At 36.5% G+C, this 115,343-nt stretch carries 109 protein-coding genes and 1 tRNA gene (2 of these 110 cut by a window edge); 62 read left to right on the top strand and 48 right to left on the bottom strand.

What is annotated here, in order from left to right:
* The 3 genes in view from V8G61_RS06485 to V8G61_RS06475 are tightly spaced (each overlapping or abutting the next) and all read left to right on the top strand, a layout consistent with a single transcriptional unit that may run on beyond the window.
* Window positions 1-661, top strand: partial view of a phosphatidate cytidylyltransferase gene (locus tag V8G61_RS06485; RefSeq protein ID WP_394874699.1) — the 3' portion only. It extends 161 nt beyond the left edge of the window; 661 of the gene's 822 nt are visible here — the last part of the coding sequence; its start codon lies off the left edge, out of view; its stop codon occupies window positions 659-661.
* A complete protein-coding gene (locus tag V8G61_RS06480) occupies window positions 651-1,307 on the top strand; it encodes a phosphatidylserine decarboxylase family protein (protein WP_394874698.1) in 657 nt (218 codons plus the stop codon). The genes V8G61_RS06485 and V8G61_RS06480 overlap by 11 nt, the downstream gene beginning before the upstream one ends.
* A complete protein-coding gene (locus V8G61_RS06475) occupies window positions 1,300-1,566 on the top strand; it encodes an acyl-CoA-binding protein (protein WP_394874697.1) in 267 nt (88 codons plus the stop codon). Before V8G61_RS06480 ends, V8G61_RS06475 begins: the two co-directional genes overlap by 8 nt.
* A 16-nt stretch (window positions 1,567-1,582) precedes the next feature.
* Here the strand turns inward: V8G61_RS06475 and V8G61_RS06470 are convergent, their stop codons facing one another.
* Window positions 1,583-4,216: a valine--tRNA ligase gene (locus V8G61_RS06470; RefSeq protein ID WP_394874696.1), complete on the bottom strand. Its 2,634-nt coding sequence runs from the start codon at window positions 4,214-4,216 to the stop codon at window positions 1,583-1,585.
* 300 nt (window positions 4,217-4,516) lie between these two features.
* Between V8G61_RS06470 and V8G61_RS06465 the strand changes: the two genes are divergently transcribed.
* Window positions 4,517-4,942 carry a DUF1573 domain-containing protein gene (locus tag V8G61_RS06465; protein ID WP_394874695.1) on the top strand — a complete coding sequence of 142 codons (426 nt, stop codon included), beginning with the start codon at window positions 4,517-4,519 and terminating at the stop codon, window positions 4,940-4,942.
* 43 nt (window positions 4,943-4,985) lie between these two features.
* Here V8G61_RS06465 and V8G61_RS06460 read toward each other — a convergent pair whose 3' ends face one another.
* Entirely contained in the window at window positions 4,986-6,344 is a 1,359-nt protein-coding gene (locus V8G61_RS06460) for an aspartyl protease family protein (protein ID WP_394874694.1), read from the bottom strand.
* A 117-nt stretch (window positions 6,345-6,461) separates the two neighbouring features.
* On the opposite strand from V8G61_RS06460, the gene V8G61_RS06455 reads away from it, so the two are divergent.
* The 9 genes from V8G61_RS06455 (at window position 6,462) to V8G61_RS06415 (ending at window position 15,516) form a co-directional block, all read left to right on the top strand.
* A complete protein-coding gene (locus tag V8G61_RS06455; RefSeq protein WP_394874692.1) occupies window positions 6,462-7,655 on the top strand; it encodes a pyridoxal phosphate-dependent aminotransferase in 1,194 nt (397 codons plus the stop codon).
* On the top strand, window positions 7,652-8,665 hold the full coding sequence (murB, locus tag V8G61_RS06450) for a UDP-N-acetylmuramate dehydrogenase (protein WP_394874691.1): 1,014 nt from the start codon (window positions 7,652-7,654) through the stop codon (window positions 8,663-8,665). Before V8G61_RS06455 ends, murB begins: the two co-directional genes overlap by 4 nt.
* Before the next feature lie 64 nt (window positions 8,666-8,729).
* The gene (locus V8G61_RS06445) at window positions 8,730-9,263 is read left to right on the top strand and encodes an RNA polymerase sigma factor (protein ID WP_394874690.1); all 534 of its coding nucleotides are present in this window, start codon (window positions 8,730-8,732) and stop codon (window positions 9,261-9,263) included.
* Between the two features lie 8 nt (window positions 9,264-9,271).
* Window positions 9,272-10,060, top strand: a complete 789-nt coding sequence (locus tag V8G61_RS06440; protein WP_394874689.1) for an anti-sigma factor domain-containing protein — start codon at window positions 9,272-9,274, stop codon at window positions 10,058-10,060.
* 89 nt (window positions 10,061-10,149) lie between these two features.
* Window positions 10,150-10,356, top strand: a complete 207-nt coding sequence (locus tag V8G61_RS06435) for a membrane or secreted protein (RefSeq protein WP_394874688.1) — start codon at window positions 10,150-10,152, stop codon at window positions 10,354-10,356.
* A gap of 142 nt (window positions 10,357-10,498) precedes the next feature.
* Window positions 10,499-11,047: an RNA polymerase sigma factor gene (locus V8G61_RS06430; protein ID WP_394874687.1), complete on the top strand. Its 549-nt coding sequence runs from the start codon at window positions 10,499-10,501 to the stop codon at window positions 11,045-11,047.
* Window positions 11,044-12,258: an Nramp family divalent metal transporter gene (locus V8G61_RS06425; RefSeq protein WP_394874686.1), complete on the top strand. Its 1,215-nt coding sequence runs from the start codon at window positions 11,044-11,046 to the stop codon at window positions 12,256-12,258. The genes V8G61_RS06430 and V8G61_RS06425 overlap by 4 nt, the downstream gene beginning before the upstream one ends.
* A gap of 47 nt (window positions 12,259-12,305) precedes the next feature.
* On the top strand, window positions 12,306-13,184 hold the full coding sequence (gene lipA, locus V8G61_RS06420) for a lipoyl synthase (protein WP_394874685.1): 879 nt from the start codon (window positions 12,306-12,308) through the stop codon (window positions 13,182-13,184).
* A gap of 79 nt (window positions 13,185-13,263) precedes the next feature.
* Entirely contained in the window at window positions 13,264-15,516 is a 2,253-nt protein-coding gene (locus V8G61_RS06415; protein WP_394874684.1) for an ATP-binding protein, read from the top strand.
* Here the strand turns inward: V8G61_RS06415 and lpxK are convergent.
* Complete coding sequence (lpxK, locus tag V8G61_RS06410) at window positions 15,494-16,498, bottom strand: tetraacyldisaccharide 4'-kinase (RefSeq protein ID WP_394874682.1); 1,005 nt, start codon at window positions 16,496-16,498, stop codon at window positions 15,494-15,496. The genes V8G61_RS06415 and lpxK overlap by 23 nt on opposite strands.
* A 114-nt stretch (window positions 16,499-16,612) precedes the next feature.
* Here lpxK and V8G61_RS06405 point away from each other — a divergent pair, with 114 nt between their 5' ends.
* The 3 genes from V8G61_RS06405 to msrA all read left to right on the top strand — a co-directional run bounded on the left by V8G61_RS06405 (window position 16,613) and on the right by msrA (window position 19,357).
* Window positions 16,613-17,707 (top strand): Nif3-like dinuclear metal center hexameric protein, encoded by a 1,095-nt coding sequence (locus tag V8G61_RS06405; RefSeq protein ID WP_394874681.1) that lies wholly within the window; start codon window positions 16,613-16,615, stop codon window positions 17,705-17,707.
* A gap of 3 nt (window positions 17,708-17,710) precedes the next feature.
* Window positions 17,711-18,490 carry a zinc ribbon domain-containing protein gene (locus V8G61_RS06400; RefSeq protein ID WP_394874680.1) on the top strand — a complete coding sequence of 260 codons (780 nt, stop codon included), beginning with the start codon at window positions 17,711-17,713 and terminating at the stop codon, window positions 18,488-18,490.
* A 213-nt stretch (window positions 18,491-18,703) separates the two neighbouring features.
* A complete protein-coding gene (gene msrA, locus V8G61_RS06395; RefSeq protein ID WP_394874678.1) occupies window positions 18,704-19,357 on the top strand; it encodes a peptide-methionine (S)-S-oxide reductase MsrA in 654 nt (217 codons plus the stop codon).
* A gap of 10 nt (window positions 19,358-19,367) precedes the next feature.
* Here msrA and V8G61_RS06390 read toward each other — a convergent pair whose 3' ends face one another.
* Entirely contained in the window at window positions 19,368-20,168 is an 801-nt protein-coding gene (locus V8G61_RS06390) for a class I SAM-dependent methyltransferase (protein WP_394874677.1), read from the bottom strand.
* A 34-nt stretch (window positions 20,169-20,202) separates the two neighbouring features.
* On the opposite strand from V8G61_RS06390, the gene V8G61_RS06385 reads away from it, so the two are divergent.
* Window positions 20,203-20,856 carry a hypothetical protein gene (locus tag V8G61_RS06385; RefSeq protein WP_394874676.1) on the top strand — a complete coding sequence of 218 codons (654 nt, stop codon included), beginning with the start codon at window positions 20,203-20,205 and terminating at the stop codon, window positions 20,854-20,856.
* 103 nt (window positions 20,857-20,959) lie between these two features.
* Here the strand turns inward: V8G61_RS06385 and V8G61_RS06380 are convergent, their stop codons facing one another.
* Window positions 20,960-21,379, bottom strand: coding sequence for a (4Fe-4S)-binding protein (locus V8G61_RS06380; RefSeq protein WP_394874675.1), 420 nt, complete (start codon window positions 21,377-21,379; stop codon window positions 20,960-20,962).
* A gap of 101 nt (window positions 21,380-21,480) precedes the next feature.
* Between V8G61_RS06380 and kynU the strand changes: the two genes are divergently transcribed.
* The 10 genes from kynU to V8G61_RS06330 all read left to right on the top strand — a co-directional run bounded on the left by kynU (window position 21,481) and on the right by V8G61_RS06330 (window position 31,796).
* A complete protein-coding gene (gene kynU, locus V8G61_RS06375; protein WP_394874674.1) occupies window positions 21,481-22,752 on the top strand; it encodes a kynureninase in 1,272 nt (423 codons plus the stop codon).
* Window positions 22,745-24,148, top strand: a complete 1,404-nt coding sequence (locus V8G61_RS06370; RefSeq protein ID WP_394874673.1) for an FAD-dependent oxidoreductase — start codon at window positions 22,745-22,747, stop codon at window positions 24,146-24,148. The genes kynU and V8G61_RS06370 overlap by 8 nt, the downstream gene beginning before the upstream one ends.
* A 6-nt stretch (window positions 24,149-24,154) precedes the next feature.
* Entirely contained in the window at window positions 24,155-24,568 is a 414-nt protein-coding gene (locus V8G61_RS06365; RefSeq protein ID WP_394874671.1) for a RidA family protein, read from the top strand.
* Between the two features lie 10 nt (window positions 24,569-24,578).
* Window positions 24,579-26,021, top strand: coding sequence for an aldehyde dehydrogenase (locus V8G61_RS06360; protein WP_394874669.1), 1,443 nt, complete (start codon window positions 24,579-24,581; stop codon window positions 26,019-26,021).
* A 25-nt stretch (window positions 26,022-26,046) separates the two neighbouring features.
* The gene (locus tag V8G61_RS06355; RefSeq protein WP_394874668.1) at window positions 26,047-26,487 is read left to right on the top strand and encodes a GNAT family N-acetyltransferase; all 441 of its coding nucleotides are present in this window, start codon (window positions 26,047-26,049) and stop codon (window positions 26,485-26,487) included.
* Window position 26,488: 1 nt separating this feature from the next.
* Complete coding sequence (locus V8G61_RS06350; RefSeq protein WP_394874667.1) at window positions 26,489-27,271, top strand: SDR family oxidoreductase; 783 nt, start codon at window positions 26,489-26,491, stop codon at window positions 27,269-27,271.
* Window positions 27,272-27,306: 35 nt separating this feature from the next.
* Window positions 27,307-29,340, top strand: coding sequence for a glycosyl hydrolase family 95 catalytic domain-containing protein (locus V8G61_RS06345; protein ID WP_394874666.1), 2,034 nt, complete (start codon window positions 27,307-27,309; stop codon window positions 29,338-29,340).
* A 169-nt stretch (window positions 29,341-29,509) separates the two neighbouring features.
* Entirely contained in the window at window positions 29,510-30,034 is a 525-nt protein-coding gene (locus tag V8G61_RS06340; protein WP_394874665.1) for a 3-hydroxyanthranilate 3,4-dioxygenase, read from the top strand.
* 29 nt (window positions 30,035-30,063) lie between these two features.
* Window positions 30,064-31,149 carry an amidohydrolase family protein gene (locus V8G61_RS06335; protein WP_394874664.1) on the top strand — a complete coding sequence of 362 codons (1,086 nt, stop codon included), beginning with the start codon at window positions 30,064-30,066 and terminating at the stop codon, window positions 31,147-31,149.
* Complete coding sequence (locus tag V8G61_RS06330) at window positions 31,149-31,796, top strand: O-methyltransferase (RefSeq protein ID WP_394874663.1); 648 nt, start codon at window positions 31,149-31,151, stop codon at window positions 31,794-31,796. Before V8G61_RS06335 ends, V8G61_RS06330 begins: the two co-directional genes overlap by 1 nt.
* Here V8G61_RS06330 and V8G61_RS06325 read toward each other — a convergent pair.
* From V8G61_RS06325 to V8G61_RS06300, 6 genes are all read right to left on the bottom strand, one after another.
* Window positions 31,793-34,075 (bottom strand): ATP-binding protein, encoded by a 2,283-nt coding sequence (locus V8G61_RS06325; protein WP_394874662.1) that lies wholly within the window; start codon window positions 34,073-34,075, stop codon window positions 31,793-31,795. The genes V8G61_RS06330 and V8G61_RS06325 overlap by 4 nt on opposite strands.
* A gap of 138 nt (window positions 34,076-34,213) precedes the next feature.
* A complete protein-coding gene (locus tag V8G61_RS06320; protein ID WP_394874661.1) occupies window positions 34,214-34,501 on the bottom strand; it encodes a twin-arginine translocase TatA/TatE family subunit in 288 nt (95 codons plus the stop codon).
* Between the two features lie 108 nt (window positions 34,502-34,609).
* On the bottom strand, window positions 34,610-36,865 hold the full coding sequence (locus V8G61_RS06315; RefSeq protein ID WP_394874660.1) for a M1 family metallopeptidase: 2,256 nt from the start codon (window positions 36,863-36,865) through the stop codon (window positions 34,610-34,612).
* 89 nt (window positions 36,866-36,954) lie between these two features.
* Window positions 36,955-37,458, bottom strand: a complete 504-nt coding sequence (locus tag V8G61_RS06310) for a DUF6702 family protein (RefSeq protein ID WP_394874659.1) — start codon at window positions 37,456-37,458, stop codon at window positions 36,955-36,957.
* A 58-nt stretch (window positions 37,459-37,516) separates the two neighbouring features.
* Window positions 37,517-38,311, bottom strand: coding sequence for a carboxypeptidase-like regulatory domain-containing protein (locus V8G61_RS06305; RefSeq protein ID WP_394874658.1), 795 nt, complete (start codon window positions 38,309-38,311; stop codon window positions 37,517-37,519).
* Window positions 38,312-38,407: 96 nt separating this feature from the next.
* On the bottom strand, window positions 38,408-39,202 hold the full coding sequence (locus V8G61_RS06300; RefSeq protein ID WP_394874657.1) for a carboxypeptidase-like regulatory domain-containing protein: 795 nt from the start codon (window positions 39,200-39,202) through the stop codon (window positions 38,408-38,410).
* A gap of 107 nt (window positions 39,203-39,309) precedes the next feature.
* Here V8G61_RS06300 and pepE point away from each other — a divergent pair, with 107 nt between their 5' ends.
* Window positions 39,310-40,017, top strand: coding sequence for a dipeptidase PepE (gene pepE / locus V8G61_RS06295; RefSeq protein WP_394874656.1), 708 nt, complete (start codon window positions 39,310-39,312; stop codon window positions 40,015-40,017).
* 31 nt (window positions 40,018-40,048) lie between these two features.
* On the opposite strand, the gene V8G61_RS06290 is transcribed toward pepE, so the two are convergent.
* Together V8G61_RS06290 and V8G61_RS06285 are read right to left on the bottom strand one after the other, a co-directional pair.
* Window positions 40,049-40,121 (bottom strand) — tRNA-Gly (locus V8G61_RS06290).
* Between the two features lie 45 nt (window positions 40,122-40,166).
* Entirely contained in the window at window positions 40,167-40,592 is a 426-nt protein-coding gene (locus V8G61_RS06285; RefSeq protein WP_394874655.1) for a GNAT family N-acetyltransferase, read from the bottom strand.
* Between the two features lie 99 nt (window positions 40,593-40,691).
* Here V8G61_RS06285 and V8G61_RS06280 point away from each other — a divergent pair, with 99 nt between their 5' ends.
* Window positions 40,692-41,156 (top strand): GNAT family N-acetyltransferase, encoded by a 465-nt coding sequence (locus V8G61_RS06280; RefSeq protein WP_394874654.1) that lies wholly within the window; start codon window positions 40,692-40,694, stop codon window positions 41,154-41,156.
* Window positions 41,157-41,235: 79 nt separating this feature from the next.
* Here the strand turns inward: V8G61_RS06280 and V8G61_RS06275 are convergent, their stop codons facing one another.
* Complete coding sequence (locus tag V8G61_RS06275; protein WP_394874653.1) at window positions 41,236-41,625, bottom strand: ankyrin repeat domain-containing protein; 390 nt, start codon at window positions 41,623-41,625, stop codon at window positions 41,236-41,238.
* A gap of 250 nt (window positions 41,626-41,875) precedes the next feature.
* On the opposite strand from V8G61_RS06275, the gene gpmI reads away from it, so the two are divergent.
* Entirely contained in the window at window positions 41,876-43,393 is a 1,518-nt protein-coding gene (gene gpmI, locus V8G61_RS06270; RefSeq protein ID WP_394874652.1) for a 2,3-bisphosphoglycerate-independent phosphoglycerate mutase, read from the top strand.
* Between the two features lie 53 nt (window positions 43,394-43,446).
* On the top strand, window positions 43,447-43,857 hold the full coding sequence (locus tag V8G61_RS06265; protein WP_394874651.1) for a BT0820 family HAD-type phosphatase: 411 nt from the start codon (window positions 43,447-43,449) through the stop codon (window positions 43,855-43,857).
* Here V8G61_RS06265 and V8G61_RS06260 read toward each other — a convergent pair.
* Window positions 43,854-45,119, bottom strand: a complete 1,266-nt coding sequence (locus tag V8G61_RS06260; protein WP_394874650.1) for an acetyl-CoA hydrolase/transferase family protein — start codon at window positions 45,117-45,119, stop codon at window positions 43,854-43,856. The genes V8G61_RS06265 and V8G61_RS06260 overlap by 4 nt on opposite strands.
* Before the next feature lie 123 nt (window positions 45,120-45,242).
* Between V8G61_RS06260 and map the strand changes: the two genes are divergently transcribed.
* The 3 genes from map to V8G61_RS06245 are packed head-to-tail and all read left to right on the top strand — an operon-like array spanning window position 45,243 to window position 47,154.
* A complete protein-coding gene (map, locus tag V8G61_RS06255) occupies window positions 45,243-46,061 on the top strand; it encodes a type I methionyl aminopeptidase (protein ID WP_394874649.1) in 819 nt (272 codons plus the stop codon).
* Between the two features lie 6 nt (window positions 46,062-46,067).
* The gene (locus V8G61_RS06250) at window positions 46,068-46,385 is read left to right on the top strand and encodes a cupin domain-containing protein (RefSeq protein WP_394874648.1); all 318 of its coding nucleotides are present in this window, start codon (window positions 46,068-46,070) and stop codon (window positions 46,383-46,385) included.
* Window positions 46,386-46,389: 4 nt separating this feature from the next.
* Window positions 46,390-47,154, top strand: a complete 765-nt coding sequence (locus V8G61_RS06245) for a class I SAM-dependent methyltransferase (protein ID WP_394874647.1) — start codon at window positions 46,390-46,392, stop codon at window positions 47,152-47,154.
* An 11-nt stretch (window positions 47,155-47,165) separates the two neighbouring features.
* Here the strand turns inward: V8G61_RS06245 and V8G61_RS06240 are convergent, their stop codons facing one another.
* Both V8G61_RS06240 and V8G61_RS06235 read right to left on the bottom strand, forming a co-directional pair.
* A complete protein-coding gene (locus V8G61_RS06240) occupies window positions 47,166-48,143 on the bottom strand; it encodes an FAD:protein FMN transferase (RefSeq protein WP_394874646.1) in 978 nt (325 codons plus the stop codon).
* The gene (locus V8G61_RS06235; protein WP_394874644.1) at window positions 48,144-48,521 is read right to left on the bottom strand and encodes a Na(+)-translocating NADH-quinone reductase subunit F; all 378 of its coding nucleotides are present in this window, start codon (window positions 48,519-48,521) and stop codon (window positions 48,144-48,146) included.
* 126 nt (window positions 48,522-48,647) lie between these two features.
* Between V8G61_RS06235 and V8G61_RS06230 the strand changes: the two genes are divergently transcribed.
* The 4 genes from V8G61_RS06230 (at window position 48,648) to V8G61_RS06215 (ending at window position 52,138) form a co-directional block, all read left to right on the top strand.
* Window positions 48,648-50,036 carry an SLC13 family permease gene (locus tag V8G61_RS06230; RefSeq protein WP_394874643.1) on the top strand — a complete coding sequence of 463 codons (1,389 nt, stop codon included), beginning with the start codon at window positions 48,648-48,650 and terminating at the stop codon, window positions 50,034-50,036.
* 159 nt (window positions 50,037-50,195) lie between these two features.
* Window positions 50,196-50,531: a hypothetical protein gene (locus tag V8G61_RS06225; RefSeq protein ID WP_394874642.1), complete on the top strand. Its 336-nt coding sequence runs from the start codon at window positions 50,196-50,198 to the stop codon at window positions 50,529-50,531.
* Window positions 50,532-50,978: 447 nt separating this feature from the next.
* On the top strand, window positions 50,979-51,431 hold the full coding sequence (locus tag V8G61_RS06220; RefSeq protein WP_394874641.1) for a Na(+)-translocating NADH-quinone reductase subunit F: 453 nt from the start codon (window positions 50,979-50,981) through the stop codon (window positions 51,429-51,431).
* A 116-nt stretch (window positions 51,432-51,547) separates the two neighbouring features.
* Window positions 51,548-52,138, top strand: coding sequence for a diheme cytochrome c-553 (locus V8G61_RS06215; protein WP_394874640.1), 591 nt, complete (start codon window positions 51,548-51,550; stop codon window positions 52,136-52,138).
* Window positions 52,139-52,202: 64 nt separating this feature from the next.
* On the opposite strand, the gene nqrF is transcribed toward V8G61_RS06215, so the two are convergent.
* The 6 genes from nqrF to V8G61_RS06185 are packed head-to-tail and all read right to left on the bottom strand — an operon-like array spanning window position 52,203 to window position 58,350.
* Window positions 52,203-53,513, bottom strand: a complete 1,311-nt coding sequence (gene nqrF, locus V8G61_RS06210; protein ID WP_394875294.1) for an NADH:ubiquinone reductase (Na(+)-transporting) subunit F — start codon at window positions 53,511-53,513, stop codon at window positions 52,203-52,205.
* A gap of 4 nt (window positions 53,514-53,517) precedes the next feature.
* Complete coding sequence (gene nqrE / locus V8G61_RS06205; protein ID WP_394874639.1) at window positions 53,518-54,273, bottom strand: NADH:ubiquinone reductase (Na(+)-transporting) subunit E; 756 nt, start codon at window positions 54,271-54,273, stop codon at window positions 53,518-53,520.
* A gap of 53 nt (window positions 54,274-54,326) precedes the next feature.
* On the bottom strand, window positions 54,327-54,971 hold the full coding sequence (locus V8G61_RS06200) for an NADH:ubiquinone reductase (Na(+)-transporting) subunit D (RefSeq protein WP_394874638.1): 645 nt from the start codon (window positions 54,969-54,971) through the stop codon (window positions 54,327-54,329).
* A gap of 7 nt (window positions 54,972-54,978) precedes the next feature.
* Window positions 54,979-55,734: a Na(+)-translocating NADH-quinone reductase subunit C gene (locus V8G61_RS06195; RefSeq protein ID WP_394874636.1), complete on the bottom strand. Its 756-nt coding sequence runs from the start codon at window positions 55,732-55,734 to the stop codon at window positions 54,979-54,981.
* Entirely contained in the window at window positions 55,734-56,960 is a 1,227-nt protein-coding gene (locus V8G61_RS06190) for an NADH:ubiquinone reductase (Na(+)-transporting) subunit B (protein WP_394874634.1), read from the bottom strand. Before V8G61_RS06190 ends, V8G61_RS06195 begins: the two co-directional genes overlap by 1 nt.
* A gap of 34 nt (window positions 56,961-56,994) precedes the next feature.
* Complete coding sequence (locus V8G61_RS06185) at window positions 56,995-58,350, bottom strand: Na(+)-translocating NADH-quinone reductase subunit A (RefSeq protein ID WP_394874633.1); 1,356 nt, start codon at window positions 58,348-58,350, stop codon at window positions 56,995-56,997.
* Window positions 58,351-58,477: 127 nt separating this feature from the next.
* Between V8G61_RS06185 and V8G61_RS06180 the strand changes: the two genes are divergently transcribed.
* Together V8G61_RS06180 and apaG are read left to right on the top strand one after the other, a co-directional pair.
* Window positions 58,478-59,761: a DUF5103 domain-containing protein gene (locus tag V8G61_RS06180; protein WP_394874632.1), complete on the top strand. Its 1,284-nt coding sequence runs from the start codon at window positions 58,478-58,480 to the stop codon at window positions 59,759-59,761.
* Between the two features lie 109 nt (window positions 59,762-59,870).
* Window positions 59,871-60,257 (top strand): Co2+/Mg2+ efflux protein ApaG, encoded by a 387-nt coding sequence (apaG, locus tag V8G61_RS06175; RefSeq protein ID WP_394874631.1) that lies wholly within the window; start codon window positions 59,871-59,873, stop codon window positions 60,255-60,257.
* A gap of 98 nt (window positions 60,258-60,355) precedes the next feature.
* On the opposite strand, the gene V8G61_RS06170 is transcribed toward apaG, so the two are convergent.
* A complete protein-coding gene (locus V8G61_RS06170) occupies window positions 60,356-61,066 on the bottom strand; it encodes an NRDE family protein (protein WP_394874630.1) in 711 nt (236 codons plus the stop codon).
* A 149-nt stretch (window positions 61,067-61,215) separates the two neighbouring features.
* Here V8G61_RS06170 and pruA point away from each other — a divergent pair, with 149 nt between their 5' ends.
* Together pruA and V8G61_RS06160 are read left to right on the top strand one after the other, a co-directional pair.
* The gene (gene pruA, locus V8G61_RS06165; protein ID WP_394874629.1) at window positions 61,216-62,841 is read left to right on the top strand and encodes an L-glutamate gamma-semialdehyde dehydrogenase; all 1,626 of its coding nucleotides are present in this window, start codon (window positions 61,216-61,218) and stop codon (window positions 62,839-62,841) included.
* A 160-nt stretch (window positions 62,842-63,001) separates the two neighbouring features.
* Window positions 63,002-63,958 carry a tetratricopeptide repeat protein gene (locus tag V8G61_RS06160; protein WP_394874628.1) on the top strand — a complete coding sequence of 319 codons (957 nt, stop codon included), beginning with the start codon at window positions 63,002-63,004 and terminating at the stop codon, window positions 63,956-63,958.
* A 52-nt stretch (window positions 63,959-64,010) separates the two neighbouring features.
* Here V8G61_RS06160 and rsmG read toward each other — a convergent pair whose 3' ends face one another.
* On the bottom strand, window positions 64,011-64,640 hold the full coding sequence (gene rsmG / locus V8G61_RS06155) for a 16S rRNA (guanine(527)-N(7))-methyltransferase RsmG (protein ID WP_394874627.1): 630 nt from the start codon (window positions 64,638-64,640) through the stop codon (window positions 64,011-64,013).
* A gap of 140 nt (window positions 64,641-64,780) precedes the next feature.
* Between rsmG and V8G61_RS06150 the strand changes: the two genes are divergently transcribed.
* Both V8G61_RS06150 and V8G61_RS06145 read left to right on the top strand, forming a co-directional pair.
* On the top strand, window positions 64,781-65,881 hold the full coding sequence (locus V8G61_RS06150) for a fatty acid desaturase family protein (RefSeq protein ID WP_394874626.1): 1,101 nt from the start codon (window positions 64,781-64,783) through the stop codon (window positions 65,879-65,881).
* Between the two features lie 19 nt (window positions 65,882-65,900).
* Window positions 65,901-67,085 carry a pyridoxal phosphate-dependent aminotransferase gene (locus tag V8G61_RS06145; protein ID WP_394874625.1) on the top strand — a complete coding sequence of 395 codons (1,185 nt, stop codon included), beginning with the start codon at window positions 65,901-65,903 and terminating at the stop codon, window positions 67,083-67,085.
* Between the two features lie 177 nt (window positions 67,086-67,262).
* On the opposite strand, the gene V8G61_RS06140 is transcribed toward V8G61_RS06145, so the two are convergent.
* The 5 genes from V8G61_RS06140 to trkA all read right to left on the bottom strand — a co-directional run bounded on the left by V8G61_RS06140 (window position 67,263) and on the right by trkA (window position 72,962).
* Entirely contained in the window at window positions 67,263-67,853 is a 591-nt protein-coding gene (locus V8G61_RS06140) for a YceI family protein (protein WP_394874624.1), read from the bottom strand.
* An 88-nt stretch (window positions 67,854-67,941) separates the two neighbouring features.
* Window positions 67,942-69,210 (bottom strand): hypothetical protein, encoded by a 1,269-nt coding sequence (locus tag V8G61_RS06135; RefSeq protein ID WP_394874623.1) that lies wholly within the window; start codon window positions 69,208-69,210, stop codon window positions 67,942-67,944.
* 26 nt (window positions 69,211-69,236) lie between these two features.
* Entirely contained in the window at window positions 69,237-69,824 is a 588-nt protein-coding gene (locus V8G61_RS06130; RefSeq protein ID WP_394874622.1) for a YceI family protein, read from the bottom strand.
* A gap of 270 nt (window positions 69,825-70,094) precedes the next feature.
* The gene (locus V8G61_RS06125) at window positions 70,095-71,588 is read right to left on the bottom strand and encodes a TrkH family potassium uptake protein (RefSeq protein ID WP_394874621.1); all 1,494 of its coding nucleotides are present in this window, start codon (window positions 71,586-71,588) and stop codon (window positions 70,095-70,097) included.
* A gap of 24 nt (window positions 71,589-71,612) precedes the next feature.
* A complete protein-coding gene (gene trkA / locus V8G61_RS06120) occupies window positions 71,613-72,962 on the bottom strand; it encodes a Trk system potassium transporter TrkA (RefSeq protein WP_394874620.1) in 1,350 nt (449 codons plus the stop codon).
* A gap of 133 nt (window positions 72,963-73,095) precedes the next feature.
* Here trkA and ubiE point away from each other — a divergent pair, with 133 nt between their 5' ends.
* Together ubiE and V8G61_RS06110 are read left to right on the top strand one after the other, a co-directional pair.
* Entirely contained in the window at window positions 73,096-73,821 is a 726-nt protein-coding gene (gene ubiE / locus V8G61_RS06115; protein WP_394874619.1) for a bifunctional demethylmenaquinone methyltransferase/2-methoxy-6-polyprenyl-1,4-benzoquinol methylase UbiE, read from the top strand.
* 3 nt (window positions 73,822-73,824) lie between these two features.
* On the top strand, window positions 73,825-74,550 hold the full coding sequence (locus V8G61_RS06110) for a porin family protein (protein WP_394874618.1): 726 nt from the start codon (window positions 73,825-73,827) through the stop codon (window positions 74,548-74,550).
* 19 nt (window positions 74,551-74,569) lie between these two features.
* Here V8G61_RS06110 and V8G61_RS06105 read toward each other — a convergent pair whose 3' ends face one another.
* Window positions 74,570-75,298, bottom strand: coding sequence for a TrmH family RNA methyltransferase (locus tag V8G61_RS06105; RefSeq protein ID WP_394874617.1), 729 nt, complete (start codon window positions 75,296-75,298; stop codon window positions 74,570-74,572).
* A gap of 187 nt (window positions 75,299-75,485) precedes the next feature.
* On the opposite strand from V8G61_RS06105, the gene V8G61_RS06100 reads away from it, so the two are divergent.
* The 5 genes from V8G61_RS06100 (at window position 75,486) to V8G61_RS06080 (ending at window position 83,244) form a co-directional block, all read left to right on the top strand.
* A complete protein-coding gene (locus V8G61_RS06100; RefSeq protein ID WP_394874616.1) occupies window positions 75,486-78,017 on the top strand; it encodes a BamA/TamA family outer membrane protein in 2,532 nt (843 codons plus the stop codon).
* 128 nt (window positions 78,018-78,145) lie between these two features.
* Window positions 78,146-79,213, top strand: coding sequence for a class II fructose-bisphosphate aldolase (gene fbaA / locus V8G61_RS06095; RefSeq protein WP_394874615.1), 1,068 nt, complete (start codon window positions 78,146-78,148; stop codon window positions 79,211-79,213).
* Window positions 79,214-79,419: 206 nt separating this feature from the next.
* A complete protein-coding gene (gene accD, locus V8G61_RS06090) occupies window positions 79,420-80,277 on the top strand; it encodes an acetyl-CoA carboxylase, carboxyltransferase subunit beta (protein ID WP_394874614.1) in 858 nt (285 codons plus the stop codon).
* A gap of 128 nt (window positions 80,278-80,405) precedes the next feature.
* Window positions 80,406-80,675: a 30S ribosomal protein S15 gene (rpsO, locus tag V8G61_RS06085; protein ID WP_394874612.1), complete on the top strand. Its 270-nt coding sequence runs from the start codon at window positions 80,406-80,408 to the stop codon at window positions 80,673-80,675.
* 295 nt (window positions 80,676-80,970) lie between these two features.
* Window positions 80,971-83,244, top strand: a complete 2,274-nt coding sequence (locus V8G61_RS06080) for a polyribonucleotide nucleotidyltransferase (protein ID WP_394874611.1) — start codon at window positions 80,971-80,973, stop codon at window positions 83,242-83,244.
* Between the two features lie 78 nt (window positions 83,245-83,322).
* Here the strand turns inward: V8G61_RS06080 and V8G61_RS06075 are convergent, their stop codons facing one another.
* The 12 genes from V8G61_RS06075 to V8G61_RS06020 form a co-directional block, all read right to left on the bottom strand.
* Window positions 83,323-83,691, bottom strand: a complete 369-nt coding sequence (locus V8G61_RS06075; protein WP_394874610.1) for a hypothetical protein — start codon at window positions 83,689-83,691, stop codon at window positions 83,323-83,325.
* 168 nt (window positions 83,692-83,859) lie between these two features.
* Complete coding sequence (locus V8G61_RS06070; RefSeq protein ID WP_394874608.1) at window positions 83,860-84,261, bottom strand: hypothetical protein; 402 nt, start codon at window positions 84,259-84,261, stop codon at window positions 83,860-83,862.
* A 29-nt stretch (window positions 84,262-84,290) separates the two neighbouring features.
* Window positions 84,291-84,770, bottom strand: coding sequence for a lipocalin family protein (locus V8G61_RS06065; protein WP_394874606.1), 480 nt, complete (start codon window positions 84,768-84,770; stop codon window positions 84,291-84,293).
* A gap of 11 nt (window positions 84,771-84,781) precedes the next feature.
* Window positions 84,782-85,294 carry a hypothetical protein gene (locus tag V8G61_RS06060; protein ID WP_394874604.1) on the bottom strand — a complete coding sequence of 171 codons (513 nt, stop codon included), beginning with the start codon at window positions 85,292-85,294 and terminating at the stop codon, window positions 84,782-84,784.
* 37 nt (window positions 85,295-85,331) lie between these two features.
* Window positions 85,332-85,709, bottom strand: coding sequence for a hypothetical protein (locus V8G61_RS06055; RefSeq protein ID WP_394874602.1), 378 nt, complete (start codon window positions 85,707-85,709; stop codon window positions 85,332-85,334).
* Between the two features lie 172 nt (window positions 85,710-85,881).
* On the bottom strand, window positions 85,882-86,874 hold the full coding sequence (locus tag V8G61_RS06050) for an NAD-dependent epimerase/dehydratase family protein (RefSeq protein ID WP_394874600.1): 993 nt from the start codon (window positions 86,872-86,874) through the stop codon (window positions 85,882-85,884).
* A 30-nt stretch (window positions 86,875-86,904) separates the two neighbouring features.
* Window positions 86,905-87,996 (bottom strand): fatty acid desaturase family protein, encoded by a 1,092-nt coding sequence (locus V8G61_RS06045; protein ID WP_394874598.1) that lies wholly within the window; start codon window positions 87,994-87,996, stop codon window positions 86,905-86,907.
* A gap of 56 nt (window positions 87,997-88,052) precedes the next feature.
* The gene (locus V8G61_RS06040) at window positions 88,053-88,859 is read right to left on the bottom strand and encodes an SDR family NAD(P)-dependent oxidoreductase (protein ID WP_394874596.1); all 807 of its coding nucleotides are present in this window, start codon (window positions 88,857-88,859) and stop codon (window positions 88,053-88,055) included.
* Window positions 88,856-89,842 (bottom strand): NAD-dependent epimerase/dehydratase family protein, encoded by a 987-nt coding sequence (locus tag V8G61_RS06035; RefSeq protein ID WP_394874595.1) that lies wholly within the window; start codon window positions 89,840-89,842, stop codon window positions 88,856-88,858. The genes V8G61_RS06040 and V8G61_RS06035 overlap by 4 nt, the downstream gene beginning before the upstream one ends.
* The gene (locus V8G61_RS06030) at window positions 89,839-90,510 is read right to left on the bottom strand and encodes a CPBP family intramembrane glutamic endopeptidase (RefSeq protein ID WP_394874594.1); all 672 of its coding nucleotides are present in this window, start codon (window positions 90,508-90,510) and stop codon (window positions 89,839-89,841) included. Before V8G61_RS06030 ends, V8G61_RS06035 begins: the two co-directional genes overlap by 4 nt.
* A complete protein-coding gene (locus V8G61_RS06025) occupies window positions 90,507-91,196 on the bottom strand; it encodes a DUF6134 family protein (RefSeq protein WP_394874593.1) in 690 nt (229 codons plus the stop codon). The genes V8G61_RS06030 and V8G61_RS06025 overlap by 4 nt, the downstream gene beginning before the upstream one ends.
* A gap of 455 nt (window positions 91,197-91,651) precedes the next feature.
* On the bottom strand, window positions 91,652-92,749 hold the full coding sequence (locus V8G61_RS06020; protein ID WP_394874592.1) for a helix-turn-helix domain-containing protein: 1,098 nt from the start codon (window positions 92,747-92,749) through the stop codon (window positions 91,652-91,654).
* A 385-nt stretch (window positions 92,750-93,134) separates the two neighbouring features.
* Here V8G61_RS06020 and V8G61_RS06015 point away from each other — a divergent pair, with 385 nt between their 5' ends.
* From V8G61_RS06015 to rpe, 4 genes are all read left to right on the top strand, one after another.
* The gene (locus V8G61_RS06015) at window positions 93,135-94,136 is read left to right on the top strand and encodes a hypothetical protein (protein WP_394874591.1); all 1,002 of its coding nucleotides are present in this window, start codon (window positions 93,135-93,137) and stop codon (window positions 94,134-94,136) included.
* A 98-nt stretch (window positions 94,137-94,234) separates the two neighbouring features.
* Window positions 94,235-94,609 carry a hypothetical protein gene (locus V8G61_RS06010; protein WP_394874590.1) on the top strand — a complete coding sequence of 125 codons (375 nt, stop codon included), beginning with the start codon at window positions 94,235-94,237 and terminating at the stop codon, window positions 94,607-94,609.
* A gap of 139 nt (window positions 94,610-94,748) precedes the next feature.
* Complete coding sequence (locus V8G61_RS06005; RefSeq protein ID WP_242085608.1) at window positions 94,749-95,612, top strand: RNA polymerase sigma factor RpoD/SigA; 864 nt, start codon at window positions 94,749-94,751, stop codon at window positions 95,610-95,612.
* A gap of 163 nt (window positions 95,613-95,775) precedes the next feature.
* Window positions 95,776-96,438, top strand: coding sequence for a ribulose-phosphate 3-epimerase (rpe, locus tag V8G61_RS06000; RefSeq protein WP_394874589.1), 663 nt, complete (start codon window positions 95,776-95,778; stop codon window positions 96,436-96,438).
* Here the strand turns inward: rpe and V8G61_RS05995 are convergent.
* Both V8G61_RS05995 and V8G61_RS05990 read right to left on the bottom strand, forming a co-directional pair.
* Window positions 96,435-96,860, bottom strand: coding sequence for a CBS domain-containing protein (locus V8G61_RS05995; protein ID WP_394874587.1), 426 nt, complete (start codon window positions 96,858-96,860; stop codon window positions 96,435-96,437). The genes rpe and V8G61_RS05995 overlap by 4 nt on opposite strands.
* An 80-nt stretch (window positions 96,861-96,940) precedes the next feature.
* Entirely contained in the window at window positions 96,941-97,708 is a 768-nt protein-coding gene (locus V8G61_RS05990; protein WP_394875293.1) for a zinc-dependent peptidase, read from the bottom strand.
* 215 nt (window positions 97,709-97,923) lie between these two features.
* On the opposite strand from V8G61_RS05990, the gene V8G61_RS05985 reads away from it, so the two are divergent.
* Window positions 97,924-101,154, top strand: coding sequence for a PDZ domain-containing protein (locus V8G61_RS05985; RefSeq protein WP_394874586.1), 3,231 nt, complete (start codon window positions 97,924-97,926; stop codon window positions 101,152-101,154).
* A gap of 531 nt (window positions 101,155-101,685) precedes the next feature.
* Here V8G61_RS05985 and V8G61_RS05980 read toward each other — a convergent pair.
* Genes V8G61_RS05980 through V8G61_RS05970 form a run of 3 tightly spaced genes read right to left on the bottom strand, consistent with a single transcriptional unit; the run spans window position 101,686 to window position 107,385 of the window.
* Entirely contained in the window at window positions 101,686-104,172 is a 2,487-nt protein-coding gene (locus V8G61_RS05980; protein ID WP_394874585.1) for a glycoside hydrolase family 2 TIM barrel-domain containing protein, read from the bottom strand.
* Between the two features lie 17 nt (window positions 104,173-104,189).
* A complete protein-coding gene (locus V8G61_RS05975) occupies window positions 104,190-105,809 on the bottom strand; it encodes a sulfatase (protein WP_394874584.1) in 1,620 nt (539 codons plus the stop codon).
* 19 nt (window positions 105,810-105,828) lie between these two features.
* Window positions 105,829-107,385, bottom strand: a complete 1,557-nt coding sequence (locus V8G61_RS05970) for an arylsulfatase (protein WP_394874583.1) — start codon at window positions 107,383-107,385, stop codon at window positions 105,829-105,831.
* A 313-nt stretch (window positions 107,386-107,698) separates the two neighbouring features.
* Between V8G61_RS05970 and V8G61_RS05965 the strand changes: the two genes are divergently transcribed.
* The 6 genes in view from V8G61_RS05965 to V8G61_RS05940 are tightly spaced (at most 46 nt apart) and all read left to right on the top strand, a layout consistent with a single transcriptional unit that may run on beyond the window.
* Window positions 107,699-109,354 carry a hypothetical protein gene (locus tag V8G61_RS05965; protein ID WP_394874582.1) on the top strand — a complete coding sequence of 552 codons (1,656 nt, stop codon included), beginning with the start codon at window positions 107,699-107,701 and terminating at the stop codon, window positions 109,352-109,354.
* A 5-nt stretch (window positions 109,355-109,359) separates the two neighbouring features.
* On the top strand, window positions 109,360-110,235 hold the full coding sequence (locus V8G61_RS05960) for a sialate O-acetylesterase (RefSeq protein ID WP_394874581.1): 876 nt from the start codon (window positions 109,360-109,362) through the stop codon (window positions 110,233-110,235).
* A gap of 46 nt (window positions 110,236-110,281) precedes the next feature.
* A complete protein-coding gene (locus V8G61_RS05955) occupies window positions 110,282-111,442 on the top strand; it encodes an SGNH/GDSL hydrolase family protein (protein ID WP_394874580.1) in 1,161 nt (386 codons plus the stop codon).
* 20 nt (window positions 111,443-111,462) lie between these two features.
* On the top strand, window positions 111,463-112,944 hold the full coding sequence (locus tag V8G61_RS05950) for an arylsulfatase (RefSeq protein WP_394874579.1): 1,482 nt from the start codon (window positions 111,463-111,465) through the stop codon (window positions 112,942-112,944).
* A gap of 7 nt (window positions 112,945-112,951) precedes the next feature.
* Window positions 112,952-114,910, top strand: coding sequence for a sialate O-acetylesterase (locus V8G61_RS05945; protein WP_394874578.1), 1,959 nt, complete (start codon window positions 112,952-112,954; stop codon window positions 114,908-114,910).
* Window positions 114,911-114,952: 42 nt separating this feature from the next.
* Window positions 114,953-115,343, top strand: the start of a protein-coding gene (locus V8G61_RS05940) for a hypothetical protein (RefSeq protein WP_394874577.1). It continues 1,217 nt past the right edge of the window; the window shows 391 of its 1,608 coding nt (coding positions 1-391); its start codon is at window positions 114,953-114,955; the stop codon falls past the right edge of the window.

The raw sequence follows: 115,343 nt of genomic DNA, 5'->3' as shown, positions 1-115,343 counted from the left end.
TTATGCTGTTTTCATATTAGGCTATGGCTTTTTTGCATCATGGCTTAATGTTTACAATAATACATCTGGCATCGATGAGCTCGTCCAAATTATTATGGTTATCTCCATTTTTGTGCAATTATTTTTGATAAAAGATCTTTTTTCAGACAAAGGGATCCCCCTCTTCGGATCGAAACGATTTATATTAACCACATTTTACCTGTCTAGCGGTTTTGTGTTTCTTATTTTAATCCCCTATTTTTATAAAGCATATAATCCAAACATCCTGCTTGGTGCATTTTTATTGATCTGGACGAATGATTCGTTTGCTTATTTAGTTGGAAAAAACTTCGGAAAACAAAAGTTGTTTGAAAAAATTTCACCTAAAAAAACAGTAGAAGGATTTTTAGGCGGACTGTTTTTTGCCAGTTTAGCGAGTTATTTTATTGCTAAATATACAGGTTCACTAAACTTTACCAGCTGGTTAATATTGAGTATTATTATTAGTGTTTTTGGAACAATTGGCGATTTGATTGAATCAAAATTTAAGCGGCAAGCTGGCGTAAAAGATAGCGGTATTATTATGCCAGGACACGGTGGTTTGATGGATAGGCTGGATAGTATTATTTTTGCTGCCCCTTTTATATATTTATTTTTAAGAATTCTACGTTATGTTTCATAAAGAAGGTTACAAAATCATATTTGGTGCGTTCATCGTTGTAGTCGCCGGCGTTTTAATCATCGATGGAGCTATATCCATAAATTGGTTAAGAACCATTTTGATGGTAGTTTTATTGGTGTTTTTAATAATGATCCTTCAATTTTTTAGAAATCCAAAGCGTCACTCCAATCCCAACGACTTAAATGTATTATCAGCTGTTGATGGTAAAGTGGTCGTTATAGAGGAAGTTTTAGAAAACGAATATTTTAAAGATAAACGTATCCAGATAAGTGTATTCATGTCACCCTTAAATGTGCATGTGACACGCTACCCCATTGGCGGCAAAATAAGTTACAGTAAATATCATCCGGGAAAATATTTAGTGGCTTGGCATCCCAAAGCCAGTGAAGAAAATGAACGCACAACAGTAGTAGTCGCTAATGAAACCTATGGAGAAGTAATGTACAGGCAGATAGCCGGGGCTTTGGCTAAACGCATTGTAAATTATGCTAAGGTAAATGATGGGGCTATCCAAGGTGCTGATTCAGGATTTATTAAATTTGGATCAAGAGTCGATATATTTTTACCGCTTACAGCGGATATTAAAGTCAAATTAAATCAAAAAGTACGCGGAGGCGAAACGGTAATTGCAGAATTACATGAGTAACGAAGAACTTGAAATAGAATTTAGAGAAGCGGTTTCACGCGTAAACGAGCATAAAGAACCTTTTCCAGCGGATACGCTTTTAAAACTTTACGCTTATTACAAAAAAGCCACTAATGATATAGGTAAGCCAAAAAGTAAAAAAGCCATTATTAATGCCTTTAAGACTAATGCTTTATTTCAGATTGAAAACATTTCATCTGACGAAGCCAAACGGACCTATATCGAGCTTGTAAACAATTATTTTTTATACCGTGAATAAGAAGCTTAATCCGCAACTATTTTAAACTTTTTAAACTCGACTTCAGAGTCTCGATCTTAGCCAGAGCATCTGCTTCCTTTTTCTTTTCAGCCGCTACTACTTGCTCGGGCGCATTATTCACAAAGCGCTCATTGGCTAATTTTTTCTGAACCGATTTCAAAAACCCTTCGGTATAGTCCAGCTCAGATTGGAGTTTTTCAAGTTCTGCGGTGATATCAATAGTTCCAACCATAGGTACGAAATATTCATTCGATTTTACGCGAAAAGTCAGTGCACCCTCCAAAGGTTCTTCAACATAGCTTATAGCATTAAGGTTTCCCAATTTGGCAATAAGCGAATCAAAAGTTTTAGTTGCGCCTTCATTATTGATAACAGAAAAATCAATAGCATCCTTGAAGGCAATATTCTTTTCTTTTCGAATATTTCTGATCCCTGAGATCACTTCAGAGGCCAGATTGAATTCTTCAATTAATTCTGTATTAATGGCTTTGGTTTCTGGCCATTTTGAAACTATTAAGGCCTCTTCAGGGTTTCTTTTTGTAATATATTGCCAGATTTCCTCTGTTAGAAATGGCATAAAAGGATGTACTATTTTTAAATTATTTTCCAAAATGGCAATAGCCTCCTCTAGGGTCTTGCTATCAATGGGCTCCTGATAACCGGGTTTTATCATTTCTAAGAACCAACCGCAAAAATCATCAAATATAAGCTTGTAAATAGTCATTAAGGCATCACTCAAACGGTATTTACTAAAATGATCTTCAATATCTAATAACGCCGATTGAAATTTAGACTGATACCACTTTATCGCAATTTTGCTGGACTCAGGTTGGTGTAAACTTGAATCAACTTCCCAGCCTTTTATTAATCGGAAGGCATTCCATATTTTATTTCCAAAAGCTTTACCTTGTTGGCAAAGGGCTTCGTCGAACATCAGGTCGTTACCCGCAGCACTACTCAATAGGAGTCCAACACGAACCCCACCTGCACCATACGTTTCAATGAGTTTTAAGGCATCGGGAGAATTCCCTAGTTGTTTACTCATTTTTCTACGCTGAGTATCACGAACAAGGCCGGTTAAATATACATTACTAAACGGTTTTTCACCGCGATATTCATACCCTGCAATAATCATTCGGGCCACCCAGAAAAATAAAATATCCGGTCCCGTAACCAAATCATTGGTTGGATAATAATAGTTGATCTCCTCATTATTGGGTTTCCGTATGCCATCAAAAACACTGATGGGCCACAACCACGAAGAAAACCAGGTATCTAAAGCATCCGTATCCTGAACCAGATCATTGGCCTGAAGTGAGCTTTTACCTGTTACCTCTCGAGCTTTTTCAAGGGCTTTCTCAAGGCTTTCAGCAACTACAAAGTCCTCTTTTCCATCTCCAAAGTAATAGGCTGGTATTTGTTGACCCCATAATAACTGTCTGGAAATGTTCCAGTCCCTGATGTTTTCCATCCAGTGGCGGTAGGTATTTTCAAATTTCTTTGGAAACAATTTTACCTCACCTGTCTTTAAAACCGCATCAATAGCCGGTTTTACCAAATCCTCCATTTTTAAGAACCACTGATCACTTAATCGAGGTTCTATAACGGCTTTGGTACGTTCGGATGTACCAACTTTATTAGTGTGATTTTCTGTTTTTACTAAAACCCCAAGATCTTCAAGCGTTTTAGCAACTGCTTTTCGTGCTTCAAACCGATCCATCCCTTCAAACTGTAAACCATAGCTGTTAAGGCTGGCATCATCGTTAAAGATATCAACAACTTCCAAATTGTGTTTGTCACCCAGATTCTTATCGTTTTCGTCATGAGCAGGCGTTACCTTTAAACAACCGGTACCGAACTCAACATCAACATAGTCATCTTCAATAATGGGTATAACACGATTGGCAATAGGAACTATGGCGCTTTTACCTTTTAGATGTTTAAAACGTTCATCATTAGGATTAATACAAATGGCCGTATCACCAAAAATAGTTTCAGGACGGGTTGTTGCTATTGTCAATACATCATCAGAATCAGCAACTTTATAATTAATATAATACAATTTTCCCTGACGTTCCTCGTGGATAACTTCCTCATCAGAAAGGGTTGTTTTAGCTTCAGGATCCCAGTTTACCATGCGAAAACCGCGATAAATCAATCCTTTTTCATATAAATCCACAAACACTTTGATAACAGACTCTGACATCTCGTCATCCATGGTGAACTTTGTTCGATCCCAATCACAGGAACATCCAAGTTTTTTTAATTGCTCCAGAATTACGCCGCCATATTCATGCGTCCAGTCCCAGGCATGCTTCAAAAATTCATCACGTGTCAGGTCATTTTTATCAATACCCTGATCTTTTAATTTTGCGACAACTTTAGCTTCAGTTGCAATCGATGCATGGTCTGTACCGGGAACCCAACAGGCGTTTTTACCCTGTAAACGTGCTCTACGGATCAAAACATCCTGAATCGTATTATTGAGCATATGCCCCATGTGCAGCACACCGGTAACATTTGGTGGGGGGATTACTATAGTGTAAGGTTCCCGTTCATCGGGTGTTGAATGGAAAAAACCATGGTTCATCCAGTAGTCGTACCACTTTGCTTCTACCTTTCGGGCATCATATTTTGAGGGTATCTCCATCAGTTTGGAATAGTTTTTGAACAATGAAGTGCAAAAGTACTTATATTTCTTTTTCTATGAAACTATTTAGGAGTTGTTGTATTTTAAACAAATTAGATTTCATTAAAATGAAATAAAACACTTAAATTTACAATAAAAATAGAGCGATTAGAATGTTAAGTTTTGTGCATTTCAGCTATTATTTTTGCATTTTGTGGAAAATGTACCTATGTTTGGTTTTGGATTTAAAGTATAAAACCCCATTTTACCAGTATAAATAGCCTAAAAATCTGGTCGCAATAGAACTTAAAACAAGCAATTATGAAAAATGTAATTACAATTTTATTTATCGGTTTATTGAGTTTTTCAGTAAACGCTCAAGATAAGGTAGCCAAAATAGAATTTAAAACAGATGTAATCGATTATGGTACCATTGAAAAAGGTGCAGACGGGGTGCGTATATTTGAATTTACCAATACCGGTAATGCCCCACTTATCATTTCAAAGGTAACCTCTTCTTGCGGTTGTACTATTCCGAAAAAACCGGACCAACCCATATTACCGGGTGAAACTGGTCAAATTGAAGTAAAATACGATACGAACCGTGTGATGCCAATACGCAAAACAATCACCGTAATCTCTAATGCAGATACACCTACAGTAGCCTTAAAAATTAAAGGTAATGTAGTAAATCCAAACCAGAGTAGTATGTTACAGAAAAAAGACAAAAGTGTTGTTCAACAATAAATAACACTAATCTTATAGTTGTAAAAACCCTGACACATTTCTGTTAGGGTTTTTTAGTTTTAAAGACGTCTTCAAGTTTGAATTTGAAATTAATTTCACGACCGCGTCTTATAACCTGTAGCTTTATAGTTGTGCCAACCTCATCAAAAAACTTGGCCATGAGCTCTTGTAAGGTAAACCGATAGGTTTCTTTACCATTAAGCTTTACAAGGATATCGCCTATTTCCAATCCAGCCATTTCTGCCGGGGACCCTTCACGAAGCTCTACGATTTTATAAATGGGGCGTAAAGTAACTTTGTACCATGGGTTTATTATAACTTTAGTATTATTAACACCTAGCCCTTCAGATCCATTATCCGATTGGCCAATAGGCACTATGTTTTCAAGAGTTCTAACCAAATGAAATCCATCGTGGGCCAATTCCAATCCACTTTTATTATATTGAAATCTAGCCTTGAAATTTGAATTCTTTTTAATGATCAATTCTTCATTATTATAATCAAAGATCATATTAAAACGCTTTAAAATATTACCGGCAAGACTTCCGTTGCGACCTTCAATCAGAATCGCCGCGGATACGGAGCTTACCTCCGGAAAAGCGACATTAGGATTCTTAAGCTCAAACTTATTGATATAAAAGGCTTCTATTTTAGATCGTTTTCCATAAACGCTCCCATTCAGACCAAACCCGAGAAAATCCTCAAAATAGGCATTGTTGCAAACGATACCATCCTGCGGGTTTTCAAATAACCATAGGGCATCACTACCCCCGGAATCAATTAGTAACTTCACAGGAATAATTTTGTTATTGATTTTTACCGAAGCATTAATATAAGGCTTGTCTTTATGGAATTCCAGTGGGATACTTTCACAGTTCTTACAAAGCTTCTTATTATAATATTCAGGTTCTGTAAATCTCAAATACTTTCGAGAATAATTAATTTCTACAATTAAATCTTTAAAAAGATCGGAACCAATTATACCATGAACTGCAACGCCCAATCGCGGTGTAAAATCCAAGTTACTATTATGAATAACGTGTAAATCCTGATTGGGGTTCACCAAATCGCCAATTTTAAAGACATTATTGAAAGACTTATAAGCCTCTACCGAATTGCCGGCTCCTAACCCTCTAAGGTAGATGCGTTCAACTTCTTTTAAATTAGCAGCTTCCTCCTCTTCATCTGTAAAATTAAATACAATCGATTTTCTCACGCCAGTATCCAAAATAAATGACAATGGCACACCATTTACCTGCATGGGAAAAATAATAAGGTCATTTATTAATTGAAAAGAGACCTTTTCACTATGTTTTCTATTTTGAATGAGTCCCGGAGATTGTGCCAATCCGGAAATATTAAAGAAAATAAAAATGATGACTATGTATATGGCTTTTTTCACGAGCTATTGTTCCAAAACACATTAATTTACAAATCTTTGATTAAGGTTCAGGATTTATACCTTTTTTTTAAAAAAACTTTAAGATAATTTTCTCAACTTTGTGCCAAAGAAGTATTCATGCCATCAATATCTACAAAAGGGCGGCATATGCCTGAATCTCCAATACGAAAATTAATGCCCTATGCCGAGCAGGCATTGAAAGACGGTAAAACTATTTATCATCTTAATATTGGACAACCAGATATCAAAACACCTCAGGTTGCCCTAGACGCCGTGCTTAATAGCAATATTGAAGTTTTGGCTTATTCCAGTTCTAACGGATCAGAAACCTATAGAAAAAAACTAGCCAACTACTATAAAAAACACAATATAGAGGTAACATCGGATGATATAATCGTAACAACGGGAGCTAGTGAAGGTCTCATTTTTTTGTTCAGTAGTATTCTAGATCCTGGTGATGAAGTTATCATATCCGAACCTTTTTACGCTAATTATATTGCTTTTTCAACGGCAACAGGCGTTAATGTTGTTCCGGTGGTTTGTAATATTGAGGACAATTTTGCTTTACCACCAATTGAGGAATATGAAAAGCTTATTACTGAAAGGACAAAGGCTATATTAATTTGTAACCCCGGAAACCCAACGGGTTATTTATACACCCTAGATGAAATTAATAAATTAGGAGCCTTAGCGCGCAAGCATGATCTTTTTTTAGTAGCAGATGAAGTCTATCGAGAATTCGTATATGACGATAACAAGCATCATTCGGTATTAAATCTTCCAGGAATTGATGCCAATACTATAGTGATCGATTCGGTTTCCAAACGTTACAGCATGTGCGGAGCCCGTGTAGGCTGCTTGGTTTCGCGAAATAAAGAGGTTTTACAAACTGTTTTGAAATTCGCACAGGCGCGCTTGAGTCCACCAACTTATGGTCAGATTGCGAGTGAAGCCGCTTTAGAAACTCCACAATCCTACTTTGATGAAGTCATAAAAGAATATACCGAGCGCCGAAATTTTTTAATACAAGAATTAGAACAGATCGAAGGTGTTAAAATAGGAAACCCTAAAGGTGCATTTTATTGCATAGCCGAGCTTCCTATATCTAATGCAGATCATTTTGCACAATGGCTCTTGGAAACATTCGATAGTCATGGTGAAACGGTTATGGTGGCACCGGCTGCCGGATTTTATTCAACCCCTGGAATCGGTTTAAATCAAATTCGTATTGCATACGTCCTAGATAAAAAGAAATTAAAACGTGCTGTTGAAATATTAAAAGAAGCTTTAGCGCTTTACAAAACCCTTTGAAAGTTTTAAAAAACATATCTCTTAAACCTTACAATTCATTTGGGATCGATGTATTGGCAAACACCTTTGCTCCGATTTCTAGTATTTCAGATTTAAAACAAATTCTGCTTGAAAATCGAGAAAATAAAAAGTTGATCCTTGGTGGTGGAAGTAATATGTTACTCACCCAAGATTTTGATGGGTTAATTATTAAGATTGATCTCAAAGGCATCCAGGTTATAGATGAGAATAATGATTGGGTTTATGTTGAGGTCCAGGCAGGTGAAAACTGGCATGAGTTTGTGCTGTGGTGTTTAAACAAAAACTATGGGGGTCTAGAAAACCTATCCCTAATTCCAGGTAATGTAGGTACAGCACCAATTCAAAATATAGGAGCATATGGCGTAGAATTAAAAGACAACTTTATAAGCTGCGAGGCCCTTGATATAAGTACTTTAAAGCTGAATACCTTTACCTTAAAGGACTGTCAGTTTGGATATCGTAGCTCCATTTTTAAGAATGAAGGTAAAGGAAAGTACATTATTACAAGCGTGATTTTTAAACTCTCAAAAAACGATCATAAACTTCATATCGATTACGGTGCCATCACATCGGAATTAGAAAAAATGCAGATTACTACGCCCACCATTCAGGATGTTTCTAAAGCTGTAATTTCTATTCGGCAACAAAAACTTCCGGATCCGAAACTCATTGGAAACAGTGGTAGTTTTTTTAAAAATCCGATCATTACAAAATCGCATTACGAAACACTACTAAAGAACTTTTCTACAATGCCTTCGTATCCAGTTTCAGACACTGAGGTTAAAGTTCCTGCTGGTTGGCTTATAGAACAGGCTGGTTTTAAAGGAAAACGTTTTGGAAATTACGGCGTACACAAAAATCAAGCATTAGTTTTGGTAAATTACGGCGGAGCGAAAGGATCTGATATTTTAGAATTAGCGACATTAATTCAAAAAACAATAAAAAAATTATTTAACGTTAGTATTGAACCTGAGGTTAATATTTTATAATCCTTTGGATTTGTATACTTTTGCTTAATTAAAAATACTAGGCCATCAACTAAACTAGCGCACTTTGATTTCGAACATTGAAAAAGAAATAGTTCAGTTACTTGAAAAAAGTGACAAAAGAGCCCTTACATTACTTTACGACAATTATGCCGATGCCTTATTTGGTGTCATAAAAAAAGTGATCTCAGACGACGAGGTAGCTCAGGACGTACTACAGGAAAGCTTTATTAAAATTTGGCGCTATTCAAAAAAATACGATTCCGAAAAGGCCAGACTATTTACCTGGTTGTACCGTATAGCCTATAATACGGCCATCGATAAAGTACGATCCTTAAAAAATAAAACAACCAAAGAAGTCCAAATTGAATCTTCTAACGTATATAATATAAAATCAGGTGAATTAAATCAGGATGTTTTAGACATCCGTAAGCACCTTGGAAGTATAGAAAAAAAATATCAAATTGTTTTAGAAACCCTCTTTTTTGAGGGTATGACACAGCAAGAAGCTAGTGAAGAGTTAAATATTCCGTTAGGAACTATTAAATCGAGATTAAAAATTGGATTACGTGAATTGAAAAAGATTTACGATCCTCAATAAATAACGTCATGAATGAGAAAATAACTACTTTTTTAAATTCTGGCCTATTAGAAAAATATCTAGTAGGAATCACTTCTTCTGCTGAAACAGAACAAGTGGAGTCTTACATTGTAAAGTACCCAGAGGTTCAGAATGCCTACAACACAATGCAATACAACTTAGAGGTTGTATCTAAGGCTCATGCTGAAGAAGCACCAAGACACATATTAGGAAATATCCTAAATGAATTAGATGACGCTCCTGTTTTAAGCTTAAAACAGAAAAAATCATACAAAACCTGGCATTTCGTATCGTTTGCAGCTAGTGTTGCAGCCATCCTTTTTGCCGTGACCTCCTTTGTATTCTATAGTCAAAACAAAAAGCTATCCGAAGAAAATCAGGTTGTTGTTGATGAGATTTTTGATCTGCGTAGTGACATTGCGAATACCAATTCGAAGTTAGATAATGTGATGCAACAGTTCAAGCAACTTAACGATCCTGAAACCTATAAGTACATTATGCAGGGGAATAGCAGAGCTAAAAATCTGAAAACGGTTGCATATATAAATCCGAAAGAAAAAACTTCGATGATCGATGTTGTATCCTTACCGCAATTGCCAAAAGAGCAATGCTACCAGATCTGGGCAGAACTACAAGGAAAGATGGTAAGCTTAGGTATTCTAAGTGAAACAGATCGTCAATTGCAATACATTCCTTATACCGAGGATGCCAGAGGATTGAATATCACCATCGAACCCAAAGGTGGTAACACAACGGCCTCATTGGATAATTCGGTTGCCGAAATAGAATTAAAGTAAATTAATAGCAAATAATTCTCCCTAAAAAAACTTCAAGCATTGTTCTTGAAGTTTTTTTTTACTCGTACCTTTGCAATAAATAATTAAAGATGAAACTTGTTTTAATTACCATCGGTTTATTAGCACTTGGATTTGCCGGAATTGCCATAAAAATCTGGGCAAAAAAAGACGGAAAATTTGCCGGTACCTGTGCAAGCCAAAACCCTATGTTAAATAAGAACGGAGAGGCTTGTGGTTTTTGTGGTAAAACTCCGGATCAATTTGAAAATTGCAATGAGCCGCAGCACAATTCTTAGTTCTGCCCTCTTTATACGTCTCACATCTACCCTCGATACGATAGCATAAGGAAGTGTTTTTTTAAGGCACCTATTCAAAAGTCTTTCGTAATTCTTTCACAATTAGTATCTTTATAATTCATCTAATTTTAAACTGATTTTATTGGATATAGAGGAAGCTATTACACGCGCAAAAAAAACGGATCAAAAAGCATTTAATTTTCTTTTAGATACGTTTTGGGATGATGTTTACGGTTTTCAGTTGAAGCGAACGAGAAATGAAAATGATGCTGAAGACATTACAATCCAGACATTTTCAAAGGCCTTTGATAAAATCGACACGTTTGATGATCGCTACAAGTTCAAGACCTGGCTGATTACCATTTCAAAGAATATTCATATTGACTTATTACGAAAAGAAAAAAATGCCATTGATCAGGTAAAGATCAACAATGATAAAAATGCCTATTTGGTTTTGGATGAATCACCTTCTCCGGAGGACAAACTCATCACTGAGCAGCATTTGGCTTCCCTTTTACGCGATATAAAAAAATTAAAGCCACATTATCAGGAAGTTATTAATTTGCGCTACTTTCAGGAATTTAGTTATAAAGAGATTTCTCAACATTTGGGAGAACCCATTAATAATGTTAAGGTTAAATTACTTCGTGCTAAAAAACTTTTAGCAGATATTATTCAGAAGCACACATGATATCCAAACTTAAAGATCTGGGACCGGGGTTATTATTCGCCGGAGCCGCAATAGGTGTATCACATTTAGTACAATCGACTCGTGCAGGAGCCGATTTTGGATTAGGTTTATTATGGGCTTTACTCCTTGTTAATGTATTTAAATACCCATTTTTTCAATTTGGTCCACGCTACGCCACCGCTACCGGTGAAAGTTTACTGGAGGGTTATAAAAAATTAGGAAAAGGGGTTTTAATAGCTTATTACATACTAACTATAGCCACCATGTTTACGATTCAAACCGCGGTGACGATTGTAACTGCAGGATTAGCGTCTACCTTATTTGGAGGTTATTTTTCGATTGAGATCTGGACTGTTCTGATACTAGTACTCTGCTTGGCACTATTGATAATTGGAAAATATGCCTTGTTAGATAGGCTTATGAAAATTATTATCATTGTTTTAACGATTAGCACGATCGCTGCCGTTAGTATGTCCTTGATAAACAATCATGAGACCCTGAATTTAACTCAGGTATTACCGGATAGCAAACTCGGTGTAGCCTTTTTAATAGCATTCATGGGTTGGATGCCTGCGCCATTGGACATCTCAGTTTGGCAATCACTTTGGTCAGTTGAAAAAAATAAAAGCACCAAGAACTATACCCCGAAATCGGCTCTATTCGATTTTAATGTAGGATATATCGGAACTATTTTTTTAGGTATTGGGTTTCTTCTCTTAGGTTCCTTGGTTATGTATCATACGGGCGAACAATTCAGCAATTCTGCTACAGAATTTTCAGGACAGCTTATTAAAATGTATACGGCCAGTATTGGGAGTTGGGCAAGTATTATCATTGGTATTGCTGCCTTTACGACTATGTTTAGTACCACACTTACCACCTTAGACGCCTCGCCTCGGGCAATGAGCAAGGCTACAGAATTATTGTTTAAAAACAAAACAAGTTTGAATTATACCTTTTGGATCTTGGTATTAACATTTGGTTGTATTGGAATTTTTTTCTTTTTAGCCTCTGAAATGGGATTATTGATACAAATAGCCACAATTTTATCTTTCATAACAGCACCTTTTTATGCCATTATCAATTATAAATTAATAGCGAGTAACCATACCCCAGAAGAGTGGAGACCCTCCTTAAAACTACATATTTTAAGTATCATGGGAATTGTATTTTTAATTGGTTTTACGGTGTATTACCTCACCACCCTTTAAGCGGTATTTAAAAGAATACTTCGTATCTTTGTCCTTTAAAATAAGCTATGAGTACAGAAACTGTTTCAAATACAATTACTGAAAGAAAGCCAAAACCAAAATGGATCCGCGTTAAACTGCCAACCGGAAAAAAATATACAGAGTTACGTAGCCTTGTAGATAAGTACAATTTAAACACCATATGTGCTTCAGGTAGCTGCCCCAATATGGGGGAATGCTGGGGAGAAGGTACTGCTACGTTCATGATTTTAGGAAATATTTGCACCCGTTCTTGCGGATTTTGTGGTGTAAAAACAGGGCGTCCTGAAACAGTGGATTGGGACGAGCCAGAAAAAGTTGCCCGATCCATAAAAATCATGAAAATTAAACATGCTGTACTTACCAGTGTAGACCGGGATGACCTGAAGGATATGGGAAGCATTATGTGGGCTGAAACAGTAAAAGCCGTACGCCGCATGAACCCTGAAATAACATTAGAAACTTTAATTCCTGATTTTCAAGGTATTGAACAACATATAGACCGTATAATTGAAGTTGCCCCGGAAGTTGTTTCTCATAATATTGAAACCGTAAGACGATTAACCCGTGAAGTACGTATACAGGCTAAATACGATAGAAGTTTAGGCGTCTTAAAATACTTAAAAAAACAAGGACAACGACGTACCAAATCTGGTATTATGCTAGGATTGGGAGAAACTAAAGAGGAAGTTGTTGAAACGCTTCAGGATTTACGTGACAACGACGTAGACGTAGTAACGATCGGACAATACTTACAGCCAAGTAAAAAACATTTACCCGTAAAACGTTTTGTTACCCCGGATGAATTTAAAGAGTATGAAGCTATCGGGTTAGATTTAGGCTTCAGACACGTAGAAAGTAGTGCACTGGTAAGATCATCTTACAAAGCTCAAAAACATATAAATTAGTATTTTTTGTGTAATTTGTCGGAATAAAAGTGTGTTTTATCGATAAAAAGATTATATTTGCTGATGATAAATATGTTAAATGTCCCAAATTTATAGATACATATTCGTTTTAATTTTTATTATCAGTCATGATCTTTCAGCTCAAAACTCGCTGAAAGAAGATCCTGAACTGCTACAAAATTCCATTGAATACCGTATAACACAGTCTCAAAATGAACTTGAAAATTTCAGTTATTTCAAGGCATTGACTAATTTGAATGAGGCACTGGATATAGCGAACAAATCCAATGACAGCGCGAGTTTAGGTAATATTTATACACTTAAAGGTCGAATAGAACTTTTAACCCACAAACCGGATAATGCTATTAATTCCCTAAACAGTGCTATTGAGATTCAAAGGATGACCGGGGATGACACCGGATTAGCATTTGCATTTAAAACACTTGGCGAGGTTTTCATAGAAAAAAATGACTACTACCAGGCTCTAGACTATTTCGTTTCCGCTAAAAATTTATTTCAACAACAAGGTTTAGATCAAAAACTTGCTGAAACCTTACTTTTAGAGGGAAAAACCTATATATCTCTGCGGAATTACAGAACGTCACGGGGTATTATTGAACAGTCCTTAGCTATTTCTAAAAAATCTGATTACTCAAAAGTTGAAAGTGATGCACTCATCAACCAAGCTTTGGTGCATAATAAATTAAACCAAAATGATAAAGCTTTATCTTTTGCAAATGAAGGTTTGCAAATTGCAGAAAACAACAATTATGAGGATATTCGCAACTTAGGTTATAAAGTCCTTAGTGATATTTATTATGACCAAAAGAACTACAAAGTTTCAAGAGATTATTTAGAAAAACATTTCCAATTAACCGATTCGATATACCTTATTAAAACTGCTAGTTTGGCGTCTGATCAGGATGCTAAAACGAAGCTTCAGGATACTACTAAAGAATATGAACAAGTTGTTCAAAAACTGGAGAAGGCGGAAGAGGATAATGGGGTAAGAACTTTAATTTCCATTTTGAGTGTCGCCTTGATAACAATTTTATCATTATTAACATTATCGCTTTATAAAAACAACAATATCCGTTTAAAAACCAATAACATGCTCCACAAGAAAAATGGAGAATTAATTATTGCTAAAGAAAAAGCGGAATTAGCGACAAAAACCAAGGCAAATTTCCTATCTACTGTTACCCACGAATTACGTACACCCCTTTATGCTGTTACAGGTTTGACTAACATGTTACTGGAAGAAAACCCAAAACCTGATCAGATTCAACATTTAAAATCTTTAAAATTTTCAGGAGATTATCTTCTTACTTTCATTAATGATATTCTTCAAATAAATAAAATTGAAGCTAATAAAGTGGAGGTCGAGCCTGAACCTTTCAACTTAAAGAAAAAAATAAATAATATCGTTTTAGCATTAAACAATTCTGCAGAGGACAACAATGTTAAAATTCACTTTGAATACGATAATAATTTACCGGAAAACTTTATTGCCGATCAACTTAAGATCTCCCAGATCCTGATCAATCTGGTAGGTAACTCTATTAAGTTTACTAAAAATGGTGATATTTGGATCCGTGTTTATAAAATTTCTCAAAAAGATAAAACCTATCGACTACGCTTTGAAATTGAAGACAATGGTATTGGAATAAGTCAGGAGAAACAAGACAAAATGTTTGAAAGTTTCTCCCAAGGATCGATCCAAATCAACAGAAAATACGGTGGTACAGGTTTAGGATTATCTATTGTTAAAGGACTTATAGATATTCTGAAAGGCGATATCTATGTGAAAAGTGAAATAGAGAAAGGAACTACATTTTATTTTGAAATCCCTGTTGAATACACGGCCAAAGAGCAGTCATTAAATGAGCCCAATACATCTTATTTTAACGATAATACGGATAAGGTCGAATTAGATAAAGTGAAAATTTTAGTTGTGGAGGACAATAAAATCAATCAAATGATTACCAAAAAAATCCTGACTAAGATGAAGCTTAAATGTGATCTGGTTGATAATGGAGAGGATGCTGTTGAGCTTATTAAAAACAATAAATACAATATTGTTTTAATGGACATTCATATGCCTGGGATTAGTGGTATAGAAGCGACAAAACGCGTAAGAACTTTTGATAAAAACATAACTATTTTTGCTTTAACCGCCGTTACTATTGAAGATAAAATGCAGGAATTTGACGAGGCTGGTTTTACAGACATTATTCCGAAACCATTCAAACAGGAAGAGTTTGAGAAAAAACTTTATAACGCACTTTCAGGTAAATCTTATAAAACCTTTAATCAACAAGAAACGATTTAATAAGAGAATCAAATACTTCGCCTTCCTTCAAGCTTATTTTCATTGGCAGGTAATACAAGCTATTTTTTAAAACCTCAAAATCTTTCAATCTCATAAAATCCTTTTCGGTAGTTAGGATTAATTCTTTCCCTGATAAAACTTTAATATCATCATCATTAAATTCATGATGGTCCCCAAATTCTAAGTGTTCAAATTGCAATCCTTTTCCATTTAAATATGCAACCAATGCACTAGCATCAGCAATTCCGGTAACCAAAGTAAACCGGGGTAAATTGTCCAGTTTTATTGATTCTTCATTAGAATAAACGTTTTCATCATAAACAATAGAGCTGAAAAACACTTTTTGATGCGATTGAGGTTCAATTTTTTGAATGATTTGCTCGCTCTCAACCGGAGATAAAGCATCAGGACATTTAGTGACTACAATAATATCTGCCCGTTTAGCACCAATTTTTGGCTCACGTAAATCGCCTGTTGGTAATACCATATCATTAAAATAAGGATTCGCATAGGTTGTCAATAAAATATTAAAACCAGCCTTAACTTTCCGGTGTTGATAGGCATCATCCAATAATATAACATCCGGTTTTTGGTCTGTTTTCAGAAGTTGACCAATACCATGACTACGCTTAGTATCAACCGCAACCTGAACAGCGTTTTTAAATTTGTTGAAAAACTGAAAAGGCTCATCTCCCAAACTTTGAGCCGTAGAGCTGGAATCAGCCAATTGAAATCCCTTAGTTTTACGCTTATATCCCCGACTCAGTGTCGCAACCTTATAGTCATCCATCAAAAGTCTTATTAAATACTCAATCATTGGGGTTTTACCTGTACCTCCCACACTTAAATTACCCACACAAATAACCGGAAAGTCATATTTTTTTTGAGAAAGTACACCAATATCAAATAGTTTATTTCGCAGCCAGGTTACCACATAATATATGGGAACAAATGGAAACAATAAATATCTCAATAATTTCATAATTAACTTTTGTAAACCTGATTTTAAATCACTTTTGGGTTAAAATCAATTATAGGTAACCAACAGCAAAGTAAATATTTTATATTTGTTTCTAAATTAAATCATGAAAATATTATGATTATTCAAGACGTCATATCACATTTAGAGAACCTGGCTCCTCTATCATATGCTGAGGATTTTGACAATGTAGGGCTTTTAGTGGGTGATAAGAACACAAAACTAACCGGTGTTTTAGTGACCCTTGATACCTTAGAACCAGTGGTAGATGAAGCAATCGAAAAGAATTGCAATCTTATTGTAAGCTTCCATCCTATCATATTTAAAGGATTAAAAAAACTAACCGGTAGCACATATGTAGAACGCGTGGTGATGAAAGCTTTAAAACATGATATTGCCATTTTTGCAATTCATACAGCTCTGGACAACGCGCTTTATGGTGTAAATGATATGATTTGCAATCAACTTAAATTAAACAATAAACAAATTTTAATACCCCAATCTGGAACAATTAAAAAACTAACTACCTATGTACCTGTAGATGAAGCCGAAAGCCTCCGAAATGCATTATTTGAAGCTGGAGCAGGAAACATTGGTAATTATAGTAATTGTAGCTTTAATATTGATGGTACTGGAACGTATAAAGCGAATTCAAATGCCAATCCTACCAAAGGTGAAATAGAAAAAACGCATTTTGAAAAGGAAACAATACTAACGGTTATTTATCCAAAACATCAGGAAAAACAAATCCTTGATACTCTGTTTAACACCCATTCCTATGAAGAGGTAGCCTACGAGATTACAACAATAGAAAATAAAAACCAACATATTGGTATTGGAATGATAGGTGAATTAACAAATGAGATGACCGAAGAGGCATTCTTAACCTATTTAAAAGAAAAAATGAATACAAAATGTGTCAGACATTCTACACTTTTAGGCAAACCTATTAAAAAAGTAGCTGTTTTGGGAGGCTCTGGAAGTTTCGCCATACCAGCCGCTAAAGATACTGATGCTGACGTGTTTATAACGGCAGATTTAAAATATCATGACTTTTTTTCAGCTGAAAATAAGTTGCTATTAACTGATATTGGACATTACGAAAGTGAGCAATACACAAAAAACGGATTAGTCGCTTATCTTAAGAAAAAAATTACTAATTTTGCAATCATTTTATCAACGATAAATACCAATCCTGTTAAGTATTTTTAGAATATGGCAAAAAAGAAAGAAGCAACTGTAGAAGAGCGTTTAAGAGCCCTTTACGATTTACAACTTATTGATTCGCGCATTGATGAAATTAGAAATGTTCGTGGAGAACTTCCCCTAGAAGTTCGTGATCTTGAAGATGAAGTTGCTGGATTAAATATCAGACTGGAAAAATTAAACTCCAGTTTAGATTTATTAGATAATGACATTGCTGGAAAAAAGAATCTTATTGAAGAATCTAAAGCTTTAATAAAAAAGTACAGTGAACAACAAAAAAATGTCAGAAATAATCGCGAGTATAACTCATTAACGAAAGAAATCGAATTTCAGGAATTAGAAATTCAATTAGCTGAAAAGCACATTAAAGAATTTAAGGTGCAGATTGAACAGAAAAAAGAAGTTATAGCCGAAACCAAAGAACGTTTAAAAGAACGTGATACGCATTTAAAACACAAAAAAGGTGAATTAGATGCTATTTTATCTGAAACCGAAAAAGAAGAAAAAGCACTTATAGAAAAATCTGCTGATTATAAAGAACAGATCGACGATAGACTGGTAAAGGCTTACACCCGTATCAGAGAAAATGTTAAGAACGGCTTAGCTGTTGTACCTATTGAAAGAGGAGCTTCTGGAGGTTCTTTCTTTACTATTCCTCCCCAGGTTCAAGTGGAAATTGCATCACGTAAAAAAGTAATTACGGATGAGCACAGTGGCCGAATTTTAGTAGACGCAGAACTCGCAGAAGAACAAAAAGAAAAAATGGAGAAAATGTTTTCAAAACTTTAATTTCATCCATAATTAATATTGAAAAGCCTTTCCTTTGTGGAAGGCTTTTTTTTTAAATAAAAATTTCACTACCCTTTTTTTAAGGTTTTGTATTTTTACACGTCTATTGAAAAAGAAAACCTTGATTATGAAATAAGCCGTAACCATAAATTGTTCAATCGTAGAAAACATTTATCGGTGAATCTCATTTAATAGGTGAAAAAAAAATTAAAAATGAAACATATTATTAGCGTTTTAATACTTTCCTTATTATTCAGTTGTCAGCATTCTGCTCAAACAAATAAAGCACAGCAAGCGGTTATTAATGCCGAGCCAGTTCAAGTTCCCTTAAAAAATGGAAAGGCCCGAGCTTATTTTGCAAGTGGTTGTTTTTGGTGTGTTGAAGAAATATATGAAAGCATAAAAGGTGTCGATGAAGTCATTAGTGGTTATTCCGGTGGACATACCGAAAATCCTACTTATGCGGATAGCAACACAGGACGAACAGGACATGCCGAAGCCGTAGAAGTCATTTACGACCCAAACATCATTAGTTTCGCAACTCTGGTTGATGTGTATTTTGGTTCGCAAAATCCTACTCAGGTAAATGGTCAGGGTAATGATATTGGTTCGCAATATCGATCCATTATATTCTATCAGAATAACGAACAAAAACAGATTATTCTTGAGAAGAAAGCTACATTAGAGAAAGCCTTAGGTGAAAAAGTAGCAGCCGAAGTATATCCATTCCAAAAATTCTGGCGCGCCGAAGATTATCACCAAAACTATGTTATTAATCACCCTAATAATCCCTACGTTCGAAACGTCTCCATTCCTCGATTTTACCGTTTCAAAGCGAAATTTCCGGAATTACTTAAGGATAAATAGTAATACTTGATTAGTGTTTCGTTGCTTTTAAAGTGAAGATCAATGGATAGCGCTTGTCTTTTGTAACGAACATTCCTTTCTCGGTTTTTATTAAATTCGGCAAAACATCGTACGGGCTCTCATCATATTCTCTTAAGTATTCAATATGAAGACCAGCTTCTGTTAAAGCAGAAACGACCTCTCCCAAACCATGGTTCCACCCATATTCTTTACTGATTATTTTTGCTGATTTATCCGCGTAAGTCCCTTCATATTCTTCATAAATTGCAGCATCCTGCATATAACCATAACACAATTCAGGTGGCGTTTTTAAATAATCAAACATCCAAACAATCGGATGAAACTCAGCAATAAAAAAGGTTCCTCCGGATTTTAGTCGTTCTGCAATCATTTGACCCCATGGTTTTAAATCGGGCAGCCAACCAATAACGCCATAACTCGTAAAAACAATATCGAAGGTTTCCTTAATATATTTTGAAGTCTCTAACACATTGCAACAAACAAAATCGGCATTTAATTGTAATTCTGCATTTAAGGCTATTGCCAATTCTATTCCTGTTTTACTAAAATCTACACCGGTAGATTTCGCCCCCATCCTACTCCAACTCAAGGTATCCTGACCAAAATGGCATTGTAAATGAAGCAGCAATTTGTTTTTAACATCACCAAGGGCATCCAACTCGTAAGCCATTAATGAGGACCTTCCTTTTTTAAATGCTTCCAGGTCGTACATTTTACTTTTTGAATGTATATTAACCTTGGTATCCCAGGTTATGCGATTCGTTTCAAAATAATTTTTATGAGAATCCATAGTCAAGTTTGTATCTTTACAAAAAAATAAAGTTATGAAAAACCTCTTGTACATAGCCTTTTTGACGCTCACTTTAATTGGGTGTAAACAAAAAGAGACTCAAAAACAACCTGAACCCACCTTGTCAACGGCTGAAAAAATAGCAAATGCTCATGGTTTTGAGCACTGGAATCACATCAATGAAATTGATTTTACGTTTGCTGGAGCCCGACATTGGAAATGGTCTCCAAAAACAAATGCTGTTACTTACACAAAGGATACTATAACAGTAGCGTACAATCGCGCCATGGTAGATTCCACAACAATTCCTATCGACCGCGCCTTTGTAAATGATAAGTTTTGGTTATTAATCCCGTTTCAACTTGTTTGGGATAAAAGTGCTTCTATTTCAGAAGCTAAAAAAACCACAGCACCTATTAGTAAAAAAGAAATAAATCAAATAACTATTACCTACCCTTCTGATGGCGGTGGTTATACACCTGGAGATGCCTATGATATTTATTTTGATGATGAATTTATAATTAGAGAATGGGCTTTTCGAAAGGGCAATAAACCTGAACCCTCACTGGTAAACACCTTTGAGAATTATCAGGATTTTAACGGTATAAAAATAGCGTTAGAACATACTAAAGCTGAAGGTGATTGGAACTTAAAATTTTCAGACGTAGAAGTAATTTTAGAACCTTAACATCCAAAACTGACAGTTAAAACGTAATTATAATATACGTTTTTTTCCGCTTTTGCGTCTCTATATATTTCAAGAGCTCTTTAATCATTTAAAGGGCTTTTTTTTAGCCTTCAAAATTATTTTTCACATGCGTTCCGTCGCAGAATGGCTTATTCGCCGATTCGCCACACCGGCAAAAGGCAGTGGTTCTGTTCTTTAACTCTTGAGCACCATTTTTATCCGTTACGGTTAAAGTCCCGTAAACCAACAAGGGGCCCTTTTCTAAAACCTCGATCTTGGTTTGAAGTTTTTCAGTGGTTTTATTGGTAGCATCATTCATATAAAAACTTAAAGCTCCTGAAGGACATTCCTTCACCTGCTTCACTAAATTCTCAGTGGACGCTTTGTCAATAGCAATCCAAGGTCTAATGGACGGTCTAAACACCTGCGGTAACCCTTTCACGCAAATCCCCGAATGAATGCATTTTTTAGCTTCCCAAACAATGGTTACCTCCCCATTGGAATATTCTCTAGTTCTACCCATGATATATTTTTTACTAAATATAGTAAAATCAAACCCAATTTCAGATAGGTGATTCTTTACTTATTATCCTTATTTTTGTTAAGATCGAAAAATTATTCACATTGAAAGATTATAAATTAGGACGTGATTATGCTCTAGAACAAGATCGTATCGACCCACTAAGAACCTTCAGAAATCGGTTTCATATCCCTAAAAATGAGAAAGGTGAAGATCTCATTTACATGACGGGGAATTCACTAGGTTTACAGCCCAAAATTACAGCTGATTATGTTAATGAAGAACTGGAAGATTGGGCAAAGTTGGGTGTAGAAGGGCATGTGCAAGGAAAACATCCATGGTTACATTATCACGAATTTTTAACCGAAACCATGGCTGATATTGTAGGTGCTAAACCTTCTGAAGTTATTGTCATGAACACCCTTACGGCGAATCTGCATTTTATGATGGTTTCCTTCTATCAACCCACAAAAGAACGCTATAAAATAATTATAGAAAGTGATGCCTTTCCCTCCGATAAATATGCGGTAGAATCTCAATTGAGACATCACGGATTCGATGATCAGGAAGGGCTTATTCTCTGGCGCCCTCGCGACGGTGAAGAGTTGTTGCGCTATGAGGATCTAGAAGCTATTTTGAAAGAGGAAGGTGATCGTATTGCGCTTGTTTTAATCGGAGGGGTAAATTATTATACCGGGCAGTTTTTCGATTTAAAACGTATTACCGAACTAGGACACCAATACGGTTGTAAAGTAGGATTCGATTGTGCTCATGGTGCCGGAAACGTACCTTTAAATTTGCATGATTCTGGAGCCGATTTTGCGGTTTGGTGTACTTATAAATATTTAAATTCCGGGCCTGGTAGTTTAGCCGGCTGTTTTGTTCATGAACGCCACGGGAATAATCCGGAATTGAACCGGTTTACAGGTTGGTGGAGCCATAATAAAAAGACCCGCTTTAACATGCGTGGTGCCTTCGATATGCTCCCTGGAGCGGAGGGCTGGCAACTAAGTAATCCCCCTATTTTATCCATGGCAGCCATTCGTGCTTCAATGGATGAATTCAAAGCCGTTGGTTTTGAACGGCTCAGAGAAAAGTCGATTAAATTAACTGGGTATTTTGAATTTTTACTCAATAATCTGGGCGACAACGTCATTCGAATTATTACCCCTAAAAACTCGGAAGAGCGGGGTTGTCAACTTTCAATTCAGGTTAAGAATGCTGATAAATCACTACATGATAAACTAACTGAAAAAGGTGTTATTAGCGATTGGCGAGAACCCGATGTCATTCGTTGTGCCCCAACGCCTTTCTATAATTCATTTGAAGATGTTTACAATCTGGTTGAGCGCCTTAAAACTATTTTAAATGACTAAAACGAAACAACAAAACATATTGATTATTGGTGCCGGACTTTGCGGAAGTTTACTTGCCCTGCGATTAGGACAGCGGGGTTATCATGTATCTGTTTACGAGAAGCGCCCTGATTTGCGAAAAGCAAAGATCAGCGCAGGAAGGTCTATAAATCTAGCCTTCTCAGACAGAGGAAACAAAGCAATGAAAATGGTAGGTTTGGAGGACAAAGTGAAAGCCCTTTGTATTCCTATGCACGGACGAATGATCCATGACAAAAATGGCAAAACATTTCAATCCAATTATAGCGGACGAGACCATGAATACATTAATTCCATTTCAAGAAGTGGATTGAACGCTTTGCTCTTGGATGAAGCCGAAAAGCATGAGAATGTCAATTTTTACTTCGATAGTGAGTGCCTCTCAGTAAATTTTGAAAACACCACGGTGTTATTTGAAAATACCGAGAGTAAAACTCAATTTGTAGAAGATGCCGATACCATCATCGCGACCGATGGGGCGGGTTCAGCCCTTAGAAAAAGTTATTTTCTAGAGCGGAAATTTTTATTTAGCTTTTCTCAAGATTACCTTACTCACGGTTACAAAGAGCTCAGTATTTTACCCAAAGAAAATGGCGACTATAAAACGTATAAGAATGCCCTTCATATATGGCCGCGCGGGGACTTTATGATAATCGCTCTGCCAAATTTGGATGGCAGTTTTACCGTTACCCTCTTTTTAAGTTATGATGAAGGGCCTTATAACTTTAATAATCTAAAAACAGAGGAGCAGGTTCTGGAATTTTTCCGTGAAGAGTTTCCAGACGCACTGGCCATGATGCCCAATTTGTTAGATGACTTTTTCACGAATCCAACCGCTCCTTTGGGAACTATTAAATGTTCTCCATGGCATTACAAAGGGAATACACTCCTCATGGGAGACGCGGCACACGCCATTGTACCCTTTTATGGTCAGGGTATGAATGCCTCATTTGAAGATGTTGTAGAGTTCGATGCTATTTTGGATCGCTTTGAAGGAGATTGGAAAAAAGTATTTGAAGCTTATGAAAAAACTCGTAAGAAAGATACTGATGCTATTGCCGACCTCGCCATTGATAATTTTCATGAAATGAAAGATCATGTTGCAAATCCTATATTTCAGGAAAAACGTCATTTAGAAATGGCCTTTGAAAAAGAATTCCCGAACGAATATTCATCTAAATATTCTTTAGTTACCTTTAATGAAAACATTGGTTACCGTGAAGCCATGCTCCGCGGACGTGCACAGGATAAAGCTATATTAAATTTGTTAGCTGATAATGCCATTGACACAAGAGGTGACCTCCGAACTATTTTGGAAAAAGTAAAACAAGAAACTTATGCTATTCTGGAAGACGATAGAATAGCCGGTTTAAAATAAAATATTATGGAAAAGCAAGTAACGCCCAGAGGGGCCTATCCACATACGAAACGCATTGGTGATTTCATTTATGTATCTGGCACCAGTTCCAGACGTCCCGACAACACGATTGCCGGAGTTGATATTATTGATGAAATGGGTACCAAGTACTTGAATATCGAAGTACAAACTACTGAAGTATTAAAAAATATCGATAAACAATTAGCAAAAGAAGGCGCCAGCTTAAAGGATGTAGTTGATGTAACTTCATTCTTAGTTAACATGAATGATTTTGCAGGCTATAATAAAGCTTACGCCAAATTTTTTGATAAAGAAAACGGTCCAACGAGAACGACAGTTGCGGTACATCAATTGCCTCACCCGGATCTCGTAGTAGAAATTAAGGTCGTGGCATATAAAAAATTAGACGATCAACGATAAATAACTTCGGATGCAAACGATTCAAAACTACATTAATGGAACCTTTGAAGACCCATTATCCGGTGATTGGCTGGATAACTATTGTCCGGCGAATGGTGAAGTTTATGGTAAAATACCGAATTCAGATCAAGCGGATGTTGACAAGGCTTATGAAGCTGCTAAAACGGCATTTCCGGAATGGTCTGAAACCACCTTGGACCACCGCAGCAGACTGCTTCTAAAAATTGCCGATTTGATAGAGACTAATTTGCAGCGATTTGCCGAAGCAGAAAGCCAAGACAATGGCAAACCTGTTAATCTAGCTAAAAGCATTGATATTCCTAGAGCAGCCAGTAATTTTAGATTTTTTGCCCATGCCATTACACAGTTTTCAAGCGAAAGCCATGAGAGTGTTGGTTTGAATGCTATTAATTTTACGCTGCGTCAACCTATTGGTGTAGTGGGCTGTATCTCCCCATGGAATTTACCCCTTTATTTATTTACCTGGAAAATTGCTCCCGCTTTGGCAGCAGGAAATTGTGTGATAGCAAAACCGAGTGAAATTACACCGCTTACGGCCTTTTTATTAAGCGAACTCTGTACAGAAGCCGGTTTACCAAAAGGCGTTTTAAATATTGTTCATGGTCTAGGAAAAACAACGGGTCAGGCCATTATTGAACATCCCGGTATTAAAGCGATCTCATTTACCGGAGGTACAACTACAGGTGCTCATATTGCCAGAACCGCAGCTCCCCTTTTTAAAAAATTATCATTAGAATTAGGAGGTAAAAACCCAAACATTATTTTTGCTGATTGTGATTATGATGCGATGCTGGAAACGACACTGCGCTCATCCTTCTCGAACCAGGGACAGATCTGTTTATGTGGAAGCAGGATTTTTGTGGAAACTTCCATTTATGAAAAATTTAAAGCCGATTTTGTTTCAAAAGTGAAGGTCCTAAAAGTGGGACATCCATCAGAATCTGGAACCAATATAGGCGCTTTAGTATCTCAATCTCATTTAGAAAAAGTTATGACCTACATTGAGGAAGCCCCTCAAGAAGGTGGTAAAATTCTTTGTGGCGGCCATGCTGTTTCGGTTAAAGGATTTGAAAACGGTTATTACTTAGAACCTACGGTTATTGAAGTTGCTACAGATACTTGTAAAATAAATCAGGAGGAAGTTTTTGGACCGGTGGTAACAATCATGCCTTTCGAAACTGAAGATCAGGTTCTGGATATGGCTAATAAGGTCAAATACGGCTTGTCGGCTACGCTTTGGACCAATGATTTAAAACGCACCATGCGTTTGAGTAAAAAATTGGAAGCTGGGATTATTTGGGTAAATACATGGATGTTGCGAGATCTGCGTACACCTTTCGGCGGAATGAAGTCCAGTGGCGTAGGTCGCGAGGGCGGTTTTGAGGCTTTACGATTTTTTACCGAAGCTAAAAATATTTGCATTAAATATTAAAATTTAAATTAATTATTTTCAATAAATGATAGAACTAACCAAGGATCTCTATTTTTCATCTGATCCTAAAGCAATGGATGTTGATCTTATTTTTAATTTTATAAAATCTACTTATTGGGGAAATATTAGAACAAAAGAGGAACAAAAAAAAGCCATAGAAAACACACTTAACTTTGGTTTATTTTATAAAAATGAACAAGTAGCATTCGCCAGAGTGATGACAGACAAGGTTTTTTTCGCTTATCTTTTAGATGTCTTTGTAGTGAAAGCACATCAAGGAAAAGGCTGGTCGAAATTACTCATTGAAAACATTTTAAATGACCCCGAATTATTAAAAATAGATAAATGGATGTTAGCCACAAAAGATACGCATACGTTGTATGAAAAATTTGGATTTAACGTGGTGAAAAGCCCAGAAAAACTGATGGAAAAATTAAGTTCACGCGCAAAAAAAATATACGAATAAAATGGATCTAAAAATAAACAATAAGAACGCTCTGGTTTGCGGAAGCACTCAGGGTATTGGAAAAGCAACGGCTATAGCGCTAGCCAATGAAGGTGTTAATGTTACGTTGGTTGCCAGAGACCGGGAGAAATTAAAAGCGGTTTTAGCTGAACTTCCGCAGCAGCGAAAACACAATTATATTGTGGCCGACTTTTCGAACCCCAGAGATCTGCAGGAGCAGGTTATTAAATTTATTGAAAAAGAACATGGGTTTCATATTTTAATAAACAACACCGGAGGTCCCAGAAGTGGCGAAATTTTAACAGCTAGTCTGGATGAATTTGAAAAGGCATTCATTATGCATTTAAAGTGCAATCATGTTCTAGCTCAAGCCACTATTCCTTTTATGAAAGAAGCGGGCTTCGGGCGTATTGTTAATGTGATCTCCACCTCAGTAAAAGAGCCAATCCCAGGACTTGGTGTAAGTAATACCATCCGCGGTGCTGTAGGAAACTGGAGTAAAACATTAGCCGGTGAAGTTGCGGAATTTGGTATAACCGTAAATAATGTGTTACCGGGTTTTACGGAAACGGAACGCTTATCAGAAATCATAAAAATAAAAGCTACCAAATCTGAAACTAACTTCGAGGATATGGCTGAAGAAATGAAACATTACACCCCAGCCAAACGTTTTGCACAACCGGAAGAGTTGGCAAATGTGATCACCTTTTTGGCCAGTGAGGCTGCGAGCTACGTAAACGGAATAAATGTTCCGGTAGATGGTGGACGTACAAAGAGTTTATAAAACCATCGCAACAACCAAACTAAATTAAAAGCACCATGAAACAATTATTATACTTGTTCTTTTTCTGTGTGAGTGTCTTGCTGAACGCACAAGATAATACAGGATGGATAATTAAGAGTGGCAAAGTACCTAATTACACCGGCATCGTTACAGCAAACGGGCGCATCGGGATCTTACCAGAGGATAAACCCTTTAGGACCAAAAGCATTATTTTGAATAATGTTTATGAAAAAGCTTCAGAACTCGGTGTAAGTCAGATTGTTTCCGGGATGAACTTTGCAAATCTGGATATAGAGGTTGATGGAGAAAAAATCACCGAAGGCAATGTGAGTGAATGGCACCAGAGTTTGAATATGAAAACAGCGTCTTTTGAGACCTCTTTCAATTTTAAGGACAAGGTAAAAGTAGTATATACTCTTTATGCTCTGCGGAATGTACCCTACGCGGGTTACATCGATGTTAGTGTTACCGCTTTACAAAATGTGAATCTAAAAGTAACCGGGAAGATAGAAACTCCAGAGGATTTTATTGAACCCTTAAGTACGTTTCGAATCTTGAAAGATAATGAAACGACCATGCCTATTTTACAAACTGTAGCCAAGACCCGTTTTGGTTCAAAAACTGTGGGTACGTCTGGGACTTTTATCTGGCATGGAATAAACTCGACCCGGGAAGAGCAACGCCCGGAATTACACCACAATTTAGTAAGTGATTACGATAATGAATTGTGGTTTTCTAAAACTCTTAAAAAAGGTAACGTTTACGAATTTGCATGGACGGGAAGTGAGTGTACTTCTCAGGATTTTAATGACCCCCAATCGGAATCGGAGCGGTTTGTGATCTTTAATTTATTAACGCAGAAAGCTGATTTACTTCAAGCCCATAGAGAACTTTGGGAACAGCTTTGGCAGGGTGATATTGAAATAGAAGGCGATATGCAATCGCAGTTGGATGTGCGTTTGGCATTATACCATTTATACGCCTTTTCCAGAGGAGATTCGGATCTGAGTATCGCACCTATGGGACTCTCTTCTCAAAATTATAATGGCCATATTTTTTGGGACACTGAATTATGGATGTTCCCTCCCCTACTTTTATTTAATGAACCCATTGCAAAGTCACTTGTAAATTACAGGTCGGATCGCCTGAGTAAGGCCAAGCAAAAAGCTGTTAATTTTGGTTTTAAAGGTGCTATGTATCCTTGGGAAAGTGATGATACCGGAGAAGAAGCGACACCAGCCTGGGCCTTAACCGGAACGTTTGAACATCATATTACCGCTGATATTGCCATTGCCTTTTGGAATTATTACAGGGTGACTCAGGATCTGGGTTGGTTAAAAACCAAAGGCTATCCCGTAATGAAAGCAGTTGCTGATTATTGGGTAAGTCGGGCTAATAAAAATGATGACGGCTCATACAGTATAAATAATGTTGTGGGGGCCAATGAATTTGCTCCGAACGTGAATGATAATGCGTTCACAAACGGTTCGGCCATTACGGCATTGGAATTCGCGAAAGCAGCAGCTTTAACAGTGGGCGAAAGGCCAAACCCCGACTGGGAAACTGTGGCGAAAAAACTGAAAATTTACAAGTTTCCTGATGGGACAACTATGGAGCATAGTACATACGATGGTGCGATTATAAAACAAGCCGATGTGAATTTACTCGCTTACCCCCTACACATTATAACTGATAAAGAAACTATTGTAAAAGACCTTAAGTATTACGAGCCTAAACTGGCTGAAGAAGGCCCGGCGATGGGACAATCGGTATTTGCTGTTATTTATGCCCGATTGGGTGATACTGAAGAGGCCTTCCGTTTATTTAAACGTAGTTATGAGCCTAATAAGCGTCCACCGTTTGGCGCTTTAGCCGAAGCTGCTACTAGTAATAATCCGTATTTTGCAACTGGTGCCGGCGGCATGCTCCAAGTGGTGTTATTTGGTTTTGGCGGCCTAGATATTACCGATGCCGGTGTGATACAAAAAAACCCGATACTTCCTAGGGAATGGAAAAAATTGACGCTAAAAGGTATTGGCCCGGAACGGAAAACTTTTGTGATTGAGTAAAAGTGATTTTGATTTCGGATTAGCGTTGAAAAGTTCGTAACTTTATATACCAGTAATTGCGTGAGGGATTGCAGCGATATCCTTTTTGCCAATAGCAAAAAGATTTAGCGGAAAGCCCGACAGCCACGTTTGAAAACGTGGGTGACACGCCCAAAAAAATTAAAAAGATATGAGTAAGATTGTTTCGCCTTTGAATTTTAAAGCCTGGATTGATGAACACCGCCACCTTTTGAAACCGCCTGTGGGAAATAAAATGGTGTGGCAGGATACCGACTTTATCGTGATGGTGGTTGGCGGGCCCAATAGCCGTAAGGATTATCATTATAACGAAACACCAGAATTTTTCTACCAGATAGAAGGTGATATTGTCCTTAAAATTATTGATAATGGCACGCCTAAAGATATTCATATAAAGGAGGGGGATATTTTTTATTTGCCTCCAAAAGTACCTCATTCGCCGCAACGTGGTGCCAATACTGTTGGGTTGGTAATCGAATATCGACGCTCGGAAGGCATGGAAGATGCGCTGTTATGGTTTTGTGAAAAATGCGCAACAAAATTATATGAGGAGGCTTTTACTTTGAAAAATATTGAAACGGATTTACCTAAGATCTTTGATCATTTTTATGGAGATGTTTCCAAACGTACGTGTACAAATTGTGGTTCAGTAATGGAGCCACCGAAAAAAGCATAACTTAAAAATTTGAGTTGTAATTACAGCATATGAAAAGACCTAAACTTAGAATTAATGGGCACTCGCACCTTCTTCCTTATCCTGAGGAAATTCCGGATTACATGCGTGAGAAAGGCATTTTTTGGGTGGATAAGGACCGGAAATTTATGCTTCAAAAAGATTGGAGTCGTCCTGTAACGGATTCTAGTTTCTTTCTTCACGAAAAGCTGGAATGGATGGATCGGTATAATATAGATCATGCTGTTGTACTGAATTTATCGCAATTATATGGAAATGGTCTGCGTGTTGAAGAAATGAAACAAGCTTTGCGCTTTCAAAATGATTTTAATGCCCGAATCCAAGAAGATCACCCCAGTAAATTTACTTGTGGTTTTGTGGTGCATCCTGGATTTGTTCGCAGTGCGTGCTGGGAAATTGAGCGTTGTGTAGAGCAACACGGTATGCAATTATTGTGTTTGCCAACACATTACATGGATACCATTGGAACCTGGCGCTGCATTTTTGATGAAGAAAACGAGCCGATTTTTGAATTAGCCAGCCATTATAATCTAGCCGTAGAAATTCATCCATATGATGGTGAAAAGTTTATTAAGCTGGAAAATACTTCCTGGCGCTTTCATTTAATCTGGATGCTGGCGCAGTGTGCAGATGCCTATCATTTTTTAAGTTTGAATGGCTACCAGGACAAATACCCGAACATGCGCACGTGTTTTGCGCATGGTGGACAACTAGCACAAATAAATTTAGGCCGTCGAATTCAGGGATTTGATGGCAGACCGGATCTGTTTGAAGGGAAGCACCACCCGAGAAAAGCTGTTGGACATAAAAACATCTTTTTCGATACACTGGTTCACGATACCGGATCTTTGGAATTACTTATCAAAAATCAGGGATCCAAACAAGTGCTTATGGGTCTGGATGACCCCTATCCTCTTGGTGAAATGGAAAGTGCAAAACAATCGTCATACCCAGGGAAAATTCTCGATCTAGCTATTGAACAAAAAATCATTACTCCGGAAGAGCAGGATGCTATTTGGGATGATAATGTAATTAGCTGGTTATGTGGCGACGATATTGCGGCCAAAAACAAATTGATTAACCGAATTTTAAGCTAATGCATTTTATTCCTGAAGCTTTAGATGATTATGTGGTGCAGCACTCGGAAAATGAACCTGAACTACTGCAACAACTTACCAGAGAAACCTACCAGAAAATTTTACAACCACGGATGCTTAGTGGCCACTATCAAGGGCGATTATTAAGTATGATCTCAAAACTGGTCCGTCCGAAATGTATTCTGGAGATAGGAACTTACACGGGTTACTCGGCCTTGTGTTTGGCTGAAGGCCTGCAACCGCAAGGTGAATTACACACCATTGATGTGAATGAGGAATTGGTGAAATTCCAAAGAAAATATTTTGACAAATCTGATTATGGGCCTCAGATTCACCAACATTTAGGTGACGCTTTGGAACTTATCCCCGAGATTGGAAAGACCTTTGATCTGGTTTTCATTGATGCTGATAAATCGAATTATGTGAATTATTTCCACACGATAATAGATTTGGTAAATCCCGGTGGTATTATTTTATCGGATAATGTCTTATGGAGCGGAAAAGTAATAGAACCGCTGAAAGCTGACGATGTTGACACAAAAGCACTAATAGAATATAATACCTTATTGAAAAAAGATCCCAGATTGGAAACGGTATTATTGCCTATTCGCGATGGATTGACCTTAAGCCGAAAACTTTTACATTAAGATACCCGAAGTGCGTTTAGCTCATTAGCCTTACATTCTTTTATTTTGGTTTCAATCATTTGAAAAAACTCGATGTTATCGAATGGTTTTGTTAGAATACCACTAAAACCAATTTCGCTGTAGTTTTCACGCACATAATCAATATCGGCTGCTGTAAGGGCTATAATAGGAATGTTAGGATTGAATTCTCGAATTAATTCCGTGGCTTCTACACCGTCCATTACAGGCATGTTTATGTCCATTAAGATTAAATCTAATGATTTATTTTTAGCATACTCAACAGCTTCAGAACCATTTTCTACCACGTGGCAACTGTAATTTTGAAGCCTCAGCAAGTTCTTGGTAACGACCTGATTTATTTTATTATCCTCTGCTATCAGAATATTAAATTTCTTATTGATAGCAACAATCTTACCGCTGTTTTTTTCTTTCTCAATGGCCAGCTGTTTTTCGTTATCTATATCGAAAGTGACGTTGAAACTGAATTTGGCACCTTGGCCTTCCTCACTTTCTAATTCGATCTGGCTACCAAATAATTCTACGATCTTTTTTGAAATAGATAATCCCAGACCCGTTCCTTGATAATTGATATTAATATTACGCTCCAACTGGGAGAAATTTTCAAAAATAGATTCGAATTTATCTTTTGGAATACCTAGACCATTATCTTCTACCTCAAATCGTAAATGTGCTTTATTATTATTTAGATTTATAGTTTTTATACGGACATTGATGGTACCGCTTTCAGTAAATTTGATACTATTCCCTATTAAATTCAGCAACACCTGAGACAACCTTATACTGTCACACTTTATGAACATAGGAACATCATCATCAATACTAACTTCAATTTTGTTATTAGTTTCCTGTAGGCGATAACTAAATGAACTAATATTGTTTTTTATTAGCTCTCTGATATTAATGGTTGTTAGCTTTAATTCTAAATTCTCTGATTCAACTTTTGAGAATTGAAGCACTTCATTTACTAGATTTAGTAAATAATCCCCTGAAAACTTGAGGGAAGAAAGCAACTTATTGTCGCTAGAATTTAGATTGTTATTTTCTAATAACAATGAGGTTATACCCACCACCCCGTAAAGCGGTGTGCGCAATTCGTGGGTTACATTTGAAATAAATTTCGATTTAAGTTCCGAGGATTTCACCGCCTCTAATCGGGCTGTTTCCAACTCTTTATTCTGGTTGGCCAAAAATGATGTTAGACGTCGGTTTGAAACATAACTTCTATAGAGAATCAAAGTACAAATTACTAGTAAGATCATCGCAAACACAATAATAAGGTTGATGGTTTTCATATTATTTGCCTTTTGAATCTGATATAATTCTTTAGTTTTGGCAGTTACAAACCTGTTTTTGTAATCTTCGACGGATAATCTGGATAAATTTATAGCCTCATTGTTGGCCTTTATCTCTACGGCCATCTTTTCTGTATATTCGTTATGTTTTAACAGCGCTTTATAGGCTTCACCTTTATTATCAGACTCGGAATAACTAAAGGATAATTGTTTATAGATATTTTTATAAACTGTGTTAATTTCAAGATTTTCAACCTTAACCCCAGATTTCAAATAACTAACAGCAACATTAAACTTTTCAATGGCACTATTATGAAATCCTTGTTTTTGATAATAAATACCATATAGGTAATTAATAAAACCTTTATAATACATAGATCGGGAGTCCCGTTCTCTAATAAGTAATTTCTCTAAACTAACCAGATTAATAACAGCTTTCTGCTCGTCATCCACTTTAAGGTAAAGTTCACAAAGTTTTGTTCGAATATCAAGGGCCGTGATATTACATTCTGATTGGTCATATATATTTTCTGAGTAGTTCTCACACTTTGAGATACTGGCTACGGCCTTTTCAAGAAAAATAATAGCCACATCTATAGATTCTGTCTGTGCTTTAATTTCGCCTAAACTAAGATAGGCATGTGCTAAAAGGAATTCATTATTAATCTTTGTAGCCTGTGCCAGTGTAACACGAAAACTCCTTTCAGCATCATCAAAGGCCTGCATTTTTACAAATATTTTGCCTAAGTTATAGCTTGCTATGGCTTGGCCATAATGATCACCAATGGAATCGGATAATTTTTTACTGAGATTGAAAATTTTGAAAGATTCAACAATTTTATTTTCTTCGAGATATTGTTGAGCGCTTGAATTGATACTATCTATTTTATTGATAATATCTCTTTCGTTCTGAGCATAGGAGGAAATAAAACATGCGAGGGCACATACCAGGAGGTTAAGTTTCATGAGTATACAATGTTAGATTTGGGCACTTAAAATTAATTTTTTTCCTACGAATATGAATTAATTTTTCGTTCAAAAACAAAAAACACATGACCAATGGACGGAGGGAAAAAATAGTAGAGGGTGTTTGTAATCAGTAAATTACAATTTTCTTTTGATAGAGCCGGTAAAATCTTCGACCTCATCTTTTACTTTGTTGAGCTCCTTTTTAACATCCTCAGAAATACTTGTATCAATTCCATTTCTTTCAGCTGTTTTCGTAATCTCTTTTTTGATGTCGTTAGTAGCATCTTTTAAAACACGCATACCTTTCCCCAAACCTCGAGCGATTTCGGGTAACTTATCGGCGCCAAAAACCATAATAGCTATGAAGAGAATAAAAGCTATTTCGGCACCACTAATAAACAAGTAAATAATATCTGTTATCACAATACAAATATATGGAGATGTTTTGTAAATAAATTAAAAAGCCACCAAGATTTAATTCTTGATGTATAAAAAAAGCCAACTTTTAGTTGGCTTTTTCTAACGCTTTATTTATGCTTTTATTTTTTCTTTAAACTTATCAAATTTACTTGATTCTGTTGATCGAGGCCAAGCATTATTTTCAGTATTTACGTCCGCAGTTTCAGCATCCGGATCGATCTCAAAACTTTTAATGGCTTTTTGTGTTTTCAAAACCTTAGATACTTCTTTATCATTATATCTCCAAATCTGAGCCGGATATGTAAATCGCTCTTTAGTATCATCTTCATATGTTACCTGCAAAATAATTGGCATTATCAGACCTCCCGGTTTTTCGAAGTTAACCTGGTAAAAGTGCTTAGGTGCCTCAACCAAATGCTCTTTTTCTTTTTGCGACAATCCTGATAGATAATCGTTCAGAGCTGAAAACTCATTGACTTGCTTTTCTCCCTTTTTATTTTCACCATCCTGGGCTTTTGCATAATAGATAAATTTTTCCTTGTCAATCTTAATATTGTAACGTTTGGATATACTCTCTAGTCGTTCATTTGCTTGCGCCGTAGGCTTGTCTGTTAAGTAATACTCATCAACCGATTTGATTCCTATGTCATTAACATCAGTAGTATAGAACCAACCACGCCAGAACCAATCTAGATCCATAGCCGAAGCATCTTCCATAGTTCTAAAGAAATCAGCAGGTGTAGGATGTTTGAACATCCAGCGCTGAGAATAAGTCCTGAAGGCATAATCAAATAACTCAGGTCCCATGATCGTTTGACGCAACAAATAAAGACCGGCAGCTGGTTTTGTATAAGCATTAGGACCAAATTGATGTACATAATCGCCTTGAGACATTATTGGAGACAAATAACTTTGATCACCACTCATGTAAGGCACGATATCTTTTGGTAAATTCCCTGTAATAAAATTAGGATCGAAGTCAAGTTCTGCCAAAGTTTCTACAAAGGAATTAATACCTTCATCCATCCAGGTCCACTGGCGCTCATCACTATTTACGATCATTGGGAAAAAGTTATGTCCGACTTCGTGTGTTATAACACCGATCATACCACGTTTGGTACGTTCTGAATATGTACCATCAGGATTTGGTCGACCATAATTAAAGCAAATCATTGGATACTCCATACCTTGACGCTCAGAATGAACCGAAACGGCTTTATTGTATGGATAATCAAATGTTAATTTTGAATATTCTTCCAGTGTATTTGCCACCACACGCGTTGAGAATTCTTCCCATAATGGATTCCCTTCTTTTGGATAAAGAGAAACAGCCATTACTGTTCGTCCATTAATATCTACAGCCATTTCATCCCAGATATATTTTCTTGAGGATGCAAAAGCAAAATCTCTTACATTCTCGGCTTTAAAGTGCCAAGTCTTATTTTCTGTACTTCGACCTTTTTCATTCGTTTCTGCTTCTTCTTGAGTGACAATAAAAACCGGTTTATCAAAAGATTTTTTAGCTTGCGCAACTCTTTTTTGTTGCTCTTTAGTTAAAACTTCTTTCGGGTTTTGTAATACACCTGTAGCATCCATAATATGATCAGCAGGCACTGTAATACTTACATCAAAATCCCCAAATTCTAGGGCAAACTCACTACGTCCCCAAAATTGCATATTTTGCCATCCTTCCACATTATCATAAACACAAAGTCTTGGGTAAAATTGAGCAATGGTATAATTTTTATTACCATCAGGGAAAGTTTCAAGACCCGATCGGCCACCATCCACATTGATATCGTTGATATTGTACCACCATTTGATTTTAAATTTAAAAACATTACCTGGAGCCAATGGCTCTGGTAAAGTTATCCGCATCATAGTTCGGTTAATCATGTGTTGCAGATCTGAACCATCCTCTGCTTTTACATAGTCTAAATTAAAGCCTCCATCAAAAGCTTGTTCTAGATTATCTTTTGCAAATCCTTGAACCGAACTATATGGGCGGTCAAAGCTTTCACTTTTCGCATCAGGCGTTTTGGAATCTTTCGCCCGCATATTTTGATCAAGTTGCACCCATAGATAAGGTAAAGCATCCTTTGAATTATTATGATATGTGATATTTTCTTCCCCATAAATACGGTCTGTAGCTTCATCTAAACGGATATCCATAACGTAGTCTACCTGTTGCTGGGTATATTTATAACCTGGAGCACCCGAAGCTGTTCTGGTTTCATTGGGTGTGGCTAAAAGGTCTTTCATTTGCCTAAATTTATTTTGGTCTGTATGACCTTGCATTACATTTTGGGCAAATACTCCTGACACCATAAAACATAGTGACAAGCATAGGGAAGGAATTAATCTCATATCAATTTTCTGTTTTTAACTTTAATTTTGAAACGTGCTTGTTTCTAAAAGGTTCGAAATTAAGAAAATTAAGAGGTTGTTTGAGTATTTTAATTAAAATTTAACACCTTTTTGTGTGAATTTACGTCTAGAATGAAACTTAACTGCTTTCCATTGATTTTGGTCTTAATAATATTCTTTTGATCCTCGTTGAGGTCGAATAAAACTTTATTCGAAATTTCGAATGTATCAATGTGTGCTATATCAGCAATTTCGAGATAACATTTCATAATATCACCTTCATATTCCTTGCCTAAAAAATTAATTTTCGCTGGCTTCCCGTTAATGTTTATTAAAAACCGTGTATTAAAATAGTCTCGTAAATAGGTGTTTACGATCTCCGGCTCTTGCGGTCCTGCAATTACAAGCGTATCATCGAAATTTGCTTGAAGCACATTTTCAATGTCATCTACAAAAAGTCGGGATATTATTTGTACGGCTCTTTCTTGAGGCACAAAATCTACCTGAGTCACACTCACATAGTATTTATGGAATACTGTAAAGGAACTTAAGGACAAAACCAAACCCACTAAGGCCACTTTGAAAAGGTTCATAGAATTTATTTTAGGTAAAAATACTCGTTTTTTAAAGTTCAAAAAGTGTTCCAAAGTTTTAATCGGGTTTTTCATTTAAATTCTTTTTATACTGTACCAACTTTTCTTTCAAAAATTCTAACAATTCAATATCATTTTTTTGGTTACAGCGCTCCATAAATTTAGGATCGGACTCACAGAAATAGAGGAATTCGGTTCGTAAATCCATTTCCAAAGGGAAAAATTTAAAAAAATCCGGAGCTAAAGTTGTTTTTATGCGATGTAACAAATCGTCTTTAGCCTCGTGCAAAACACGAGCTTTTAGCATTTTTGTTCTACCGGAAATGGCATTTATAATCGGCGTAAATTGCATGGCAGCACCTAAACCAAAACCATTACTAGAACCAGAGGTGAAGCTTGAGGCTTCACTCAATCTTCGTTCACTTTGTGTTGCTATTTTTCCTGTATAACCCGGAATACCCACATCGTAAAAGTTTATAGGCTCCTTCCCTTCAACCTGCTTAATATCATCTCCTAATTTACCTGATAAAATTTTACCCAGAACCACTTCATTCAGTTCGTTCACCGCATCAACAAGTTGTACTTCACAAATTTTACTCGTTAACATCTGATTATTAACTGTAATTTGCAGCGGTTTGTATACTAACGAACTAAATACGAGCGTATCATAAAGTTGTACTTGAATGCTAAACCTTCCCTGAGCATCTGTAATTGTGTTTACTTTACCGGTAATGTTCAAGACATTAATGTTCTCCAAGTCACTTCCAGCCTTTATGCGACCTTGAAGAATCACAGACTGAGACCTCACCACATTTGCAGAAACCAAACAGCAGAAGAATACAAAAAGTTTCAAATAGATTGAATTTAAAAATCTAAAGAACGTATAAAAAGTTCAAAATTAATCTTTAAGGAATTTTAATCTTTTGTTAAATAAAACCTTATAGAAATTCTATTGCTCTAAAAAGGATTTGCTTTTTTGGGTGAGTTGTTCCAGAAAAGGCATTTCGTTACCATATTGAAGCAATGAAGGATCAAAATTTTCATCCTGGACGTACTTAATAAAATCTTCCACTTGATCTTCTGGAATATTGAAATTATCTGTTAGGAATTGTGCGCTAAAATAATATTTATAAGAATCGATGGGCACTTCGGGTACCCTTCCTTCCTTTTTATTTACATTTTTGGAACGAAATAAGGGAAGTAATAATTGATCCACAATATTCACAACATTTAAACCATTTACCAACCTTGTACGCTCTTCGTTAATGGCTATATTTCGAACTTCGGACTTATTATCTTCTTCAAATTCAAAATCACCCATATTGGCTAAGGCAAAATACAGAGCATCCATTCTGGGTTTAAAGGGTGCTGATCTATCCATATCCTCTTGAAGCGTTCCGGTTAGTTTAGTAGGTAAAAGGACAACCGGATCCAATTGATTAATATCATCAATAAGAAAGATCTTCATGGATCTAGACTCCATAATATCTTCATTTACGCGAAAACTTATATTCTGAAATTGAAGTGCACTAACTTCTATACGATCGTTAAGTCTAACTGCTAAAGTGAACATACCATCTTCATCCGTAATAGTCCCTTTATTTGATGTCGCATTGAAAATCGTTATACCCGAAATATCATCGCTTTCAACAATAATCTTACCACTTACCTCTACGCGATTAAAATCTTGAGAATATCCCAATAAACCAATTGCTAAAACGAAGAGAAGTGTTATTTTTTTCATGTTCAATTTTTATTAAAGTTAGCATTTATTCCTAAGTTTTTCATTAAAATTCGTTTGAAATTTCCTTAAATAGTATCTTTAAACTCTAAAAAAAATCACATTTTATCATGAAGCAAATGATCATCGCAAGTACTTCCACCGTTCATGGGAGCGGCTATCTCGAGTATATAATAAATGAGCTCGAGCATTTCTTTAAAAATACCGATGAAATTCTATTTATACCTTATGCACGACCGGGCGGTATTTCTCATGATGAATACACCGCTAATGCACATCAGGCTTTTTCAAAAATCAATAAATCAGTTCGTGGTTTACATACTTTTGATGACCCCAAAAAGGCCATACAAAACGCGAAGGGTATTTTTACGGGAGGTGGTAACACTTTTGTGCTATTAAACCAGATTTATAAAAATGATATTATTGATGCTTTAAAATCTGCGGTGAACTCTGGAACGCCCTATTTAGGAACTAGTGCCGGCAGTAATATTTGTGGATTGTCCATAAAAACAACCAATGACATGCCTATAGTATATCCACCAGGTTTTAATGCCTTAGGGTTAGTTCCTTTTAATATTAATCCGCATTATTTAGATCCCGACACTAATAGTACCCATATGGGGGAAACCAGAGAAACCAGAATTAAGGAGTTTCACAAGTATAATACACCTCCAGTAATCGGGCTACGAGAAGGGAGTTGGCTATCGGTAAGTGATTCATCGATTGTTTTGAAGGGACCTTTATCAGCGCGTATTTTTGAACATCATAAAACGCCCTATGAGTTAGATTCCGGAAGCGAATTAAATCAATTAAATTAAAAAACCTTACCCCGGAAGGATAAGGTTTTTGAGCGGGAGACCGGGTTCGAACCGGCGACATTCAGCTTGGAAGGCTGACGCTCTACCAACTGAGCTACTCCCGCGACGGATGCAAAGATAAATTCATTTTAAATTAAATCAAGAAAATTTTAAAGCTTTTTTAAAAAATGATAGCCCAAAATAGCATAGCCTTCATTGAAATAAAATTTATGCGATTGCGGGTTGTTCACATAGGTATTTAATTCCATGGTTTCATAACCTTTTGACTTAACATAGGATTCAATCCATTTAAAAAATTGCTTCCCAATTTGCTTTCCTCGAAAATCTTCATCAATAAAAACATGGTCGGGTTCTACACTTTTCCCTGAATAATGACGGGTACAAAACCAAAGTCCACAAACACCTATTAATTTCCCATCAGCATAGACCACGGCGCATTCATAATTCTGGTGAATCATTTCATTGAAACGCAACTTTAAAATAGTTTCGGGAATGCTTTTATTATTCAACCGATATACCAAAGGAACGATTAGTTGAATATCTTTTGGATCTAATATTTTAAACTCTAAGGTCATGGATTTCCCATTTTAAAACGAAATTAGGGAATAATTTATTCATAGGATTCAAAAATTTAAGTAAGTTTAGTTCCATATTTAATTTAGGTAAGGTATCAAATGAATCGTGCTAAAACAGACCCTGTCGATTTCGAAATTAAGGAAATTGGCAGTAAAGAAACTTATAGCGTAAGGCATCCTGTGCTTCGAAAAGGACAACCCCTAGCCTCTTGTGCCTTTGATGGGGATGATTTAAAGACGACCATCCATTTAGGGATTTTTGATTCTAAAAAACTTGTAGGAGTGGCAACTTTATTAAAAAACAACAACCCTGATTTTAAGGCTCCTATTCAATACCAGTTACGAGGAATGGCCATATTGGAATCACATCAAAAAAAAGGGCTTGGAAATCAGCTTCTTGCTTATGCGGAGGCTTTATTAGTTTCAAAACAAATTGGTTTTATTTGGTGTAATGCCCGAGAGATTGCTACGAATTTTTACAAAAACAATGGTTTTTCAATAAGTGGAGAACCCTTTGATATTCCAATTATTGGTACACATTTTAAGATGTATAAATGGTTATAATATTTTTGGACACAAAAAAAGCCTTGTTTTAACAAGGCTTTTTGGAGCGACTAACTCAAAATAATTATACTATAATTATTTATTTTTTTGCTAAGGCATGTTTTAGTATTGCTGCAGCATCAATAGCACCATGCAATTTTGCATATTGTAAAGCTGTCAAACGTCTATCTGACTTAGCTTTTAAGTTGGCACCTTTTTCAATTAAGATTTTTAAAATCTCTGTGCGATTGTATTTTGCAGCATACATTATTGGTGTCATACCATTAGATGTTTGGTTAACATCTTCTCCTAATTCTAAAAGTTTTTGAACGGTTTCAATATCGCCAAGAGCAATAGATACACAGAAAGAATTTACTTTAAAGTACTTAGTAGATGTTAAAGGTTCTCCCTTGGTTGTCGTTGCGTTCGCTTGAACTGATACCATGGTAAAGCACATGGCGATAACTGTAAAAATGATTGTTTTTCTCATGATGAAAGAATTTAAGTTTGATTAATGATTACGTTTTTTGATCTATATAAAGAGACGACTTATTTTTGAAACTGTTACATAAAAAATATGCAAATAACACATTTTTAACGTTTGATTCACAAAACGTTAACTTAAAGAACTAAACCCTATAAAAATAAAAATCCCTTTAAAGCTGGTGTTTTTCAGTGGTATCGCAATCATAATAATTACAACTTCCCTATCTTTGTTATCTATTAAAAGTTTTAAGAAAATGAATAAAAAAGTAATACTGATGATTCTGGATGGTTGGGGTATTTCACCCGATCCAAAAGTATCTGCTGTAGATGAAGCTAATACACCTTTTATAGATTCTTTATATACGAAGTATCCCCATGCTACCTTAAGAACAGATGGATTAAATGTTGGTTTACCTGAAGGACAAATGGGAAATAGTGAAGTAGGACACATGAACTTAGGTGCCGGTCGCATTGTTTATCAGGATTTGGTTAAAGTAAATTTGGCAGTAAAAAATAAAACCATACAAAAAGAACAAGTTTTAGTTGATGCCTTTGATTATGCTAAGAAAAATAATAAAGATGTGCACTTTCTTGGATTACTAAGTGATGGCGGTGTGCATTCGCATATTAATCATTTATTAGGACTCATTGATGCTGCTGAAGCTTACGGTTTAGAGCGCACCTACGTTCATGCCTTTACTGATGGTCGGGATGTAGATCCTAAATCTGGCTATGGATTTATAACAACACTCGAAGATCATATTGAAGGCAAACACACCAAACTAGCTACGGTAACCGGGCGCTATTACGCCATGGACCGCGATAATCGTTGGGAGCGTGTTAAATTAGCTTACGATGCTATGGTTCGTGGTGAAGGGGTAAAAACCAAACATGTTACTGATGTGATTCAAAATAGTTACGACGACGACATTACCGATGAATTTATCAAGCCGATCATTATGACAGATGCCGAGGATAAACCAGTGACACAAATAAAGGATGGCGATGTAGTGATCTTCTTTAATTTCAGAACCGATCGTGGCCGAGAATTAACAGAAGCTTTATCGCAAAAGGACTTCCATGAACAAAACATGCATAAGTTGGATCTCCATTACGTTACGATGACAAACTATGACAGTACATTTAAAAATGTGAATGTCATTTTCAATAAAGAAAATTTGACAGATACTCTTGGTGAGATCCTAGAAAAACATAATAAGAAACAAATTCGTATTGCCGAGACGGAAAAATATCCACATGTAACATTCTTTTTCTCAGGTGGAAGAGAGCAGCCCTTCAAAGGAGAAAGCCGAATTTTAAGAAACTCGCCAAAAGTAGCTACTTACGATTTAAAGCCAGAAATGAGTGCTTACGAACTGCGTGATGCTTTGATTCCTGAGTTGGAAAATGAAACAGTCGATTTTGTATGTCTTAATTTTGCCAATGGTGATATGGTTGGCCATACCGGCGTCATGGAAGCAGCTATAAAGGCCTGCGAAGCCGTCGACGCCTGCGTTAAGGATGTCGTGAGTACGGCCCTGGATCATGATTACACCACACTTATTATTGCAGACCATGGTAATTGCGAAACGATGGTGAATCCGGATGGTTCTCCAAATACAGCCCATACCACTAATCCCGTACCCTTTATTTTAGTTGATAAAGAACTTAAGCACATTGAGGATGGTATTTTAGGAGATTTGGCTCCAACCATCCTAAAACTTATGGGCATTGAGCAACCTGAGGCCATGACACAACACGCATTGGTTTAAGTTAAAAAGGAAATCGCTATTTTCGCTATTAAAGCGTAAACCCAACTTTTAAAATGAATTTTAAACATGCCTTGACCATTGCTGTTGATTTTGATGGCACCATAGTAGAAGACGCTTATCCTGAAATTGGTAAGCCACAAGTATTTGCCTTTGAATCCTTGAAAAAATTACAGGAGCAAGGCCACCGTCTTATCCTATGGACTTACAGGAATGGTGACCGATTAGAGGAAGCCGTAAAATTCTGCGAGGAAAAAGGTCTTGTTTTTTATGCCGTAAATAAAAGTTTTCCGGAAGAGGAAGAAGACCCAAAAAGAAGTCGAAAAATTTTAGCCGATCTTTTTATAGATGACAGAAATTTAGGAGGTTTCCCCGGTTGGGCCCATGTATATCAAACCCTAACCAACGAAACCCCGCAAATTCCGAAAAACAAAAAAGGCTTTTTGGGTTTATTTAAGTCGTCCTAAATCAATTCAAAATAAGCTTTTTCAATAGTTTCCCGATGGTCCGGATGAGCGATATTCACTAATTCCTTAACTCGCTGTTTTATAGTTTTTCCATAAAGATTCGCAATACCATATTCTGTGATCACATATTGGATATGTGCTCTAGTCGTAACAACACCGGCTCCAGGTTTAAGAACTGGAACAATTCGACTAATTCCATTTTTTGTCACACTTGGCAATGCAATAATGGCCTTTCCTCCTTTACTTAAGGATGCACCACGAATATAATCCATCTGTCCACCCACTCCGGAATACATTTTCCCACCAATGGAATCAGCACATACCTGTCCGGTAAGATCCACCTCTATAGCCGAGTTTATCGCTACCATTCTGGGATTTCTCTTTATTCTGGAAACATCGTTCACAAAATCAGATTCCCGCATTTCCACAAAAGGATTATCATCTACATAATCATATAAACGTTTTGAACCCACTAGGAAAGTTGCTAACGAACGTCCGGGACTAATTTTTTTATAATCACCATTAACAACACCATTCAATATTAAATCGATCACGCCATCCGAGAACATCTCAGTGTGCAATCCTAAATTTTTATGATTAGTAAGACGAGATAAAACGGCATTAGGAATCGTACCGATACCCATCTGAAGCGTACTTTTATCCTCAATCAGACTAGCTACATAATCTCCTATTTTATCTTCAATCTCGGTAGGCTCACCAAATTGATGCTCAGGGATAGGCTCATTACAGGGCACAAAATAATCGATTTCAGAATGATGTATGATACCATCACCATGTGTTCTTGGCATTTGTTCATTAACTTGAGCGATAACAATCTTAGCATTTTGAATGGCTGCTAAACTCGCTTCAACAGAAACACCGAGTGAGCAATAGCCATGCTTATCAGGTGTTGAAACGTGTATTAGTGCTACATCCAAGGGCAAAATATTTCGCTTAAACAACAGGGGCAGCTCACTTAAGAATACAGGTGTATAGGATCCGTTTCCAGCCGTTAAAGTATGGCGGACATTTTTTCCAATAAAGAAGGAATTCACATGAAAACTTTCTTTGTATTCCGGGTTAGCATAAGGAGTTTCTCCTTCAACATGTAAATGACAAACCTCAACATGGCGTAATTCTTCATGACGATCACTTAAGGCTTTCATTAAAAGTTGAGGCGCTGCGGCTGCAGCTTGAACATAAACTCTATCGTTGTTCTTAATAACTTTAACTGCTTCAGCAGCACTTACATTTTTATACATAGTATTTATAACTTTTTACCTTGCAAAATTATTGATACAATCTATGAAAAAAACTGTCAAAAGTCATATGTCTTTAAAAATTTGAAGTTTTATTTTAAGTATCTTTGCCAATATTTTCTATTTATGATTGAAGTAAAAACACGAGAGGAAATTGAGTTAATGCGTGAGAGTGCTTTGATAGTATCAAAAACACTGGGTGAGGTCGCTAAGGCCATCAAACCTGGTGTGTCGACGCTTGAACTTGATAAAATAGCAGAGGAATATATTAGAGACCATGGTGCAGAACCGGGGTTTTTGGGACTTTATGATTTTCCAAATACCCTTTGCATGAGTCCGAATGCTCAGGTTGTACACGGTATTCCGAATAAAGAACCTTTAAAGGAGGGAGATATTATTTCAGTAGACTGTGGTGCTTTGAAAAATGGCTTTTATGGTGATCATGCTTATACATTTGCCATAGGTGAGATTGATCCGGAAACTGAAAAATTATTGCAAGTAACCAAGGAATCGCTGTATGTTGGTATCCGTGAATTTAAAATCAACAATCGCGTTGGTGATGTGGGATATGCTATTCAAAAATATTGTGAGGAGCATGGTTATGGTGTGGTTCGCGAACTCGTGGGTCATGGCTTAGGCAAAAAAATGCATGAAGATCCTGAAATGCCTAATTACGGAAAACGAGGCCGTGGTAAAAAGTTCATTGAGGGGATGGTAGTAGCCATTGAACCTATGATAAATTTAGGAACGCATAGAATTAAACAACACCGTGATGGTTGGACGATCACGACTTTAGATAATAAACCAAGTGCACATTTTGAACATGATGTAGCACTCATTGATGGAAAACCCGAATTGCTTTCAACCTTTGCTTATATTTATGAAGCTTTAGGAATTGAAAGCGAAGAAGAAAATGAATTTCGCCAACAAGCGCTCGTTCTATAAATTTCTATGACTTACGACATTAAAAATATACCGCCCAAGGAGCTTACTGAAGGTATCACCGGACGTTACGTCCATACGAAGCACAATACCATTGGGTTTATAACCGTGAAAAAAGGCGCAATTCTCCCTGAGCATAAACATGTTCACGAGCAGATTACACAAATGGTTTCCGGTAAATTTGAAATGACGATAGACGGCAAGACCAAAGTTTTGGAAGCCGGAAGCATCACCGTAATTCCATCAAACATTTTGCATAGTGCGAAGGCTCTAAGCGACTGTGAAATTATCGACACCTTTTATCCTGTTCGCGAAGACTATAAATAGCAATTTGAAATCTATTTTTAAGTTCATACTCAATCGCATTCCTCGGCCCATCTTAATCAGGCTCAGTTATATCATTCGCCCACTTTTAGCTTTCATTCTAAAAGGAAATAAATTTACCGATCCAATTGATGGAAAACAGTTCAGATCACTACTCCCTTATGGCTATGGTAAACAAAGGTCCAATGCCCTTTCTCCGTCAACGTTAAGTTTAGAGCGACATAGATTACTTTGGCTTTACTTAAAAAATGAAACGGATTTCTTTGATGCACCAAAAAAAGTATTGCATTTTGCACCGGAGCAAGCATTTTACAAGCGCTTTAGAAAGCTAAAAAACCTTGATTATACAACCACTGACCTAAATTCACCTTTGGCGGATGTTAAAGCTGATATTTGTAACCTGCCGTTCGAATCTGATCAATTTGATATTATTTTATGCAATCACGTTCTGGAACATATCCCTGATGATATAAAGGCCATGAGCGAACTTTACAGGGTGCTCAAACCAAAAGGCATGGCCATTCTTCAAATTCCCCAAGACCTAAGTCGGGAGCATACTTTTGAAGATAACAACATAACCGATAAACAAGAGCGTGCCAAAATATTCGGGCAATACGATCATGTTCGTGTGTATGGAAAGGATTATTTCGATAAACTTCGTGGTATTGGGTTCCAGGTAGATCCCGTAGATTATACCAAAAAACTAACGCCGGACCAAGTGGAAACCTATTGTTTGGCAAAAGGTGAAATTATTCCGGTTTGTTATAAATAAGAGACTTATTTTTAAGGAAAACCGTTTAATGATTTGGTCTCTAAATCCTGATTTTCATTCTCATAAATAAAGAACACCTTCAGCTCCGGATGTGATTTGAGGAACTCCGTAACTTTTTCAACACCCATAGCCTGAAATGTTGTTGCATAGGCATCGGCTGTCATACAGTCGGGTGCAATTACCGAAACACTTAGCACATGGGTTTTTGTAGGATAGCCTGTTTTGGTATCAATAATATGCGCATAACGATTGCTATTCTTATCGATATTGAATTTTCGATAGGTTCCTGAAGTGGCAATAGCCTCATCCTTTAAAACGATAACTTTAGAATAACTTTGGGAACCATCGAAATTCGGATCATCAATGCCAATAGTCCATCCGGCATTCTTTTCTAAATTCAACCCAGAAACACGTAAATCACCACCAATATCAACAATATAATTTTGGATATTTTTAGATTCAAGGAAATCACTGATCACATCAATCCCATATCCTTTAGCTATTGCATTAAACTCTAAATAGGTTTCATCTGGTTTTTTTATAATATTCCCCTGACGTTTAACTTTATTGAAACCAACAAATTGCATCAAGCTATCTATAGTAGAACTGTCTGTTAAAAATTTGTTGCTCTCTGCTCCAAAATTCCATGCATTTACAATATTCCCTATAGTTGGGTCGAAAACACCATTTGAAGCCTCATAAATTTCTTTTGATCGTTCATAAACCCTTACAAAATGGTCATCAACCGAATCTAATTCATTGCGATTCAATTTTGAAATATCCGAATTTCTTAGATAAGTTGATAAAGACCCGTTAATGACATCAAACAAACTATCAATTTCATGAATATAATTAGTTTCATTAGGGGCATAATATTGGATGTTATAGGCTGTCCCAAAAATAGGTCCACGAAGTTTAATATTTTTGATTTCCTTTTCACAAGAAAACAAAGTCAATAGTAATATCAGTAGTGGTAAATACCTTTTCATTTAATTCAAATTTGTTTCTAATACTTGTAAGCCATGATACTCAAGCAAGTAATCTTCATTCAAATATACAGGCAAATCCTCACCTTCCGGATTCCCTAAACCCACCCCGGCATAAAGCACTTTAGCATTTTTTTCTCGGGCATGATTTTTAAAGGATTCCATCCAAACCACATCATAATTGTTAGGGTTTTTTGGCAATAATACAGCTCGTACAATAACAAAATAATAATTACTTTTCTTATCAATACATACAAATTGCGGGTGTTTTTTAAGCTTACTATTTACAGCAATAAACTCAAAACCACGCTGTTCCAAATCCTTTCCAACATGATTCATGGCCAGGTTATGTAACTCTTGTTTTGATAATACTTTTCGCATGATACAAAATTACTACTATTATTAATGTCAATAAAATTTTGATTACATTTAAATCTTAAATAATCAACCTCATTAATGGTACAGCATCCGTATTCTAAACGAATAGGTCTTTTTTTAGGACCGCTAATGTTTATAATAATACAGGTTCTACCTTTTGAAATTCTTTCGGAACAAGCAACAGCAGTTATTGCAACAGCTCTTTGGATGGTGTGTTGGTGGATCACAGAAGCTGTTTCTATTTCTGTTACTGCCTTACTCCCATTAGTTTTATTTCCGCTGTTCAAAGTAGCATCCATAGAGGATGTTGGCGCTAATTATGGCAGTCCGATAGTATTCCTGTTTTTTGGTGGTTTTGTGCTTGCACTTGCTTTAGAAAAAGTGAATTTGCATAAACGTATTGCCTTAAATATTATTCATAAAACGGGTACCAGTCCCAATAGAGTTATTTTAGGTTTTATGATCGCAACAGCATTTATGAGTATGTGGATCAGTAATACCGCGAGTACGGTGGTTATGCTCCCCATTGCCATGTCGGTGATCAAATTATTGATTCATGATGCTGATGGCTTTACCAAAAAAGATCAAAACTTTGCGCTAAGTGTCATGTTAGGTATTGCATTTTCAGCAAACGCAGGAGGAATCGCAACAATTATAGGAACACCCCCAAATTCGGTTCTTATCGGTTTACTTGAAAATGAATACAACATTCAAATTTCATTTTTAAAATGGATGGTTGTTGGTTTACCAATAAGCACCATACTTATTGGCATCATCTATTTAGTTTTGGTAAAATGGATGTTTCCGAACAAGGGGTTGGTATTTGCAGCTAATAAAAATGTGGTGCAGGATGAACTTCAAAAACTTGGTAAAATAACGCCACATGAAAAACAGGTCCTTATCACTTTTGCCGTGATTGTATTTTTATGGATTTTTAGAAGTTTAATAAATACCTTAGTACCGAGCTTAAATCTCTCCGACACGATTATAAGCATCATTGGCGCCCTCGCTTTATTTACAATACCTCATAGTCTTAAAAAGGGCGATTTTATTTTAAAGTGGCGAGATACAGAAAAACTATCCTGGGGAATACTTATCCTATTTGGCGGCGGTTTAGCTTTGGCCAATGGTATGTCTACAAGTGGCATTGTTGATGCCGTTGCAAATGCCATTGCTGAAAGTCAAATTAGCATATTTCTTATGGCAACCTTATTGATCACACTAATGTTGTTCATGACAGAATTAATGAGCAATGTTGCATTAACAGCCGTTTTGGCTCCCGTTGTAGCGGGCATAGCTTTAGGTTTAGACATTCCGATACTTTACCTTTTAATACCTGTAACAATTGCCAGTAGTTGTGCGTTCATGCTACCTATGGCCACGCCACCAAACGCTATTGTATTTGCAAGTGGCTTTGTAAAGGTGAATGACATGGCAAGAGTGGGTATTGTTCTCAATATTATTTCAGTTTTATTACTGTTATTGGTATTTAAATTCTTTATTCCGCTAGTTTTTTAATTCAATAAAACGTGTAACTTTAGATCTGAATTTATTTTGATTAAAATCGAACTTTAAATATCCCCTCAAATTACCTTGTTTCCTGCTAAAGCATTTTCATGTGAAAGTTACTCGCATGTTTACCGGTAAAACAAAAAGATTAATTAAAACTTTAATTTTATGAATTCGTACAAGGATTTTTGGAGTAAAAAAGAATTAGAAACCTATATTTTTTTACTTTGTGCTAATGCAGATGCCATTGAGTCAGCATCAGAACTTAATTTGATTAAATCTAAAGTAGACATAAAAACCTTTGAGAAAATCTATCGGGAGTTCTCAGAGGACACTGAAGAAGATCGATTTGAAAAAATTGAAGATGCTATAAACAAGCATGATTACTCACATATGGAATTAGGTCAACTTCGAAAAGAAATGGAAGAAATATTCATGAGCGATTCTAAAATGAGCATGATGGAATCGAATATTAAACGCATCATGAATAATATGCTTTACTAGCATTAAAAACTCCGGAATTTTAAGGATACACTAATTAATAGTTTGAATGATTAAAGTATTTAGAAACCTTCGGAAATCGCATAATAAAAAAAAGCGCCATCCAAATCTGCAATAAAGAATTTAGCAGACCTAATGAATGGCGCCCAACCACCAAAATTATTTTTAATTTTTTTTCCTTTAGAAAATGGTCTAAATTCGATTAACTCCGTCATGAATATACATGTATTCCGAAAACCCGAACTAATTTAAAAGTAAAAAACGGAGGTTTTTGGGAACCCGCTCAAAAAAAATATCGATAAACGGTTCATAAAAGACTGTTTTTTAAATAATCTGGCGAAAATTGATCCTACATTTTAATTTATCCAGACTACAAAGTTTCAGGTAAATTTTAGCCCAGTTTAGGTAAGTTTTAGATTTTTTAATAAATTAGGGTTAAGAAAAATAGTTATGACTAGCATTCCCGATCGATTACAGAAAGCAATAGAAAATTTATATACAGCCTTCCATAACGGAACGCTCAATCCTGAATGTTGTAAACAATGTGCTGTTGGAAACATTTTAAATAAAACAGATGCCTGGAAGCACCTTTCTGATGAACATGGCTCCCTAAAACTTAATTACCTTGGTTCCGTTCACCAGAATCTGGGAATGACATTTAACGGGTATACACCTTTAGAATTATTACAAATTGAAGCTACTTTCCTTAAGGCTTGTGGTTTTGAAATTCCACTTCACCATAAAAATAAAAGACCTAAAAACCCTACTGGCAAAGCGGTTTTATTCGAAGGCCTCTCTGCTGTTATTGAATTTCTTTGCCAACTAGACCAGGTGCCAAATGTGTTGGACATAAAAAGAATATTTGAGATCGAAAAGGATCAACTCAAATATGAATTTGTCTAAACGACATAAAATTAGATTCTAATTTTTTTTTAATACTAAGCTGGTTTTAAGTTAATTATAATGAATAATTTCTTAAATTAGGTAGTAATAAGCAACACACAAACCGACTAAACATTATGAAAACAAATCACCTCCTAATGGCGGCGTTTTGCTGCGCCATTTTAACAGCCTGTAATTCAAAAGAAAAAAAAGAAACCACTTCAGAATACAAATCTGTAGACACTGAAATGACCATCGAAGATCCGGTCAAACGTGGCGAACATTTAGTTAACGCCATTGGTTGTCATGATTGCCACACCCCTAAAAAATTTACTGAAAACGGTATGGAACTCGATTTCGATCGCTTACTTTCTGGTCATCCTTCGGATGAACTTTTACCAGAATATGATGAGAACACAGCAAAGTCGTATATCCTTTTTAATATGGGACTTACGGCCGCTACCGGACCATGGGGTACATCATTTGCCGGTAATTTAACCCCTGATGATACAGGTATTGGGTCCTGGACGGAAGATCAATTTTTAAGAGCCATCAGAAAAGGGCTTTTTAAAGGCCTGGAAGGAAGCAGACCTCTTTTGCCGCCTATGCCGTGGCTATCGTACAAAAATTTACCGGACGAGGATCTAAAAGCGATTTTCGCGTATCTCAAAAGTATTAATCCTGTAGAAAATGTTGTTCCGGCTAACATTCCGCCAAAAATGACATAGACTAGAAATCAAAAAAAAACCAACGCTTAGGCGTTGGTTTTTTTTTATATATATAATCCAGGTTTTACCCTCCAAAATCATCAAATCGAATGTGTTCATCAGGGATCCCATAATCTTCACCCATTTTCTGAACTGCTTTGTTCATCAGTGGTGGCCCACAAAAATATAGTTCAATATCTTCCGGAGTTTCATGATGACTTAAATAATTATCGATCACACAATTATGGATGAAGCCAACAAAACCATCACCTTCTTCATCATTAATATCTTTTTTAACTTTCCAGTTATCTTCCTCTAAAGGCTCCGATAAAGCCATATAAAATTTGAAATTAGGGAATTCTTTCTCTAAGGATTTAAAGTGATCGATATAGAACAGCTCGCGTTTAGAACGACCACCATACCAATAACTTACTTTACGGCCTGTTTTCAGAGTTTTGAACAAGTGATACAAGTGCGAACGCATTGGAGCCATCCCGGCACCACCTCCTACGTAAAGCATTTCACTCTCAGACTCGTTGATGAAGAATTCACCATAAGGTCCTGAAATAATAACTTTATCTCCAGGTTTTTGAGCAAAAATAAAAGAAGAGGCTATTCCCGGATTTACATCCATCCAACCATTTTTATTTCTATCCCATGGTGGTGTTGCAATACGAACATTCAACATTACTTCTCGTCCTTCAGCCGGATAAGAAGCCATTGAATATGCACGTTCTACCACCTCATCATTCTTCATAACTAAAGGCCATAAATTGAACTTATCCCACTCTTCCTGGAACTTATCAGGTTTATCGTGTTCCTCAGGATGGGCAGTGATATCAATATCTTCATACTTGATCTCACAGGCAGGGATTTCAATTTGAATATAACCACCAGCCTTATAATTCATGTCTTCAGGAATTTCAACAACAAATTCCTTAATAAAGGACGCCACATTATAGTTTCGCACTACAGTAGCTTCCCATTTTTTAATACCAAAAACTTCTTCAGGAATGGTGATATCCATATCCTGTTTAACTTTCACCTGACAGGCCAATCGTGCACCATCTTTTAATTCTTTTCTGGAAAAATGTGGTGTTTCGGTAGGCAAAGCTTCGCCACCCCCTTTTAACACATGGCATTCACATTGAATACAGGTACCTCCACCACCGCACGCCGATGGTAAAAATATTTTATTACCACCTAAGGTAGATAGTAATGATCCTCCTGAGGCTACTTCAATTTCTTTTTCACCATTGATGGTAATTTTCACAGGACCTGATGGTGATAATTTTTGTTTTACTACCAATAATAATGCTACTAAAAGCAAGGTAATAATTAAAAACACCGATACTGTGGCAATTACTGTTCCTAATGTTTCCGAGGCTAATATTATCATGTTATTCGTTTACGTTTATGTTGTTAGCAATCTCTTTTTCGTTTTTCACGTTGTCTTCTTTGAGTTCATCTTTAACCACGCTATCATTCAAAGTTTCAACTTGAGCCGTTTTTTCTTCTTTTTCTTTTTCTCCGTCATCACCTCCAGTAAGCATACCTCCAAAACTCATAAATCCAATCGCCATTAAACCAGTGATTATAAATGTAATTCCCAAGCCTCTTAAAGCTGGCGGCACATTGGAATATCTTATTTTTTCACGAATAGCTGCAATAGCTAAAATAGCCAAAAACCAACCAATACCAGAACCAATACCATAGTTAAAAGCCAAGCCCAATGATGGAATTTCTCTTGACTGCATGAATAAAGATCCTCCAAGAATTGCGCAGTTTACAGCGATAAGCGGTAAAAAGATCCCTAATGAATTGTATAAAGACGGTGAAAACTTTTCAACTACTATTTCTACCAGCTGCACCATGGTTGCAATCGTAGCAATAAACATGATAAATGATAAGAAACTCAGGTCGTAATTTGCATACTCTTCACCTAACCATGATAAAGCGCCAGGTTGCAATAAATACTGATCCAATAACCAGTTTAGTGGCACTGTTATGGCCAATACAAATATTACCGCGGCTCCTAAACCAATTGCAGTACTCACTTTTTTAGAAACGGCCAGGTAAGAACACATTCCCAAAAAGGTAGCGAATACCATGTTGTCGATAAAAATGGATTTAAAAAATAATTCTATATGTTCCATGTTTTTTTAAAATTTAGTGTTGTGTACTAAAATGATGTTTTTCACAGTTTGGTTTAGTCTTCAATTAGGCTTTTATTTTTGGTACGTTGTACCCAAATAATGATTCCTACAACAATCAATGCCATAGGTGATAATAGCATAAAACCATTGTTCTCGTATCCTGTAGCATATAATCCGGTTTTTTCAATAGGATCTCCCAATACTGCAAAACCTAATAATGTGCCTGAACCCAATAATTCTCTGAAGAATCCAACGACAATTAAAATAGCACCGTAACCTGCAGCATTTCCGATACCGTCCAGAAAAGATCGCCATGGTCCATTACCTAGAGCAAAGGCTTCAAAACGGCCCATGATGATACAGTTAGTAATAATCAGTCCAACAAAAACGGAAAGTGTTTTACTTAATTCATAAGCAAAAGCTTTCAGAACAAGGTCTACAATAATTACCAGGGTAGCTACAACAATAAGTTGAACAATAATTCTTATTTTTGAGGGTATGATATTCCGCATTAGCGAGATCACCACATTCCCAATACCTAGTACAAATAAAACAGATATTGACATTACAATAGAGGCTTTTAGTTCTGCTGTAATCGCTAAGGCTGAACAAATCCCTAAAACCTGAATAGTAATTGGGTTATTATCCGCTAAGGGGTCTAATATTAGTTTGGTGTCTTTTTTTGAAAGTAAGCCCATAGATTCGTTATTTTTTTAGATTTTCGAAATAAGGTAAATAAAGCTTCAGGTCGTTTTTGATCATTTCAGAAACACCATTACCGGTTATCGTTGCTCCTGCAATAGCATCTACCTCATTATCTGTTTTGTCATTGTTTTTTGGATCGCCATTACTTTTGGACACATCTATACCTTTAAATTCCCCTGATGGCCCTAATAAATGCTCACCAATAAAATCGTCCATAAAATAACGTTGTTTTATGTTCGCTCCTAACCCAGGAGTTTCACCCTTATGGTCAAAATAAGCGCCTTGTACAACCATGTTTTCATCCATAGCGATATAGGCCCAAATGGCATCCCAAAGACCTTTTCCATAAATCGGGGCAATGTAATAGGTTTTACCATCCTTTTCACCTATGAACAAAGGGAGTTTTCTTTCGCGACCTCTCTTTACATTATCCTTCTGCTTTTTAACATCAATTAAATAAGCTTGGTCATCTTCTTTAGTAGAAGTGCCATCCGTTATTACAATTTGCTTTGTGATATATTTAGAAAATAAATCCGGTGCCTCTTCTGTAGAAACAAAATTTGCACTGTTTTCATCATTTTCATTAATGCCCATTGCATATAAAATGTTCTGTTGCTTTTCTAAACGTTTATTTTCTGAAATAGTTGGTTCCAGAGACTTTGCAGCGAAGGCAAGCAAAGCTCCCACCACAAAAACCATCAGGATGGCGAATATAACCGTATAAGAATTTTTTTCTGTTCTTTTCTCTTCCATCATTAAGCAGTTTTAACTTTTAGACGTTTCATTCTTTTCTTCACGTTGGCTTGAATCACGTAATGATCGATCGTTGGTGCAAATACGTTCATCAATAGAATAGCTAAGAACACCCCTTCCGGATAAGCTGGGTTGAACACGCGTATCATGATCGAAATAAATCCTATTAAAAATCCGTAGATCCATTTTCCTCTATTGGTTTGGGAAGCTGTTACAGGATCAGTCGCCATGTATACAGCACCAAACAAAATACTTCCGATAATTAGGTGTTGCCAGAATGGTACGCTCATTAATCCATAGAACTTACTTCCTTCTCCGATCCAACCAAAATCAACCACATAATTGAAAATGAGTCCCATTACCAAAGCACCGATTAAGGTGGATAATATAATCCTCCAACTTCCTATTTTGGTGAAGATTAAAAACAGAGCTCCAATAATGATCAGAAATTTTGAGGTCTCACCAACCGAACCCGGAATAAGACCCCAAAACATATCCCAGTAGTCATACATAACAGAACTGTTTTGAGCATAAGCCCCTAAAATCGTTTCGCCTGAAATAGCGTCCAAATTTTGACCTGCAGCAATCATTTGATCACGTTCTACAGCGCCATGAACCCATACCTTATCACCTGACATCCATGTTGGATAAGCAAAGAATAAAAAGGCTCTGATTGTAAGTGCGGGGTTTAAGATATTCATTCCTGTACCACCAAATACTTCTTTACCAATCACAACGCCAAATATCACGGCAACAGCCAACATCCATAATGGTATATCTACAGGTACAATTAAAGGAACAAGCATTCCTGTTACCAGGTAACCCTCTTCTACTTCATGTCCTTTGATAACCGCAAATACAAATTCAACAGCCAATCCTACACCATAAGACACAATAACTAGCGGTAATACCTGCCAAAGGCCTACCATGAAATTATCTAAAGTCCAGAATGATGAACTTAAAAAACCATGTGTCGCTTCAATCTCTCCTAAAGCTCTGTAATGCTGGTAACCGGCATTGAACATCCCAAAAATAAGACAGGGAATCAAGGCCATAATCACCGTATTCATCGTACGCTTTAAATCGTCGGCCGCTTTAATGTGCGTCCCACCGCCGTGCGTGGTTTCATTAGGTGTATATAAAAAAGTATGTAAGGCGTTAAAGGCGGGTGCCATTTTTTTGCCCTTATATTTCTCTTTTAATTTATGTAAGTTTTGTTTTAAACCCATGTTATCATGTTTTTATTTCTCGTAGCTTATTTTTTTATCCGATTTCTTTAAGCATCAGATCAAGACCCTCTCTGATTATTTTCTGATGTGGTTGCTTGGAGATGCAAATAAACTCTGTAAGCGCAAAATCTTCCGGAGCTACCTCATACATACCTAGGGCCTCCATCTCATCAAGATCCTGATACATACAAGATTTTAAAATTTGCATCGGGTAAATATCCAAAGGAAAAACCTCTTCGTAATTACCGGTTACCACAAAAGCACGATGCTCTCCATTTGTATTGGTATCTAAATCGTATTTTTTATTGGGTGTTAACCAGGAGAACGTCAAAGCCCTTGTCGTTGAAATCTTATCAAAAACAGGCTTGTTCCAACCAAATAATTCGTAGTCATCACCTTCAGGGATAATCGTAATGACATTGTGGTAGTACCCCAAAAAGCCATCAGGCTTAATTTCACGTCCTGTAAGTACGTTACCTGAAATAACACGGACATTATTTTCTTTTGAAATTCCTTTATCGTAAATCATAGTAGCGACCTCACAACCAAGCTTAGTTTTAAAATAGCGAGGCTTGTCTACAGATGACCCTGCCAAAGCTACAATACGCTCCGGATTAAATTTTCCGGTTAATAATAATTCACCTATAATCACCAGGTCCTGAGCATTAACCGTCCATACAACTTCACCCTTGTTAACAGGATCAACCTTGTTAATTAAGGTTCCTACATTTCCTGAAGGATGTGGTCCTGATACCCGGTGGATCGTTGCACCCTTAAGTCCGCCTAACGGAGAACTAGCGTTTTTCCCAACAGAGATATGCACCTCACCATTGGTCAATTTTCCTAAAGCCGTTACAGCAGCTTGTAGTTCAGCCTCTTTTCCTATGAGGGTAAAATCAAGGTTAGCTGCCAAAGGTGCGCTGGCATAACCAGAAATAAAAATACCTTTCGGTGTTTTATTTGGTTTTGCGATCACATCGTAAGGGCGTTGCTTTATAAAAGGCCAACATCCGGAGGCTAAAAGGTGTGCCTTCAAACTATCAGCATCAGCAGATCCAAGATCAAATTTGCCATGATCAACAGCATCCTGACTCTTATCAGCCTGGATCTTAATAGACATGATACGTCTACGTGCGCCACGCTCAACTTCAACAACCTCACCGGCTACCGGCGAAACAAATTTCATGTCTTCGTTGTCTTTGTTGTAAAAAACTGTTTCACCAGCTTTTAATTTCGTGCCCTCTCTGGCTATAAGTTTTGGAATGATCCCGTGGAAATCTTCAGGTCTTATCGAGTAAAAGTTACTCACCACTGCAGTCTCGATGGTTTTCTCAGCTTCACCCTTAAGTTTAATGTCTAGACCTTTTTTAATTCGAATGTCGTTTGACATATGTCTTAATTGAAATTAGTTATCAAAAAAATCGGTGCAAAAATACGAATTAATACTAATATATGTTTTAAAAGTGGATAACTTTTTTATTTATAATCATTATAAACAAGACGAAATAACTTAAGGTATGAAAATTGATTATATTTGTTCTCAACTTGTTCAAATGACTCAGAAATTCCTAGTTTTTTTAACACTGCTCCTATCAGGATTCAGTATGGCTCAGGTTCAGGAACTTAATCCTCCCGAGACCATAAAATCTATTACTTTTAAAAGTAAAAGTAACCCGCTGGGCGAACTTCCCATTTTAAAATTGGGCGAGGCCTTCGATCTGGAATTTGATGCTTTGGTATCAAACGAACCTGATTTCTATTACAAGATTAAACATTACAACTACGATTGGACGCCCTCCATTTTGGTACGAACCGAATTTTTGCAAGGTGTCGATAATCAGCGTATTCAAAACTACCGGAATTCGTTCAACACCTACCAACTGTATTCACACTATAAATTAAGTATTCCCAATGCCCAAACCCAGGGTCTAAAGGTTACCGGGAATTATATGATATTTATTTACAACAGTTTTGGTGAAGAAATATTTTCCAGAAAATTCATGATATACCAATCTTTGGTTACACCGGGCATCAGTATCAAGCGCTCCAGAAATGTAAAAACCATAGAGACCACCCAAACTGTTGATATAGAGGTCGCGGCAGGAACTAAGGTTAACAACCCACTTCAAACCATCAATACCTTAATCATTCAGAACAGTAATTTAAACACTGCCATAACAAACGTTAAACCGCAGTACACCATCGGCAATAAACTCATCTATCGCTACGTCGATAAAACAGCTTTTCCCGGCGGGAATGAATATTTGTTCTTCGAAACTAAAGATGTACGCTCGGCTTCACAGGGCGTCCAATTCATCCAGTTAGAAGATATTTACAATACCTTTCTTTTTATAAATCGATCTCGAGCGCAACTGCCTTACACGTATAATCCCGATATTAACGGACGTTTTGCCATCACCGCTCTGGATACCGACGACCCTTCAGTAGAGGCCGATTATACTTTGGTACATTTCTCACTGAACTATCCCAAACTTACCGATGGTTCACGAATCTATGTTTATGGCAATTACAACAATTACGCACTGGATGATTATAACCAGCTGCGCTTCAACCCCGCCACCCAACGTTACGAAACACAATTTAAACTCAAACAAGGCTTCTATAATTACAAATATGTACTCGTGGATGCCAAGGGAAAATTGAACGAAGGAAAAATAAGTGGCAATTTCTGGCAAACAGAGAACGATTATAAAGTATTACTTTACTATCGCGATTTGGGCGGTCGTTACGATCGTATCATCGGATTTAACCAGACCTCATCTACCCAAATCTCGAATTAATACAACCATTCAGCTAAAAAATCGATCTATTTCGTTAAAATGCATGAAGGTAAGCGTATAATTTATTACTTTTACACCCGTAAACACGTGGCTTATTTACACTTAATACATGGTTCAACAAATTACAAGTGGTATAAAAATTTCGGTAGAAACAACTTTCGAAGGCTCTTTCTATAAAAATTATAAGATCCAGTATGCCTTTGGCTACACGGTAACTATCGAAAATCAAAGTAAAGATTCGGTGCAACTCAATGCCCGCCACTGGGAAATCATGGATGCCTTAAATAATGTCGAGATTGTAAACGGCGAAGGAGTTATCGGTAAAAAACCCGTACTAAAACCCGGCGAATCACACACCTACACTTCAGGATGTTTGCTCTCGTCGCCATTTGGTGCCATGCACGGCTACTACGACATGATCAATTTTACAACCACCAAAAAATTCAAGGTTACCATACCAACCTTCAAACTTAGCGCACCTTTTTCTATTAATTAGGGCGTTCCCACGCAAAAGGCGTGGTCGGGCTTTTCGCGCTACACGGTAGCTAGCTACAATCCCTAACGCACATCCAATATCAAACCCAATTTATTTATTCAGGAAAGCTTAAGTGTGTTCTCTGAAACAGTACCCTGTTGTAAACTCTCAAAATGCATATCAACAAAACTTCCAGATTTTTCAATCTGCGTAATACTCGTAGTTTTCACAAAACCACGATCCATGATCACGCCATAATCATCTGTCTCTTCGCCGGCCGTTTTATGAAAATTTAAAATAGATTTTGAGTCCCAATCAGCTTTAATTTTAAAATCCTTAAACCATTGTTCTCGTTCAGATTTCATTTTTGGGGTGTACAACGGACTCGATGACCAGATTCTTGGTTCCAGAGGTAATTCGCTGATGTGTTTTTCATTGCCATCCCAGACTAACTCTACGCACCGTAAAATAATATTCCAATCAACCAGGATCATGGTAAAAGGCTCAATGTCGTGAAGATCGTAAGCCGTAAGCATGTCATCAAGCTGTTCAGTATATAAAAAATCAAGAGCGATCAAACCACGGCTTTTCCGGTATTGAGGCTTTCGCTTATGTTTTTCAAAAGCACCATTAAGCACACAAACTAGGCGATTTTGCTCACTAACCCCAATCCATGTACCACCAGACCGCAGGTCCTTGGGATATAAACCTTTCACAGAATTTTGGGTGTATAAATCAGGAGCCACCGACTCCCGATTAGGATCCTCATCGCGGTTGGAAGTCAGAATAAAATCATTATTAGTTTTTGGAAAAAAAGTAACAGTACACATGTGATTTATAGTCTTTAAGACAAAGTTAAACTTACAAAACCGATAAAATTTTAACGTCCTTTTAAGTGTCAATCCATTCGACTAATCACTTTAAAATTCATAAATTTGTGGATTAAACTAAAATTTAAAACAAAAAACAGAAAAAAATTATGGGAAAAGGCTTTTTTAACGTGCCAATTGCAATTAACGAACCTGTAAAATCGTACGCACCGGGATCACCGGAACGTGCTGAAGTTTTAGAGGCATACAAAACAATGTTTAATAGCAAGGTAGATGTCCCTTTATATATCAATGGTAAAGACGTGACTACCGGGAATACACGAACCATGTCTCCTCCTCACGATCATAAACACAATTTAGGAACCTATCACGTAGCGGAGAAATCGCATGTTGAAGAAGCTATTGCAACCGCTTTGGAAGCCAGAAAAAAATGGAGTTTGATGCCTTGGGAGCAACGCGCCGGAATCTTTTTAAAAGCCGCAGAGCTTATCGCAGGTCCATACCGTGCAAAAATTAATGCTGCCACCATGATCGGGCAGTCTAAAAATATATATCAAGCAGAAATTGATTCAGCATGTGAGCTCGTCGATTTTTTACGCTTCAATGTACAGTACATGCAGGAGATCTACGAAGATCAACCGGAAAGCACAAGTGCTGCTTGGAACCGCATTGAATACCGTCCTCTGGAAGGTTTTACTTATGCTGTAACACCGTTTAATTTTACCGCTATTGCCGGTAACTTACCTTCATGCATGGCCTTAATGGGAAATGTGGTGGTTTGGAAACCAAGTGACAGTCAGGTTTATTCCGCGAAAGTAATCATGGATGTATTCAAAGAAGCCGGTGTTCCTGCCGGGGTAATCAATATGGTTATGGGAGATCCAGCCATGATTACAGATGTGGTATTAAGTAGCCCTGATTTTTCAGGATTACACTTTACAGGTTCAACAAACGTATTTAAAAATCTGTGGCAACAAATAGGAAATAATATCCACAACTATAAAACCTATCCACGTATTGTAGGTGAGACTGGTGGTAAGGATTTTATTGTAGCCCATAAAACTGCGAATGCCAAACAAGTGGCAACCGCTATTGCACGTGGCGCATTTGAGTTCCAGGGTCAAAAATGTAGTGCTGCATCCAGAGCTTACATTCCAAAATCTTTATGGCCGGATGTTAAAAAATTCGTGATCGAGGATGTGAAATCTTTTAAAATAGGATCTCCGGAAGATATGAGCAATTTCATTACAGCCGTGATCCATGAAGGCTCCTTCGACAAATTGGCTGGCTACATCGACCAAGCGAAAAAAGATAGCGACGCTGAAATCATAGTAGGTGGAAATTACGATAAGAGTAAGGGATACTTTATAGACCCAACGATTATTGTAACCACAAATCCACATTACAAAACGATGTACACCGAGTTATTTGGTCCAATAATAACCATTTATATTTATGAAGATGCTGCCTATTCTGAAACTTTAAAATTAGTTGATGAAACCAGCGAATATGGTTTAACTGGTGCTATTTTAGCAACCGACAGATACGCTGTAACAGAGGCAACTCAAGCCTTACAAAACAGTGCCGGTAATTTCTATATCAATGATAAACCAACAGGAGCCGTTGTAGGGCAACAGCCATTTGGTGGCGCCAGAAATTCCGGAACAAACGATAAAGCAGGAAGTGCACAAAATCTATTGCGTTGGGTATCCCCTCGTATGGTGAAGGAAACTTTTGTTACACCGACTGATTATCGTTATCCGTTCTTGGGCTAATAGATTTTTCTCAACTTAAATAGACTAAAAACCACCGAATTCCGGTGGTTTTTTTTTAAAATAACTGATGGTTTTTAAATATTTTAATTTCGTTTAAATTATGTAGCAAAAAAAAATTATCCTAAATTTAGAAAGAAAAAAAAATAGCTGTTGCAACATTATGAGCATAAAAAAAATCATCACATTTCTTTTATTGATTTTTAGTTTAACCACCTTAGGGCAGGCCAAGAAGTTTATACGACAAGCTAACCGGACCACCGATTTAAATAAGAAAGTTGAATTGTATTCTCAGGCTATAGAGCTGGAGCCTGAAAACCTCGACGCATTGTTTTACAGAGCTTTAGCCAAAACAGAGCTGGGTGATTTGTCAGGAGCAGCAGTAGATTATTCAAAAATAATTCTTATTAAGCCTGACCCCGATTCGTATTTTAATCGCGGAAATATACGTTACAGTTTACAGGAATTTGAAACGGCTAAAGAAGACTATCAAAAAGCCTTCGAACTCGACCCGCTTTTTGTGGATGCCTTATTCAGTTTAGCCTGCGTAGAATTCGATCTGGAAGATTATGAAAATGCTATCCTCCATTATACTAAAGTAATCGAATTACAACCTAATTATCCCAAAGTTTACACCCTAAGAGCCTCTGCTTTTAATGCATTGGATAACTTTAAAAAAGCCATTGAGGATTATACCTATGCTATTTTAATTGAGGGCACTCCTGAGTCCTACATAAATAGAGGATTATGTTTATTAGGGATAAATTATTACAAGGAAGCCTACCTTGATTTCAATAAGGCTTTAAAGGTAGATAACGGGAATTCATACGCCTTCTTTTTCAGAGGTACGAGCGGTCTTTTGCTTGGTGATTTTGATGGTGCTATTGCCGATTTGAATAAAGCGCTCAGCTACGATTCTGAAGATTTTGATGCGCTTTTAGGCTTAGCCATAACCTATTTAAGAAAGGATAATTTAAATTATGCCAAACTAAATTTCGAAAAGGCTAAAGAGGTTCTAAAAATTAAAACCGATGATATTGAAGCCTATAAAAGCACTTTTTGGTATCAAAACCAATACTTCTTTTTTGTAAATAAATTAAAAGAGTTACAAGCCTTATAACGAACATAAATCGTTGAGCTGGATAAGAATTAAATCCAAAATGGTCAACATTTTACCCCTTGAATTTTATGGGGAGATACACTACTTTTTTCGTTTCGAAAAAAGCTTCTGAAAAAAAGGTGTTTAATTCAAAGATCTTAGCCGTTTTATAGGGTTCCAGTTCCTCAGATAGGTCGCCTCCCTTCAAATATAAAATTCCGTTTTTGAGATCATTATTCTGAGTTTTGGAGATTTTACCCTTTACCCAATGCACAAAAGTAGGCATGTAGGCCACAGCGCGACTCACAATAAAATCATATGAACCTTTAATTTCCTCTACTCTACTATGCGTTGTTCTTACATTAGTAAGGCCCAGACCATCGACAACCTCATCCACAACTTTAAGTTTTTTAGCGATACTATCGACAAGGTGAAAATTAGAATCCGGAAATAAAATAGCTAAAGGTATTCCCGGAAACCCGCCACCGGTACCAACATCCAGAATTTGAGACCCCGGTTTGAAGGAAATTACTTTGGCTATACCCAAAGAATGTATAACATGTCTTAAATATAATTCATCAATATCTTTACGAGATACAACATTAATCTTGATATTCCAATCCTGATACAATTCTTCCAAAGCCTTGAATTGATTGATTTGTAGGTCGGTTAGATCGGGAAAATACTTGAGGATAAGGTCCATTAGTGTTAAATTTTCAACAAAAATATAGTATTTACATACATTATTTTACATCAAAACGTTATTAGTTCACTCGGTTTATATTTATATTTGCCAATAATATGATATACCGATCAACTAAATATCACATTTAAATTAATAGCATGTCAAAACAAACAGTATCATTTTCGAGAACAGATTCTGCCAAGTTTTTCAGAACCCTTAACAAACGTGTTAATTCCTATTTCAAGGAAAATGAAATAAAACGTACCGGTAACTGGAAACTTTGGCTAAAAACCATCGTGATGTTCTCTATATTTTTAACGCCTTATTTCTTACTCTTAACACTTAACATGCCCGGATGGACCCAATTGCTGCTTACAATTGTAATGGGTATAGGTATGGCTGGTGTAGGTATGAATGTAATGCACGACGGAAACCATGGTTCATTTTCAAATAAGGAGTGGATCAATCGCCTTATGGGAAGTAGTATTTATATTCTTGCCGGAAACGCTTACAACTGGAAGGTACAACATAATGTATTGCACCACACGTATACAAATATCCATGGACATGATGAGGATTTGGAAGCAGGTCGCATCTTACGTTTTACGGATCACGCAGAGTGGCGTTGGTATCATAAATTCCAGCATTATTACTCTATATTACTTTACGGATTATTAACCATAAACTGGGCCATTACCACCGATTTTCAACAAATGAGACGTTACATGAAACGTAAGTTGTCTTATGGTAAACTCCCAAATCCGTTATGGAACTGGAGTAAACTGGTGATTTCAAAAATTATTTACCTAAGCATTTGGGTCTTGATCCCAATTTTATTGTTGGATCTTGCCTGGTGGAAGGTATTGATCGGCTTTTTTATCATGCATTACACCGCAGGATTAATTTTAAGTGTGGTATTTCAGTTAGCGCATGTTATGGAAGATGCCGAAATGCCGATACCGGAAAAAGACGGAACCATGAAAAATACCTGGGCCGTTCATCAATTGTGTACAACAATAAATTTTAGCACTAAAAATAGAATAGTAAACTGGTTTACTGGAGGCTTAAATCATCAGGTAGAACACCATATTTTTCCTCATATTAGCCACATTCACTATACTAAAATATCCAAAATTGTTCGTGAAACAGCGAAAGAATTCAACTTACCTTATAAAGAATATAAAACCACACGTAAAGCAATTATAGCGCATTTCAGACACTTGAAAGAAATGGGAATGAAACCAGCTTTACAAGCTTAAATTGATGATTTTTAATTAAATGAATTTACTCTCAGAACGCATTTTAAATATGGCTACCTCTGCTACTTTAGCAATGGCGGCCAAAGCCAGAGAACTAAGAGGCGAAGGCAAAGATATTATAGGATTAAGTTTGGGTGAACCGGACTTTAATACTCCTGATTACATTAAGGACGCAGCCATTACTGCCATAAATGAGAATTATAATTCATATAGTCCTGTGGATGGTTATGCGGAATTAAAGGAGGCTATAATCACCAAATTTAAACGAGATAATAAGCTTAGCTACACACCGAACCAGATTGTAGTATCAACCGGTGCCAAGCAAAGTTTGGCTAATATCGCAGGCGTGATGCTTAATCAGGGTGATGAAGTTATCTTACCATGCCCTTATTGGGTAAGTTATGCTGATATTGTAAAGTTATTTGAAGGTACACCTGTTGAAGTTGAAACAAGTATCGAGAATGATTTTAAAATGACAGCGCAGCAATTGGAAGCGGCTATCACTCCACAAACAAAAATGATCTGGTTCAGTTCACCATGTAACCCTAGTGGTTCTATTTATAGTGAAAAAGAGTTACGAGCCTTAGCTGACGTTTTAGTAAAACACCCTAATATTTATGTGGTATCGGATGAAATATACGAGCATATCAATTATGTTGGTGGCCATGCGAGTATAGCACAGTTTGAAGATATGTACGATCGAACCATTACCGTAAATGGTGTTTCTAAAGCATTTGCCATGACTGGATGGCGAATTGGTTACATTGGTGGCCCTGAGAAAATAGCCCGAGCTTGCAACAAACTACAAGGCCAAATTACCAGTGGGGCCAATTGTATTGCACAACGTGCTGTAATTACGGCTCTGAACGAACCACCATCACGCGTTCAATACATGGTGGATCAGTTTAAAACCAGACGTGATCTAATTTTAAATTTATTAAGTGAGATTGAAGGTTTTCAGACCAACACCCCTGAAGGTGCCTTCTATGTATTCCCGAATGTATCGTATTATTTTGGTAAAACCCTTCGAGGTAAAACCATTAATAATGCTTCAGACTTATCTCTGTATTTATTAGAAGAGGCTTTGGTAGCAACGGTTACTGGTGAGGCCTTTGGAAATCCACAATGTATCCGAATTTCTTATGCGGCGTCAACAGATCAAATTATTGAAGCTATGAAAAGAATCAAGGAAGCCTTGAGTTAAAAAATAAGACCCTTATCATAATAAAAAAGTTACTATTAAATAGTAACTTTTTTTTTGGATCTCCCGATTATTTCTGATCGGGAAATAATATTCATATAAACATTTAAAAGCTTTATTGTTTGATTATCAATGGTTAGAAAAAATTATTAAATTTATTAATTACGATCCTATAAAAAATTAAAGTGTTGTCCCCTCTGTTACGTGAAGTCGTAAATCAATTTCAATAAATTCGCTTACAACTATAAGCCCTAAAGCCTTTCTGGGCGCTTCGATATTAAAATCGTTGATATTTAATTTTAGGGTTCCTGAAATTTCCATAGTATCAGTACCGTACATTTTTAATGGAAGTTTATATGAATTTATAACTCCTGAAATATTAATATCTACATCCGCATTAATACTATTATCATTATTGGATTCCATAGTTACCGAACGAAGATTTAAAACGATCTCCGGGTAGGCCTTAGCCTGAAGTAAATCATAAAAATCATTATTCATGGGCTTGTTTCCACAATCAAAACACCGAGTACTTAAGATCAACTTAGTTTCCTCAAAAACCATTTTATCATTTTCATTTTGAAAATATACCGGAATGGGATTTTTTAAATTGGTAGCATCAAAAGTACAACTGAATTTATTGATGTTTGTCTTACCTTTAATAATCAATTGACTCTCAGGCGCCACGAAAACTCGGGTACGTTTGAGATATTCTGCGGAAGTAAAACCCAGAACAACAATTACCAGAATTAAAATAACAAGCCGTTTCATGGTCTTAAGATATAAAAAAAACAAGCCTCTGTAAAATTACTTCTATTTCTAGAACTTACAGAGACTTGTTTCATCATGGGCTAAATTTTTAGAAACTTATCACGGCTTCAGCGGTTAGACCGTTGAATTTTCCTCCATCCAGCACATCACCTACTGGGAAATCATTGTATTTTTGATCAACATACTCAACTTTCATCAAGATATTTTTGGTCATAAACCAACCGGCACCTAATTGAAGTCTGTTAATACTTGCATCCTCACCACTTAGCAGTTCAGCATTTACAGTGTTATAACGAGCTCCTAGATAGAAGTTTTCATTATTACCAAATCTGTATATTAATTCTCCTGCATATTGCTCTGCATTTCGTCTGTCCACTTCGCTTTGTCTTTTTCCTGAAGTTAACTCGACTGTTCCAAAAAATTCTAGTCCGCCATATTTCAAGAATGGGTTAATCATAATTGCAGTAATGGTATTTCTAAACCCGGGATCAAAACGACCTGAACGGAAGTTATCACCTGTTGCTGTTTCCTCTTGCATCACAGAATAGTATCTTGATCCTGCTCTATCGGCTGTGTATAAGTAAACACTTTGTGCATAGCCGGTGTTATATAAAGATCCTGTAAGTCTGAATCTGAAATCATCGTCAAATTGCTTATCGAAACCTAATTTGGCCAAGAAGGCTGCACCTCCAGTTGTACCATCAGTTTCTGTCACTTTTTGATTTAATTTTCCATTAGAAAGACCAACCATTCCGAAGAATCCACTTGGAACTCTATATAGTAACTCGGCACCAACTTCAGTAGTAAAAGAGTCCATTATTAAGTTACCAACGAATGGATTATATATAGCTTGCGCGTTATCAGTTCTTCTAAAGTGTGCATCACCGTAGTTGTTCTCCATATGACCAATCTTGATGGTAGCACCTTCCATGAAATCGCTTAATAAGCCTTCACTGATAAAATCTAATTTATCGATTTGAAAATAGCCGCCTTTCACATAAGGTTCCGGGTGGTGACGAGAAGAAAGATAGGTTCTTAAATGCATTCTCACACCATCTGCTAAAGCAACGTCAAGATCCAGGTTAGCTGTTGCCAAGTTAAAGTTACTACCAATCTCTTTGATGGGTGTTACGCCTGAATTTGAGTTGGTAATGGCTTGAAATTGAAGGGTTGAAGCCCCACCTACGCGAACTTTAACACCATCAAAGGTTGTTACGCTGTCTTTTGTAGTTTCAAAAATATCAACGCCGTTTTTGTTCGGTGGTCTGAAGTTGTCTAGGTTCCTGTCTTGAGCATACATACTAACCCCCGCCAGTAATGCTACGAATAATACACTGTGTTTAAATATTGTTCTCATGATTTTTGTGTTTTTGTTTTATAATTTTATTGATAAATAGTTTTAAATTCTATGGTCAGGGCATCACCAGTGGTTATAGTCCCGAATAAAGCTGTTGGTGGTTCTACATTATAATCTGTCATTTTAATATTTTTGGTTCCGTTTAATACAATTTTGTTGGGGTCGACCTCTAAATTAAATTCTATAGAAATCCTGTTTGTTACATTGGTTATGGTTAAATCTCCTTCTCCTTTAACCAAATAAGTCTTTGGCCCCTTTTTAATCAGCTCATTTACTTTTACTAATTGAAATTTAATGTTCTTGTAATCATCGGTTTTTAGAGCCTTGTAAGTATTTTTGTCCATGGCCTTTTTACCACTTACCAACCCATTAGAATTTATAATAAATTCGCAGGTTTTGATGGTACATTTATCGATATCTTCAAAAACGAGTTGCCCACTTTTTTGTTCTCCTTCCAAATGCCAGTCATGCAAGTTTGAGGTTCCAAAAACTTTTAAAGTAGACGCCTCATTATTCAGTTTAAACGCTTGTGCAGACACAAGGTTAACCGTAAGTAAGCCTAATGTTATCAAGGCTATTAAAGCATAATACTTACGTGTTTTTGTAGTTTTCATAATCTTTAGTTTTTATTTTATGATACAAAGTTCCTGCAAAAGAGCGGGGCAAAATATGACTTTTGTCATAAGTCAGAATTTTTTTCCATTAATGAAAAAAAGCTTAAAAAATTCAGGCTATAAATACTTAGGGAGTAGACTACTATAAAAGGACACAATAAGATCCTTCTAATTTTATGAAAATAAGAAATTTAAATTTTATGTTGAAATTAAAAATAAGTCCTTTAAAAGAAAGGTATGGAACTACGACTATGCTAAAGAAATTTAATATTAACGGTTACGCCAGAAAAAAGGCGTGAATAAAATAAGTACCGTAAACAATTCCAAACGACCAATAAGCATTAAAAATGAAGCCCACCATTTACCGAGATCTGGTAAGGCCGAATAATTATTCACGGGACCAAAACTACCTAAGGCCGGCCCCACGTTTCCTAGGCTGGAAGCTGAAAGCCCCACGGCAGATTGGAAATCAATCTGAAACATCGAAAACACCAAAGCCCCAATAATAAAAGAGAGCATATATAAAATAAAAAAGCCCAAGATATTAAAAACAATATCCCCCGAAATCGCTCGCATATTATATCGTACTGGTAAAATAGCATTGGGGTGCAGCGTACGCTTAAATTCCATGAAGCCATTTTTAATCAGTAAGAGATGGCGTACCACTTTAACACCACCCGAGGTACTTCCTGCAGAACCTCCTAAAAACATCAAACCGAAAAAGAAAACCATTAAAAAAGGCGTCCATAAGGTATAGTCTGCTGTAACGAAACCCGTAGTAGTGACTATAGATAGTACCTGAAATAAGGCATGTCTGAAGGAACTTTCCTCTTTTCCCAAAACCATAGGATGTTCAATGGAAGACAGACTCAAATCCGCTTTAAAATAAATGATAAGGGAAGCTATCAAGGTAAAAATGAGTATAAATTTGAAATAGAGCTTGAATTCCTCGTCATGTAATACTTTCCTAACTTTACCTTTGAACGTAAAATAACTCAGTATAAAGTTTGTCCCCGCCAAAAACATAAACAACATTATAATGTACTGAATAATTGGTTGGTTATTCCAATAAGCAACACTCGCATTTTTAGTAGAGAACCCACCAGTGGAAAGTGTACTTAAGGCATGATTTATAGCATCAAAAAATGACATACCCGCAACTTTTAATAAAATAGTCTCAGCAGCCGTATATGCAAAATAGATCAACCATAATCTCTTGGCCGTATCAGTAATTCGTGGGTGTAATTTATCAGCGCTAGGACCCGGCGCTTCAGCAGCAAAGAGCTGCATACCACCAATTCCTAACAAAGGCAAAATGGCTATAGCCAAAACAATAATACCCATACCGCCTAACCAATGGGTTAAACTGCGCCAAAATAAAATACCGTTTGGAATGATTTCAATATCATTTAAAATTGAAGCTCCCGTAGTGGTATAACCTGACATGGTTTCGAAAAACGCATTGGTGAAACTAGGAATACTTCCGGAGATCACATAAGGTAATGTTCCGGAAAGCGACATAACAATCCAACCAAAGGCCACAACAATATAGCCCTCGCGCTTATTAATTTCTTTTTTATGATCTCTGGTAAAAAGCATGGCTAAACCCCCAAAACCTATGGTAATAAAACCAGCAATTGTTATTTGTCCAGAAACACCGTCCTTGTATATCGCACTAATAAGTGCAGCTATGAACATAAATGCCCCGTTAAAGACGAGGAGCAATCCTAAAAAATGAAAAATGATTTTATAATTGAGTTTCATGAGTTTCCCTATGCTTTATTCCGCTTAGCGGAAGAGCTTTTCAACACCCTTTATTGATTGTAGTAAACTGCAAACTACAACACGATCGCCCTCCTGAATTTTAAAACTCCCTAAAGCAATAACGCCCAGTCCGTTACGAATAACACCACCAATAATGGCCGATCGGGGGAAATCAACATTTTTAATAAGTTTATTACAAATAGCTGAACTCGCTTTAACTTCAAATTCTAATAATTCTGCATTCATATTATTCAGCTTGGTCATGGCAACCACTTCACCTTTACGGATATACCTAAAAATATTATTCGCCGCTAGAAGCTTTTTATTAATTAATGTCTCTATACCAACTGAGTGTGATAATTCAAAATAATCCATATTCTCCACCAAAGCAATCGTTTTCTTGACGCCCTTAGATTTTGCCACCAGACAAGACATGATGTTCGTTTCAGAATTTCCGCCAACGGCGATAAAGGCATCCATTTCACTAATATTTTCTTCTTCTAACAAATCCACATTTCTACCATCACTATGAATTACCAGAACATCCGGTAGATCATCAGCAAGATCGAAAGCACGCTCTTTGTTAACTTCAAGTATCTTTACATTAAACCCTTTTTCACTGAGGTCTCTGGCTGTTTTAAAACCAATTTGACCACCACCAAGAATCATCACATTTTTGATGTCGGTATTTTCCTTTCCAGTAAGCCGGCATAATTCCTCAGCCCCGCCTTCGGACGTAATAAATACAACGTTATCGCCTCGCTTGAATATAGTATCCCCCCTGGGAATGATAGTATACTGCGAACCAAAACGCTGAATAGCGATAGGCACAAAATGTATTTCCGGAAAAATTTTAGCCGCATCTTTCACGGTTTTCCCCACAAACGAGGCGGAACGTGAGAGCGTTAAGCCTGCCATGGTTAGCGCTCCATTTTCAAATTCGTAGGTATCGTTGAATGATGACTGCTTAAGTGATAATTGAATTTCTGAGGCTGCCAGAGATTCCGGTGAGATGAGTTCGTCTATACCAAACTTCGTAAAACCAACCTCATCCTTAAAATTAATAAATTCGGTATTTGATATTCTGGCAATAGTACGCTTAGACCCCAACTGTTTTGCCAACACACAAGCAGTAATATTAGTCGTTTCAATCGCGGTTACCGCAATGAACAAATCGCTTGTTTCCACCCGGGAATCTTTTAGTATCGAAATAGAGGTAGCATCCCCTTTTATAACCTTGATATCCAAATGTGTATCAGCATATCCGAGACTTTCTTTGTTGATGTCAATAAGGGTGATTTCCTGAGACTCGTAAGAAAGTAATTTTGCTAAATGAAATCCAACTTCACCCGCACCTGCTATAATAATTTTCATTTGTTTCTGTTGATATAAGGTCTCACAAAGATAGTATAAAATTAATTTCAGAATATTTCTAATCAAATATTATCGCTTGTGAATTATTGGCTCTTGAATTTTTAAGATTATCTTTGCCAAAAATTTTTACATTTTGTCAAAAGTTAAACCTTACAAAAACAGCACCTTAGGAAAGAAAGCCCAAGTTACCGCCATGTTTGATACCATTTCTAAAGAATACGACGGTTTAAATCGCGTAATTTCCTTTGGAATAGATGTGAAATGGCGTAATAAAGTGGTAGATATGGTAGCTAAAACTGAACCTGAAAACATTTTAGATATTGCTACGGGAACAGGTGATTTGGCTATTAATCTTGCAAAAACAGGCGCTTCTAAAATTGTTGGGTTAGACATTAGTAGCGGTATGCTTGAGATTGGCAAATCGAAAATTAAACATCGTGGCTTAGACCAAAAAATTGAAATGGTTCTAGGAGATAGTGAACAAATGCCTTTTGAAGCAAATAGTTTTGATGCTATTACAGTAGCCTTTGGTGTGCGAAATTTTGAGGATCTGGAACAGGGCTTAAAGGACATCTACAGAGTTCTTAAACCGGGTGGCACGTTTGTTATACTAGAGACCTCAGTACCAGCAAAGACGCCATACAAACAAGGTTATCAATTTTACTCCAAAACCATTTTACCACTTATTGGCCGTATTTTTTCAAAGGATAAAAGTGCTTATCAATATTTATCGGAATCTGCTTCTGTATTTCCCTATGGAGAGGCTTTGAACAATATTTTACGAAAAATCGGGTTTATTAATGTTGAAGATTTCCCTCAGACCTTTGGTGTAGCTACAATTTATAAATCGTCCAAATAAATCATGAAGAACGTTTTACTTGTTTTTTGTACCCTTTTTGTAATGCAAACAGCAGATGCTCAACTGTTCAGTAAAGAAAAGGTAGAGTATGATGCCAATCAAGGTCGTGGATCGACCGATTTTGACCTCCTGCGTTGGGGTTATTTTTTAGGTATCAATTTTATGGATTTCAATTTTGATTACAATCAGGATTTACGTGATATTTATGTAAAACGAAGTCCCGGTTTTAGTGTAGGCCTTATTGGAAATCTTCGGGTAAATAGTTTTATCGATTTGCGCCTAGAGCCCGGTTTAATATTAACCACCAGAGAGTTGCACTATAGCAGATCTTATTTTGATGGAACCGAGTCTGATAGTGATCTTGAGCGTCAAATAAAATCAACTTATATTCACATTCCGCTTTTAGTAAAAATATCAACAAAACGTATCAACAATTTCAAACCATTTATTGTTGGAGGCTTTTCGACGGCTATTAATTTATCGAGTAATGAAAAGAATCCTGACGATAACCGAAATGGACAGTTCCGTATGGAGAGTAACCCCATATTTTATGAACTTGGCTTTGGGATCGATTTATATTTATTCAACTTTAAGTTTACACCATCCATACGCGGTGTTTTTGCTATTAACGATGAACTTATTCGTGATAACTTTGAAAATAGTCCTTGGACGGGTAACGTTAACAGTATGAAAACACGAGGCGTATTTCTTAATTTCACCTTCCAATAAAGTTTAGATAATTAGCTTATCATAGGATAGTTCGGCGCTTGAATTCACTCAATAAGATTCCGGTAGCCATGGCCACATTTAAACTTTCAGTCTCCTGAAGATTACCAAATCTTGGAATAGCAATTTTGTGCGTCACCAGCGCTTGGATCTTATCTGATATCCCGTTGGCCTCATTTCCCATAAGCAGAATACCACGATCAGGCAAGGTAGCTTGATATAAATTTTCGCCATCCATAAATGCACCAAAAACCGTTGTGTCTTGGTTACCGATGAAGTCGGCCAAATCTAAATAACTGATATTTACCCGCGCTATAGATCCCATAGTGGCCTGGACAACCTTCGGGTTATAACAGTCGGCGGTTTCCAAGCTACAGACCAGATCTGAAATACCAAACCAATCACACAATCGAATAATTGTCCCTAGGTTACCAGGATCACGAACGTCGTCCAGAGCCACGATCAGTTGGTTCATTACAACCGGTTTTGATTCTGGAATTTCAAACACTGCTAAGGCCTTATTGGGTGTTTTTAAAAAACTAATCCGTTTCAAATCACTTTCAGAAATTAAAATTTCCTTTTTGGCATCAAGATTGAAGGGTTCTGTGGTATAAACGGATTGTAATTTCATGTTGGAGTGCAAAAGCTCCTCAATGGTTTTCAGCCCTTCAACAACAAATAACTGGTCCTGAATTCTGTATTTCTTTTGTTTTAAACGCGTAATCTGTTTGATTTGATTTTTTGACAGCATAAGGCAGCGATCCGAATGAATTTATAATTTATAAAGAAAAAGAAAAAATATTAGTATTATTGGCTTTAATCGAAATTAATTAACGATAATATTAGGTTGAAATAATGTATTTTTGGCATAATAAAATAAGATTTCGAGAGGTTAATAACAAGAAATTGTTCGAACCAAACAAACTAAAAATAATCATTTGAAGAACTTATCCTTGAGAATACTGTTGTCAGCGCTAGTCCTGCATAGCTTTACAGGCTGTGATGCGGTAAAACGAGTATCGGATAATGAGTATTTACTTACCAAAAATACCATCAATGTAAATGGTAAAAAAGATAATTCTGAAACCCTAAACAACTTATTATATCAACAGGCCAATAAAAAACTAGCAGGTATTCCGTTGCGGTTGTACTTTTATAATTTGGCACGTCCAAACATCGACTCTATTATAAAGAGCAATATAACCGCTAAACCAAAAAAAAGGGAGCGCCTCGAAAAGTGGTTATCTAAAAAACAACTCGACAAATACATGGATTCCCGACGGGGATTAAATAATTGGTTCAAGAAAACAGGTGAAGCTCCTGTAATTTTAGATGAAAGCAGGGCCGACAAAAGCCTGAGTCGCATCAATAGTTACTACATTAATAACGGTTGGTTTGATGTGGTTTCGGGTTACAACATCACAAAAACAGATAAAAAACGCGCTGCCGTAGAATATAATATCGAATCGGGACCAGCCTTTATAATTGATTCGATATACCGAGAAATAAGAACCCCTATTATAGACACCATTTATCAAAAAAATAAAGAGGAGGCCTTAATTTATAGCGGGCAGCAATACCGCACTTCAAATTTTGAGGCTGAGCGTGAACGTATTGCGATCAAGATGAGAAATTCGGGCTTATATCACTTTAGCCAGGATTATATAACCTTTGAAATGGATACCATTGGTACCAATAAAAAGGTAAATGTCGGTTTAAAAATTCAAAACAGAGAAATCCGAAAAGACGGTGAGAATATCACGCGTCAACCTTTCAAAGTATATGAAATAAGCGATGTTAATATTATCACTGATTATACTTTTGAAGATCGGAACAAGCCCTTTCAGGATTCTATTCGTTATGCCGGTTTCAATTTGTACAGCTATGGAAAAATGCGTTATCGGCCGAAGGCTATAACTGATGCCGTTTTTATAACACCTAATCGTATTTTTCGTGATATCGACAGAACACGTACCTATCGATATATCAGTGAGCTTCGTACATTCAAATACCCAAATATCCAGTATTACGAGAACGAGGAGGATCGTACACTGTCTGATACTATAAAACTTACGCCTCTGAAGAAATTCAGTTTGGGTTTTAGTACGGATATATCGCAGAGTAACATTCAAACCGTAGGCCTCTCCCTAAATCCGAGTGTTCTTATTCGTAATATTTTCAGAGGTGCGGAAACCTTTCAGATCTCAGCTTTCGGATCGATTGGTTCCTCAAGGGATAAGAATAATACCTCCGACCCCTTTTTCGATATTAAAGAATATGGTCTGGATTTAAAATTAACCATACCACGACTGTTTTCACCTTTTTATACCGAAGGGATCATCCCAAAATATATGTCGCCCAGCACACGGATCAGTTTGGCTGCCTCTAGTCAAACAAACATAGGACTGGATAAACAAACCCTAAGCGGCACGTTTAATTATAACTGGTTTCCAAATGATAAGGTTACCAATAAATTCGATCTTTTCAACATTCAATACGTTAGGAATTTAAATATTGAGAATTACTTTGGAGTCTATCAAAACTCTTTCAAACTCTTAAATGACATTGCTCAAGATGTAAATTATATTCCACGTGGTGAAAACCTTAGTATTCCTTCAGGAGCGAACGCTTTTATTAATTATGCTCTGGATGAAAATCCACCACAGGAAATCTCAACCACACAACGCCAAACTATTAATATTATCAACGAGCGGAAAAATAGACTAACAGAAAACAACCTGATCCTATCTTCGGGCTTCAGTTTTGTAAATGATGAACGAACCAATCTTTTTGATGAAGATTTCTCTATTTTCAGATTCAAATTAGAACTCGCCGGAAATTTATTAGCCAGTGCTTCCAAGCTTTTTGGCTTACCTAAAGATGATAATGGGCGTTACGAACTTTTTAACGTTGCTTACTCGCAATACACAAAAGTAGAATTAGATTATATCAAACATTTTGATCTGGGCAAAAAAAATGTTTTGGCTTTCCGCAGTTTTGCAGGTATTGCCATTCCGTACGGGAACTCGGCTAACATTCCATTTGCAAAAAGTTTCTTCGCAGGAGGCCCAAACGACAACCGTGCCTGGACGGCCTATAGCCTTGGCCCTGGACGTTCTCAGTCTACCAATGAGTTCAACGAGGCTAACTTTAAAATTGCCTTTAATATCGAGCAACGCTTTAATCTTTTTGAAAATCTTAATGGTGCTATTTTTGTTGATGTTGGTAATATCTGGAATGTTTTTGACAATATTACAGACCCGGCTGCTACCTTCAATGGCTTTAGCTCTTTGGAAGATCTTGCTGTGGGATCAGGATTTGGTTTGCGTTATGATTTAAGCTTTTTCGTTTTCAGATTCGATGTTGGGTTTAAAACCCACAATCCAGCCTCAGATTCAAGCGGTCGTTGGTTTAACGAATACAACTTTAAAAATGCCACCTATAATATTGGTATAAATTATCCGTTCTAAGGCCTTTTTTAAAGGTATAAAACTATAACGTTTTAGTATCTTTTAGTGCTTTCAAAGCACAAAAGAACAGGTATTTATTTAAAAATTAATTACTTTTGATAACTCAATAAAAAAATCAAACTTTAAACATGGGACACAATATAAAACCAGGCGTTGCAACAGGCAAAGAAGTTCAGGCTATTTTCGATTATGCCAAAGCAAATAGTTTTGCACTTCCGGCAGTAAATGTTATAGGATCAGATACGATCAATGGCGTGCTTGAAACAGCCAGAGATTTAAACGCCCCCGTAATTATTCAATTTTCAAATGGTGGCGCACAGTTCAATGCCGGTAAAGGCTTAGGTAACGACGGCCAAAAAGCCGCTATTGCAGGTGCTGTTGCAGGTGCCAAACACGTACATACCTTAGCTGAAGCTTATGGTGTTCCGGTAATTTTACATACCGACCACTGCGCTAAAAAACTATTACCATGGATCGATGGTTTACTGGATGCCAGTGAAAAACACTTCGCCGAAACCGGGAAATCATTATTCAGTTCGCATATGATCGATCTATCTGAAGAACCCCTTGAAGAGAATATCGAAATTTGCAAAACATACTTAGAGCGTATGAGTAAAATGGGCATGACCTTAGAGATCGAGTTAGGTATTACAGGTGGTGAAGAAGATGGTGTAGATAATTCAGATGTAGACGATTCTAAGTTATATACACAACCAGAAGAAGTTGCTTATGCTTACGAAGAATTAAGCAAGGTTAGTCCGCAATTCACAATTGCTGCTGCATTTGGAAATGTACATGGTGTTTACAAACCCGGAAACGTAAAATTAACGCCAAAGATTCTGAAAAACTCACAAGAATATATCACTGAAAAATATGGTGTGGAGCACAATCATATCGACTTTGTATTTCATGGTGGTTCTGGATCCAGCGTTGAAGAGATTCGTGAAGCCATCGGTTACGGTGTGATCAAAATGAACATCGATACTGATCTTCAGTATGCTTTCATGACTGGTATTCGCGATTATATGAATGATAAAGCCGAATATTTAAAATCACAAATTGGCAATCCGGAAGGTGACGATTCACCGAATAAAAAATATTACGATCCACGTGTATGGTTACGCGAAGGGGAAAAAACTTTTGTAGCGCGTTTAAAAAAGGCCTTTGAAGACCTTAATAACGTAAATACTTTATAACAAGTTAAAACCGTTAGAAAATTAAATCCCGCCTGAGGCGGGATTTTTGTTTATAATAAAAAGTCGTTGGGCGTTACCCCAAAATTAAAATAAAACTTTAATTTTGCTGTCAGGCTTTCCGCTTTACCTTTTTAAAAAAGGGTATCGCTGCAATCCTTAACGCGATTGAGAAGCGTTTAAAGTAACCACAACTAAAAGTAAATTGTATGTCTTGGTTTAAAAGAAAAACAAAAGGAATTACTACCACAACCGAAGAAAAAAAGGATACCCCTAAAGGCCTTTGGTACAAATCGCCGACTGGCAAGATTGTAGATGCAGAGGAGTTAGAAAAAAACTTTTATGTAAGTCCTGAGGACGGCTACCATGTGCGTATAGGCAGTAAAGAATACTTTAAAATTTTATTTGACAACAACGAGTTCAAAGAATTAGATGCCAATATGGAATCTAAAGATCCATTAAAATTTGAAGACACCAAAAAATATCCCGATCGTTTAAAAGCGGCTCAAGAAAAAACAAAATTAAAAGATGCAGTAAGAACGGCCGTTGGAAAATCGAAAGGTAAAGATCTGGTGATAGCCTGTATGGATTTCTCCTTTATTGGTGGCTCTATGGGTAGTGTTGTGGGTGAAAAAATTGCGCGTGCTGCCGATTACTCCCTAAAGAATAAAATTCCGTTTATGATCATCTCCAAATCAGGTGGTGCCCGTATGATGGAAGCTGCATTATCCTTAATGCAATTGGCTAAAACATCTGTGAAATTAGCTCAATTAGCTGAGGAGGGTATTCCATATATTTCTTTATGTACCGATCCTACTACAGGAGGAACCACAGCATCATTCGCCATGTTAGGAGATATTAATATTGCCGAACCAGGTGCCCTGATCGGTTTTGCCGGTCCGCGTGTGGTAAAAGACACCACCGGAAAAGAATTGCCGGAAGGTTTCCAGACCTCAGAGTTCTTACTGGAACATGGTTTCCTGGATTTTATTACGAATAGAAAGCAGTTAAAAAACAAGGTTAATCAATACATCGATCTCATCACGAACCAGCCGTTACGCGCATAAATTGAAAAACTGACCTAAAAGAAAGATTGTTTTTTCAGATTAGCTTGTAAATCAGTAATATTTACTATATTTGCCGCCTGAAAGAAAGCCTTTCAACATACATAACAATCATTTACAACAATATTAGCATGTATTTAGCAAAAGAAGTAAAAGAAAAGATTTTCGAAAAGCACGGTAAAGGAAAGAACGATACCGGTTCAGCTGAAGGTCAGATCGCGTTATTTACGCACAGAATTAACCACTTAACAACACACCTAAAAAACAATCCAAAGGATTTTAATACAGAGCGTTCGTTGGTAAGTTTGGTAGGAAAGCGTCGTGCTTTACTAGATTACTTAACTAAGAAAGATATCTTAAGATATCGTGCGATAGTAAAAGAATTGAACTTAAGAAAATAAAAGGAAAGAGGCTTTTTAAGCCTCTTTTTTTTTACATTTGCGTTAGGGATTGTAGCGGCATCCTTTTTTGAGTATCAAAAAAGATAAAGCGAAAAGCCCGACCCGTGAGGGAAACGCCCATAAAAATTACTCTTGCGTGAGAGTTTAAATACCGCGCTAGAAGAAGCTGATACAGTTTTTCATTGGTCTGAATTAAGGCAATTAAATTGCTTTACACAACAACTACACTACACAACACAACGACCATTGTTTAATTATTTTGAGCACATATGTGCTTGAATGTCAATACAATATTATGATTCCAAAAGTTTTTAAAGAGGTCATTGACCTCGGTGACGGTAGAGAGATTTCTATTGAAACCGGAAAATTAGCAAAGCAGGCACACGGCTCGGTCGTGGTAAAGTCTGGAAATTGCATGTTGCTTTGTACTGTTGTTTCCAACTACAAAGCAAGTGATGTGGATTTTTTACCATTAACGGTAGATTACCGCGAAAAATTTGCAGCCGCAGGACGTTATCCTGGCGGATTTTTTAAGCGTGAAGCACGCCCTAGTGACGGTGAAGTGCTTACCATGCGTTTAGTAGACCGTGTGTTGCGCCCGTTATTCCCAAAAGATTATCATGCTGAGACCCAGGTGATGATTCAATTGATGTCTCATGACGCTGAGGTGATGCCTGATGCTATGGCTGGTTTAGCCGCTTCTGCAGCGATCCAGTTATCGGATTTCCCTTTTGAATGTCCAATTTCTGAGGTTCGTGTAGGTCGCGTGAATGGTGAATTCATTATTAACCCATCATATTCACAACTTGCTGAATCGGATCTTGATATGGTTATCGGTGCTTCTGAAGATTCTGTGATGATGGTTGAAGGTGAAATGAAAGAGATCTCTGAGGAAGAAATGACTGAAGCCATTAAATTCGCTCATGAAGCGATCAAATTGCAATGTCAGGCTCAAGTAAAATTAGCGGAAGCCTTTGGAAAAAAGGAAACTCGCGAGTATGAACTTGAACCGGAAGATGAAGCATTAGAGAAGAAAATCTACGACCTTGCTTATGATAAAGTTTATGCTGTCGCAAAAGCCGGTTCGTCTAAACAAGAACGTGGTGCTGCATTTGCAGAGATAAAAGAAGAGATCGTAGCTTCCTTTTCTGAAGAAGAGCAGGAAGAGCTAGGTGATCTGATCTCTAAATACTATGCCAAGGCTGAAAAAGCGGCCGTTCGTGACCTTACATTGAATGAAGGTTTACGTCTGGATGGTCGTAAAACAAATGAAATCAGACCGATCTGGTGTGAGGTAGATTATTTACCATCTACACACGGCTCCTCAATCTTTACTCGTGGTGAAACACAAGCTTTAGCAACGGTAACGCTTGGTACCTCGCGAGAGGCTAACCAGATTGATATGCCGTCATTCGAAGGTGAAGAACGTTTTTATTTACATTATAACTTCCCTCCTTTCTCAACGGGTGAAGCCCGACCAATTCGTGGTACATCACGTCGAGAAATAGGTCACGGTAACTTAGCACAACGTGCTTTGAAGGATATGGTACCTGAGGATTGTCCGTACACTGTGCGCGTAGTATCTGAGATCTTAGAATCGAATGGTTCATCATCGATGGCTACCGTATGTGCTGGAACAATGGCCTTAATGGATGCCGGAGTACAATTGAAAAAACCAGTTTCAGGTATAGCCATGGGATTGATCACTGATACAGAAAGCGGAAAATTTGCTGTTCTTTCTGATATTTTAGGTGACGAAGATCACTTGGGTGATATGGACTTTAAAGTAACCGGTACCGCTGATGGTATTACAGCTTGCCAAATGGATATTAAAGTTAAAGGATTGAGTTATGAAATTCTGGTAAAAGCCTTAAAACAGGCTCGTGACGGACGTTTACACATCCTTGAGAAAATAACGGAAACTATTGCAACACCAAACCCAACGGTGAAAGAGCATGCTCCTGTAATGGTAACAACACGTATTCCTAATGAGTTCATTGGTGCTTTAATTGGCCCTGGTGGAAAAGTAATTCAGGAATTACAAAAAGAAACCGATACGACCATTGTTATTAACGAGGATCCCGTTACCGAAGAAGGTATCGTGGAAATTTTAGGTGTTGGTAGCCAGGGTATTGATGCTGTTATGGCAAAAATCAAATCCTTGATGTTCAAGCCTGAAGTTGGAAATGTTTACGAAGTTAAAGTGATTAAAATGTTGGATTTTGGTGCTGTTGTAGAATATACGCAGGCTCCAGGCAACGAAGTATTACTTCACGTTAGTGAACTGGCATGGGAACGTACTGAAAATGTAACTGATGTGGTTAATTTAGGTGATATAATCGAAGTGAAGTACTTTGGAGTTGACCCTAGAACCAGAAAAGAAAAAGTATCACGTAAAGCTTTGTTGCCAAAACCTGAAGGCTACGAATCAAAGCCACGTAGCGGAGGTCGTGATAATCGAGATAACCGTGGTAATCGTGATAGTCGTGATAATCGCGGAAGAGATAATCGCGGTAGAGATAATCGCGGACGCGATAACAGAAGTTCCAGAGATAACAACGACGATTAATCGTTTTGAATCTATACTAAAAAAACCGCTTCAGAACTTGAGGCGGTTTTTTTATTTAATCATGGGTATAAACGAATTCTAGTTAATTCCCCCAAAACAACAATTCTGTTCTAATTCAATAACTGCTACAGTGATAAGTATTAAAGGTATTCCATAGGTTAATACGGTTGACATGGTCCTGTTTTTAATTCTTACACGTTTTACATCGGCTTCATTCAGCTCTGTTCTCTTATAATTTTTAACTCCGTAGAATTTTCCATTCTCTGCCATAATTTTATTATAAGTCATGATACTACCATCATTCATTACAACTTTTGTTCTGATAAATTCTTCGGAGGCTTCAGAAAGCGTTTTGGGCTCAGCGCGATAAACAACACAACTTTGAAATAAAACCAAAGTTGCTAATAGCGATGCATAACTCCGGATGTGATATTTGAGTGATTTCATAATTTTTAGTTTTTTTCTATACCGCGAATGGGTAGTACGATTCAACAGCGTATAAGTTATAAACACTATAATTGTGTTCTTAAGGTTGATGTTTATAAATGAAGTCCAACAGACTGTTTTAAAATTTAGTATGAACCAGTCTCAAAAATTGATGCGGTTTTTTTATTTCTAAAACTCATTTGTTCCAACTGGACTTGGTAATCCTAATGTAATTGAATTCTTGACAATAGAATGTAAACCTATAATAACCGTAATCGACACAACTATTGTTAACATGATTGACATTGTTTTATCTTTTGTTTTAATAGATTTTAAATGATTTTCATTCAATTTTACCTTTATTAAAGTTCCCTTTGATCTCTTTATTCCATAGAAGCTGCCATTCTCCTCTGTAATAAATTTGAATTTTGACACCTCACCCTCTTGATTTACAACCTTGGATCTGGCATGGGCTTTGGAGGCCTGGGACAAGCTACTGGGAGCAGCTTTATACACCGTGCAACTTTGAATAAATATTAAAATTGAAAAAAGGATTGCGAGGCTTTTGATGAATTTTTTAAGGCGCTTCATAACTTTGACTTATTACATTAATGAAAGGATTATTTCTTTTGAAATTCAGAATAGAAATACGAATTTGTAATATTGACACCCATCGTTTCGGGATCGCAAAAATCTGTGTCGTACTGCCCTACCCTTAAAATATCATCTACAATTTCAAAATAAGTGATCTCAGTTTCACCGAATCCCTCTTCGATGACAAAAAGTTTGTCGTCCACTATTTTCCAAGTTCCACTTGAAATACCATCTTCCTCACAAACATTATTATATTCATAAAAATAGCTTTGTGAAAATGTACCATTGGCTTTTACCTCTAGTATCCCCTTTTGCTCACAGGTCGAGTAATTTTCCTCATAGTTAATTTCCGATGCACAAGCGGTTACAAATTTTATTGGTTCCCAGCTACCAACAAATTTGTTGTCTTCAACCTGATCTATTACAGCTTGTTCATCGCTTTTGGAACATCCAGTGAGCAAGAAAATAAATAATAAAGCTTTTAATAATTGGTGTAAATTTTTCATGATATTATATTTTAGTTGTTATGATTTGGCTGCATTATTTTTTTGAAGGTTTGCCAATTCGCTTCATTTCCACTAATCATAATGACCATTGGATCTTTAACAAGGTTCAACAATCCTCCTAAAAGGCCACCACCTAAAGTGCCGAGAAGTCCAAAAGCAAAGGCACCCTCGGAGGCGCTATAGCCAACCCAGGAATCAGGATCTGAAGTTCCAACTCCCAGAGCTACACCTAGGGTTCCGCCAGCTACGGCACCAATAACGACATTATTAACCCCGGATCTTTTTGTTTTGATAAATCCGATTAGAGATTTATTAATGGTAGTAACTTTCTTTCCCTTCTTTAGAGCCACAAGACTATCATTTACATACAAAAAGCGTCCTTTTTCGATAATATCTCCGGTTTGTGAGGATACGCGTAAAAATCCTTTGTAAGGCTTACCAGTTTCCTGAGCCTGAGCATAAACATTACTTGTTATTAACAGTCCGAGTATTATTAGTTTTAAAATTTCAATTTGACGTTTCATGATTTTTGTTTTTAAGTTGAATTACTGAGTTATTGTTTTAAAGGTTATAGCTTATACACATTTGAAATTGGTATCCTTCAGCCTGGCCAAAACCACGCTTATCAAAGTTCATAAGGCCGCAGAGGTATCTGGTCTTTATATTTAGTTTCTGATTCATTGGGATGACAAGGCTGAACCGAATACCGACATCGATGTCATCATAAATATTTTGCCATTTTATCATCTTATTGATCCCGTTAAAATCTGATTGAAATAGACCAGAAAACACCGGTTCAAATTGTGTATTTACTCCATTCGAAATTTGAAAGGTCAACTCTTTTTTTTCTGAATGCTTCTGATCTTTTCGAAGGGTTTGCTGAGCCCAAAGCGGACTACTAAAAAAAACAAGTATTAATATGTGAATTGTGGTTTTCATAATAAGTTGACAAAAGTGTTACACAACTGTTACAAAGATGTATGAGATGCCGATATTTTATGTCCGATAAAATCTATAAAGCAAAATTTCGGACACATTCAATACTTGTTTTAAGTTCAAAACCCTGAATTGATAATCCATTGTATCCTAGGAGGGGAGAATTATAAAGGCTTTATTGAGAATTATTGACCTTATTTTTTTGAAACCAGGCGATGGCATCTTCGACCCCCTTATCTACAGGTGTAAAGACCATCCCTAAGTCATTTTTTGCTTTTGAATTTACATAAAACACATTGGAACAAAGCGCTTTCATATTGTTACTAGAAAATTGTGTTCTAAAACCAAAGTATCTGGCCAGATCTCCTAAAAAACCCAATCCGAATAATATACTTTTAGGAATTGGTAACATCATTTGCTGTGATTGAGTTTTCTTTTTTAGCAAATTAAAAAATGCTCTATAGCTCATATTTTCATTGGTCAGCAAATAGGTTTCTCCTGTAGCTCCTTTTTTTAAGGCCTTCACAATTCCTAATGCAACATCCTCTACACATACAAAACTCTTTCCCCCAGGAGGATAAAGGACTATCCGTTTATTTAAACCATGGAGTATAATTTTTCCCGAGCTGGGTTTGCTATCGTAAGGCCCGATCATAAATGATGGATTAACCACAACAACCTCTATTTTAGATGTCATGGAAAGGACATAGTCCTGGGCCTTTTTTTTACTGATTGAATAGGATGAATCAGAAAATGGTTTCTTGATCGCCTGGGTCTCACTTCCTGGATCGTTTTTAGGTCCAAAACCACAAACATTCGCAGTGCTCACAAAAACGAACTTTTTCAACTTCATTTTTATTGCAGCCTGAACCACTTTTTTGGTTCCTCTTAAATTTATATTTTCATAAGCCACATGATTGGCCTTTGGATCTGTTAAGGCCGCACAGTGAATAAGTGAATCGCAGTTTTTTAATGCCGCTTCCAGATCAGCGAAATTGGTAATATCTCCTTCAATTAATGTTAGATTTTTATGTTCATACCCGACATAACGATTTTTATCCCGCAAGAATCCAGTGACTTTATATCCCTGGTTCAAAAGCTCTATAATGGTATTTGTACCAAGCAATCCATTCGCTCCTGTAACAAGTACCCTTTTAAATGTCCTCATCTTATAAAGTAGTTTTTTGAAAAGCTGATCTTACATGTCTTCTTCGAAGAAATCCTCATCAATAGCATTTTCTTTTATTAACTGATAATGATAATACAAAGCTTTTTGCAATTTATACGATCGGTATTGAAAGCCATGTTCCTTCGCGTAATTCGCTATTTCCCTGGTTACTTCAGGGGCATAGACCGAACTGATATTGGGAAATAAATGATGTGCTAAATGAAAATTAAAATTTCCCATGATATTTCGGGTAAACCAATTGTTTAATATAACATCATTCGTTGTATCAAATTGATGTGCAAACCAGCTGGATTCTAATTGACCATGATCATTGGGCACCGGAAATTCACTTTTATCATTAACATGAGGGGGAAGTAAAGAGACCAAGGCAAAAATACTGCCAACGGTAAACATGATGAAGAGCCCCAGAAGAGCAGTATAAACCTCAACCCCCAATATCACAGGGATAAATACAGTATAAAATAAGAACAGTCCCTTGAACAGAAATAGCTTGAAGTATTCGATAGTTGGAATCTTACAAACCTTTTTTATGGCACGCTTTTTAAGAAAAAAGTCTTTAAAATCTCGTAATAGTATCCAATTAAGTAAATACATTGGATACAAGAAAAAAATAAGCCAAGACTGGTTTCTACTTATGAAAGTTGCCTTTTCATGCTTAAACACTTTAATAAGACCGGTTTGTTCAATATCAGAATCCCACCCTGCGATATTTTGATAATTATGATGCAATAACACATGACGCTTTTTCCAGATATAACTATTACCCCCAAGAAGATCAAACAAAATAATTAAGGCATTATTCCATCCTCTCTTTTTAAATATGTTATGATGAATAGCGTCGTGAATTAGGCTCACAAAAATCAATACAGATATAATACCTAAAAAAGCATAGAAGGTATAAAAAAGAGCAGCGTTTTGTTTAAAATTAAGTGCTAGCAAATACACTGCTATGAAAGCTAATGGCATTAATATTACAGCATAAATTTTTTGATGCTTTCGCTTATCAGGCAAACTTCTTATTACATTTTTCAAGCGGTTTCTCAAGGTTCTAAAATGTATATTATCTTCGAGGTTTTGTTTAAAAATAATTTGTGTTTCCATGGTGTAAGAATGTAAAATGGTTAAAGAAAAAATCCAAATATGCTTTGAATTATGAATCAAACACTGGTCTGGAGTTTTCCGGGAGGAAACTTATCGAGTTCACGATTTGTCAGGCGATCTTTAATAAATTCAGGAAGTATTTTATTTAAGAACATTAAACATTGATTTACAAATCCTGGAACTAAAAGTGTTTTATGTTGCAGCATCGCATTAATGGCGATGTTGGCAGCTTCTTCAGGGTTTAGTACCGTTTGTCTGGTTACCCAACTAACCAAGCGATTTTGATAACACAATCTTGTGGTTGTATTTAATCCACCCGGACAAATAGTGGTTACCGAGATATTGTGCTGTCTTAATTCCTTATTTAGAGTTTTTGAAAAAGCCGTGATATAAGATTTTGTAGCACCATAAACCTGCTTTTTAGGTAGGGTGAAAAAACTGGCCATACTGCTTATATTCAATATACCTGCACGCTCAGATTGCTTAAGATTATCAAGAAGCAACCTAATTAACAAAGTTGGTGTTGTCACATTTACCGCAATTTGTTTCAAAATAAATGTCGTGTCCAAGGTATCGAATAAGCCCCGACTTAATACGCCCGCATTATTGATAAGGTATTGAATACTTATCTCATGTTTATGAATGTATTCCAGAATACTAAAACAACTTTCTGTAGTACTCAAATCCATTTCAAGATATTGTACATCAACGTCAAGATTCGTTTTTATAAATTGTGCCAAAGCACCTAATCCGGAATTCGGCAAAGCAATGAGTAATAAATTCATTTTTCGTTGTGCGCAATCTAAGGCCATGGCTTTACCAAAGCCCTGACTTGCTCCTGTGATTAATGTGTATGTTTTCATGACTGAAGTTTTATATGTTGAATGGTATGTTCCAATCCCATTTTTAATTGGGTAGATTTATATTTTAAATTCTCGATAGCTTTCTGAGAGCTTGAAACCCGATGCACAAACAAGGCATCTAAAACCCGTGGTCTTATTTTTACCGGGACTTTAAAAAGTATCTGAAGTGCATTCATAAAGGAGAAAATAAACCGTAATACTTTATAATTGACCTTGATGATCTTTACCTTGCTTTTGGTCAAATCTTTTATCAATTCGAACAAATTGGCATAATCCATATTTTCGCCTCCGATAATAAATTTTTCATTTATTAATTCACTTTTCATAGCCAGAATATGTGCTTTTAACACATCTTGAATAAACACGTAATTGGAACTTACCTCGAGCTTATCCGGCACGATCATAACCCGCTGACTTAGCATAAGTTGGATCAATCGGTTCACACCATTTGAGAACGTATTCAAACCAGGACCATAAACTTTTGATATGCATAAGGTCATGCATGGAAGACCCTTTTTAATATAACTCTCTACAAGTTCTTCGGCCATACTTTTGGTAAGCTCATAATCGTTGGCATAGGACGTAAGTCTGGGCTGCAATTCGGTAATTGGTACTGTTTTATACGAAGGTCCAAAAACCGAAAGCGTACTGGTATAGATCACTTTTTTAATCTTTAACTCCAAAGCGGCGTTCAAAACATGTTGGGTTCCTTTAACATTAGTCTCGTAAAAACAAGAAATATCATTACAATTAAGGTTTGTAAAAGCGGCTGTATGAAATACATAATCACAATTTTCCATAGCTCTAAAAACCGTTCTGGAATTACAAATATCTCCTTCAAAAGGAATGATATTCTTGTGGTTAGGAATTTTGGGAGACTCAATATCTCTTACCAAGGCATGAACAGTAAAATCCAATTCTGCTAATTCTAAGGCTAACTGATGGCCTATGTAGCCTGTAGCTCCGGTTAAAAATGCTTTCATGATAGGATTGTTGTTTTAGTTTGTTTATAAAAAATGGTTATTTCATAGACTGTAGAAAGAGTAGCATGCATAATAAAAGCGTACCAAACGCTTTGAGTGAAGTATGTGAATAAGCAGAGTACGACACCAAATGGGATAGATCCAAAAAGTTCTTTCCGGGAATCAAAGGCATGAATCAGTACATATAACAAGGTGTTATAAGCAATAGCTTCCCATAAACTGAAATGTTCTAATAAAGAAAAGAAAATGACCCCTCTAAAGAAAAACTCATAAGCAAGTAAAAATAGCAGACGAAGCATAAAATAACCCCAGGCCTTAGAAAAGCTATAGTAGCCTGACTCAGAATATTCACTCTCGTCTCCATTAGAATTCCGATATGCTAATAAAGCTGATACGAATAGTAGGATCAAATAAGGTATGAGCACATGCAAAGGCGCAATTTCAATGGTATTTAAAGTAAATTGAAACTCAGTCCAAGTAAAGTAAAAAAACACTCCAAAAATCATGATCCCCAGGACGTGTTTCATATTTAAAAACAATAGACCATTTCTGATCATCAAAGCATGTTTCAGATTTAATATACCAAGCTTCTTATATATCCAGCTTATGGCGAAATAGGTTACGAAAACCGTAGCGATAAGCACCCAAAGTGTTGTTGAAATAGTCATGATGCAACAGGTATTAGGTTCACATCAAATAATTTACTATTAGCTTCTACCCCAATACACTTTCCATCTCGATAGTGAAAAATATTGTATTTTCCTTTCTCAAAAACAACCTTATATTTTCCCTCTCCTAACGATTCTATGCCTAACATTTGGCCGGCATTATCGCAATACACGAATTTCTTAGATTTCGGTTCTTTAAAATACAGGCTGACCAGATTTAGAGATATGGGTTTTAAGGATAATACTTCTTCACTTCCATCCCGGTTTAAAAGGTATTTGTTCTTTTTGTAAACCAGTTTATGATTTGATTTCACTTTATTGTTTACCGATCTGTAAACACTGGAATAGACGAGTATACCATCTTTAAAAATGGCTTTTTCTTCTCCCTTGATACAAAATTTTAAAAGTAAATTAGCGTTGATTGTACTTTTTAGATGGTACACCGTTGCCTCGTTTGATGCATCACGGCTAATAGTAATAGTTCCTAAAACCTTATTATTTTTAACGATATTGAAGGTTTTTTGGTTTGGAAGGGTGTCAGCCTGAGCGTAGCAAAAACTGAGCAAAACAACAGCGGAAATAAGTTTTAGCTTTTCTAAACCTTTTACAAACCGCAATTTTAATTTCAATATGAATGCATTTTTTTGCATTCTTCTGAGAAAATAAACAATGAGCATGGGTATCATAATTATACGTTTTAGATTATTTGATAATCCAAAAGTATTTCACCCTAATGGTTTAGATATCCAAGAAAATCTTAGAAGTAATAATCAGGATGTCCAACGATAATCTCGGACATTTTGATGAATATGAATACTTTATTCTCTATAGGTGGAGATATTCCTTTTGATTTAGTCATATCCTGATTTTTATATTCCTACTTTATGGCACTAACTACAACAATATTATTATCTGGGGTAAAAACCACAATGAACGTTTCTTATATAAAACAACCAAAAACCACTTTTTTCACGATTCAAATCTCTTGGGTTTAATACTAATTAAATCTATCGAAATAACTTAAGGCTTAAAATGATACCCATCAGTTTTGGTTCTATCAGGAATTTAAATTTAAAGGGATATTCTCAGGACTTAAAAAATGAGGAGGTCAAAATTCAAAACCCATTTAAATAATGGATTTTCAAAATTGTTCACGATAAGAGGTCGGCGTTTCAGAGGTGAATTTTTTAAACGCAGAATAAAAGGTGGATTTAGAATTGAATCCGCATTCTAAACCAATGGCTACTATGGTATAATCACTAAAAGTGTCATCTGATAAAAATCGTTTGGCCTGAGCAACACGAAGAGAATTTATAAAATCAGAGAAATTATAATCGCTATAGGAATTAATCAGTTTAGAAAAGTAACTTTTACTCATCCCCAATTCGGCTGCCACAGCTTCCATACTAAGCAATGGGTCGAGATATAATTTATTTTTAAGGATGTGACTTTTGATGGTATTGAAATCGTTCTCGTGTTTTTCATTGAAGAAGTCATCAGTTTCACTGGTCCCTGAATGAACATTCGGTGAAGTGATGAGTTCAGATTCATTTTCTAAAGTGCTTCGTAAAACAATACGATCCCGAAGTACATTATATTTATAGACACCTTGATAGCCGATCCAGTACAATAATATAGATGAGCTTAATCTAAGGAACAGATAGGGAATTTCATTACAAGTTTCTTCATTAACACCGAAACAAAGCTTTATATCTAAGGAAAGAGCGATAACCCAGATCAAAATGACAATAGCACCAAGCCTAATAAACCATTTGATCCAACTTAGATCATCAAAGGATAATACAAAAGAAATTAATTGATGTCGTCTGAAAATAAGTAAGCACGCATTAAAAAACAGGAACAAGGCATACATTAAATTAAACACATCTTCTATTCGGGTATAATCTTCCATTAATGAAGATTCATTACCGTGAATGGCGTGTGTATAATAATCATAGGATATGAAACAAAGTCGAAGGGCTATCTCAGCAATAAAAATGACCAAAGAGGGTTTTAAAAAATCTTTAACCTTATCCTGAACCTGTAAGTAATGCGTGGTAAAGGCATAAAACATGGGAAATATCAGTAGATACCATGGAATTAAAAGTTTCTTTAAAAGGAAAATATCATCGAACAAATGATATTCTGTGATAATGGCTTGTAGATTATTTAGAGAGAGAAATAGAACCGTAAGATTAAGGAAGATGATAACTTTATCACATTTTTTTTTTAAAAACATGGTAACAAGGTTAAACGCGAAACCTTGAATTACCCCTGCAATTAATAAAAAATTTACAATCTTAATCAATGATACTCAGTAAAAAAATTTACTAAATATAAGTAATTCAGGAATTTAATTGAATATCTGATTTTAATTTTTTACTTACAAGAACGTAATAAATATACTTGTCTATGATAGGAATTAACGGGTTCCTAAGATTCATATTCTTTTTTATGGCGGTATTTTTAAGCATGGTAATTAATTTTTTAAATCAACCTTTAATTGTTCTGGTACTAAATTACTTGTATTTTTTGTAGTTCATTAGACAATTTGTCCAATTAATTCTACTTTTTTTCTTAATTTTCACAAACCCAAAGCCATGTTCTTCTAATTTTCTCAAAAAATGCAAGAACAATTCATACAATTTCTAAAGAGTAAAACACCGGACAGCACCTCATTCGTAGATGAAATCGCAGGAGTTTTGGATATCGGGTACGATGCGGCTTACCGTCGCATTAATTTAAAAACCAGTTTATCTATTGACGAAACTGTAAAACTGGCCAAACACTACAAAATCTCTCTAAACAAACTATTCGAGGTTGGCAGCGAGTACAGTATTTTAACCGATTTATCACCTCCGGTTCACAATGTAGAAGGTATAAATATGTGGCTTATAAAATCCTATGAGAACTTAATTCCCTTAACGAAATTAAAAGGTTGTTCTGTTATTTATTCCGCTAAGGATATCCCTGTTTTCCACACGCTGAAAGATTCATATCTATCACGATATAAAATTTATGTTTGGTTGAAGGATGTAGATCCTGAATTATCAAAAAAGAAGGTGACCTTCGATGACTTTATCAAAACCATTCCCAAAGATTTACTTGAAAATGCGTTTCGCTTAAGTAAAGTTTACAGCAACATCAATATAACAGAGATCTGGAACAATACGACTATAATAGGTACTTTACAACAAGTTTTATATTATTTTGAAGCCGGTGCCATTTCAAAAGATCTCGCTTTAAAGGTGTGTACAGATTTGGAAGAGGTTATTAGACACATAGAAAAGCAAGCGATACAACAATCATTAGTAGGACCTAAGGGTGAGGCTACCTACAATTTATTTGTAAATCACACACATACCATGAGTAATACCATTATGGTAGTTACCCCGATGCAAAAAGTGTTTTTCACACCCTTCACGGTTATAAGCTATTTAAAAATTGAACATCAACCCACCTGCGAGCTCATGCATGAGTTTCTTGAAAAACAAATGAGTAACTCTAAACTGCTGGTGAATGCCGGTGAAAAAGACCGATCACTGTTTTTCAATAGAATGCATCAAAAAATTAACCGATTAAGAGAACGCATCCGAATTGACGATGATGCATTCGATTTCGAGTAATGTCTGCGGAGGAGAAGTAAAACCGTTAAACACTGTTAAAAATTTGCTTTTGAGCTAATTTTAGTTATATTACTTCTTAGCAATAAAACGTTTTTACTATGATTCAAGCCGATAAAGATAAATATTCAGACATACTGGAAGATTCCATTCATTACCTCGAAAACCGCGGTTATGAAGATATTAAAGCCGATATGGAAGGATATGAAACTCCAAAATCCTTCAGAAAAGCCGGTAGCGATATCAGCATAACACCAGATATTGTAGCGATTAAAGAAGGTCGAAAGCATTATTTCGATATCAGTTTAAAATCTGAAAAACCTAATCTCCTGAAGTCTAAATGGTTGTTTTTAAACACATTAAGTAACCTAAAACAACACAGATTCAAGTTGATCACAAAACGTGGACACTACAAGTTTACTCAGGATATGCTAGAGGACATCAACCTGACAAATAATTCATTGATAAAAATTTAATTCATAATTACCTGAATTACAATTAGATAATTTATTTATTATCTTGATTTTACGAAAATATTAGACATTTTGTAACATTTAGTTTCTTTTGTACGTATAACCTACTGAACACCTATTTAAACATTACAGGAGAACTTAGATGAGACAATTAAAAATTACGAAGCAGGTTACCAACAGAGAAACCGCTTCGTTAGATAAATACTTGCAAGAAATTGGCAAAGTAGATTTGATTACTGCTGATGAAGAAGTTGAATTAGCACAACGGATAAAAGCAGGTGATCAGCTAGCTTTAGAAAAGTTAACCAAAGCGAATTTAAGATTCGTGGTTTCTGTTGCAAAACAGTACCAAAATCAAGGTTTAACCCTTCCGGATTTAATTAACGAAGGAAACCTTGGATTAATTAAAGCAGCGCAACGATTTGATGAAACTCGTGGTTTCAAATTCATTTCTTATGCGGTGTGGTGGATTCGTCAATCAATTCTTCAGGCATTAGCTGAACAATCGCGTATTGTACGTTTACCACTAAACAAAATTGGTTCTATTAACAAGATCAATAAGACTTTTGCCTTTTTGGAGCAAAGTCATGAACGTCCGCCTTCGGCTGAAGAAATTGCCAAGGAGTTAGACATGACGATCAATGATGTTAAAGAATCCATGAAAAACTCGGGGCGTCATGTAAGTATGGATGCACCGTTAGTGGAAGGTGAAGATTCAAACCTCTATGATGTTTTAAATAGTGGCGAATCTCCCAATCCGGACAAGGAATTATTACATGAATCCTTGAGAACCGAGATTGAGCGTGCACTGGAAACCCTAACACCCCGTGAAGCTGATGTAATTCGCCTGTATTTTGGTCTTGGAAATCAACACCCAATGACCCTTGAAGAAATCGGTGAAACATTCGATTTAACACGCGAGCGTGTAAGACAAATTAAAGAAAAAGCTATTCGTAGATTAAAACATACATCTAGAAGTAAAATATTAAAAACTTATTTAGGCTAATAATAGCCTAGATTACGGTAACAAACAGTTACAAATATAACTGTTCGTTTTTTGATTGATGAAAGAACCCCCGGCTGATTACCGGGGGTTTGTTCTTTTATAACATTCATCCATATTCAAGTAAAGAACTTTATTATCTTTGCTAAAAATAATACACCGAACCATGCATTCTAAACTTATTGCACCTTCGCTTTTAGCCGCTGATTTTGCCAATCTTGAACGCGATATAAAAATGGTAAACGACAGTAATGCCGATTGGTTCCACATTGATATTATGGATGGTGTTTTTGTACCTAATATTTCCTTTGGAATGCCAGTATTGAAAGCCATGACCAAGCATACCAAAAAACTGGTGGATGTACATTTAATGATCGTAGATCCTGATCGCTATATAAAAACCTTTGCAGATCTTGGAGCCAATATTCTTTCGGTTCACTACGAAGCCTGCACCCATTTACACCGCACCCTTCAAGCCATTAAAGCCGAGGGCATGCAAGCCGGTGTAGCCTTAAATCCGCACACCAATGTAAGCTTGCTTGAAGACACCATTAATGATATTGACCTGGTTTGTATTATGAGTGTGAATCCTGGTTTTGGTGGTCAAAAATTCATAGAAAACACCTATAACAAAATAGCACAACTAAAAGCTTTGATCGAAAGACGTGGAGCTTCAACACGTATTGAAATTGATGGCGGCGTAACTGATAAAAATGCCAAAGCATTAATAGATGCAGGAGCCGATGTATTAGTCGCCGGAAGTTATGTTTTTAAAAGTGCTAACCAAATAGAGACCATTGCCAATCTGAAAGCTTTGGCTAATTCCTAAAATTGATTTATTAAATATTTAATAAGATCTGTTGTCGTAACAATACCGACTAACTTATTATATTTTACAACCGGTAAAGCGTGAAATTCCCTAGACGCTAATATTTCCGCCACTTCCTTTATTGAGTTTGATGTAGAAACCGTGACAATATTTTGAGTCATAACCTGCTGGATGGTTAACATATTATAAACCAGAGCATCACTATCGTCAGTTTCCTCATTTTCATTAAAAAGATCCACAAAGCTTAATCGCAGCATATCTGTGTGACTAAGCATACCAATGACAGTACCCGAGGAAACAATCGGGATATGACGGATGTGGTGTTTTTTAAATAAAGTTTCAGCCTTTTTTAAACTATCAGTTTTTTTCAAAGTAATAACAGGCTCTGTCATTATTAATGAAACCGGTGCTTTACGTATCATTTGAGATTACTTTAAATTAGATACCTTAAAATTACCGTATAATGCAAAGTAATTTCATGACAAATGTCATGCGGATAAATTTAATAACCTCTCATGTTAAAATTGAGCATCTGTTTTACTTTAATATAGATCTGTGGAAACTGATCTTTGAAAACATGAGGCGTTTCAATAAAATTTTCAATGAGGACCGCTAGGAATTCAAAAGGATTGGTAAAAGCATAACTTCGTAAATATTGAGAATTTATTAAAGCTTCGCGAAGGTCTTTATCCTTTGAAAGTAAATGCAATAATTCATTAATAGACTCTCTGAATATGATCGAACTTATATCAGATTCCGTATTACTATTATAATGAATGGCATGAGCAAACTCATGGATCCCTAAATTTAAATTATCATTATCTATAGCATACCCTTTTTTAAAATCTTTCCATGAAAGTGCCAGAGCACTGAAAAATGGATTGAATTCACCTTTGTGATATTCCTGTTTGATCTGAGAATAAAAAGTTTCCGGATAAATAATTATGGTTGATACTGCACCTATTAAATAATCTCGAAATCCAAAAGTAAGCATCACCGCTGTGGCTGAAATTAATACTTGAACATGGCCATCAACAGAAATACCATCTCTACCAAGAAATTTTTTACTTTTTAAAAACGTTGCTAAGCGATGTTCAAAATAACGTTGCTCTCTTTTCGACAACTTGTTATAAAATAAAAATTGATCTTTTAAAATTTGCCTTTGTTCTGAACTAATAGTGCGAAGTTTAAAGTACCAATGGACAAAAAGCGGCCTTTTATAAATCAGCGAATAAATGCGCTCGAATAACCGAAATCCAAAAAACAGCATGACACCAATACAGGCTGTCAAAATTATCGCGGAGATAATATCTGACTCTAACTTCGTGTCTAAAAATAAAAACAACATGGATTTGGTGGCTAATAAATTTTTATTACCAAGCAATATATGATAAAAATTCTAAGATTCTAAAATAAAATGTGATGGAATAAGATCTAAATCTATTTTTAAGATATAATTATTATCTTTCACAAAAACCAATCCTTATGTCAATCAAACCATTAATCACTCTAGCCTTTTTTTCAATTTCTGTATTTTCTCAAGCGCCAAAATCAACATTATTATTAGAACAGCCTGATATGAATAAAACACATATTGCTTTTGTCTATGCTGCTGATATCTGGGTAGTTCCCATTGGAGAAAGAAACCCAATACGTATCACAAGTACGGCTGCCGTAGAAAGTGATCCGCATATTTCTCCCGACGGTAAGGAGATTGCTTTTACTTCTAACAGAACAGGAACTCCAAACATTTATACTGTCAGTATTGAAGGAGGCGAACCTAAACGTTTAACATTTCACCCTTCCGAAGCTCTGGTTAGGGGATGGTCAAGGGACGGGGCTTTTATTTATTTTGCCTCATCGAGAGAAACAGCTCCAACAAATTACCATAGGTTATGGAAAGTTAATAAAGAAGGTGGACCAACTACCAAATTAACAAAACAATGGGCTACGGATGCGCAATTTTCACCTGATGGAAAATCATTAGTCATTGATCAAATTAATCGTTGGGATAAGGAATGGCGCGTGTACCGAGGGGGTCAAAATAAACCTTTATGTATTCTAAATTTAAAGGAAAAAAGTGAAATTTTTATTCCCAATAATAAGTCCACAGATAAAAATCCGCTTTGGATAAAAAATGACATATACTTTATTTCCGACCGGGATTCTGTTATGAATATCTGGAAATACAACATTCCTTCTAAGGAATTGAAAGAAATCACCCATTTCAAGGGTTCCGATATTAAATCAATTTCAGGAAATGATAATACAATGGTATTCGAACGCGAGGGTGCATTTCACCTACTCGACCTTAATACAAATAAATCAAAACAGCTGGATATAATCATTACAAGTGATTTTCCTTGGGTTGAAAAAAATCTGGAGGATGTTAGTAAATCTGCAAGTTCTGTATCCCTATCAGCAACTGGCAAAAGAGCCATCATGGAGTCTCGGGGAGAAATTTTTACGGTTCCAACAGAATTTGGCGATACACGAAATATAACCAATAGTTCGGGTGTGGCAGACCGCAGACCGGTTTGGTCACCCAAGGGAGATAAAATTGCCTGGTTTACAGATATTGATGGAAAAGGCTATACTTTGCGAATCGCATCACAGGATGGTTTTACAGTGTTTAAAGATATACCTATTGAAGAATCAAAATTGGGTTGGGAGCCAACCTGGTCTCCTGATGGAAAATATATCGCTTTTGATGACGACGATGTACGACTACGCCTTGTAAATATTGAATCAGGAACTATTGAAACTATTGCTGTTGGAGGAACAAATCTGGAACGTGGTGATTTAGGTTTAAATTGGTCCCCTGATTCTAAATGGTTAGCTTACTCAAAAACCTCAGAAAATAATTTTAAACGAATTTACATTTGGTCGTCTAAAACCAAAAAATCAATGCCTATTACAAATGCTATGGCGCATTGTGTTTCACCAACCTGGGATTTAGATGGAAAACATTTATATTTCCTATCTAGTACTAATCTCGCCCTTGGTTCGGGATGGGCAAATACAAGCTCTATGATAGCTGATCCTGAATTTAACTGCTATGTATTAAATTTAAGAGAGGAAGACCCCTCCCCTTTTAGGCTTAGAAGTGATGAGGAATCAGTTAAAAACGAAGAGGAAATCAAAAAAGATGACAAGGATAAATCCACTGAAGATAATATGGTTCAAATCGATTTTAATAATATTGAAAATCGGATTATCCCTATCCCCATGCCTACCCGGAATTATCAACAGGTAATTGCTGGTCCTAAGGGAACCTTTTTCTTAGCAGAAAATATTGAAAATGAGTCGGGATATACCATTCATAAATATTCACTTGAAGAAAGAAAAGCTGATATTTTTACAGAAAAAGCAAGCCAGTTTACCGTTTCAGGAGATGGTAATAAAGCACTTGCCAAAATTGGGCAGTCTTGGCAGGTTTTTGATGCTAAGGTATCAAAAGGGAAGGGGGAAAATTTAGAGGTCAGCCTTAAAATGGATCTCGACCGACCTGCCGAATGGAAACAAATTTTTGAAGAAGCTTGGCGTTACCAGCGCGATTACTTTTACGATCCTAATATGCATGGAAGAAACTGGAATGTTGTTTACAAACGATATGCGCCACTTGTACCTTTTATTAAGCACCGCGCCTCCTTAAACTATGTTTTAGATCAAATGAATGGTGAATTATCTGTAGGGCATAGTTTTGTTTTTGGAGGAGATCTCCCCGAAACCCAAAACATCCCAACCGGACTACTCGGGGCCGATTTTGAATCGTCGAAAGGCAGATGGAAAATTACCCGAATATTCAATACGGAATCTTGGAATCCAAAATTATCCAGTCCACTAAGTCGACCGGGCATTCGTGTAAAAGAGGGCGATTATATTGTTGGGATTAACGGTAAAGAATTAAAAAGTACGGATAACCTATTTAAATTTCTTCAAGGCACCAGAGGCTTACAAACGGTGCTGCATATCAATTCAAAGCCTGATTTTGAAGGTTCTTGGAAGGAAACTGTAAAACCTATAACCAGTGAAAATGACCTGAGACAGCGCGCTTGGATTGAAGACAACCGAAGAAAAGTAGATGAATTATCAGGTGGAAAATTAGCTTATATTTGGGTTCCCAATACGTCTGGAGCAGGATTTACATATTTTAACCGCTACCTATTTGCACAACAGAATAAACTTGGAGCCGTAATTGATGAACGCTTTAATGGCGGCGGCCTATTAGATGATTACATGGTAGATTTACTGACGCGTAAACTTAGAGCAGCAGTGACTAATGAGGTCCCTAACGGAAAAGCCTTTAAATTACCTGCTGGAATCCACGGACCAAAAGTATTACTTATTAATGAGCTGGCCGGGTCTGGCGGAGATTACTTCCCATGGGTTTTCAGACATCAAAATGCGGGGAAATTAATTGGACAAACCACATGGGGAGGTTTGGTTAAATCATCGGTTCATTATGCGTTTATTGATGGAGGAGCCATGACGGCACCAGACAATGCTGTATTCGATCCGGTTAAAAATGAATGGATTGGCGAAAATAAAGGGATCGAACCTGATATTACGGTAAGACAAGATGCTAAATCTCTGAATGAAGGGAAAGATCCACAATTGGAGCGAGCCGTTCAAGAGTTATTAAAAGAACTAAAAAACACCAAAGAAATTGAAACTACACATCCTCAGTTTTCACAACCTGCCAAACAAAATTAATTGGAAATTTCATCAATGATGAATTACTTTGATGGGGTAGATAGTCTATAGAATTTTATTTGACCTAACGACAAAAAGCAAAAAATGATTCAGAGATCTTTATTAAAAAGACCTTCCTTTCATTTTTATTTGATCATTATAATCTATTCCACCTACGATTATTATGAACACATTACTAGAAAAGATTCCTTGTTTGAAGCCAACCCTTGAGATTGGGCCATTTTTAGCCTTGTTGCCGTTTTATCACTAATATTAGTAATGACTTTTTTCCATCGGATTCTGGTAAGAATTTTTTAAAAAGATTTTTAGTGTTCGAAGTTATCGTTTTAGGAATCTGGCTAACCACCTATATCTATTTATTGGGCCCACTTTTCAATACACTCTTTTAGGAACATTTCGACTTATATTTTAAATTTAAACCCACCTCCTTTATTATCATACTAGGCATTTATTTCTTAGTTCGATTTTTAATAAACCTGATTATTAATTATTTCAAGAGACGTTCCTCAAGCAAAGAAGAGATTAACTTCATTAATAAACAGTTTTTATATTTAAGATGCTGGATTTCAACCCTGGAGATATTGCTTCAATAGTAATGTCTCCTGGAGTTCCTTTTTCGCTTTTTATTATCAATAAACACAGCCCATTAAAAGTTTTCCTGAAATCCGCCTGAAAAGGTTCTGTAGAAGCAGCATTACCATTCCCTACTGCAGCTATCGTAGCCGGTCCAGAAATTTTAAAATACACTTTGTTATCTGCCAGGGGACAAAAGTTTGAATCTTCATCTTCAATTTTAACTGTTATAAAGGATAAATCCTCCCCATCAGCCTTTATGGTATTTCGATCAGCTATTAAGCTTATTTTTTGGGGTGCTTTAGACGTTTTTACAATATCTTGAGCAACGATCTCATCATTTTTATAGGCCACAACCTTTAATTCACCTGGGGCAAAAGGCACATCCCAACTCAAACGATATGGAGAATCAAAGTATTTGGGACGATCTCCCCAGGCCCAAAACCAAACGGGAATTCTAGTCTTATCTATCCCTTTAATTTTTTTGCCTAAAGACTTCCCATTTAAAAATAATTCCGCAGTATCGGCATTAGTATAACAATACACAGGAACGGTTTTAATTTCTGTACCCTCCCAATTCCAATGGGGCAATAGGTGCGCCATAGGTTTTGTGGTCCACTGACTTTGATAAAGGTAAAATCGATCCTTTGGAAAACCAGACAAATCTACAGCTCCAAAGTAAGAACTACGAGCAGGCCAATCAGCATTCCAATTTCCGGTAGTAATATTATCTTTTCCTCCGTAAGGTGTTGGCTCCCCTAAATAGTCAAACCCAGTCCACATAAAATTGCCAATAACATGGGGTAATGTTTCCTGAAAATAAAACTCAACATCAGGTGGATAGGCCCATGATGGCGCATTAAAATCATAACTGTTAACCTGAAGCGAAGCGTCCTTATCATAGGTACGAAGCGGTAAATGATATACGCCTCTTGATGACACCGTTGAGGCCGTTTCAGAACCGTAAACAACCCAATTTGGATGCTTTTTCATGACTCCGGCATATTGGGTGGGTTTATAATTAGCACCCACTAAATCTACAACTTCGGCCAATCCATTTTTAATGGCAGCATCAAGTTGATTGAAACCTGCCGTTGTAGGCCGCGTAGGGTCTTCCTCATGGCAAATAGCAACCAATTCACTCGCAATTAGGGCCCCGGATTTATCCTTTTGCTCCTTAATTTCGTTACCAATGCTCCACATAATAATAGATGGATGATTGAAATCTCTGCGAATCATATCACGTAGATCTTGCTGATGCCACGCATCCCAATCCAAATGATAATCGTTTTCTGTTTTTGGCAACTTCCACATATCAAAAGCTTCTGCCTGAACCAATAAACCTAATTTGTTGCAAAGCGCTAATTGCTCCGGAGAGGTTGGGTTATGCGAGGTTCTAATAGCATTTACCCCCATATCCTTCATGATTTGAAGTTGACGCTCCGTGGCACGATAATTCACAGCAGACCCTAAAGGCCCCAGATCATTATGCAGACACACACCACGGATTTTTTCTCTTTGACCATTTAAAAAGAAACCGTCAGGCGTAAATTCTATTTTTCTAATGCCAAAGGTGTTTTCTACATTATCGACAGCACTATTATTATGATAAACAACAGATAAGGCTTTGTAGAGATTAGGCGTTTCAAAATGCCACAAATTTGGGTCCTTAATATGTAAATCCTGAAGTACCTCTGCCTGGTTTTTATCAAAGAAAAACGGAGTTGTGGTTTCCGCTATAGCTGTATTATTCGCATCGTAAATTGTCGTTTTAATTTCATACTTACCCCTTTTAAGTTTTTGGTTAGTGATTATTGTTTTTACCAAAATTCTAGCTTTTTCATTGGTAATTTCCGGAGTGGTAATTTGAGTTCCCCAATGCCCTACATGCACAGGGTTTTTAATTTCCAACCATACATTTCTATAGATTCCGGCACCTGGATACCACCTTGCTGAAAGGGGTCTAGGATGTACCTTTACGGCTATTGTGTTTTTTTGATTGAATTGGATGTAGGAGCTTATATTTATTTCAAAACCAATATAACCGTTTGGTCGATGATACACCTTTTTACCATTTACATAAACTGAAGCATTTGACATGACCCCATCGAACTCCAAAGTTACAACACTTCCCTTTTTTGAAGAATCCAGATAAAAATCTTTACGATACCAGGCCATTCCATATACCGGTAAACCCCCGGTTCTCGAATTATATTCAGGTTTAAAAGGACCTTCAATGGCCCAGTCATGCGGAACAGAAATTTGTCGCCAATCAGCATCATTATAATTTATTTTATAAGCTGTGGTATCCTCTGTTCTTTTAAACCGCCAATCACTATTGAAGGAGAGACGCTCTCGGTTTTGAGGTTCAATAGAATTACACCCCGTTAGAATAAATACAATGACTATAAGAGTCGTGAATGTTATTAATGATTTAGAATACATAGAATAACCTTAGGTGTTTAGTCATTGGTAACCTTACTTCCCCACCAATCTCGATTTGGTTTAAAATCTTTTGAAAGCATTTCCATGCGTTCTTTTTCTAAATTTGGCAAAAGCTTATCAATTTTATTCTGGTCATATTCTTTACGTTTCAAAGGGTCAAATTCAGAATCTTTTACAGGAAACTTTGCACCAACAGCATCAAGCCAGTTCATAAGTTTCTGGCGCATCGTTTTAACTGTCTGAGGAAATTTTTCAGCTACATTTTGTTGTTCTCCGGGATCTAATTCCAAATCATATAATTCATCCGTATCATCTTCATAATAATGAATAAGCTTCCACTGCCCTTCCCGGATGATTGACGATGGATCGCCACCTTGATTTCCGTAATGCGGATAATGCCAATATAACGGACGTGATTCTGGATTTATTCCAGCTTCAATAATAGGTTTTAAACTAATCCCATCCTTATGCTGATTAGGTAATAATGGTATTTGCGCATAATCCAATAAGGTAGGATAAAAATCAGCTCCCGTTACGGGGTAATCACTCGTTCCATTTTTTAATTTTTTACCTGGAACATAAATAAAATAAGGTTCTCTGATACCACCTTCCCACTGATAGCCTTTTCCGCCACGAAGAGGCAAATTCGTTGTAGAAAATGAATCACCAGAGGCCACTCCACCGTTATCTGAAGTAAATACAACAATGGTATTTTTATCGAGCCCAAGTATCTTTAATTGATTCAAAACAACACCAACAGCCTCGTCCATAGTTTCCACAAGTCCGGCATACACGGGGTTATCCTGAGTCATCCTGATCGGAAGTTTTCGTTCCATGGCAAAACCATGATCTTTTAGACCTTGACTCTTAGCTTTCAATCTGTATTTCGCCCATTTATCTTCTGAAGTTTGAATAGGACCATGTACAGCATAAAATGATAAAAATGCGAAAAAGGGCTCTTTTTTATGTGCGGTTAAGAAATCTGCAGTTTCATTGGCCAACCGGAGCGATAAATGCTCTCCAGAGACTGAATCTTTTAATTTAGGATTTTTAAAAGGTGAAAAATAGCCGCCAACGGGACTTCCCTTATCCCATCCGCCTATGTTGATATCAAATCCATTATTTTCCGGATAATACCCTTCACCACCTAAATGCCACTTTCCAGCAAAAAATGTTGTGTAACCATTCGCCTGAAAGGCTTCAGCTATCGTTGTATCTTCAACCTGAAGATTATGGATGTAATCCGCAGGCAATAATTTGTCATAGCGCTTAATGACACGCCAGTCCTTTCCAGACCTTTCACCAATCCAATTGGTGATGCCATGGCGCGCTGTGAATTTTCCAGTCATTATTGTTGCTCTGGAAGGACTGCAAACACGACTTCCAGCATAGCCCTGTGTAAACCTAAAACTTTTAGCAGCTAAGGAATCTATGTTGGGTGTTTCATAATAGTCACTTCCCGTTATACTAAGATCATGCATTCCCAGATCATCTACTAAAATGAATAATATATTGGGTTTTATAGCTGAACTTGAATCATCTTGAGTCCTGTCATGTTTACAGCTCATGAATACCATAAAAACAATAAAAATAATACTCAGAAAAAGTTTATTGTTCGATAAGAAATGATATTTCATCCGATACATTTTTTATTTTTTATTTTAATTCCAGTTCCTCAATATTACTGTAATCCTTACCGCGGATCTTTTCGAATACTGCGATCATCGTTTTCAAAGTATCGGGGTAGGTTTTTGCTAAATTTTCTTGCTGACCAATATCTTTATTCAGATTATAAAGTTGAAAGTTGTCCGAGTTTCCTGTTTCAATATTTACCTGTTTGTTTAGTGGACTTCCTTTATACGGTGGAATCATAACCCAATCACCTTTTCGCAATGCTGTTCGTGTGGTGGCCTCAAGGATCAAATCTTCTCTGCCTTGATCACTTTCTCCTAAAAATACGAGAAGTAAGTTTTCACTATCCGGACCTTTATCATCGCTACCAACAAGAGCAGACAAAGAGGTTAAAAGATCGACCTGCGATACTAAAGCGTCCGATGTTTTAGGTTGAATCTTGCCTTTCCAGAAGGTAATAAAGGGTACACGGGTTCCTGCTTCAAATAAGCTATACTTTCCTCCTCGTAATGACCCTCCAGGTTTATGGTCTCCTAGCTTTTCAACCGCCTCATCAAAATAGCCATCATTTAAAACGGGACCATTATCACTTGAAAAAACAATTAAGGTGTTTTCCAGAAGCCCTTCTTCTTCTAAGGTTTTTAGTAGTTCCCCAACACACCAATCCGCCTCCAGGATCACATCGCCTCGAGGTCCCATACCGGATTTCCCAACAAAACGAGGCCCAGGTGTGCGTGGCACATGAGGTTGTTGTAAGGCGTAATAAAGCAAGAAGGGTTTATCTTTTTTTCGCTTTATAAAAGCTTCAGCTTCCATTAAAAAGGTGTCGGCCATAGTTTCATCAGTCCACCTTGCTGTATGTCCACCTTTCATAAAACCGATACGCGGAATACCATTTACAATGGTGTTATTATGACCATGATGCCATTTCAATTTCAACAATTCCGGATTATCTTTTCCCGTAGGTTGTTGGTCAAAATTATTTTTGTAATCGACTTCAATAGGATCATCAGGATTTAAATTCACCACCTCACCATTTTCAATATAAACCGTTGGAACACGATCCTGAGTGGCGGCCATAATAAAACTATAATCGAAGCCAACCTCATTTGGACCCGGTGAAATTCGTGAATTCCAATCTACATATCCTGTACCCAGACCTAAATGCCACTTCCCAACAATACCCGTTTCATAGCCTTCACTTTTAAGCATTTTAGGCAAAGTCATTTGAGTAGTATCTATTAACAAAGGTGCTGTACCCGGTAAAATCTTAGCATTTTTATTTCGCCAAGGATACATGCCTGTTAGCAATGCATAACGACTTGGTGAACAGGTTGCTGATGTCGCATAACCATTAGTAAAACGCACTCCACCTTCAGCCAATCTATCTATATTCGGGGTATTAAGCTTCATTCCACCATAAGCACTAAGATCACCATACCCTAAATCATCAGCGTAAATGATAATGATATTAGGTTTTTCAGTACCTTCAATTGGTTCAGGTTGGATTTCTTTTTTGGTTTGTTCGCAGGAAGTTGCTATGAATAGGATACTTAAGATTGAGAAAATAAATCGATTCATTATTGAAAAATTGAAGTATAAGTTTGTTTCCCAAAGATATGATTTAAACTGGTTTTCATTGGTGATAATGCATTCAAAAAGGAGTCGTGTATAGGTCAAAAAACAAATTCTTTGATCGGAAAACCAATCTTATACACTTGGTTATACACTTAGGAAACCAAAAAAAGATTCCTTCCTTAAAAAGGGAATTATAAATCTCTTGAACAATATAAAGCCACCTTTTGAAACAAAACTAGGTGCTTAAACTACGCCGCAATCCATAAGTTTGTTACTAACTAAACTGAAATTCATTTAAGAATTAAGAATTATACGCATGAGACATTGGCAGCTTTTATCATACTCAAAGAATTTAATAATTCTTTTTTCAACGCTTCATTTTTCTTTGGCTTATAGCCAGGATGAAGCTTCAAATGATTTGGAATATCCTTTTTGGGGTAACTATCACAAAACACCCATTTCCGAAATTAAAAATCCGGTATGGTATGCTCAGGACACCATAGTAAATGGTTGGGATTGGTCTCTTCCTGGAACTTTAAAACCCGCTCAGAAATCAAATCTTTGTATTGCGCGTAATCATGGTCTTTATAAGGACAAGATAGAACAACTTCCAAAAATTAATTTTTCAGCAAATGCTGTAATATCTCATTGGGTAAAATGGCGTGACCTTGAGCCAAATGAAGGTGAAATAAATTTTGATCCGTTGATCGAAAACATCAAAGGGGCCTATGAAAAAGGTTATGGTTCCATAGTTCGCATTCATTTTTCAGCTATAGATTTTGCCCCCGACTGGATTAAAAAATACAATATCCCCATTCGAAAAGAACATAAGGAAAATCCCATAAAGACAAATTATGAAGTAAGCCATCCCGAATTTCACAAACGCTACCTCAAATTTATAAATGCCTTAGGAGAAAGTGGTATTCCTCAAATGAAGGAAGTAAAAGGCTTGTTTCTTGGATACGCTTCACCTTCAAATGGTGATGAAGGAATTGGACCTTTCCCCGAAAATAAATCAAACGCCAATGACACCATTCAACACGTAAGAGAGCGTATAGATACTTGGGCCAAGGCTTGCCAAGGTGTTGAGAGCAAAGTGTTTATGGGCGGCTTGTCAAAATATGGTTTTAGCAAAGGTTTTGGTATTCGGAGAGGCTTCGTTGAAATGTACCTTTATCATATTCCCGATGAGCATATCGGACAACAACTTGATACGAATGGCTATTTAATAGTGGATGAGTCCAATGAAATTATTGAGAAAAACCTATTTCATGGCGAAGAAAATGAGGAATATGAGGAAAAATGGGCAACCGCCGAACGAGATTTTCGTTTTGGGGAAAACACAATCTCTTATCCCTACAGGTATTTTACGGCTAACTTAAGATTACTTCAGATGCGTTGTAATTATTTGTTGAACAATGAGTTTTCATTATTACCGGACATGTTTACTTGGGTAAGCTTAAATCTGGGAAGAACCGCAGAAGATGCTCCGGATGCCTGGTGTTTTTTACGAGAAAGTTATATTAAAGGAAATGGCGGACGTCCGGTAAAGAACTTCGAGCGTTGGGTATACCAAAGGGATAGACCTGGATATGAGACTACACCAGTAGTCAAAATAAATCAAGCCATAAAAATGTGGATGGTTGAACCTGGGAAATATTACGATTATGTCGCTCGAAAAGGTCATAAAATCGGCTTCGATTTGGATGATACTTTCCTTCGGAACAATAAAAATTTTGCTGTCAAAATATCTTATTTGGACGAAGGCGCGGGAACATGGCACCTCTCTTTTAATGGAACAAACGGTGTTGAAAAACGAAATGTGACCAATACAAATACGGGGCAGATAAAAACGGCTACCTTTTTTATCAATCCAGACTTCGAAGCCAAAACCTTGCTATTTGATCTGGAAATTCATGGTGAAGACACCTATGAACCAACCATCAGCTTTTTACGAATTATAAAAACTTGAGAAAAATGAGATTGACATTCGTTATTCTATTGATATTGACCATCATGATTTCTCATGGGCAGCAAGAGCAAAGATTACCAGAAAATACAAGAAAAAAAGTTTTTCTTTTCGCAGGGCAGTCAAATATGGATGGAAGAGCCAATGGTGACGTCTTGAATGAAAAAGACCTAGAGAGGCTCTCTAAGGTGGCTCCTAGGATTCAATTTTATTATAACCATAAACCGGTTACTTCACTACAATTAACAACCCCTACACCTTTTCTTCAGGATAAATTCAAATTCAAAACCATGTTCGGTCCAGAATTGTTTTTTGGTATTGAAATGGCAGAGAAATACCCTGAGGACGAATTTATTTTTATCAAACGCTCTATAGGAGGCACCTCTCTTTACGGCTGTTGGAATCCGGATTGGACCTACGAAAAGGCAAGCCTGGTGAAAGAGGAGAATAAACCCAAATTGTATTTCGACTTTGTTGATTATACCAAAACCGCTTTGAAGTCTTATAACCCAGAAGCCTATGAAATTAAAGGCATGTTTTGGGTACAAGGTGAACACGATAGCAACGTGAATAGTTGGGGAGAAAAACCGGCATCCTCCTATGGAGATCATCTTAAAAATCTCATTTCTACCGTTCGACAAGATTTTGATTCTCCGAAACTACCTTTTATAATGTTTCAGGTTGGAAATCAAATGGTGGTTGATGGCATGATTCGGAACGCCAAGGAGGACAAAAATGTTTTCGTAATTACACAAGAATATGACGATAAAAACTCAGCAGATTACTACCCACAATACGATCCACCATTATGGCATTATACAACAGAAAGTATGAAAAGAATAGGGATCGAATTCTTTAAAATTTATGACCTCAACTTTAATTAAAATCTCAACAAAATTTCTAAAAAAGTAAACAGAAAGATTAAGAACTATGAAATTATTAAAATTATTAAGTTTATCACTATTATTTCTCTTTTCAACGGCATTCATTCAACAATATAAACCCAATGAAAAAGTAAGAATACTTTTAATTGGTGACAGTACAACAATTGGAGGCAAAGGTATTTTTGAAACGACTATCGAAGATATTATCAATAAAGACACAGAAACACCATCAGTAGAAGTTATTAATTCTGCTCGAGGAGGTGAAACAGCTTTTTCTGTTGTTGAAAGCGGACGTTATGATGATGAAATAAAACCATTAGGAAAGATGGATTATATTTTTGTGCGCTATGGTATTAATGATTCTTTCAAACGAAAGCCTGTTGAGGAAAACTTTCCAAAAGATTATAAAATTCTAATCGCTAAATTAAAGGCAGACTTTCCTTCTGCAAAAATCATTTTAACCACGATTATTCCTTTTTTAAAAGAGGAAGGATCTACCATTATTAATACTATGGTCAAAGAATTAGCTAAAGAAGAAAATTTAGAGTTATTTGATGTTTTTCCTTTATATCAGAAAGGATTAGAAATTCATGGAGAAAATTCAATGAATACACGGTTCGTTCCTCTTTCTGATATTCCCGATGTATATCAAGAAGTGGCAAGACCCTACACTTCATATGTAGAATGGAAAAAAACAGATATGGTTAGGGTTTCAACAACAGAGCTAGACCCTATTTTTCACAACGTTGAAGGATGGTATAAAGATCGTCACCCAAACCCTATGGGCTATAGATTACTCGCCATAGAAACTGTAAATTACATCCTTCCCAAATTAAAAAAGAATCATAAAGGCTTGCCTTTATCTAAAGGTGAAGCCGAAGCTAATATTGATAAAATTTACAAATTTTCCGCTCCAAATGTGCTAAAAGCGGGGCAGCAGATCCCGATAACCATATCCTACGCCGCGAGTCAAAAAAGAGATTTGAGAATTTTTATTCAATTGAATAAAGCACCATGGACGCCGGTGTTTTCAACCTTAAAAACCATTGATACAGGCTCTAAAACGGAAACATTCAATATTACCATTCCTAAAGACACAGAGCCCGGATCCGAATATAAAATTGTAGCTAATATTTTACCTAAGGGAAAAGGTTGGCCGGATCGCTTGGATGAGCGTTTACTAAACAATGTGAATATCTCGAAATAATTTAATTAATATTTGACAAAATGATGAAAATCAAAAATGTATTATTTATTCTTATTTTAACCGCTGCACTTTTTAGTTGTAAAAATGAAAGCAAGAATGACATACAATCACAAGAAATAAACCATGAAAGGCCAAACATTATCTATATACTAGCAGATGATCTTGGTTATGCAGATGTTGGTGTTTATGGACAATCAAAATTCAACACACCGAATCTGGATAAACTAGCGAAAGATGGCATGTTGTTCACCCAGCATTACGCAGGTAGCACGGTTTGTGCCCCTTCTCGCAGTGTGTTACTTTCTGGCATGCATACAGGTCATACTTCTATCAGGGGAAATAAGGAATTCATCCCTGAAGGGCAACATCCGATGGCAGCAGAAACTTACACCATTGCCGAAATGTTGAAGGATGCTGGCTATACCACAGGCGCCTTTGGCAAATGGGGCTTAGGTTTCGTAGGCACCGATGGTGATCCAAATAAGCAAGGTTTTGATGAGTTTTACGGCTATAATTGTCAGCGCCAAGCACATCGATACTATCCGGAACATCTATGGCACAACAGCGAAAAAGTTCTACTTGAAGGTAATGAAGGATTTAAAAAGACTAATAATTATGCAGGCTATCTTATTCACGATAAAGCCTTAAATTTCATAGAGACTAACAAAGACAAGCCTTTCTTTTTGTTTTATCCTAACGTGGCACCTCATGCCGAACTTATTGTTCCTGAGGCCGAGTTAGAAAAATTTAGAGGCAAGTATGAAGAGAAACCCTTTATAAATACACAGCCTGGAGCCAACTATGGTGACGAAAAGTTTGACGTTAAATACTATACGTCACAACCTGAACCCAGAGCTACTTTTGCGGCCATGGTTACGTTATTAGATCAACAAGTAGGAGACATCATGGCAAAACTAAAAGAATTGGGATTAGCCGAGAATACTATCATTATGTTTTCATCAGATAATGGTCCACACCAAGAAGGCGGTGCCGACCCGGATTTCTTTGACAGTAATGGCCAATTAAAAGGCTATAAGCGCGACCTCTATGAAGGTGGTGTTCGGGTGCCAATGATTGTAAGCTGGCCAAGCAAAATCCAAGGAAACACCCAATCGGATCATATTTCTGCGTTTTGGGATATTATGCCAACTCTAGCAGAACTTGCCAAGGTAGAAGCGCCACAAAACATTGACGGTATCTCATTTTTACCAGAGTTATTAGGCAAAGAGCAAAAAGATCATGACTTCCTATATTGGGAATTTCACGAGCAAGGAGGAAAAAAAGCCGTTCGGAAAGGTAAGTGGAAAGCCGTTAAATTAAACTGTTTTAATCCCTCCAAAACCAAAATTGAACTTTATGATCTGAGTTCGGATCTTGGAGAGGAGCATAACGTGGCCGATGAATATCCTGAAATTGTTAAAGAATTGTCTACAATTATGGAAAATGAACATGAAGAAAACGCTGAATTTCCTTTTAAAGCTAACGTAAGTAATAATTACTAAAAAAATAATGACTCCCCTAAAATACCTGAGACATTTTTTAACAATAACTATTTTATGCTATTGTATACCAGTTACAGCAGATGTTAAACTTGCCGATATTTTTTCGAGTAATATGGTTTTGCAGCGTAGTATGAATGTCAAAATATGGGGTACAGCAGATCCCGGTGAAAAATTGACGCTTAGTTTCAATGGACAAAATTTGAATACTAAAGCAGATAAACATGGTAAATGGCAATTAAGACTTAAACCCATGGCTCCGGGAGGACCCTTTGAAATGATTATTCAAGGCGCTAATAAACTTGTACTTCGCAATATTTTAATAGGAGATGTATGGATATGCTCTGGACAGTCTAATATGGCCTGGGCAGTGAAGAACTCGAAAAATGCGAACACTGAAATAAAAAATGCCGATTATCCAAACATTAGGTTGTTCACTGTGCCACGCGAAATTAGCACGATACCTATGTACGAAATTCCAAACTCCTCCTGGGAAATATGTAATCCCGAGAATATCAAAGAATTTTCTGCCGTTGGTTATTTCTTTAGTAGAAATATTCATCTGGAACAAAACGTGCCAATCGGACTAATTAACACATCTGTAGGAGCAACTTGTGTAGAAACCTGGACTTCCAGAGAGTCCTTGATAAAACTGCCTAATTATGAAAATTTCGCTACGAGAATCGACACGTTTGATATTGAAAAAGAAAAGGACAAAAAAAGAAGTAAATTACTCATAACACTTGGGGAATTCCCAGAAAAAGAAATGGGTATTGAAGAAAAATGGATGTTACCTCAAACAGATCGCAGTGATTGGTCAAAAATGCAACTTCCAAACGAATGGGAAAAACAAGGATATGAAGATCTTGATGGTATTGTATGGTTTAGCCATGATATAGATCTAAATTTTGATGCTCCCACAAAAAAAATAGAATTGCATTTGGGCATAATCGATGATTCCGATATGGTTTGGGTAAACGGTGTTAAAGTAGGTGAAACCAATTGGGGATTTACTGAAAACCGGATTTATACGGTTCCAGAAGAAGTACTGAATTCAGGAAAAAATAATATTACCATTCGCGTTCAAGACAGGAGAAATAAGGGCGGGTTCTTATCATCCCCAGAAGATTTTTTTATAAAGCTTAGTAAAGAGAAAATTCCTTTAAGCGGCAGCTGGAAATTTAAAGTTGATAAAGTTTACGAAAATTTTGAAATCTCTCCAAATGAATCACCCAGCTTACTGTTTAATGCTATGGTTCATCCTTTAATTCCCTATGCTATTAAGGGCGTGATTTGGTATCAAGGGGAAAATAATACACCACGGGCTATGGAGTACCGAAAAACGTTTTCCAACTTAATTAATAATTGGCGACAGGATTGGAAACAAGGAGATTTTCCATTTTTATTTGTTCAACTTGCTAATTTTGGTGCTCCCAATAATACTTCAGGTAATTCTAACTGGGCAGAGTTACGGGAATCGCAAACAAAAGCCTTAGACCTAAATAATACAGGTATGGCTGTGGCTATTGATATTGGTGAACAAAACAACATTCATCCTAAAAATAAACAGGATGTTGCCAAAAGATTAACAGCGGCAGCCATGAAAATTGCTTACCATAAAAACCTTGTATACTCTGGTCCTCAATATAAATCAATGACAATAAGCGGTAATAAAGCTCTTTTAAGTTTCGATCATATCGGTTCAGGTTTCCTGGTAAAAGGCAACGATGGGTTTATAAACGAATTTGAAATCGCCGGTCCTGATCAAAAATTTTACAAAGCCACGGCAAAAATTGAAGGCGATAATGTTATTGTTTGGTCTGATAAAGTAAAGAGCCCGATTGCTGTGCGTTTTGCCTGGGCTAATAATCCATCTGAATTTAATCTGTATAACAATGAAGGTTTTCCGGCAATACCATTTAGAACGGATGATTGGAGAGGCGTTACCGAGGGAAAAACATTCAAATAATAAGACAAATAAAGCCATTTATATATTTTAGAAAAACCCTGAATGATGAAAAAGATAGTTTACTATATTCAAATTTCACTAATAATATTTAGCGCTAATGAGTCAAAGTCACAAGAGCTCATAGTTTATAATAACATTCCAGGTCGTGCGGCTTCGGATCACTACGAATGTCGGGTGAAATTTGAAAATGAAGATAATACTGCCTGGCGAAACGCTTTTGTACTTCAAACCAGAGCTAAAGAAAAGCAGGAGGATCCCGAAAACGCCTATTACGATATTGTTAGAGGTTTTACGGCTTCCTGGATTTCCTTTGAATCCGATTTTAAGGATAATAAAGTCATTGTGGAAATTTCAAAAAAAGATGGTTCTCCAATAACCAAAGCAATGGTAAGACCTATGGGAGATGCCTCACCGGCAAAAATATCAAACGGTA

This window comes from Gaetbulibacter sp. M240 (genome assembly GCF_043876815.1).
In the GTDB taxonomy this organism is placed as follows: Bacteria; Bacteroidota; Bacteroidia; order Flavobacteriales; family Flavobacteriaceae; genus Gaetbulibacter_A.
The sequence above is the reverse complement of the archived record's forward strand: the minus strand, read 5'-3'. Positions and strand labels throughout refer to the sequence as shown.

What these genes read in the sequence shown, in the direction of transcription:
- V8G61_RS06260 (WP_394874650.1), bottom strand. Translation starts at nt 45,119, where the DNA reads ATGTATAAAAATGTAAGTGCTGCTGAAGCAGTTAAAGTTATTAAGAAC.
- V8G61_RS06170 (WP_394874630.1), bottom strand. Translation starts at nt 61,066, where the DNA reads ATGTGTACTGTTACTTTTTTTCCAAAAACTAATAATGATTTTATTCTG.
- rsmG (WP_394874627.1), bottom strand. Translation starts at nt 64,640, where the DNA reads ATGGACCTTATCCTCAAGTATTTTCCCGATCTAACCGACCTACAAATC.
- V8G61_RS06075 (WP_394874610.1), bottom strand. Translation starts at nt 83,691, where the DNA reads ATGAAATCACTCAAATATCACATCCGGAGTTATGCATCGCTATTAGCA.
- V8G61_RS06455 (WP_394874692.1), top strand. Translation starts at nt 6,462, where the DNA reads ATGCCATCAATATCTACAAAAGGGCGGCATATGCCTGAATCTCCAATA.
- V8G61_RS05955 (WP_394874580.1), top strand. Translation starts at nt 110,282, where the DNA reads ATGAAATTATTAAAATTATTAAGTTTATCACTATTATTTCTCTTTTCA.
- V8G61_RS06405 (WP_394874681.1), top strand. Translation starts at nt 16,613, where the DNA reads ATGATTATTCAAGACGTCATATCACATTTAGAGAACCTGGCTCCTCTA.
- V8G61_RS06355 (WP_394874668.1), top strand. Translation starts at nt 26,047, where the DNA reads ATGATAGAACTAACCAAGGATCTCTATTTTTCATCTGATCCTAAAGCA.
- V8G61_RS06280 (WP_394874654.1), top strand. Translation starts at nt 40,692, where the DNA reads ATGAATCGTGCTAAAACAGACCCTGTCGATTTCGAAATTAAGGAAATT.
- accD (WP_394874614.1), top strand. Translation starts at nt 79,420, where the DNA reads ATGTCTTGGTTTAAAAGAAAAACAAAAGGAATTACTACCACAACCGAA.
- V8G61_RS06070 (WP_394874608.1), bottom strand. Translation starts at nt 84,261, where the DNA reads ATGAAGCGCCTTAAAAAATTCATCAAAAGCCTCGCAATCCTTTTTTCA.
- V8G61_RS06380 (WP_394874675.1), bottom strand. Translation starts at nt 21,379, where the DNA reads ATGGGTAGAACTAGAGAATATTCCAATGGGGAGGTAACCATTGTTTGG.
- V8G61_RS06135 (WP_394874623.1), bottom strand. Translation starts at nt 69,210, where the DNA reads ATGAGAACAATATTTAAACACAGTGTATTATTCGTAGCATTACTGGCG.
- V8G61_RS06025 (WP_394874593.1), bottom strand. Translation starts at nt 91,196, where the DNA reads ATGATACCCATGCTCATTGTTTATTTTCTCAGAAGAATGCAAAAAAAT.
- V8G61_RS06015 (WP_394874591.1), top strand. Translation starts at nt 93,135, where the DNA reads ATGCAAGAACAATTCATACAATTTCTAAAGAGTAAAACACCGGACAGC.
- V8G61_RS05965 (WP_394874582.1), top strand. Translation starts at nt 107,699, where the DNA reads ATGAGACATTGGCAGCTTTTATCATACTCAAAGAATTTAATAATTCTT.
- V8G61_RS06140 (WP_394874624.1), bottom strand. Translation starts at nt 67,853, where the DNA reads ATGAAACGGCTTGTTATTTTAATTCTGGTAATTGTTGTTCTGGGTTTT.
- V8G61_RS06215 (WP_394874640.1), top strand. Translation starts at nt 51,548, where the DNA reads ATGAAAACAAATCACCTCCTAATGGCGGCGTTTTGCTGCGCCATTTTA.
- map (WP_394874649.1), top strand. Translation starts at nt 45,243, where the DNA reads ATGATTGAAGTAAAAACACGAGAGGAAATTGAGTTAATGCGTGAGAGT.
- V8G61_RS06195 (WP_394874636.1), bottom strand. Translation starts at nt 55,734, where the DNA reads ATGATGGAAGAGAAAAGAACAGAAAAAAATTCTTATACGGTTATATTC.
- V8G61_RS06160 (WP_394874628.1), top strand. Translation starts at nt 63,002, where the DNA reads ATGAGCATAAAAAAAATCATCACATTTCTTTTATTGATTTTTAGTTTA.
- msrA (WP_394874678.1), top strand. Translation starts at nt 18,704, where the DNA reads ATGAAACATATTATTAGCGTTTTAATACTTTCCTTATTATTCAGTTGT.
- V8G61_RS06360 (WP_394874669.1), top strand. Translation starts at nt 24,579, where the DNA reads ATGCAAACGATTCAAAACTACATTAATGGAACCTTTGAAGACCCATTA.
- fbaA (WP_394874615.1), top strand. Translation starts at nt 78,146, where the DNA reads ATGGGACACAATATAAAACCAGGCGTTGCAACAGGCAAAGAAGTTCAG.
- V8G61_RS06020 (WP_394874592.1), bottom strand. Translation starts at nt 92,749, where the DNA reads ATGTTTTTAAAAAAAAAATGTGATAAAGTTATCATCTTCCTTAATCTT.
- V8G61_RS06145 (WP_394874625.1), top strand. Translation starts at nt 65,901, where the DNA reads ATGAATTTACTCTCAGAACGCATTTTAAATATGGCTACCTCTGCTACT.
- V8G61_RS06335 (WP_394874664.1), top strand. Translation starts at nt 30,064, where the DNA reads ATGAAAAGACCTAAACTTAGAATTAATGGGCACTCGCACCTTCTTCCT.
- lipA (WP_394874685.1), top strand. Translation starts at nt 12,306, where the DNA reads ATGAGTACAGAAACTGTTTCAAATACAATTACTGAAAGAAAGCCAAAA.
- V8G61_RS06435 (WP_394874688.1), top strand. Translation starts at nt 10,150, where the DNA reads ATGAAACTTGTTTTAATTACCATCGGTTTATTAGCACTTGGATTTGCC.
- V8G61_RS06475 (WP_394874697.1), top strand. Translation starts at nt 1,300, where the DNA reads ATGAGTAACGAAGAACTTGAAATAGAATTTAGAGAAGCGGTTTCACGC.
- V8G61_RS06185 (WP_394874633.1), bottom strand. Translation starts at nt 58,350, where the DNA reads ATGTCAAACGACATTCGAATTAAAAAAGGTCTAGACATTAAACTTAAG.
- V8G61_RS06470 (WP_394874696.1), bottom strand. Translation starts at nt 4,216, where the DNA reads ATGGAGATACCCTCAAAATATGATGCCCGAAAGGTAGAAGCAAAGTGG.
- V8G61_RS05995 (WP_394874587.1), bottom strand. Translation starts at nt 96,860, where the DNA reads ATGATACGTAAAGCACCGGTTTCATTAATAATGACAGAGCCTGTTATT.
- V8G61_RS06365 (WP_394874671.1), top strand. Translation starts at nt 24,155, where the DNA reads ATGGAAAAGCAAGTAACGCCCAGAGGGGCCTATCCACATACGAAACGC.
- V8G61_RS06440 (WP_394874689.1), top strand. Translation starts at nt 9,272, where the DNA reads ATGAATGAGAAAATAACTACTTTTTTAAATTCTGGCCTATTAGAAAAA.
- V8G61_RS06265 (WP_394874651.1), top strand. Translation starts at nt 43,447, where the DNA reads ATGAATTTTAAACATGCCTTGACCATTGCTGTTGATTTTGATGGCACC.
- V8G61_RS06180 (WP_394874632.1), top strand. Translation starts at nt 58,478, where the DNA reads ATGAAAATTGATTATATTTGTTCTCAACTTGTTCAAATGACTCAGAAA.
- V8G61_RS06275 (WP_394874653.1), bottom strand. Translation starts at nt 41,625, where the DNA reads ATGAGAAAAACAATCATTTTTACAGTTATCGCCATGTGCTTTACCATG.
- rpe (WP_394874589.1), top strand. Translation starts at nt 95,776, where the DNA reads ATGCATTCTAAACTTATTGCACCTTCGCTTTTAGCCGCTGATTTTGCC.
- V8G61_RS06040 (WP_394874596.1), bottom strand. Translation starts at nt 88,859, where the DNA reads ATGAAAACATACACATTAATCACAGGAGCAAGTCAGGGCTTTGGTAAA.
- nqrE (WP_394874639.1), bottom strand. Translation starts at nt 54,273, where the DNA reads ATGGAACATATAGAATTATTTTTTAAATCCATTTTTATCGACAACATG.
- V8G61_RS05985 (WP_394874586.1), top strand. Translation starts at nt 97,924, where the DNA reads ATGTCAATCAAACCATTAATCACTCTAGCCTTTTTTTCAATTTCTGTA.
- V8G61_RS06150 (WP_394874626.1), top strand. Translation starts at nt 64,781, where the DNA reads ATGTCAAAACAAACAGTATCATTTTCGAGAACAGATTCTGCCAAGTTT.
- V8G61_RS06125 (WP_394874621.1), bottom strand. Translation starts at nt 71,588, where the DNA reads ATGAAACTCAATTATAAAATCATTTTTCATTTTTTAGGATTGCTCCTC.
- V8G61_RS06235 (WP_394874644.1), bottom strand. Translation starts at nt 48,521, where the DNA reads ATGCGAAAAGTATTATCAAAACAAGAGTTACATAACCTGGCCATGAAT.
- V8G61_RS06400 (WP_394874680.1), top strand. Translation starts at nt 17,711, where the DNA reads ATGGCAAAAAAGAAAGAAGCAACTGTAGAAGAGCGTTTAAGAGCCCTT.
- gpmI (WP_394874652.1), top strand. Translation starts at nt 41,876, where the DNA reads ATGAATAAAAAAGTAATACTGATGATTCTGGATGGTTGGGGTATTTCA.
- V8G61_RS06370 (WP_394874673.1), top strand. Translation starts at nt 22,745, where the DNA reads ATGACTAAAACGAAACAACAAAACATATTGATTATTGGTGCCGGACTT.
- V8G61_RS06285 (WP_394874655.1), bottom strand. Translation starts at nt 40,592, where the DNA reads ATGACCTTAGAGTTTAAAATATTAGATCCAAAAGATATTCAACTAATC.
- V8G61_RS06300 (WP_394874657.1), bottom strand. Translation starts at nt 39,202, where the DNA reads ATGAAAAAAATAACACTTCTCTTCGTTTTAGCAATTGGTTTATTGGGA.
- V8G61_RS06385 (WP_394874676.1), top strand. Translation starts at nt 20,203, where the DNA reads ATGAAAAACCTCTTGTACATAGCCTTTTTGACGCTCACTTTAATTGGG.
- V8G61_RS06390 (WP_394874677.1), bottom strand. Translation starts at nt 20,168, where the DNA reads ATGGATTCTCATAAAAATTATTTTGAAACGAATCGCATAACCTGGGAT.
- V8G61_RS05970 (WP_394874583.1), bottom strand. Translation starts at nt 107,385, where the DNA reads ATGAATCGATTTATTTTCTCAATCTTAAGTATCCTATTCATAGCAACT.
- V8G61_RS06425 (WP_394874686.1), top strand. Translation starts at nt 11,044, where the DNA reads ATGATATCCAAACTTAAAGATCTGGGACCGGGGTTATTATTCGCCGGA.
- V8G61_RS05950 (WP_394874579.1), top strand. Translation starts at nt 111,463, where the DNA reads ATGATGAAAATCAAAAATGTATTATTTATTCTTATTTTAACCGCTGCA.
- pruA (WP_394874629.1), top strand. Translation starts at nt 61,216, where the DNA reads ATGGGAAAAGGCTTTTTTAACGTGCCAATTGCAATTAACGAACCTGTA.
- V8G61_RS06130 (WP_394874622.1), bottom strand. Translation starts at nt 69,824, where the DNA reads ATGAAAACTACAAAAACACGTAAGTATTATGCTTTAATAGCCTTGATA.
- V8G61_RS05975 (WP_394874584.1), bottom strand. Translation starts at nt 105,809, where the DNA reads ATGAAATATCATTTCTTATCGAACAATAAACTTTTTCTGAGTATTATT.
- V8G61_RS05960 (WP_394874581.1), top strand. Translation starts at nt 109,360, where the DNA reads ATGAGATTGACATTCGTTATTCTATTGATATTGACCATCATGATTTCT.
- V8G61_RS06345 (WP_394874666.1), top strand. Translation starts at nt 27,307, where the DNA reads ATGAAACAATTATTATACTTGTTCTTTTTCTGTGTGAGTGTCTTGCTG.
- V8G61_RS06065 (WP_394874606.1), bottom strand. Translation starts at nt 84,770, where the DNA reads ATGAAAAATTTACACCAATTATTAAAAGCTTTATTATTTATTTTCTTG.
- V8G61_RS06250 (WP_394874648.1), top strand. Translation starts at nt 46,068, where the DNA reads ATGACTTACGACATTAAAAATATACCGCCCAAGGAGCTTACTGAAGGT.
- V8G61_RS06190 (WP_394874634.1), bottom strand. Translation starts at nt 56,960, where the DNA reads ATGGGTTTAAAACAAAACTTACATAAATTAAAAGAGAAATATAAGGGC.
- V8G61_RS06220 (WP_394874641.1), top strand. Translation starts at nt 50,979, where the DNA reads ATGACTAGCATTCCCGATCGATTACAGAAAGCAATAGAAAATTTATAT.
- V8G61_RS06200 (WP_394874638.1), bottom strand. Translation starts at nt 54,971, where the DNA reads ATGGGCTTACTTTCAAAAAAAGACACCAAACTAATATTAGACCCCTTA.
- V8G61_RS06030 (WP_394874594.1), bottom strand. Translation starts at nt 90,510, where the DNA reads ATGACTATTTCAACAACACTTTGGGTGCTTATCGCTACGGTTTTCGTA.
- V8G61_RS06465 (WP_394874695.1), top strand. Translation starts at nt 4,517, where the DNA reads ATGAAAAATGTAATTACAATTTTATTTATCGGTTTATTGAGTTTTTCA.
- V8G61_RS06310 (WP_394874659.1), bottom strand. Translation starts at nt 37,458, where the DNA reads ATGAACCTTTTCAAAGTGGCCTTAGTGGGTTTGGTTTTGTCCTTAAGT.
- V8G61_RS05990 (WP_394875293.1), bottom strand. Translation starts at nt 97,708, where the DNA reads ATGCTGTTTTTTGGATTTCGGTTATTCGAGCGCATTTATTCGCTGATT.
- V8G61_RS06330 (WP_394874663.1), top strand. Translation starts at nt 31,149, where the DNA reads ATGCATTTTATTCCTGAAGCTTTAGATGATTATGTGGTGCAGCACTCG.
- V8G61_RS06010 (WP_394874590.1), top strand. Translation starts at nt 94,235, where the DNA reads ATGATTCAAGCCGATAAAGATAAATATTCAGACATACTGGAAGATTCC.
- V8G61_RS06005 (WP_242085608.1), top strand. Translation starts at nt 94,749, where the DNA reads ATGAGACAATTAAAAATTACGAAGCAGGTTACCAACAGAGAAACCGCT.
- V8G61_RS06055 (WP_394874602.1), bottom strand. Translation starts at nt 85,709, where the DNA reads ATGAAAACCACAATTCACATATTAATACTTGTTTTTTTTAGTAGTCCG.
- V8G61_RS06230 (WP_394874643.1), top strand. Translation starts at nt 48,648, where the DNA reads ATGTTTATAATAATACAGGTTCTACCTTTTGAAATTCTTTCGGAACAA.
- V8G61_RS05945 (WP_394874578.1), top strand. Translation starts at nt 112,952, where the DNA reads ATGACTCCCCTAAAATACCTGAGACATTTTTTAACAATAACTATTTTA.
- V8G61_RS06240 (WP_394874646.1), bottom strand. Translation starts at nt 48,143, where the DNA reads ATGAAAAGGTATTTACCACTACTGATATTACTATTGACTTTGTTTTCT.
- V8G61_RS06350 (WP_394874667.1), top strand. Translation starts at nt 26,489, where the DNA reads ATGGATCTAAAAATAAACAATAAGAACGCTCTGGTTTGCGGAAGCACT.
- trkA (WP_394874620.1), bottom strand. Translation starts at nt 72,962, where the DNA reads ATGAAAATTATTATAGCAGGTGCGGGTGAAGTTGGATTTCATTTAGCA.
- V8G61_RS06225 (WP_394874642.1), top strand. Translation starts at nt 50,196, where the DNA reads ATGAATTCGTACAAGGATTTTTGGAGTAAAAAAGAATTAGAAACCTAT.
- V8G61_RS06045 (WP_394874598.1), bottom strand. Translation starts at nt 87,996, where the DNA reads ATGGAAACACAAATTATTTTTAAACAAAACCTCGAAGATAATATACAT.
- V8G61_RS06325 (WP_394874662.1), bottom strand. Translation starts at nt 34,075, where the DNA reads ATGAAACTTAACCTCCTGGTATGTGCCCTCGCATGTTTTATTTCCTCC.
- apaG (WP_394874631.1), top strand. Translation starts at nt 59,871, where the DNA reads ATGGTTCAACAAATTACAAGTGGTATAAAAATTTCGGTAGAAACAACT.
- V8G61_RS06340 (WP_394874665.1), top strand. Translation starts at nt 29,510, where the DNA reads ATGAGTAAGATTGTTTCGCCTTTGAATTTTAAAGCCTGGATTGATGAA.
- pepE (WP_394874656.1), top strand. Translation starts at nt 39,310, where the DNA reads ATGAAGCAAATGATCATCGCAAGTACTTCCACCGTTCATGGGAGCGGC.
- V8G61_RS06105 (WP_394874617.1), bottom strand. Translation starts at nt 75,298, where the DNA reads ATGCTGTCAAAAAATCAAATCAAACAGATTACGCGTTTAAAACAAAAG.
- V8G61_RS06035 (WP_394874595.1), bottom strand. Translation starts at nt 89,842, where the DNA reads ATGAAAGCATTTTTAACCGGAGCTACAGGCTACATAGGCCATCAGTTA.
- V8G61_RS06110 (WP_394874618.1), top strand. Translation starts at nt 73,825, where the DNA reads ATGAAGAACGTTTTACTTGTTTTTTGTACCCTTTTTGTAATGCAAACA.
- lpxK (WP_394874682.1), bottom strand. Translation starts at nt 16,498, where the DNA reads ATGAAATTATTGAGATATTTATTGTTTCCATTTGTTCCCATATATTAT.
- V8G61_RS05980 (WP_394874585.1), bottom strand. Translation starts at nt 104,172, where the DNA reads ATGTATTCTAAATCATTAATAACATTCACGACTCTTATAGTCATTGTA.
- V8G61_RS06415 (WP_394874684.1), top strand. Translation starts at nt 13,264, where the DNA reads ATGTCCCAAATTTATAGATACATATTCGTTTTAATTTTTATTATCAGT.
- V8G61_RS06050 (WP_394874600.1), bottom strand. Translation starts at nt 86,874, where the DNA reads ATGAGGACATTTAAAAGGGTACTTGTTACAGGAGCGAATGGATTGCTT.
- V8G61_RS06480 (WP_394874698.1), top strand. Translation starts at nt 651, where the DNA reads ATGTTTCATAAAGAAGGTTACAAAATCATATTTGGTGCGTTCATCGTT.
- V8G61_RS06315 (WP_394874660.1), bottom strand. Translation starts at nt 36,865, where the DNA reads ATGAGATTAATTCCTTCCCTATGCTTGTCACTATGTTTTATGGTGTCA.
- rpsO (WP_394874612.1), top strand. Translation starts at nt 80,406, where the DNA reads ATGTATTTAGCAAAAGAAGTAAAAGAAAAGATTTTCGAAAAGCACGGT.
- V8G61_RS06060 (WP_394874604.1), bottom strand. Translation starts at nt 85,294, where the DNA reads ATGAAACGTCAAATTGAAATTTTAAAACTAATAATACTCGGACTGTTA.
- V8G61_RS06080 (WP_394874611.1), top strand. Translation starts at nt 80,971, where the DNA reads ATGATTCCAAAAGTTTTTAAAGAGGTCATTGACCTCGGTGACGGTAGA.